This is a genomic window from Desertivibrio insolitus, from assembly GCF_017355965.1.
Taxonomy (GTDB): Bacteria; Actinomycetota; Actinomycetes; order Actinomycetales; family Microbacteriaceae; genus JAFIQW01.
Map to the genome: position 1 here is coordinate 712,237 of NZ_JAFIQW010000001.1, position 99,762 is coordinate 811,998.

A 99,762-nucleotide genomic window follows, 5' to 3' on the forward strand; every position below is an offset into this window, starting at 1 on the left:
CACGAGCGATCGGCTCGGCGACGCCACTGAGCTCGAAGAGAACTCGACCCGGCTTGACGTTTGCAACCCACCACTCGGGCGAACCCTTCCCGGAACCCATGCGGGTTTCGGCGGGCTTCTTGGTCAGCGGACGGTCGGGGTAGATGTTGATCCACACCTTTCCACCACGCTTGATGTGACGGGTCATCGCGATACGTGCCGCCTCGATCTGGCGGTTGGTCACGTAGGCGGGGGTGATGGCCTGGATGCCGTACTCACCGAAGCTGACCTTGGTGCCACCGGTCGCCTGACCGGAACGGCCCGGGTGGTGCTGCTTGCGGTGCTTGACTCGACGGGGAATCAACATGATTTACGCCTCAACTCCTGCGGCGGCCGGCTGCTGCTCGGCCGAACGGGGCCCACGGCGACGGTCACCGTCGCGGCGCTCGGGGCGCGACGACTTCTGGGACGCCTGCTCGCGAGCGAGCTCCTTGTTGGTGATGTCACCCTTGTAGATCCAGACCTTCACGCCGATGCGGCCGAAGGTCGTCTTGGCCTCGTAGAAGCCGTAGTCGATGTTCGCGCGGAGCGTGTGCAGGGGCACGCGGCCCTCGCGGTAGAACTCCGAGCGGCTCATCTCGGCGCCACCGAGGCGGCCCGACACCTGGATGCGGACACCCTTGGCGCCGGCACGCTGCGCGCCCTGCAGACCCTTGCGCATCGCGCGGCGGAAGGCCACGCGGGCGCTGAGCTGCTCCGCGATGCCCTGCGCGACGAGCTGGGCCTCGGCCTCGGGGTTCTTGACCTCGAGGATGTTGAGCTGGATCTGCTTGCCGGTGAGCTTCTCGAGGTCGGCGCGGATGCGCTCGGCCTCGGCGCCGCGGCGGCCGATCACGATGCCCGGGCGGGCGGTGTGGATGTCGACGCGCACGCGGTCACGGGTGCGCTCGATCTCGATGCGGGCGACGCCGGCGCGGTCGAGGCTGGTCGTCAGCATCGTGCGGATCTTGACGTCCTCGGCCACGTAGTCGGCGTAGCGCTGACCGGGCTTCTTCGAGTCGGAGAACCAGCGCGACGTGTGGTCGGTCGTGATCCCCAGACGGAAGCCGTACGGGTTGACTTTCTGGCCCATTACTTGCTCGCCTTCTTCCCACCGCGGGCGGTGCCGGCGGCTGCGGAGTCCTCGGGCGTCGCGACGACGACCGTGATGTGGCTGGTGCGCTTGTTGATGCGGAACGCACGGCCCTGGGCGCGCGGCTGGAACCGCTTCAGGGTCGTTCCCTCATCGACGAAGGCACGGGCGACGAACAGGTCCTGCTCGTCGAGGTACGTGTTCGTGGCATCCGCCTTGACCCGAGCGTTGGCCATCGCCGAGGCGACGAGCTTGTACACGGGGTCGCTCGCGCCCTGGGGCGCGAACTTCAGGATGGCCAGGGCCTCAGTGGCCTGACGGCCGCGGATCATGTCGACGACACGACGGGCCTTCTGAGGCGTGACGCGGATGTGACGCACGCGGGCGATCGCTTCCACCATTTCTCTCTCCTCCTAAGCGTCACCGCGTCAGCGGCGACGACCCTTCTTGTCGTCCTTCTCGTGCCCACGGAACGTGCGGGTGGGCGCGAACTCGCCGAGCTTGTGCCCGACCATGGTCTCGGTGACGAACACCGGGATGTGCTTGCGGCCGTCGTGCACCGCGATCGTGTGGCCGAGCATGGCCGGGACGATCATCGAGCGGCGCGACCACGTGCGGATCACGTTCTTGCTGTTGGTCTCGTTCGCCGTGACGACCTTGCGGAGCAGGTGGTCGTCGACGAAGGGGCCCTTCTTGAGACTGCGAGGCATGTCTACAAACTCCTACTAACGCTTCTTGCCGACGGTACGACGACGGACGATGAGCTTGTCGCTCTCCTTGTTGGGGCGACGGGTACGGCCCTCGGGCTGACCCCACGGGCTCACCGGGTGACGACCACCGGAGGTCTTACCCTCACCACCACCGTGCGGGTGGTCGACCGGGTTCATCGCGACACCGCGGACGGTCGGGCGGACGCCCTTCCAGCGCGAGCGGCCGGCCTTGCCCCAGTTGATGTTCGACTGCTCGGCGTTGCCGACCTCGCCGACGGTCGCGCGGCAGCGCGCGTCGACGTTGCGGATCTCGCCCGAGGGCAGACGCAGCTGGGCGTAGGGGCCGTCCTTCGCGACGAGACGCACCGAGGCGCCGGCCGAGCGGGCGAGCTTGGCGCCGCCACCGGGACGGAGCTCGATCGCGTGCACGACGGTACCCACGGGGATGTTGCGCAGCGGGAGATTGTTACCGGGCTTGATGTCGGCCCCGGCACCCGACTCGACGATGTCGCCCTGCGAGAGACGGTTCGGCGCGAGGATGTAGCGCTTGGTGCCGTCGACGAAGTGCAGCAGCGCGATGCGCGCGGTGCGGTTGGGGTCGTACTCGATGTGAGCGACCTTTGCGTTCACGCCGTCCTTGTCGTCACGACGGAAGTCGATGACGCGGTACTGGCGCTTGTGGCCACCACCGATGTGACGGGTCGTGATCCGACCGGAGTTGTTGCGGCCACCGGTCTTCGGCAGCGGCTTGAGCAGCGACTTCTCAGGGGTCGAGCGGGTGATCTCGGCGAAGTCGGCGACCGACGAGCCGCGGCGGCCCGGGGTCGTGGGCTTGTACTTGCGAATAGCCATTGTCTTCTTCCTGGGGAGTCTCAGCCGACGGCCGTGAAGATGTCGATGGTGCCCGACTTCAGGGTGACGATCGCGCGCTTGGTGTCCTTGCGCTTGCCGATGCCGAAGCGGGTGCGACGGGTCTTGCCCGGACGGTTCAGCGTGTTCACCGTGTCGACCTTGACGCCGAAGATCTTCTCGATCGCGAGCTTGATCTCGGTCTTGTTCGAGCGGGGGTCCACGATGAACGTGTACTTGCCCTGGTCGATCAGGCTGTAGCTCTTCTCGGAGACGACCGGGGCGATGATGATGTCGCGCGGGTCCTTGTACGTCGCGGTCATGCGCTGACTGCTTCCTTCTTGGTCTTCGACGCGACGAAGCGGTCGAAGGCGGTCCGGGTGAACACGACGTCGTCGCTCACGAGCACGTCGTAGGCGTTGAGCTGACCGGCCTCGAGCACGTGGACGGTCGGGATGTTGCGGACGCTCTTGAGCGCGAGCTCCTCGGAGCGGTCGAGCACGACGAGGACGTGCTTCGACGAGGCGATGCCGTCGAGCAGGTTGGCGACAGCCTTGGTCGAGGGGGTCTCCCCCGCGACGAGCGAGTCGACGACGTGCACGCGGCCGCCGCGGGCGCGGTCGGAGAGCGAACCGAGGAGAGCCGCGGCGATCATCTTCTTGGGGGTGCGCTGCGCGTAGTCACGCGGCACCGGTCCGTGGACGATGCCACCGCCGGTCATCTGGGGGGCGCGGATCGAACCCTGACGGGCGCGACCGGTTCCCTTCTGCTTGAACGGCTTGCGGCCGGCACCGGAGACCTCGCCACGACCCTTGGTCTTGTGGGTGCCCTGGCGGGCGGCGGCGAGCTGTGCGACGACGACCTGGTGGATCAGCGGAACGTTGGTCTGCACGTCGAAGATCTCGGCGGGCAGCTCGACCGAACCGGCGGTGTTTCCCTGGACGTCGACAACGTCGATAGAGGTAGCCATTGGAACTACGCTCCCTTCACTGCGTTGCGGACGAAAACGAGGCGGCCGCGGGCACCGGGCACCGCGCCCTTGACGAGGAGGAGGCCCTTCTCGGCGTCGACCGAGTGCACGGTCAGGTTGAGCACGGTGACGCGCTCGCCACCCATGCGGCCGGCCATGCGCATGCCCTTGAAGACGCGGCTCGGGGTCGAGGACGCGCCGATGGAACCGGGCTTGCGGTGGTTGCGGTGCGCACCGTGCGAGGCGCTGACACCCTTGAAGTTGTGGCGCTTCATCACACCGGCGAAGCCCTTGCCCTTGCTGGTGCCGACGACGTCGACCTTCTGGCCGGCCTCGAACACACCGTCGACGGTGAGCTCCTGGCCGAGGCTGTACTCGGCGGCATCCGCGGTGCGGATCTCGGTGAGGTGACGACGCGGGGTCACACCGGCGGCGCTGAAGTGACCGGCCTTGGGCTGGTTCACCTTGCGCGGGTCGATGGCACCGGCGGCGATCTGCACGGCCTCGTAGCCGTCCTTCTCCACGGTGCGGAGCTGGGTGACGACGTTCGGGGTGATCTCGACGACGGTGACGGGCACGAGCTGGTTGTTCTCGTCCCACACCTGGGTCATGCCGAGCTTCTTGCCCAGCAGGCCCTTGGAGGTCTTGGTAGCAGTAGCCATGGGTTGTCCTAGAGCTTGATCTCGATGTTGACGTCGGCCGGGAGGTCGAGACGCATGAGCGAGTCGACAGCCTTGGGCGTCGGGTCGATGATGTCGATCAGCCGCTTGTGGGTGCGCTTCTCGAAGTGCTCGCGGCTGTCCTTGTACTTGTGGGGCGAACGGATGACGACGACCACGTTCTTCTCCGTGGGGAGCGGCACCGGTCCGACGACCGTCGCACCCGCTCGGGTCACCGTGTCGACGATCTTGCGCGCCGAGGTGTCGATGACCTCGTGGTCGTACGACTTAAGTCGGATGCGGATCTTCTGTCCCGCCATGTCTGACTCTTCTCTCTCTAGTACTGCGCCCTCGCGGGCGCACGCGGCTCGAGCACTTCTGCTGTCGCACCACTGTTCTTCTGTCAATCCGGATGCCGCTCGCGCGTCATCCGTTTTGCCTGCCGCGCACACCTGCGGCGTGCCGGCCGATCTCGACACAGAGGTATCCCGAGGGTTACCGGATCGGTCGATTAAGCTTTGCCCTGCTGCCCGCGGCCTAGATCTTCTGACCTATGCACTGCCTGGCAGTGATCCACGCACGACGGCGCGGAATGTTGAACCAGAAAAGTCTGCCACAGGCCCGGCATTGCTGCAACCCGGGCGTGTCGCGCTCGCTGTGAGCGAAGCGGATGCGGCGGGGTGCCCGGTGGCGACGGTCCCGGATGTCGTGGGCTCGGTGCTCGGGTCCCTCGCTAGCGGTTCCCAGGCGGGCCGGCCGCGGCTGATCCGGATGCCGTCGTCGGGGCGTGCGTCCGCTACGCGACCACCGACTCCTTCTTCACGACGCGTGCTCCCCTGCTCGCGAGAGCGAGGGTGAGTCCGCCGGCCAAGAAGATCAGCAGCGAGGCGCCGAGCGCCCACGCGCCGCCCGCGACCACGACGACCGCCGCGCCGACGGCGGCGCCGACGCCCATCGCGATCACGGCGAGCAGGCGCTGCACCCACGCCTGGCCCTTGCCGCCGCCGAGGCGGCTCTCCCGGGCGAGGTTGGCGAGCGTGTTCGTCACGACGACGGTCGTGATGTCGGTGTTGCCGAGCGGCTTCACCGCCGCGACCTGCGCGCCCATCATCGCCGCGAGCAGGAACGTGACGAGCAGCAGCACGGGCTCCGGCAGTTCGCCGAGCGCGAGCCAGACGATCGTGAGACCGAAGCCGGTCGCGGCGCTGACCGCGAGCACCCAGCCGGAGCGGTGCGGCAGGGCCTTCGCGTGCCCCCGGCCCACGAGGCGTCCGCCGAGGATCGAGCCGGCGACGAAGCCGAGCAGCGCGACGGCGTTGTTGAGGAACGGGATGTCGGCGACGCCGACGAGCGCGAAGCCGAGGAACAGCACGTTGCCGGTCATGTTGCCCGTGAACACCCGGTCGAGCGCGAGGTAGCTGACGGCGTCGATCGCTCCGGTCGAGGCGGTCAGCAGCAGGAGTCCGAGCACGTACCAGCGCTCGCGTCGCGTCAGAGTCATCCGGGTCACCGTCCCACCGCGTAGCCCTGCATGCCTCGCGGGTTGGCGGCCGCCATCAGCACGCCGTCGGCCCGGCGACCGGCGGCGCTGATGCGTCCGAGCGCCCACTCGCCGGCATCCTCGACCTCGTGCCCGCGCCGGCGCAGCTCGGAGAGCACGCTCTCGCCGAGGCGCGACTCCACGTGCAGCCCGAGGTGCTCGCGTCCGCGCGGGTAGAAGGAGGACGGCATGTGCGTCGAGTGCCACGAGGGCGCGTCGATCGCGTGCTGCAGGTCGGCGCCGAAGAGCAGGTGCTCGAGCAGGAACGGCACGACCCACTGGTCCTGCTGGTCGCCGCCGGGCGTGCCGAAGCTGACCCGGCCGCCGTCGCGGGTGCGGAGCATGCCGGGGCTGAGGGTCGTGCGGGGGCGCGTGCGCGGGGCGAGCGTCGAGGGCAGGCCCTCCTCGAGCCAGAACATCTGGGCGCGCGTCGGCAGCGAGAAGCCGAGCTCCGGGATCACCGGCGAGCTCATCAGCCAGCCGCCGCTCGGCGTGGCCGAAACGACGTTGCCCCAGCGGTCGACGACGTCGAGGTGACAGGTGTCACCGCGGGTGCTGCCGTCGCGGTCGATGATGGGGGCGGATGCATCGGGCGCGGGGCCTCGCGTCGGCTCCCCCGCTCCGGCGGCGGCACCGACCGCGGTGGGGTGCAGCGCGAAGTGCGGCAGCCGTCCGCCGAGGCCGGGCACGAGCTCCTCCGACGCGTACTCGCCGATCGAGGCGACGCGCTCCGCGGCGTACTCCGCGCTGAGCAGCTTCTCGAGCGGCACGTCGACCCGGTCGGGGTCGCCGTAGAACGCCTCGCGGTCGGCGAAGGCGAGCTTCGCGACCTCGGTGACGAGGTGCACGAGCTCGGGCGAGCGGGCGGCGAGGCGCGTGACATCCGCCGCCTGCAGCATCGCGAGCTGCTGGAGCAGCACCGGCCCCTGACCCCAGGGGCCGGTCTTGTAGACGGTGTTGCCGTAGAAGTCGACCGAGGTCGGGCGCTCGACGGTGGCGCGCCACTCGGCTAGGTCGTCCGCGGTGAGCAGGCCCGCGTGCTCGCGGCCGCTCGAGTCGAGCACGGGCTGCTTGACGTAGGCGTCGACCGCCTCGGCCACGAAGCCCTCGTAGAACGCCTTGCGCACGGCCTCGACCTGGTTCTCGCGGTCGCCGCCCGCGGCCTTGCCGGCGGCGGCGAGGCGGTCGAGGGTACGGGCGAGGTCGGGGTTGCGGAAGAGCTTGCCCGGCGCGGGCACCTCGTCGTTCGGGAGGTACAGCTCCTTCGAGGTCGGCCAGGCCGAGCGGAACAGCTTCTCGACGGAGCGGATCGACGCGGCGATCTGCGGCACCACCGGGAAGCCGTCCCGGGCGTAGTGGATCGCAGGCGCCGTGACCTCGGCGAACGTCATGGTGCCGTGCTCGGCGAGCATCCGGAGCCAGGCGCCGAACGCGCCCGGGACGACGGCGGCGAGGTGACCGGTGCCGGGCACGAGCTCGAGCCCCAGCTGCCGGAATGCCTCTGGTGTCGCGGATGCCGGGGAGACGCCCTGGCCGCACACGACGAACGGGTCGTCGTCCTCGGCCCGCCACGCGATGATCGGCACGTCGCCGCCGAGCCCGTTGAGGTGCGGTTCGACGACGTGCAGCGTGAGGCCGGTCGCGACCGCGGCGTCGAAGGCGTTTCCGCCGCGTTCGAGGATCGCCATGCCGGCCGCACTCGCGAGCCAGTGGGTGGAGGCGACCATGCCGACGGTGCCGAGCAGCTCGGGGCGCGTGGTGAAGCTCACCCGTCCGAGCGTACCGGCGGCCGGAGGCGCCGCCGCGCGCCTACTCGAAGAGCAGCGCCCGCACCTCGGACTCCGCCGCGTGCGTGCGCTTCGGGTCGATCGTCTCGCCGTGCCGGTAGTGGTCGACGACGCGGGGGTCTACGTAGCTCGCCTTCGCGATCGACGGGGTGTTGCCGAGCACGTCGCTCGCGTCGCGCATCGCCTGGGCGAGCGCCTTCTTCACCTTCGCCTGTGACTGCTCCGGCCCGTGCTCGGCCAGGCTCACCGCCGCGGCAACGGTGCCGTGCAGGGTGCGGAAGTCCTTCGCCGTGAAGTCGCCGCCCGTACGCAGCTTCACGTACTCGTTGATGTCGGCGGCGTCGAGCGTGCGCCAGCGGCGCCCGTCCTTGTACGCCAGCAGCCTGGCATCCGGACCCCGGCGCTTCAGCGCGCGGACGAACGCGGCGAGCTCCTTGTCCTTGATGTCGCTCGACCACTCCTGGCCGCTCTTCGCCGGGAACTCGAGGTGCACGACGTCGTTGCGGCTGACCTTGACGTGCCGGCACAGGAGCGTCGACAGGCCGTGGCTGCCGTTGGCCTCGGCGTAGCGTTCGCTGCCGACCCGGAGGGAGCCGGTGTCGAGCATCCGGAACGCGGCGGCGAGCACTCGCTCCTTCGGGAAGCCCTCCTGTCGGAGGTCCATGGTCACCTGACGGCGGGCGCTGGGCAGCGACTCGGCCAGGCGCAGCGCCCGGTCGTACTTGAGCTTGTCCTTCTGCTCGCGCCAGGTCGGGTGGTAGATGTACTGCCGCCGGCCCGCGCCGTCGACTCCCATCGCCTGGATGTGCCCGTTGGCGTACGGCGCGATCCAGACGTCGGTCCACGCCGGAGGGATCGCCAGGGCGTCGAACCGGGCGAGCAGATCCGCGTCGGTGACTGCCTCGCCCTTGGGATCGAGGTACGCGAACGACTCGCCGTCCTGCACCCGGCGGTAACCGGGCCGGGTCGAGTCGCTGCGACGGAGCCTGGGCACGTTCTCGACGCTATATCGACTCCTGGGCGGATGCCTGGGGGTTGGCCGCGAGCAGACGGGGCGCCTGCTGCGGCGCTGGTGTACGCCGTGCCGCCGCAGCGCCGGCGTACGCGGTAACGCCGCGGTGCCCGCGTGACTGGCGTGCGTACCGCTGACTGGTCACCGCATCGCTCGCACGGCTCCCTTCGGCAGCGACAGGAGCGAAGTGCGCAGTTGTTGTCGAGGAGCGCAGTTGCGACTGCGCATCACGGGAACAGGTGCACAGTTCGGACAGGCGCCCCCTCCTGCACAAGCCGCTTCAGCCTTCATCAGTCCCCCACCCCCCTTCGTCGGGCCGCGTGCGACCAGGATCTCGGGCAGCCTCGTCGCGTGCTCCTCGAGAACGCCGCCCCTTGGCGACAGCATCTGCTGCTCTGGTCGGACGCCACCACCCCGGCATTACGCAGTCAGCTCCTGCGCGGCCTGAACAGCGGCGATCTGGTCCGCGTGCGTCGCGGCGTCTACATGCCTTCCGTCATCCACCTCGCTGCGACGTCTCGTGAGCGGCATCTGTGGACGATGCGCGCCGCCGCCCTGACGCACGAGCGCTCGCTGGTCTTCGCCCACTTGTCGGCCGCGTGCGCGTGGGGCCTTCCGAACACCGGAAGTTGGCCCGCGTTGCCGCACGTACTCGTGGGGCCGGGCGAAGGCCGCTCCTCCCGCGGCTTCCACCGGCACGCGATGTGGGACGAGAACGTGGAGAACGTGGACGGGCTGCTCGTCGCGCCGGTAGCGAGGACGATCATGGCGGTGGCGCGCACGGAGCCGCTTTCGGTAGCCCTTCCGATGGCAGACCACGCGCTGCCCGGTAATCGCTACCGGCAGTCGTTGCTCACGGGGGCCGAGCCACTGGCCAGGGAGCTGCCGCTACCAGGCCTGCGAGGCTCGAGTATGGCGCGGCTTGTGCTGGAGCTCGCAGACGGGCGCTCGGGCTCGGCCGGGGAGTCCCTCAGCAGGGCCGGGATGGCCGTGCTGAGGATGCCCCTGCCCGACCTGCAAACGCGGTTCTTCGACGAAGCCGGCGTTATCGGAGAGGTCGATTTCCACTGGCCCGTGAACAGGCTGATCGGCGAGTTCGACGGGCGCGGCAAGTACCTGCGGGACGAGCAGCGCGCAGGCCGGACGGCGGGCGAGGTCGTCTACGACGAGAAGTTGAGGGAGGACCGGCTTCGGCGCTTGGGCGAAGCCGTGACCCGGTGGGGTTGGGAGACCGCTCAGGGCTTGGCGTCACTGCGAAGCGTGCTCCTGGCAGCGGGACTGCGGCCGGTGCGTCGACCGACGGTCCTCTAGGTGGTGCGGCCGACGCTTCGGTGCGCAGCTGCTAGCGACGAGCACAGTCCTACCTGCGCACGTCGGCACTAGCTGCGCTTCATGGCGGCCATGCTCGTTGCGCAGTTGCTGGTGACGAGCGCAGTAATGCCTGCGCGCGTCGGCAAGAGCTGCGCTTCGTGGCACACCCGAGGGCCAGGGCGCCCCCGGGAACGCAAGAAGGGGCCGAGCCTTTCGGCTCGACCCCTTCTCTCGCAGTCGGAGACTACTTGTTGATCTTCGTCACCGTGCCGGCGCCGACGGTGCGGCCACCCTCGCGGATAGCGAAGCGGAGGCCCTCCTCCATGGCGATCGGCTGGATCAGCTGGACGCTGATCTCGGTCGTGTCACCGGGCATGACCATCTCGGTGCCCTCGGGCAGCGAGATGACGCCGGTCACGTCCGTGGTGCGGAAGTAGAACTGCGGACGGTAGTTCGCGTAGAACGGGTTGTGACGCCCACCCTCGTCCTTGGACAGGATGTAGACGTTCGCCTCGAACTCGGTGTGCGGCGTGATCGAGCCGGGCTTGACCACGACCTGGCCGCGCTCGACGTCCTCGCGCTTGGTACCGCGGAGGAGCAGACCGACGTTCTCACCGGCGCGCGCGTCGTCGAGAGTCTTGCGGAACATCTCGATCGCGGTGACGGTGGTCTTCGACGACTTCTCCTTGATGCCGACGATCTCGACCTCCTCGTTGGGCTTGAGGACGCCGCGCTCGACACGACCGGTGATGACGGTTCCACGACCGGTGATCGTGAAGACGTCCTCGACGGGCATGAGGAAGGGCTTGTCGGTGTCGCGGACGGGCTCCGGGACGTTCTCGTCCACGGCCTCCATCAGCGCGGCGACGGTGGCGCCCCACTCGGCGTCACCCTCGAGCGCCTTGAGCGCCGAGACGCGCACGACGGGAGCGTTGTCGCCGTCGAACTCCTGGCTCGAGAGCAGCTCGCGAACCTCGATCTCGACGAGCTCGAGGATCTCCTCGTCGTCGACGACGTCAGCCTTGTTCAGGGCGACGACGATGTAGGGAACGCCGACCTGGCGGGCGAGGAGCACGTGCTCACGCGTCTGCGGCATCGGGCCGTCGGTGGCCGAGACCACGAGGATCGCGCCGTCCATCTGCGCGGCACCCGTGATCATGTTCTTGATGTAGTCCGCGTGACCGGGGGCGTCGACGTGAGCGTAGTGACGCTTCTCGGTCTGGTACTCGACGTGCGAGATGTTGATCGTGATACCGCGCTGCTTCTCCTCAGGCGCGTTGTCGATCTGGTCGAACGCGAACGCAGCGTTCAGGTCCGGGTACTTGTCGTGCAGAACCTTGGTGATCGCCGCGGTCAACGTGGTCTTACCGTGGTCGACGTGACCAATGGTGCCGATGTTGACGTGCGGCTTAGTCCGCTCGAACTTTGCCTTCGCCAATGGGTCCTCCTCAGGACTGTCATGTAGGACCCACGGCCGACGGATTTCGACCGCGTGTTCTACGGGTTGGGGTAGTGGTTATCGTACTCGGGCGTCCGAGTGGATCAGTCGCCCTTGTTCTTCTGGATGATCTCGTCGGCCACAGCCTTCGGGACCTCCGCGTAGGAGTCGAACACCATCGAGTACACAGCGCGACCCGAGGTGCGGGAGCGCAGGTCACCGACGTAGCCGAACATCTCCGACAGCGGCACGTTGGCGCGAACGACCTTGACGCCGGTCGCATCCTCCATGGACTGGATCTGCCCACGGCGCGAGTTCAGGTCGCCGATGACGTCGCCCATGTACTCCTCGGGCGTACGGACCTCGACGGCCATGATCGGCTCGAGCAGAACCGGGTTCGCACGGCGTGCGGCCTCCTTGAAGGCCATCGAGCCGGCGATCTTGAACGCCATCTCCGAGGAGTCGACGTCGTGCGCTGCACCATCGACGAGCGTCGCCTTGACGCCGACCGTCGGGTAGCCGGCGAGCACGCCGACCTGCATCGCGTCCTGGATACCAGCGTCGACCGAGGGGATGTACTCGCGCGGAACGCGACCACCGGTGACGACGTTGGCGAACTCGTACGTCGTCTCCGACGTGACCTCGAGAGGCTCGATCGTGATCTGCACCTTCGCGAACTGACCGGAACCACCGGTCTGCTTCTTGTGGGTGTAGTCGTACTTCTCGACGGCCTTCTTGATGCTCTCGCGGTAGGCCACCTGCGGCTTGCCGACGTTCGCCTCGACCTTGAACTCCCGCTTCATGCGGTCGACCAGGATGTCGAGGTGGAGCTCGCCCATACCCTTGATGACCGTCTGACCGGTCTCCTGGTTGAGCTCGACCTGGAAGGTCGGGTCCTCTTCGGCGAGCTTCTGGATCGCCGTACCGAGCTTCTCCTGGTCCGCCTTGGTCTTGGGCTCGATCGCGACCTCGATGACCGGCTTGGGGAAGGTCATCGACTCGAGAACGACCTGCGAGGCCGGGTCGGACAGGGTGTCACCGGTGGTGGTGTCCTTCAGACCGATGACCGCGTAGATGTGACCCGCGGTGATCGAGTCGACCGGGTTCTCCTTGTTGGCGTGCATCTGGAAGACCTTCCCGATGCGCTCCTTGCGGCCCTTGGTCGAGTTGATGACCTGCGCGCCGGAGTCGATCTGACCCGAGTAGACGCGGATGTAGGTCAGACGGCCGAAGAACGGGTGCACCGCGATCTTGAACGCGAGAGCCGAGAACGGCTCCGACGCGTCCGCGTGACGCTCGATGACCTTCTCCTCGTCGCGCACGTCGTGACCCTGAACCGCGGGCACGTCGAGCGGGCTGGGGAGGTAGTCCACGACCGCGTCGAGCATGGGCTGCACGCCGCGGTTCTTGAACGCCGAGCCGCAGAAGACCGGGTAGATCTCGCTGTTGACCGTGAGCTTGCGCACGGCGGCCTTGATCTCCTCGGGGGTGATCTCCTCGCCACCGAAGAACTTCTCGAGCAGGGCGTCATCCGTCTCGGCGACGACCTCGAGCAGCTGCTGGCGGTACTCCTCGGCCTTGTCCTTGAGGTCGGCCGGGATCTCCTCGATCTCGTACTTCGCGCCCATCTGCACGTCACCCTTGGCGTCACCGCGCCACGTCAGGGCGCGCATGTAGACCAGGTCGACGACGCCCTCGAACGAGGACTCCGAACCGATGGGGAGCTGCATCACGAGCGGCTTGGCGCCGAGGCGCTTCACGATCGTGTCGACGGTGAAGTAGAAGTCCGCGCCGAGCTTGTCCATCTTGTTGACGAAGCAGATGCGGGGGACGTCGTACTTGTCGGCCTGGCGCCAGACGGTCTCGGACTGGGGCTCGACGCCCTCCTTGCCGTCGAACACCGCGACGGCGCCGTCGAGGACGCGGAGCGAACGCTCCACCTCGACGGTGAAGTCGACGTGACCGGGGGTGTCGATGATGTTGATCTGGTGGTTGGCCCAGAAACACGTCGTCGCAGCGGACGTGATCGTGATGCCGCGCTCCTGCTCCTGCGCCATCCAGTCCATCGTGGCGGCACCGTCGTGCACCTCACCGATCTTGTGGGTGATACCGGTGTAGAAGAGGATGCGCTCGGTGGTGGTGGTCTTGCCGGCATCGATGTGCGCCATGATGCCGATGTTGCGGACCTTGCTGAGGTCGGTGAGCACGTCCTGTGCCACGGGGGTTCCTTTCGGATGCAGTCAACGCGAAGGCGGCGTCGGCCTGATTGGTGACGCCGCCTTCGCGCGGACGGGAAGAGTGATTACCAGCGGTAGTGCGCGAAGGCGCGGTTCGACTCGGCCATCTTGTGAGTGTCCTCGCGGCGCTTGACCGCGGCACCCAGGCCGTTCGAGGCGTCGAGGATCTCGTTGGTGAGACGCTCGGTCATCGTCTTCTCGCGACGGCCCTTCGCGTAGCTGGTGAGCCAGCGGAGGGCGAGGGTGTTGGCGCGGTGCGGCTTGACCTCGACGGGGACCTGGTAGGTCGAGCCACCGACGCGGCGGGAGCGGACCTCGAGGGTCGGACGGACGTTGTCGAGCGCCTTCTTAAGCGTGGCGACGGCGTCCTGGCCGTTCTTCGCGGCGACGTTCGAGAGGGCGTCGTACACGATGCGCTCGGCGAGGCCCTTCTTGCCGTCGACGAGGATCTTGTTGACGAGCTGGCTCACGACCGGGGCGCCGTACACCGGGTCGGCGACGACGGGGCGCTTGGGGGCGGGACCTTTACGAGGCATTACTTCTTCTCCGACTTCGCGCCGTAGCGGCTACGGGCCTGCTTACGGTTCTTGACCGCCTGCGTGTCGAGCGCACCGCGGATGATCTTGTAACGGACACCGGGCAGGTCCTTCACACGACCGCCGCGGACGAGCACCATCGAGTGCTCCTGCAGGTTGTGGCCCTCACCGGGGATGTAGGCCGTGACCTCGGTGCCGTTGCTCAGCTTCACGCGGGCGACCTTGCGCAGAGCCGAGTTCGGCTTCTTCGGGGTCGTCGTGTAAACGCGGGTGCAGACACCGCGCTGCTGCGGGTTGGACTTCAGGGCAGGCGCCTTGGTCTTGACGACCTTCGGGCTGCGGCCCTTCCGGACCAACTGCTGAATGGTTGGCACTGAATTGCTCCTTGTTGTAGTGCTGCCGGTTCTGTCATGTCCGAACACCCTGGTCAGGGCGTGTCGGGTGCTTTGTCGTCCCACCGGCGGCACACAATGCGTAGTCGTACTGCTGGTTGGTATTGGCTGTGGGGGCCGGATCCGGCCCAACTTCGCCACGAGAAACGGGCGCGCGGCAACGCGCACACCCCCGAAATAGTAGCCGCCCCGCATGCACCGGTCAAATGGTGCACCGGCCGCCTACACAGAGGCCAACGGCATCCGTCGCCCTGCTATTCCCGGCGGCCCGGATGTCAGGCGAAGCTGTCGTCGTGGGCCTGCAGCGCCCGCTCGTACTCGGCGCGGGCCTCGGCGTTCTGCGCCTTGAGACGCCGGCCGCGGGCGGCGAGCGCGATGCCCGACCACAGCGCGACCTCGCGGGCGAGCAGCGCGGCGACAACGAAGTACACGTTGGGAACGAAGGCGAGCAGCCGCTCGAGCGAGCCGACGGGCTCGGTGCGGCCGCCGATGTCGAGGAACGTGTACAGCGCGATCATGCCGAAGTAGACGAGCGCCCCGATGAGCAGGCTGCCGAGCACGTGCGCCCAGGCGCCCGCGCGGTTGGCGAGGAGCTTCACGAGCAGGGTCGCGACGAAGTAGATCGCGATCGGCACGAGGAACACCACGGTCGAGAGGAACGGCAGCCACTCCCCCGTCTGCCCGAGGAAGAGCAGGATCAGGTAGGCCGCTCCGGCCCACGCCGCGGCGAAGACGACGGTGCCGAGCAGGGCGAGCAGGAAGCCGAGCGCGCGGTTGCCCTTCTTGCGCGGCTTCTGGGGAGTGCGGTCGTCCTCCTCCTCGGCGCCCTCGTACATCTCCGCACCGGGCACGGGCGGAAGCCCGGTCGTGACGCCGGCGGATGCCGCGGATGCCGCGGGGCGGGGCGGCACCTCGGTGATCGGCGAGACGCCGGTGTCGGTGCTGTCGGCGGCATCCGGCGACGGGCGCTGCTCGGGCGTCCGCTGCTCGGGGGCCCACTGCGCTCGGGCCTGCTGCTCCGGCGTCCGCTGCTCCGGCGCGGGTGCGGCCGTCGGCGCAGTGCGGGTCTCGGCTCCGGCGACGATCGCGCCCGTGCCGAGCTCCGCGGCGTTGATCGTGCGGGTGGGCGCTTCGGGCTCGGGCTCGACGAGCGGCGGCGGCGCCTGACCCGCGGATGCCTCGGACAGCTGCGTCTGCACGGGGGCGCCGACCGACTCGCGGTCCTCCGCGAACGTGCGGTCCCCCTCCACGGCGCGCTCCTCCACGGGCGCGGCCTCCTCGACGGGCTCCTCGCGGACACCCTCGGATGCGGGAGCGCTCGGCCCGTCGACGACCGGGTCGGCGTCGGGGCGGCGCTCCTGCTCGACGACGCCCCGCGCGTCATCCGGGAGCTGCTCGTCGTCGCGGGTGGGCACGGGGTCGACAACGCCGCTGTCGTTCGCGTCGTCGGCGTCGGTCTGGCTGGGGAACGCGTCGCGGGCGTAGGTCGACGACGACATCACCAGGGCGGGCGGCTCCTCGACTGGGGTCGACTCGCCGGAGGGAGCATCGGTCGCCTCGACGAGCTCCTCGGGGCGGTTGTCGGTGGCGACGGCCTCGTCGGCCGGCTGGGCCTCGGCGACGGCGGGCGGCTCGTCGGTGACGATCGTCGCCTGCTGCATCGGCGTCTCGTCGGCGATGGGCGCGCCGCCGTCAGCATCCGTCTCCCCCACGTCCCGCTGCACCGGCACCGAGCCCGTCGCTCGCTCGCCGGCGCTCGGCGGCGTCAGCGGCGCGGGCTGTCCCAGCGCGTGCGGAGGGACCACCGGACGGGTCTCGTCGTTCGCGTTGTCGTCAGTCATGCCATTCCCCTTGCCGTCGTGACTCGCTTTCGAGTCTATTCAGGGCCCGGATGCCGCCCGCGCACACGCTCCGGGCACGCGCGCCTCATGCGTCTCCGCTGCGTCGACCGGCCATCCATCGCACGGTCTCGTCGATGTCGAAGCCGACCTCTGCCGTCAGCTCCCGAGCTTCGTCCGCAACCATGCCGGGGTGTGCTCGGGCTCGCGGGGGAACCGCTCGGCGTCGAGTCTGAATGCACCCGCGGCCAGTTCGAAGCCGACTCGCGGCTCGCCGTCGTAGTCGAACTGCACGTCGGCCGAGCCGCTCTTGTCCAGCGTCAGTATCATCGTGAACCAGGTGCCGACGCCCTCGCGATACATGAGCTCGCGCAGCTGCTTGACGTCGCGGTGGAAAGCGACCCCCGGGTCCACGGAGGCCACCGCGCCGTCCGCGGTCGTGACCCCAAGGTCGTAGTGCGCCTCACGGCCGAGCACGACGGCCTCGAGGCACAGCCGTGCCCATCCGGTCGCCCCGGCGTTCGCGACCTTCGACGCGATCGTGGTGACGAGCTCCTGCTCCGACTCGGTACGTGTTTCCCCTGCGGTCATCGTCGAGGCTCACTTCCAGGGTCTTCAGCGAGCGGTCGGCGACAGCAGTTCGTCGATGATGCTCTGCGGCGCGCGGCCGACGAAGTGGCTGAACTGCACCGCGGTCGGCTCCGCGCCGCGACCGAAGCCCGCCCAGTGGTCGGAGCCGATCGGCCCCCAGCGGAGGAAGACGTCGCCGTGGTCGTTGTGCACCAACTCAGCGGGGGCGGCGACGTCGTCGACGGCGGAGGGGACCCGGATGTCGGGACCGATGCCCTCCCGATAGCGCACGAGCCGGGCGATCGCTGCGGCGAGGTAGCTCTGCAGCGCCGCGACATCCGGGGACCACAGCTTGAGCGCCGGCGCACCCTTCTCGCTCCTGCGCGCGAGCTGCACGTACTGCCCGCGGTCGAGCAGCAGGAAGCCGTTCGCGCAGTCGCCGAGCATCGTCTCGTCGGGGTTACCCGTCTCGCGCACGCTCCAGCCCAGACGCTCCGCCGCCGAGAGCACCGCCGGATCAACCGATGGTCGCGACATCCTCGATCACCCCCGCATCCAGCAGCTCGAATCCGTTCATCTTCTGCTCGTCCGGACCGAGGAAGAGCACGTAGCGGGCGCCGCCGCCGCGCCCGTAGGCGGGCGCGACCTCGCCGAGCTCGACCACCCAGCCTTGCGGGAGCACGCCGGTCATCCGGTAGGTGTGCAGCCGGTCCTGCGCGGCGCTGGGCAATGGAGCGCGTTGATCGAAGTCGCCGCCGAGGATGGTGAAGAACTCGCCGTGCGGGGAGCCCAACCTGGTCAGCTCCGACCCGAACGCGTCGATCAGCTTGCCGATGTCGTCGAAGCGGACCCGCGTGCCGGGAACGCCTCCGTTCATGGGGGCGGGGCGGAGGTTGCCGTACTCGTCGAGGTACCGGGCCTCCCAATCCGCACGGGTCAGAGCAGTGCTATCGGTCACGATGTCCTACTCTGCCCGCTTCGAGGACGTGGTCCCAGCCGAGCTGCACGGTCACCCAAGCAGAAACGGGCGCGCGGTGTCATGGTCACGACCGCGCTTCGACGAGTCACGACCGCGCTTCGACGAGTCGGTTCACGAAACCGTCCACGTCAGGGATCGATCGCCCGGCGAACGCGCGGAGCATTCGCGGAGTGCAGGCCCCATAGGTGCGGGCCCAGCGATCGTCACCCCAGCGGACGAGCTGGCCGTTCTCGGTGTCGAGCTCCTTCTCGTCGTCTGCGAAGCCCTGCAGATAGTCGCGCAGAACATCGCTCGCGGCACCGCTCAACGCCCACGCCTGGTAGAGCTCGAGCTGAACCGCACCGAAATCGTTCGTCTGCATCCTGAGTCTGGGGCCGGCGCGCCCGTCGTTCGTCACGCGGTATTCGCCCTGCTCGAACGTGACCACCGACCAGACGTCGTACCCGCCCACCTCGATCCGGTCGGCTCTCAATTCAGTGAACACGCTCGGCGCCTTGCCCTCGAGCCGGCTCCTCAGATGGGGTTCTATCGCCGCTCCGAGGTCGGTGCCGACAGCCTCCGATCGCGGACCGGTCAACTCGCCGCGCTCGGACCGCCGACCGAGCGGACCGCCTCGTCGATGTCGAAGCCGACCTCCTGCGCGATCCGGTCGACCTCGGTGGCGCCGAGGTAGGGGAGCATCTTCGCATCGGTTGAGGAGGTCGTGACGGCCCAGGTTCCTTCCGCCCACGAGATGTGGTGGCCGTCGTCGCTCCTTCGCACCTCCACACCGTCGACACTCCGATTCAACGCGCGAGCCTTGAGGTCGAACTCGAGGCCGAGCGCAGACGGCAGCGCACGATTCACGAGCAGGAAACCGTTCAGCACGCGGGGGTTGTTGCTCGTCAGCCGATGACCGGGAGCGTCCCTCTGGTACTCCGTGACAACGAAGGAGTCGTCACGCGATTGCAAGCCGTAGTAGAGCTCCATGTCGCCGATCCTCAATTCGTCTCCGACCGTCGTCACGGTCGTGTCGGACCGGGCCTCGATCAGCGCGAGGATCCGCCCGTCCAGCCACTGCATCATGGCGCGGCGGAAAGCGCGGACGAGAGGGTAGGCGCGGTGATCGCGCCCTCACGGAGCAGCCTCCGCAGCGTTGCGGCTTCGCCCATGTCATCGCGGACGACCAGCTGGACCCCGCCACCGTCGAGCCCGTAGCCGGGTCCGATGCGGGAGACCTCCACGGTCCACCCCTCCGGCAGCTCCAGGAACTCGAAGTCCCACAGGTCGTCGGTCTTGATCTGCATCGGCGGCAGCGCGCGGTCGTTGAAGCTGCCTCCGCCGAGCCCGAAGTAGGTGCCGGACTCCTTGGAGCCCAGTCGATCGAGGCGCAGCCCTCCCCAGTCGCGGAGGAACGCCTGCCCATCGGAGTAGACCACCCGGCTGCCGGCGACCGCTCCGGTGTTCGGCGCCCAGCGCAGCTTTCCATCCGGCAGGATGTTGCGGCTCTCCCAGTCCTCCCGGCTGTACGGCCCCTCGGTGCCGTCCGCCCGGGGACCATGACCCCAGACCTCGGAGGAGTCGAAGCCGAGTGCCTGGGCACCGCGTCCGACGTGCACCGGCGAGTCCGCGTGCTCGGGGATGTTGCCCTCGGCATCCTGAGGCGCGTACGTGGGGCCGAGGTGGCCGTGGCCCTCGATGAGCGTCTGGTTCGCCGCGAGGTCCTGCGCCTCCTGATGGGTCTCGACGTAGCGCGTCCAGCCGTCGCCCGCGGTCGCGGTGCCGTGGAGGATCTCGTGCTGCGCTGCCGTCAGTTCCTGCAGTGCCGCCGGGTCGCGGGGTGTGACCGAGCCTGAATCGGCCGCGGCACCGACCGGGTCGGCCGAGCCCTCGGTCGCCGCGCCCTCGGCGTCATCCGGCGTCGAAGCATCGGCGCTCGCGGCCTCGTCGGCGGCCGCAGCCTCGGCCGCCGCGGTCTCGGCCGCGATCGCCTCGGTGATCTCGTGGTCGGCGGCAGCGACATCGCTCGCGTCGACGGTGCTCGCGGCCGTGATGCCGTCCTGCACCGACGCGGCCGTCGCGGTGTCACCGTCGCCATCGGAGGGGTGCACGTCGTCGGAGGCGGACTGGCGCTCGGCGGCGTCCGTCCCTGACGCCTCATCGCTCGGAGGCGTCGGCTCGGCGCTCGCCGTATCGGCGCTCGTCGCTTCGGTCTCGGCGCTCGTCGCGTCGGACTCGTCGCTCGTCGCTGTCTCGGCGGTGTCGCTCTCTGACGTCTCGCCGCCTTGGCCAACGGCGTCGGAGGTGGCAGCAGTCGGCTCGGACGAGGCCGGGTTCGAGGCGACGTCGTCCTGGGTCGGAGTGCTCGTCTGATCGCCCGAAGTCGCGCCGGCCTCCGCGGCGTCGCCGACCGGCGACGGCGCCGTGGTCGTCGCATCTGCGCCGGCGACGGAACCACCTGTACCCGCCACGGATGCCGCGGGCGAGGCGGCCACGTCGGCGCCGCCCGTGGGTGCGGCCGGAGCAGCCGGATCCGTTGCGCCGGGCTCGGGCGCGGCCGAGTCGGTGCGGATGTCTCCCGCCCCGCCGGTCGGCGTGGTGGAGGCTCCGCCGCCACCGGCTCCGGGCTGCGGAGCGGTCGAGTCGGTGCGCACCCCAGCGCCGCCGCTCGACGCCGTCGAGCCACCGCCCCCACCGACGCCCGGCTGCGGCGCCGTCGAGTCCGTGCGGACGCTGCCGCCGGCACCGGCACCGGCACCGCCCGTACCGGCACCGCCCGTACCGGCGGAACCGCCGGCCGGAGCAGGCTGCGGAGCATTCGACCCCACGGTGCCACCGCTCGGCAGACCGCCGGTCGAGGTACCGGCACCACCCGCGGCACCGGCGCCGGCGGTTGCGCTCGAGACATCCGGGGTCGTCGGAGTCGTGGCATCCGCGGCGCTGCCGCCGGTGACGCCACTCGCGCCGGTCGCTCCGCCCGACGCGCCGCCGCGCGGGGTGACGCGCGAGGTCGCGGCCGAGTCGAGCCGGGACGCGGCGGGTCCGAGGAGGGCCGAGAGCCCGACGGCCTGCACGTTGAAGTCGCCGGAGATCGCGAGGTTGACGCCCTCGGAGACGACGCCCTCGGCAGCGCCGCCGGCCATCTCACTCACGACGCGGCCGCCGGTGCGTCCGACGGCGCTGCTCACGGGCGTGCCCGCGAAGGGGCTGACGAAGGCCCCGATCCCGGATGCCGTGAGGCTCGAGGACTCGAAGCCGTCCTCGCCCGCGCGGATGGCGTTGACGGAGGCGGTCACCGCGACCGCGGCGACGGAGCCCCGGGCGGCCTCGCCCGAGATGCGGGCGAGCGAGCGCAGCAGCGCGGCGCGGGCGACCGCGAACGAGCGCAGCTTCTGAATGACGGTGAGGATCTTCGGCACGAAGCGCGCGATCGTGTGCGCGACCTTCGCAGCCGCGACGGCGCCCGCGCCGCCGAACGTGACGAAGCTGAGGGCGAAGCCGAGCCCGGCGGTGATCGCGATCTCGGCGACCATCTGCCCGATGAGCCAGAGGATCTCGCGGTGCGCGTCGGCGATCGCGTCGGCCTGGCCCTCGCAGACGTCGCGCAGCGAGTCGGCGTCGGACACGACCTGGTCGAGCAGTTCCTCCAAGCGGTCGCGGCAGGCGAGGATGTCGGCCTTCTGCGGAATGTCCATCGAGGCGAGCGCCGTCAGCGACGACGACAGCGAGCTCTTGACCGAGCGGACGTCGGACTCGAGCGAGCTCCACGCGCTCGCCGCCGAGCGCAGCGTGCCGGGGTCGCCGTTGGGGATGACGATGCCTGCGGCGAAGAGGGCGTCCTGGATGAAGTCCTGCACGTCGCCGAGCACGCTCGGCAGACCGGCACCGAGCGCGGTCGGCACCGAGGGGGCCGAGCAGGAGAGGGTCGAGCCGGATGCCGGGATCGGGCTGCCCGAGCGGCCTGCCCCGACGCCCTCGGCGAGGTCGTACGCCCTAGCCGTGCCGCTGATCGCGTTGTCGAGGCCGCTCAGCAGCGAGACGATCGCGGCGGCCTCCTCGAGGATCGCCGGGGCCTTCTCGTCGTAGGCGGAGGCGAAGTCGTCGGCCGACGGGTCGTCGCCCGCCATGCCCTGGGTGCCCGACAGGCTGCCGCCGGCGGAGCCGACCGCACTGCGCAGGCGGGTGGCGACGGAGTGCAGATCCTCGCCGTCGGTGACGAGAACGGCGGGGTCGACGCGGACGAGCATGGCGATCCCCCTACGCCCCGAGTCCGGAGCGGATCGTCGACCACTGCGAGTCGAGCTCGGTGATCGTGGTCTCGTAGGCGGTGAGCGACGCCTCGGCGCGCCCCTTCAGCGATTCGGCCTGCGCGCGCAACGACTCCGCGGTGGTCGCCCAGAGGTCGAAGGCGGCGATGAACTGCGAGAACGCCGGTCCCTGCCATTCGGCGGGCAGCATGTAGGCGAAGCCTGCGGAGCCGTCGCGAAGGGCGGCGGTGTAGTCGACGAGTCCCTGCAGGGTCTCGGTGAGGGCGCGGAGCTGATCCGTGTCGACCTGCTGCTCAGACATCCGGATCGACCTCCTCCCGCTCGGCCGCGACCGTCTCGTCGGGCTGACCACCGCCGGTGCGGCTGATCGCCGCTCCGCCGGAGATGCCGACGAGCTGCGGCGGGGTGATGGAGTCGGCCCGGCCCTGGCCGACGAGCACGCTGGCCGCGACGGCGGCCGTGCTGTCCACGGCGCCCCCGTTCGCCGAGCGACGGGAGGCGAACCCTCCCGAGAGCCCGGTCTCGGTCGAGGTGTAGCTGCCCTCGGCGGCGGTGAGCTGCGCGGCCAGGCCGGTCAGGGCGGCGCGCACAAGGGCGGCCTGCGCCTCCCAGGCCGCCCACTCCTCGGCGAACCGGTCGGCGTCCTCGCCGATCCACGACGCGTTCACCGTGCCGGCGACCGCCGAGCGGACGGATGCCACATTGCCGTCGAACACGCCGACGACGGTCTGCAGTTGCGCGGCGACCTCACCGAGGGAGGCCGCGCGGACGCGGAATTGAACCATGAGTGCCTCAGCACGCGAGAGGCGTCACCGCCTCTCCCGCAGAAGAGTGCTCAGCCGCGGAAGGTGCCCGCGATGGCGTTCTCGGACTCCTCGTAGCTCAGCGAGGCCTGGTTCAGCAGCTCGCTGATGCCCGAGAGGCTCTCCTTCAGCTGCACGGCCGCCGTGTCCCACTGCGAGTACAGCTCGTTGAAGCTCTGCGACGCGGCGCCCGACCAGTCGCCGCTCACCAGGCCGTCGACGAGCGACTTGAGGTTCTGCAGCTGCGACTCGATCGACGAGGATCCGCTGGAGAGCTGACCGGCGACGCCGGCGAGCGACTCAGAAGTGACACGGATTTCGGCCATGGGAAGTACCTCCGACGTTGACGACCGGCCCCCCGGACCGGCTTTCCGCCTTGAACACAACCATGCGTTGGACGGTTGTGCAACTGAATCCGCGGCGCTTCCGGCTAGGAGAAGTCCAGTTCGGCGTGCACGTCGCCGAGCCAGATCCGGTCGCCGGGCTGAACCGTGAGGGGCCGTCCCTCGCGCAACGCGGTCTTCACTCCGGCCCGCTCGAGGGCGCTGCCGTTGCCCGATCCGGCGTCCGAGACGGTGACGGAACCGGCGGACACCGTGACGTAGAGGTGCACCCGGGAGACGGAGCGCGAGGCATCCTGCAGCTCGATCGCCTGGGCGCCGGAGTTGCGGGCGCTGCCCTGGGGGCTGCGGCCGATGACGGCGCGATCGGTGACGACGGCGCGGTCGCCGGTGCTGAAGATCAACGTGACGCGGCGGGGCGCGTTCGCCGCGGCCGCCGGGGTCGGCAGGGCGTAGACCTGCGGCGCCGGGGGCGGCACGTCGGCGCGGCGCAACGTCTCGGTCGGGGCGGCGGGCGCGAGCGGCACCTCCCGCACGGGAGCGGAGGCGGCAGCCCGCCGTGACCCCGGCGACGCGGCCGGGAGCGGCGCGGCGACCTCCGCCGGTTCCACGGCCTGCACGCCGGGAGCGGCCGCCACGGCTGCGGGCACCGGCGCCTCGAGAACGGCAGCGGTGCCGGATGCCACGGCGCCGGATGCCACGGGGCCTGACGGCGGGAGCACGGGCACGATCCCGGCGACCTGCCCGCACTCGAGGCAGAACATGCTGTTCGGCTTGAGCTGCGCGTCGCAGTGGGCGCACGTGGCCATCAGTCCTCCCCCGGTCGTCGCGGCAGTCTATTGACGGACATCGGGCACCCTCACCGGAAGCCACGCCGCGTCGCGGAACAGCACCGCCGAGCCCGGCGTGCCCGAGCCGAGCATGAACCGCGGGATCTGCGCCCCCATCAACTGCGTACCCGTCATCGCGTTGGTCGGCGACAGCACGAGGCCCTGACGGGCCTTCTTGGCGGTGACGAACGGCCCGCTGAAGAGCGTCGACGCGGCCTCCGTCTCGACGGCGACGCAGAGGTCGACCTGCCCGGTGACGCCCGAGAGCGCCTGCTCGAGCGGGGTCTGCTTGAGCAGGTCGGCGTCGTCGATCACGACCGTGACCCGGCGCCCGAGGGCGTCCGGGACGCGGTCGAGGATGCCGAGCAGCGTCATCGCGTCGGTGTCGGGCGCGCTCACGACGGTCGCGCCGTGCGACGCGGCGACCTCGGTGAGCACCGACTCGCGCGGCGCGACGACGAGCAGCGGGGCGCCGGCCCAGGCGAGCTGATGCGCGATCGCGGCGAGGGCGCTCGAGCGGCCCGAGCCCCGGACGCCCGCGACGACGAAGCCGGGCGCCTGCTGCCAGTCGACCGTGATGCGCGACAGCTCGTCGCCCCCGACGCCGACGATCGGCGAGGGCGCGGTGCATGCGGGGTCGAGGGGCAGCTCGTAGGCGGCGCTCAGCGCGATGTACGACGGCAGCGGGTCGACGCGGAACGGGCGCGGCAGTTCCGCCAGCTGCGGGAAGCCCTCGTAGTGCGTCGAGACGTCCTCGATCAGGGCGCGCAGTGCGGCGGTCTGCGCCTCGCCGCTGGTGTCGCGGCTGACGATCGCGAACTGCAGCTCCGTGCCGGCGGCCCCGAACAGCGCACGACCCGGCGGCAGGTCGTCGGGCACCTCGCGCACCATCACCCCGGCCGCGCGGTAGTCGTTGACGTCGCGCAGGGGCAGCACGTACTGCGCGTCGATGAACCCCGCGACCTTGTCGCCGCCGATCCCGCGGTCGCCCGTGAGCAGCACGCGGATGCCGACGGCGGGCCCCTCGCGCAGCACGCGCACGAACTGGTCGCGGAATGCCACGAGCTGGTCGGCGTTGAGGGTCGACGTGAGCCGCTCCCAGCCGTCGACGGCGACGATCGCGTACGGCAGGGCGTCGGCCGGTGCGGCGAGGCGGCGCTGCTCGGCGATGTTGCCGACGCCGGCCCTCGACAGGATGCCCTGCCGCCGCGACAGCTCCTCGAGCAGCCGGCCCATCAGGCGCGGCAGCCGCTCCTGCTCGAGCGGCGTGACGACGGCCCCGCAGTGCGGCGCGTCGGCGAAGGGCAGCAGCGCGCCGTTGCCGTAGTCGGCGACGTAGAGGTGCAGGTCGGCGGGGGTGAACTTCTGCACGGCCTGCGCGAGCAGGGTGCGCAGCGCGGTGGTGCGTCCCGAGAGCGCGCCACCGAGCACGAGCAGGTGCCCGTCGCCCACCACGTCCCAGCCGCGCACGCGCTGGCGCTGCTCGCTCGGCACGTCTTCGAGGCCGAGCACGAGCGTCGTCGGCGGCACCTCCTCGGTCGCGAGCCGGTCGAGGGTGAGCAACGGCGGCAGCGGCAGCAGCCACGGCGAGGCGTTGCGCTCGATGCCCATGGCGTGCGCGGCGGCGATCACGAGGTTGACGAGCGCGCGCAGGTCGGTGTCGTCGTGGTCGGCGCGCACGGCCGCGGTCTGCTGCTTGGCGGGGAAGCGCGGCGGCAGCCCGAGGGTCTCCCACTCGATGGGCGCCTTGGGCGGCAGGGTCGCGCGGGCGCGGGCGGCGCCCTGGCGCAGCCCGGCGACGCGCGCGGTCTGGAACGGCACGGGCGCGGTGCCGACGCCGGTGCGCACGTAGCCGCGTCCCGGGGTGTTCGCGCCGATGAGCGCGGCCTCGTGCGAGCCGAGCACGTCGTTCGAGTCGCCCCGGTCGGTGACCCGCAGCGCCACGCGCAGGTTGATGTTCGACTGCATCTCGGGGGTGACGACACCGGAGGGCCGCTGCGTCGCGAGCACGAGGTTGACCCCGAGCGAGCGCCCGACCCGGGCGATCCGCACGAGACCGTTGATGAATTCGGGCAGCTCGGTCTTCAGCTCGGCGAACTCGTCGATGACGATCATGAGCCGGGCGAGGCCGAGGCGAGCGGATGCCTCCGGGTCCTTCGACCACGCGGCATCCAGGTCTTTCGCGCCGAGTTCCCGCAGCACGCGCTCGCGGCGCTTCAGCTCGGCGTCGAGCGAGGCGAGCGCGCGCTCGGTCTCGCGGGCGTCGAGGTTCGTGACCATGCCGACGGTGTGCGGCAGGCGCTCGCAGTCGGCGAAGGCGGACCCGCCCTTGTAGTCGACGAGCACGAAGTTGAGCGCGTCGGGGCGGTTGGCGAGCGCGAGCGAGACGACGAGCGCCTGCAGGAACTCGCTCTTGCCGGAGCCGGTGGTTCCGGCGACGAGGGCATGCGGGCCGTCGGAGGCGATGTCGAGGGCGAACTCGCCGTCGGCGTTCGCCCCGACCACGACGAAGGTGCGCCGCGGCGTCGTCTCCCACCGCCGCACGACCGCGCCCGGGTCGTCCGTGTCGATGCCGAGCAGGTCGGTGTAGCGCACGCTCGTCGGGAGCATGCCCTCGTCGCCGATGCCCGAGACGTGCTCGATCGAGCAGAGGGCGCGCGCGATCTGCTCGGCGTTCGGCAGCGAGAGCCCGTCGAGCAGCACGCCGGGGTGGTATTCGTCGGCGGACTCGAAGCGGGCGAGGGAGGTGTCGGTCGCGTCGACGGCGACGGCCGTCGCGGTCTCCTCCGGCAGACGCGAGCGGTCGCTGTCGAGGGCGATGACGTGGATGCCGTAGCGGCGACCGCGGTCGAGCAGCGGCACCATCCCGGGAAGGGTGCGGTAGCGGCGGGCGCCGTCGACCACGACGACGACGTCGGTGTCGAAGCGGCCGCCGCGGTCACCGGCGGCGCGGGCACGGGCCTCGAGCAGGGTCGTCAGCTCGCGCACGCGCTCGCGGCGGGTGTCATCCGTGTTGCCCACGAAGGAGACGAGGTGCTCACCGGGCTGCGTGTGCGGCAGCCACTGCACCCACCACCACTCGCCCACGTCGGTCTCGTCGCAGAGCACGATGATCTGCAGATCGCGGGGAGAGCGCAGGGTCGCGAGTGAGCAGACAGCCTCGCGGGCGACGCTGCGCACGACGTCGAGCGGGCCGGCGATGCCGAGCGGTCCGCGCGCGAGGTCGGCCGCGACGGGCGCGGGCGCGACGCCGACCCGTCGGTCGGCGCGGTCCTTCGACGAGCCGCCCTCGAAGCGCACGTCGAGCGGCACCTCGGTGACGCCGACGCGCACCATCAGGGCGTCGCCGTCGCTGTTGCGCCGCTCCCACAGCCGCGAGAGCGGGCGCAGCGCGATGTCGCGGATGACGACCGGGTCGGGGTGGCGGTACCAGAGGTCGAGGCGCTGCTCCCGCACGAGCGCCGCGAGCTTCTTCTCCGCTCGCCGCACGTCGTCGATCCACTCGGCCTCGGTGCGCTCGCCCTTGCGCTTCGCGAGCCGGCGGTTGGTCATGAACGACCCGATCACCATGATCGGTGACGCCGCGGCCATGAGGAGCATGATCGGGCGGCCGAAGACGACCGCCATCGTCACGCCGAGCACCACCGGGATGACCGCGGAGAGCCACGGCAGGGGCGAGCGGTCCTGGTCGTGCGGTTTGTCACCGGGCAGGGTGATGACGGGCTGGGGCTGGGTGGGCCGGATTCGGGAGGGCCGGTTGTAGCCGCGCATGCCGAGCTGGTCGAGGGCGATGTCGGCGTCGGACGCCGGCTCGAGCCCGATGCGGAACAGGCTGCTGCCGAGCTGCCAGAGGTCCGCGGGCACGAGCCGCGTGGCATCCGTCACCCGCTCGCCGTTGACGACGACGAGCGCCTCCTCGTCGAGCGGAGTGAGCACGGCCTCGAGCGCGGCCGGGCGGCCGGGGGCCGGCGCGGAGAGCTCGCCGAACTCGAGCGTCGCGTGGCGCTCGGCGAGGAACGGGTCGGCGATGCAGAGGTCGGCGTCGCGGGCACTGCCGATCTGGAGGGTCGCGCCAGGAGCGAGCGGGAAGGTCTCGCCGGCGAACGGCCCGGCGACGACCTCGAGGCGCGGGGTGCCGGGCGGCAGCGGGTCGCGTCGTGCGGGCGGCAGTTCGGCGCCGTTCAGGATGCCGGCGGCCGCGAGCCCGGAGCGCGCGTCGCCGTCCGGGGCGAGCAGCGCCGGCTCGACGGCGAGCGCCTCGGCGACCTCGCCGACGGTCGTCGCGTCGTCGACCCGCATCAGGTAGGAGCGCGTCGGGTCCGACCCGCGAGATGGGTCGTGCACGGTGAGGCGGAGGCTCATCGGGGCTCCTTCTGGTGCGTCGTCACGCGCCGATCCTGTCCAGCAGTCGCGCGAAGGGAGTGAACACGCCGCCACCGTCATCGGTCTGCTCGGGAGGCGGCGGAAGGGCGGGCACGAGGGCGGCGGCCCGCTCGTCGCCGTCGGCGGGCGCGAGGCGCAGCGCGAGCAGCTCGTCGAGGCCGGGCCCGCCGCGCAGCAACGTGACGCTGCCCGTGGCCTGCTCGCCGTCCTCGCGGGCGACGTGGAACGAGAACTGGTCGACGGGAGGCGTCGTGCCGCCGGACGGCTGGTACTGCGCCTGCCCGCTCGGGCTGCACGTGACGGTGCCGGCGATCGCCGCGCCGCAGCCGAGCAGGGTGGCTCCCCCGTCGAAGAGGGCGGTGAGGTCGACGGTCGTCGGCGCCCCGGGCTCGGGCGCGAAGGCGGCGGTCGCGTGCGCCGCGAGCAGCGGGGGCTCCTCGGAGCCGTACAGGTGCACGGTCAGCAGGGCGGTCTGCGACCGCTGCCCCAGGTCGTCGGTCGCCTGGAGCTGCACCTCGACGGGGCCGCTGTGGGCGGCATCCGTCTCGAGCACGACGTGCGTCGGCGTGACCGTCGCGCGTGCGGCATCCGCGGGTTCGACGGCGAGCGCCTCGAGCCCCACGCCGCCGGTCTCGACGCAGAGGGTGCACTCGGGGCGGAGGTCGCTGAGCGGGATGAGCACGCGGCTGCCCGAGGGGAACGGGTAGCCGTAGTCGATGTCGGCGAACACGGGCGCGTCGGGCGGCTCGAGCGAGACGAGGTAGTCGACCGTCAGCTGCGTCGTCGCGTTGCCCAGCGCGACGGGCACACGCAGCGTCTCCGCGTCGGGGTCGTACGTGGTCGCGCGCAGGGTCCAGCCCGTGGCGTCGCAGGCGACCGTGAGCCCGCCGGATGCCGCGGTCATCGTGCCGCAGTCGAGGAAGCTGTAGCCCTCGGCCGGACGCACCTGGAGCTCGCCGAGATACGGCACCGCGACGGCGTTCGTGCCAGACGGAGCGGGGGCCGCGGCAGTCGCCGACGTGGCCGCGAGGCCGGGCAGCAGCAGGGCCGCGGCGACGGCGAGCGCCCGCACGAGGCGCCTACCGGACCCGGTCACATCGCCTCCCCGTCGAGGGAGCCTCTCCCCCGCGCCGATATGTTAGACACTAGCCACCGGCACGGCGGGCGCCTCCGCCCCGCCGCACCGAGGAGGACCATGACGAGCACCGACGCGGAGATCCGCGGCTTCGGTCCCGTGGCCCCCGCCGGTGACGGGCAGCTGCTCGGCTGGGCTCCCGGCAACGCGGCGATCGACGGCGCCGCCGGGCAGAAGCGCGCGGTCACGGTGACCACGAGCGTGCTGCCCGAGCTGACGGAGGCCGAAACGAAGCCGCGCCCGCTCTGGCGGCATCCGGCGTTCTACCTCTCCGTCGGGCTCGCGTTCGTCGCCGTGATCGTCGGCATCGTGATGATCGTCGTCTCGGTGAACAGCGGCGGGCCGAAAGTCACCACGGCCGCCGTCGACGAGAGCGCGGGCAACGCCCACGTGACCTGGTCGGCGAGCGACGCCGCGGTCGACCTCTACGTCGTGACGGGCGAGGAGGTGCTCGACCTCTCGCAGCTGGTGCGCGCCGGCGAGCAGGCGTGGGTCCCCGCCGCCTCGGGCTACTACGACGAGACCTCCTGTTTCGTCGTTCGACCGAGCGACGCCGACGATCAGCCCGTAAGCCTCGACTCCGCCGACCTCGAGGCGCAGGGCGCCGCGCGAGCGTGCGTCGGCGGCTGACCGGCGCGGCCGTCGCGCTGGCGCTCGCGCTCACCGGATGCACCGGCGCCCCTGCCGTAGACCCGCCGCCCGCACCCGAGATCGACCTGTCGGAGGAGGACCTCTCGGCAGGCAACGGCCTCTGGTACCTCGACGGCGCGACCGCGCTCGAGCGGATCGTCGAGGCCACGCGGGACGCGGGGAACTGGACCTACTCGGGCTCGCTCGTCGAGTCGGTCCCCGTCGAGGACGCCCCGCCCGTGCCGGGCCGTCGGATCGACTTCGCCGTGACGGGCAGCGACACCGCCTACTCCGCGAGCATCACGGCGGCCGGGCAGCAGCTCGAGATCGTGGTCGCCGACGGCGCCGGCTACGTGCGCGGCAACGAGGCCTTCGCCGCGCGGGCAGGCCGACCCGAGCTCACCAGCGGATACGTCTGCCTCACGGCCGACGACCCCCTTCTCGCCGAGTGGGCGGATGTCACCGAGCCAGGCGCCCTGCTCGACGCGCTGCTCGGCGCGACCGAGCTCGGCGTCACGCCGCCCGCGCCCGGCGCCACGACGGCGACCCTCGTGCCGGGGATCGACGGCGCGCCCATCGGCACCCTGACGGTCGCCGCCGAGGGCGACCCGCTGCCCGGTCAGCTCGTGCTGGCCGACACCTCGGGCAGCGCGAACGTCACGTTCGGCGGCTGGGGGTCCTCCCCCGCGCCGGCCGCGCCCACGGAGCTCTCCGCCGGTTGCTGATCACCAGCCCGGCGCGCCCGCGCAGCCCTGCGCGAGCAGCGCGACCCCAGCCTCGCGGTCGGTGAACGCGGCCCAGGTGGCACGGCCGTCCCCGCGCGTGGCGGCGTCCTGCAGCGCCTCGAGGTTCCGCTCGGCCCCGGCGGCCCAGACGCGGTAGGCCTCGTCGTCGACGCCGTCGGCCCCCAGTGCCGCGACCGCACGAACGCGGGCGATCGACGGAAGCGCGCGGGTCAGCTTCGTGGCATCCGCCTGTCCCTCGATGACGAGCGGGGTGAGTTCGGTGATCGCCTGCCGGAGCTCCTCGCAGCGGCTCGCACGGATGTCGGTCACCCGGCCGAGCCTATCCACACCGCGCATCCGGGTCGGCTCCCGCTCCTAGGATGATCCCGGCAACACCGCACCGGGGAGGCTCTGTGGCCAAGCGATCACCTTTCGACGACGATCCGCGCTTCACGCGGCACCGCACGCTGCGCGCCGCGCGCACCGGGTTGATCATCACCGCCGTCGGTCTCGTCGGGCTAGTGCTCGCGACAGTCTTCATGCCGGCGCTCGTCGACACCGCCGCCGAGCAGGCCGCCGACGCGAGCTCCAGCCGTCGCGCGGCTCAGGCGACCTTCGCGCCCCTCGCGATCTGGATCCTCACGGTGGCGCTGCTCGTCGCCGGGCTGCTCTCCGTGTTCCGGTCGTACGAGTGGCGTCACGCCGAGAGCGGCAACCGGCTGCGTCGTGCCCTCTACGCGACCTTCGACGGCGGCATGGCGAAACTGCAGGACCTGCACGCCCGGTTCATGCGGGGCGAGCCCTCCGCGTACGCGCCCCTGCCCGACACCGTGCTCGCGAAGTACGCCGACACCTACCTCGAGGTCTGGGACGTGCCCGAAGACACGGTGGCCTACGTCGCGCTCTCGACGGGCAAGGGCCGCGGCACCCAGTACGCCGGTCTCGTGCGCTACGAGGGCATGCACTACCGGGCGTTGAAGGCCGCGATCGCCGACTCGCAGCTGCGCAGGGCGCTGCCGGATGCCGCGAACCCGCTGCTCGCGGGCGACGCCCGGTGACCACCGGCGAGTCAGGCCCCGCGCCGGACTCCGGCTCCGGCTCCGGCTCCGGCTCCGCCGACCCGGCCGTCGTCATCCCGGTCGACGCCGCGCGGGCCGAGCGGGCGCTCGTGCTGACCCGTCGGATGCTCATCGCGATCCCCGTGATCGCGCTCGCCGTCGTGGTGGTCGTCGCCCTGCTGCAGCCCCGCCTCAGCCTGGTTCTTCTCACGGCGGCGTTCGTCGGCGTGCTCGCGCTCGTCGCTCTTCAGGCCGTACGCCGGCGACGCAGGGTGGAGCGGGCCGCGGATGACGCGGGGGTCGCCTTCGCGCTCGACGATCGCGGGCTCTACGTCGCGAGCCTCGCCACGACGATCGCGTGGCAGGAGATCACGGGCGTCGTGCACTGGAACCAGACCGAGCGGGTGCGGCGCGGGACCTCGCGCGGTGTCTGGGGGGTCGGACCCCGCTTCGTCGCCGGCACCGGGGGCCACTCCCACCACGTGACCATCGGGGTGCGCGACGGCGCTGCTCTGCGCGAGCGGATGCCGCGCGGGGCGCAGTCCGCCGTGAAACCGGGCCGGAAGTCGGTGGGCGGCACCGTCGTGCTGCTGCCCGACGTGGCACTCGCACCGGATGGCGCCGCCCTGCTGCTTTCGCAGTTGCGGGCGCGCGCCGAGTCGCGCGGGATTTCGTTCACCACGGCCACGAGCGCGCTCGACTGGGCATCCGCCGCGGCGACGCTCGAGCTCGCTTCGTAGGTCCGCGCGAGCGGCAGGATCAGTCCCCCGGCACTCGGGTTCGCATCGACCCGTGGGATCAGCCCGCCGGAGCGGGGGCGACGGGCGCTGCGGCATCCGTCGCGGGCTGCAGCGGCTGATCGGTGACCACGAAGATGTAGCCGTTGATGGTGCCGCCGCCGGCCTCGCCTCCGCTGCCGGTGAACGTGACCGTCTCCTCGAAGAACAGCCGGTCGCCCGACTGCAGGGCCCTCGCGAAGGCGAGCACCTGCGCGGCGTCGCCGTCGACCGAGACGCTCACCTTCGAGGTGAACAGCCGGTTGTTGAGCGCCGGGTCCACCTCGGCGGCCGGGATGCTGCCGTCGCCGGAGGCCCCGTAGGTCTGCGCCTCCTCGATCGTGACGCTCGTCACCGCGACGCCCGCTTCGCCGGCGGCACCCTGCAGGTAGTCGAAGAAGCCGGCGCTGTCGAGGTCGGCGGGCAGCGCCTCGTGCAGCGTCGCGAGCTGCAGCTCGAGGTCGTCGAGCTGCTCGGCCTGCTCGCGCAGCTGCACGAGCGCGGCCTCGTGGATGAGGTTCTGCTGCTCGGCGGCGGCGCGGTCGCTGTCGGCGGTGGCGGCCTGCGTCAGCAGCGGCACGACGCCGAGGAAGTAGCCGAGCGCCAGGATCGCGACGATCAGCACGGCGCCGCCGATGGTCCAGATGCGGGTGCTCACCGGTCGACCTCCGTCGTCTCGAGCTCACCGGTGGCGGCTTCCTCCGCCATGTCGGTGGCGGCCTGCGCCTCCTCGTCGACGAAGCGGCCGGAGTACGCCTCCGCCGTGAGCGTGAGGTTGATGACGGCGGTGTAGCCGCCGTCCTCCCCGCGCGAGACGGAGCTGATCGCGGAGTCCGCGTAGCCGGTCAAGGCCGAGAGCGATCGCTGCAGCTCGGCGGCATCCGGAAGCGACGGCAGCGATACGGTCAGGTCGACCTTCGCCACGTACAGCGCGCGGAGCGGGCTCTCGACGAGCGGCGCCGACGCCCACGGCGCGGTGCCCGTCATCGTCGCGTCGACGATGGTGGAGCCGCCCGGCAGCGCGGCGGCGACCTGTGCCATGACGCCGTCCCACGCGATCTCGGTCGAGCTGACGAGGCTGCGCGCGTCCTCGACGATGCGCACCTGAGCGGCGGCGGCGGATGCCTCGGCGTACTGCTGCTGCTCGAGCAGCAGCTCCTGCGTGCGGTTCTGCGCGGCGAGCAGCTCGTTCTGCGCGGTCACGAGCCGGAGGTAGCCGAGCGAGTAGCCGGCTGCGACGACCGCGAGGGCGAGCACGATCGACAGGCCGACGAGCCGCTTGGTCTGCTGGGCCTTCTCGCGCTCGCGCACCGCGGGCGGCAGCAGCTCGACGCGCGGCACGGCGCCGAGCACGGGTCCGGTCTGCTTCTTGCTCACGGCTTGACCCCCAGTGCGAGGCCGAGGGCGATGTCGATGTCGGCCGGCGCGGCGGCATCCGCGCCCTTGCCCTGCTTCGGCAGTCCGACGCGGGTGAGCGCGGTGGAGTACTCAACCGGCAGCCCGGTGACCTCGGCGAGCGCCGCGTCGAGCCCGCGGAGGCGGCTGCCGCCACCAGTCAGGATGACGCGCTCGACCGGGGCGTGCGGGCGGGTCGACGTGTAGTAGTTGAGCGTGTTGCGGATGCTGCCGAGCAGCTCGACCGCGGCGCGGTGCACGACCTCGGCGTAGACCTGGTCGTCGGCGGACTCGGGGGCCGTCAGCCCGATCTCGCGCTTCTTCAGCTCGGCCGTCTCGGGGTCGAGCTGCAGGGTCGCGACGAACGCGTTCGTGATGTCGTCGCCGCCGCTCGGCACGATGCGCACGAACTGCGGCACGCCGTCCCAGGCGACGACCACGTTGGTCGAGCTGGAGCCGACGTCGATGAGGGCGGTGCGTCCGGTCGTGTGCTTGACCGGCGCGAGCGCCCGGGAGACCGCGAACGGCACGAAGTCGACGCTCTTCGGGCGCAGGCCCGCGTGCATCGCGGCCTGCACGTTCGAGGTGACGGCGTCCTTGATGGCGGCGACCAGCAGGCCGCGCACGACGGGGCCCTGCTCGCCCAGCTCCTCGGACACCGGGTAGAAGTCGAGCAGCGCGTCGCTGACCGGCACCGGCAGCAGCTCCTGCACGTGGAACGGCAGCGACTCCTTGATCTGCGCGATCGGGGCCTTCGGCACGCTGAGGTCGCGGGCGAGCACGCGGGCGCCGCCCATGCCGAGCACGACGTTCTTGGTCTTGAAGCCGCCCAGCGACCACAGCTGCTTGAGGGCGGAGGCGACGGTGGACACCTCGAGCACCTCGCCGCGGTGCACGGCGCCTTCCGGCAGGGTGACCGCGGCGTGACGCAGCACCTGCGGCTTCGTCCCGGCGGGGTTCTTGAGTTCGACGGCGCGCACGGTGCTGTTGCCGATGTCGAGCCCGACGATGGTGGATGGCATGAGTCAGTACTCCAAGCCGAAGAGGGAGAGGTAGGCGGAGGCTAGCGGCGGGCCGGCGAGGATCCCGATCCACGCGCCGAGCAGCATCCAGGGACCGAACGGGATCGCGGTGCCGCGGCCCGCGCGGCTGATCGCGAGGAGCACGACGCCGAAGAGCCCGCCGAGGAGGAACGCGGCGAGCGCGCCCACGGCGAGCACGTCCCAGCCGAGCCAGCCGAGGAAGAGGCCCAGCACGCCGGCGAGCTTGACGTCGCCCATGCCCATGCCGCGCGGGGCGACGAGCACGATGGCGAGGTAGACGCCGCCGAGGATCACGGCGCCGGCGAGCGCGGTGAGCAGGCTCCCCCACTCGCCGCTGAGTGCGGCGGCCGCGCCGAGCAGCACGACGCCGACCGCGTACGACGGCAGCACGATCGCGTTCGGCAGCCGCATGGTGTCGAGGTCGATCAAGGCGAGGGCGATACTCACCGCGGCGAGGTAGAGGAACGCGACCAGCTGCAGCACGGATGCCGCGGCGCCCGAGGCATCCGTCGCTGCGGCGATGTCGGGCACGAAGCGCACGGCGACGACCGCGAAGGCGAGCGCGGTGCCCAGCTCGACGAGCGGATAGCGCACCGAGATGGGGGCGGCGCAGTCGCGGCATTTGCCGCGCAGCAGCAGCCAGCCGAACACGGGCACGTTGTCGCGGCGCCGGATGTGGTTGCCGCAGTTCGGGCACGCGCTCGGCGGGTTCACGACCGAGAGCCCGGCGGGAACGCGGTAGACGACGACGTTGAGGAACGAGCCGATGAGGGAGCCGAAGAGGGCGAGTGCGATGCTCACGGTGTCGGCACCTCCTTCAGGCTGAGCCGAGAGCCCAACTGCGATCCGGCCTGTACCGGGTTGGTGGCCCCACCCGTCAGGTCGAAGCCCTCGATGCCGACGGGCGCGAATGTCAGGGACGCCTGCTGGCCGAACTCGATCTCGCCGCCGTAGAGCTGACCCCGGTACCCGTTCCGATCGCTGTAGATCTTGCAGGGGGTGTACATCATCGCGCTGACGCCAGCAGTGAAGTCGGCCTCGTTGTTCAGGCGTATACCGCCGTTCAGGCCTGCGGGCGGAGCACATGTCGGCAGGCCGTCCGGGGTGTTGTCCGGGACGATGAACGTGATGGTCCGGTGCTCCCCGGGCGCGTCCGTACCGAAGTAGAACTTCGTGAAGTCGAACTGGTGACCGACGAAGACCAGGTTCGCGTCGAGCTCGACCTCGTCCATGTTGCTACTGGTGGTCACGGCTGTCGTCGGGCACTTCGAGAGGAAGTTGATCACGGTCGGAGTGGTGATGTTCGCCAGGTTCTTCCATTCCGTGGTGCTTTTGGAGATGCTGCACGAACCCGTCCAGTTGGTGACCGTGTATCCGCGACCGGTCCAGTAAGCGGGGTCCCAGTTGACGTCGGTCCAATCCGGGATGTTGGGAGCCGCCGCGAGAGATCCGAAGGTCCTCGTGCCGCCGATCGTCGAATTCGTCACGACACCGGTACCGGTCGCGCTCACGTTGCTGCCAATGGCGCTCTTGTTGATGGAGAGGTTGCCCTTGACGTGAACGCTGCCCGCAACGTCGCACATATCCAGAGTCGCGTTTCCGTTGCCAAGCAGCAGATCGCCGCCGATTTCCGCGCCATTCGTGCAGACGACGTTGCCGTTCTTGATCGACACGGAGGTCGCGACGCTGTTGCTCTCGGTGTTGAGCTCGAAGTTCTTCAGCGTGCCGACGATCGTGTGCGCGTAGACCGCGGAGCCGTCGACCGGCACCTGCACGATGATGGGGTCGTAATCGAAGATCGCCTGAAGCGTCACCTCATCGCCTGAGGTAGCGCCCGCCACACCCTGATGTTGGGCCTGCCCCACCGAGGTCACCCGCACCTGCGTCGTCGCAGTGACCGGGCAGCTCGCGCTCCAGGTGCCCGATTGGAAGCTCTCGACGGTGGCGACGAAGTGGACATCGCTCGTGGCGGTGCTCCGATAGGTGCCGGCAGGCGCGGTCGTGTCCACCCCGGCGATCCCCGGATCGGCGCAGTCGTTGATCGTGCGCAGGCCTGCCGTCGCGGCGTTGATGCCCGCCTCAGCGGCGGCCCGAGCCTGGATGGAGGCCCGGCTCGAACTCGTCGTGGCGAGGGCTCCGATGGTCGACGCGGACACCGTCACCGCGATGACCGCCGCGATAGCCAGCACACCGATCACCGCGATCATGACAGATCCGCGGTCGTCTCCGGGTGTGGCCCGTCGTTGCTTCAGAAGCATTCGGTCGCCTCCACGGTCTCGCGCAGCGGAGTGACGTCGAGGGCGATCGGGTCGAGCTGTCTGCTGCGCGCCGTCGTCTCGACGAGGATCGAGGCGCCGTTCGCCGGGTCGATCTGGAACTTCACATCGACCGAGTAGTCGTCCACGACGTCGAAGACCGGCGCCGTTCCCACCGGGGACGCACCCGTGGCGACGAGCGTCCAACCAGCGACATCGGCCGGACCCGACGGCACGGAGATCGGATCGTTCGAGCTGGTGGTGCGCACCTCACCGTTGGTCACGTACCAGGCCCGGCACGTGACGGTCGGGCTGGCGGCGAGCGCATCGTCGACGATCACCGCGCGAAGCAGCGCACCACCGGCGGCTTCGTCCAGATACAGGGCGTCCCGCACTCCACGGGCGATCGACTGCGCGGCGACCTGGCCGCTGTTGCTCGACTCGGTGGTCTGTCGAACTGACCGCTCGGCGAGGAGCGAGTTGATGAGGAATCCGCCGACGAGCCCGAGCACCAGCACGGAGAGCGCGCCGTAGACGAGGAGCTCGATGAGCGTGAATCCTCTGTCGTTCGCGGAGTCGGTCGTCTCGGTCATGGCGTGGTGGCGGGTGCTGTCGCGTTCTCAAGGAAGACGAGAGTGGTGGCCGACGCGAGCGAGTCGCCGCCCGAGCAGCTGAAGGGGGCGGTGGGGGTGCCCTCGGTGATGCACACGGTCACCTCCACGACACCGGGGTAGTTGTCACCCGGGTCGGTCGGGCCGGGGCAGGGCACCAGTTCGCGGTGCGCTTGGTAGACGTTGCCGCGGTCGTCGGTGACGGCGGCGGTCGTGGCGCTGGCGAAATTGCTCACCTCGTCGCAGTACGGCACGACAGCCGCGAGTTCGTCGAGCTCGGCGTTGAGTAGCTGGCTTGCGGTCGACGTGACGCCGTTGCGGGCAGAGGCCTGAAGGGATTGGACAAGCAGGGGGAGATAAGCGATTGCGAGGAGACCTAGGAGAAATATGGAGACGACGATCTCGATGAGACCGAAGCCTCCGTCGCCGGAAGGATTTGAACCCTCGATTCGCCGTGCCACTTTGATGTCTCCGTCCCGATGGTTACGGAAGGGTGGGCGCCGCTCTCGCGGCACCCACCCTTGAGGTCGATCAGGCGCAAGCGCCGGAGGCAGCGCCGCCGGTGTCCAGGATGTGGAAGACCTTCGTCGATGCCGAGGTCGCCTGGAGACAGAACTTGGCGCCCGACGGCGGGGTGGCGTCGATCGACACACCTGAGACGAAGCCGAAGTCGCTCAGACCTGTCGCCGTGGTGGACGTCGCGTAGGTTCCCCCGTTAGCTGTCGCGTAGCTCACCATGGCGACCTTCGAGTTAGCAAGGTCGGACTTGGTAGCGGAGTCCTTCGCCTGATCCTGCTGCCCGAGGAACACGGGGATGGCGATTGCGGCGAGGACGCCGATGATGAGGACGACGACGAGGAGCTCGATGAGGGTGAAGCCCTTGTCGTCCTTGTTGAGCTGGTCGCGCTTGGCGGCCAGCGCGGTGTGGATGGTGGTGATCAAGGCCCGTTCCTATCTGGAAGTGGTGTCTGGGTTGGAACTCCGGCGGAGTCCTCACTCACCATGTTTCGTAACCCGGCCGGGGTACGTCTGTCCCCCCTTCGGGGACACCTGTCCCCCGTCAGGGGGAACACATCCCCTGAACTGGGGTCAATTGATTTGCTGGAAAATCGTGAAAACAGGCATATAGAGGGCCACGATCATGCCCCCGATGACGACGCCGATGAACGCGATCATCAGCGGTTCGATGAGCGCGGTGAGCTGCTCGGTCGTCGACTGCACCTCGTCGTCGTAGAAGTCCGCGATCTTCGAGAGCATCAGCTCCATCGCACCGGAGTCCTCGCCGACGGCGATCATCTGCGTGACCATGGGCGGGAAGACCGGCTCCTCCGTCAGCGGGCCGGCGATTGTCCTCCCCGCCCGCACGGACTCCTGCACGCGCTTCAGGGCGTTCTCGATCACCCAGTTGCCCGACGTGTCCCCCACGACGGCCAGCGCCTGCAGGATCGGCACACCGGACTTCGTCATGGTGGCGAAGTTGCGGGTGAAGCGAGCGATGGCGACCTTCTTCATCAGGTCGCCGAAGACAGGCAATTTGAGCTTGAGAGGGTCGACCTTGGCCCTGACCCGTTCCTCGTTCTTGTTCTTCCGCCACCAGGCGGCCCCGACGAGCCCCAGCACGACGACGATCGGCACGATCCACGCGGAGTTCTCCGACAGGGTCACGAGCACCTGCGTGGGCAGCGGCAGTTCCCCGCCGAGGTCCTCGAACATGCCCTTGAAGATGGGCACGATGAAGATGATCATGCCGACCATCGCGAGGATCGCCATGATGAGCACGACCACCGGATAGGTGAGCGCGCTCTTCACCGTCTGGCGCAGCTTGACATCCGCCTCGAACGTCGCCGCGACCGACTCGAGCGACTGGTCGAGGAATCCGCCGGTCTCCCCGGCGCGCACGAGGTGCACCATGAGCGGCGGGTAGATCGGGTCCTTCGCGAGCGCTTCGGAGAGCGAGTTGCCCGTCTCGACCTTCAGCAGCACGTCCTGCAGGCTCTTCTGCAGCCGCTTGTTCTCCGTCTGCTCCGCGAGGATCGTCAGCGCACGCAGCAGCGAGAGCCCCGACGAGACCATCGTCGCCATCTGACGGCTCATCACGGCTAGATCCTTCAGCCCGACGCGCTTGCCCTCGCCGCCGAAGCTGATCTCCATCTGCAGACCGGTGCCGGCGACGCTCTCCTCGACGGAGATCGGCGACAGCCCCAGCGTCTTCATACGTGCGATGGCGGATGCCTCGCTCGGCGCGTCGAGCTTGCCCTTGACGACCTTGCCCGTGGCATCCCGGCCCTTGTAGGCCCAGGTCTGCATCGTGTTGGTCACTGGAAGCCGTCCTCGAAGCCGGAGAAGCCGTGCGAGGTCTCGGTGCGCGTGACCATGCGCTTGTACTCCTCGACGTTCTGCGCCTTCTCCAGGCCCGCGGCATAGGTGATCGTGCCGGCGTTGGTGAGTTCGGCGAGGTGCTGGTCCATCGTGTGCATGCCGAGCTGCTTGCCGGCCTGCAGAGCGGATGACACCTGGTAGGTCTTGCCCTCGCGGATGAGGTTCGCGATGGCCGGCGTCGCCACCATGACCTCGGTCGCGACGACGCGACCCTGGCCGCTCGCCTTCTTCACGAGCGTCTGACAGACCACGCCCTGCAGCGTCGAGGCGAGCTGGGCGCGCACCTGCCCCTGCTGGTGCGGCGGGAACACGTCGATGACGCGGTCGATCGTCTGCGGTGCGCTCTGCGTGTGCAGCGTGGCGTAGACGAGGTGACCGGTCTCGGCCGCGGTCAGCGCCGTGGAGATCGTGTCGAGGTCGCGGAGCTCACCGATCAGGATGACGTCGGGGTCCTGGCGCAGCACGTGCTTAAGCGCCGCCTGGAAGCTGTGCGTGTCGGCGCCGACCTCGCGCTGGTTGACGAGCGACTTCTGGTTCTTGTGCAGGAACTCGATCGGGTCCTCGACCGTCATGATGTGGTCGGCGCGGGTCTTGTTCACGAGGTCGATCAGCGCGGCGAGCGTCGTCGACTTACCCGAACCGGTCGGGCCGGTGACGAGCACGAGGCCGCGCGGAAGGCCCGCGAACTTCGTGACCGAGTCGGGCACCCCGAGCTGGTCCAGGGTCTTGATCTCGGTCGGGATGAGACGGAACGCCGCACCCATCGACTCGCGCTGCTGATAGACGTTCACGCGGAAGCGCGACGCCTCCGACAGCGGGTACGCGAAGTCGAGCTCGAGCTCGCTGTCGAACGTCTCCTTCTGGCCCGGAGTCATGATCGAGTAGAGAACGGATGCCACGGTCTCCGGGCTCCACACCGCGCTGCCGGCGATCGGCTGCAGCGCGCCGTCGACGCGCACCATGGGCTGCGTTTTCGCACTGATGTGCAGGTCGGAGGCCTTCGCATCGACGACGTAATGGAGGGCCTGGCGGAGCATCGCGACGGGGTCGGAGGGTGCTGCTGTCGCGGGGGCGGGTCTCGGTACGCCGACTTCGTCGGCTACTCCACCGGCGGGATCGGAGACCGGAGAGTACGACGTCGTCGACGGACCGGCGTAGGCGGATGCTGCCGGCCTCGGTGCGCCGACTCCGTCGGCTACTCGACCGGCGGAGGTGTGCGACGCACCGCCGAAGGCAGGCGCAGCCGGTGCGGCAGGGGCAGCGGGCGCGGCGTAGCCGGCCGCAAAGCCGCCGAGGTCCGCATCGAGGTCGACGGGGCGTGCCGTCGGCGCGGGCGCGGGCAGGTCCGAGAGCGGCACCGCGGGCGGCGGGGCCGAGGCGTAGGCGCTCGGCGCACCGAAGGTGGGCGCTCCCCCGAGGTCGTGCAGCGGCGCCGCGGCGGGCGGCGGCAGGTGCGTGTAAGCGGGCGCCGAGGCATCCGGCTTGGTTCCGAAGAGCGACGCGAGGTCGTCGTCGCCCGCGCCGCTGAGGTCGTAGATCGGCTTGTCCATGTTCACTCCCGGATGCGGGCGGCTAGGCCACCACTCGCAGTACTTCTTCGATCGAGGTCAAGCCCATGCGCACCTTCGCCCAGCCGTCCTGACGGAGCGTCAGCATGCCCTGCGATACGGCCACGCGGCCGATCTCGAGGCTCGAGGCGCGGCCGACCGTGAGCCGCTCGATTTCCTCGGAAACGGCCATGACCTCGTGCAGGGCGAGGCGTCCGCGGTAGCCGGTGTTCGAGCAGGCCGTGCAGCCGACGGGCCGGTAGAGGGTGGGCATCGTCGTGTCATCCGGCTGCAGGAAGCCGAGCGCGGCGAGTTCCTTGGGGCTGTGCTCCCCCGGCGTCTTGCAGCGCTCGCAGAGGCGGCGGGCGAGGCGCTGGGCGACGACGCAGTCGAGGGCGCTCGAGACGAGGAACGGCTCGATGCCCATCTCGGTGAGGCGGGTCAGCGCACTCGGCGCGTCGTTGGTGTGCAGCGTCGAGAGCACGAGGTGCCCGGTGAGCGACGCCTCGATCGCGATCTGCGCCGTCTCCTGGTCGCGGATCTCACCGATGAGCACGACGTCGGGGTCGCTGCGCAGGATCGAGCGGAGCGCGCTCGCGAAGGTGAGCCCGGCGGCCGGGTTCACCTGCACCTGGTTGATGCCCTCCATGCGGTACTCGACCGGGTCCTCGACGGTGATGACGTTGATCTCCGGCCGGGCGACCGCGTGCAGGGTGGTGTAGAGGGTCGTCGACTTGCCGGAGCCCGTGGGCCCGGTGACGAGGATCATGCCGTAGGGCTTCGTGTACGAGCGCCGGTACGTCTCGAGGTTCTGCTCGAGCAGCCCGAGGTCGCTCATGTTGCGGCCCGCGCCCGAGGTGTCGAGGATTCGCATGACGACCTTCTCGCCGTACACGGTCGGCAGGGTCGCGACGCGGAGATCGATCTGGCGGCCACCGTGCAGCACCGACATGCGGCCGTCCTGCGGCTTGCGCCGCTCGGCGATGTTGATGTCGCTCATGATCTTCAGGCGCGAGATGACGCCGGCCTGGATGTTTCGGGGAGCGTTCTGCACGTCGTGCAGCACCCCGTCGATGCGGTACCGCACGCGCAGCGCGTTTTCGCCGGGCTCGATGTGGATGTCGGAGGCGTGGTCCTGGATGGCCTGGCTGATGAGCAGGTTGACGAAGCGGACGATCGGGGCGTCGTCGTCGAGGGCCTCGACGGGCGCCTGCGTCGCCGGCACGACCGCGTTCGATTCCTCCTGCAGCGCGCTCGACAGTTCGTCGAGCTCGCCGTCGGCACGGTTGTAGCGGTCGATCGCGGCGAGCAGGTCGCTGCGTTCCGCGACCACGGCGCGCACGGTCATCCGGCTGGCGGCGCGGACGTCGTCGAGCGCGAAGACGTCGCTGGGGTCGGCGGTCGCGAGCATGAGATGGCCGTGCTGCGTGGCGATCGGCAGCACGGTGTGGCGGCGACAGAGGTGACCGGGCACGAGTGCGACCGCGGCGGCGTCGACCGGGAAGTCGGCGAGTTCGATGAACGGCAGGCCGAGCTGCGCGGCGCGCGCGCTCGCGGCCTGCGACGGGCTGACGACACCCTTCTCGACGAGCGCCTTGACGTGGGCGTCGTCGGACGCGGCATCCGCCCCGATGGCATCGAGGCTCTCGATCGGGATGAGTCCGCGCAGGATCAGGATGTCCGTGACGGAGGTCATCGGCCCTCCTAGGGATCGGGGGTGGCGTCGGCACGACGGCAGGGGCGGGGTCGCCGCCCTGTCACCGTAATCGCGCCTTGTACCCCGATGCGATCCCCCAATAGGGGGCTGCCGCGGAATCCCGCGGTTGGACCGACGGCGAGTCGCGGTTCCAGGGGGACAACGTGTGTCGTCTCAGTGCTGGTGGCGCGCTCAGCGCGGCGCGTCGTGCGCAGTTGTTGCTGAGGTGCGCAGCAATAGGTGCGCACCTCAGCGAGAGCTGCGCTTCTCGCATCGCGATCGGGGCGAGAGGGGCCGCCGGATGCCGCGCCCGAATCATCCGTCAACGGGAAAGGGCCCCGTGCCGAAGCACGGGGCCCTTCCGGTACAGGCTGCCTATCAGTTGTAGGTGCCCGGGGTGTAGTCGTCGCTCGAGAAGCTGTCGAAGTCGACGAACGACAGGTCACTCTCGCTGAAGACGCTCTCGTCGGAGAAGATGCGGTTCGGGTAACGCTCCGCCTTCGCCTCCTCGGTGGCCTCCACCGACACGTTCCGGTACTTCTGCAGACCGGTACCCGCCGGGATCAGCTTTCCGATGATCACGTTCTCCTTGAGGCCGACCAGCGGGTCGCTCTTGCCCTCCATGGCGGCCTGCGTGAGCACGCGGGTCGTCTCCTGGAAGGACGCGGCCGACAGCCACGACTCGGTCGCGAGCGAGGCCTTGGTGATACCCATGACCTCCTGGCGGGCCGACGCCGGGCGGCGACCCTCGACGACCGCGGCGCGGTTGACCTCCTGGTAGCGCGACCGGTCGACGAGCTCACCGGGCAGCAGGTCGGTGTCGCCGTTCTCGACGACGGTGACCTTGCGCAGCATCTGGCGCACGATGACCTCGATGTGCTTGTCGTGGATCGGCACACCCTGCGAGCGGTACACGTCCTGCACGCCACCGACGAGGTGCTCCTGCACGGCGCGGACACCCTTGACGCGGAGGACCTCCTTGGGGTCGACCGTGCCCTGGATGAACTGCTGGCCGAGCTCGACGTGCTCGCCGTCCTCGACGAGGAGGGTCGCACGCTTGAGCACCGGGTAGGCCTGCGGCTCGTCGCCGTTGTCCGGCGTGAGGATGATCTTCCGCTGGCGGTCGTTCTCCTCGATCGTCACGCGGCCGGCGGCCTCGGCGATCGGGCTCGCACCCTTGGGGGTACGCGCCTCGAAGAGCTCGGTCACGCGGGGAAGACCCTGCGTGATGTCGTCGGCCGAAGCCGAACCACCGGTGTGGAAGGTACGCATCGTCAGCTGGGTACCGGGCTCACCGATCGACTGGGCCGCGATGATACCGACGGCCTCACCGATGTCGACGAGCTTGCCGGTCGCGAGCGAGCGGCCGTAGCACGCGGCGCAGACACCGACCGCGGCCTCACAGGTGAGCACCGAACGGACCTTGATGGTCTCGATGCCACCCGCGACGAGGCGGTTGATGAGCACGTCGCCGATGTCGTCACCGGCGGAGGCGAGCACCTCGCCGCTGGCGGAGACGACGTCCTCGGCGAGGCTGCGGGCGAACACCGAGTTCTCGACGTTCGCGTCGCGCACCAGCTGGCCGTCGGCGCCGGGCGCCGCGATCGTGAACTGGAGGCCCTTGGAGGTGCCGCAGTCGCTCTCGCGGATGATGACGTCCTGCGAGACGTCGACCAGACGACGAGTCAGGTAACCCGAGTCGGCCGTACGCAGAGCGGTGTCGGCGAGACCCTTACGCGCACCGTGGGTGGCGATGAAGTACTCGGCGACGGACAGACCCTCGCGGTAGCTCGAGATGATCGGGCGGGGGATGATGTCACCCTTCGGGTTCGACACCAGACCACGCATACCGGCGATGTTACGCACCTGCAGCCAGTTACCACGGGCACCGGAGGTGACCATGCGGTTGATGGTGTTGTCCGCGGGGAAGTTCTCCTGCATCGCCTTGGCCACGTCGTTCGTCGCCTCGGTCCAGATCTTGATCAGGTCGGCGCGGCGCTCCGCGTCGCTGATCAGACCCTTGTCGAACTCGCCCTGCACCTTCGCGGCCTGAGCCTCGTAGCCGGCGACGATGTCGCGCTTGGCCGGCGGGGTCAGGATGTCGCTCAGCGCCACGGTCACGCCCGAACGGGTCGCCCAGTGGAAACCGGCGTCCTTCACGCGGTCGAGGGTCGCGGCGACCTCCACCTTGGGGTAGCGCTCGGCGAGGTCGTTGACGATCGACGAGAGCGTGCCCTTGTCGGCGACGGCCTCCACGTAGGGGTAGTTCACCGGGAGGAGCTCGTTGAACATCGCGCGGCCGAGGGTGGTCTCGACGAGGAGCGGGGACGTGCCGTCCCAGCCCTCGGGAGTCTGACCCTCAGGGAGCACGACGCCGGAGAGACGGATGCGCACCTTGGCGTTCAGGTCGAGCGTGCCCTGGTCGAACGCGAGGATCGCCTCGGCGATCGACGCGAACGCACGGCCCTCACCGGTCGCGCCCTCCTTGAGCGTCGTCAGGTGGTGCAGACCGATGATCATGTCCTGCGAGGGCAGGGTCACCGGGCGGCCGTCCGACGGCTTGAGGATGTTGTTCGAGGCGAGCATCAGGATGCGGGCCTCGGCCTGGGCCTCGACCGACAGCGGCAGGTGCACGGCCATCTGGTCACCGTCGAAGTCCGCGTTGAACGCGGCGCAGACGAGCGGGTGGAGCTGGATGGCCTTGCCCTCGACCAGCTGCGGCTCGAAGGCCTGGATGCCGAGGCGGTGCAGCGTGGGCGCGCGGTTGAGCAGCACGGGGCGCTCGCGGATGATCTCCTCGAGCACGTCCCACACCTGCGGACGCGAACGCTCGACCATGCGCTTGGCGCTCTTGATGTTCTGAGCGTGGCTGAGGTCGATCAGGCGCTTGATCACGAACGGCTTGAAGAGCTCCAGGGCCATCTGCTTGGGCAGACCGCACTGGTGCAGCTTCAGCTGCGGGCCGACGACGATGACCGAACGGCCGGAGTAGTCGACTCGCTTACCGAGCAGGTTCTGGCGGAAACGACCCTGCTTACCCTTCAGCATGTCGCTGAGGCTCTTCAGGGCGCGGTTGCCGGTGCCGGTGACCGGGCGACCACGGCGACCGTTGTCGAACAGCGCGTCGACGGCCTCCTGCAGCATCCGCTTCTCGTTGTTGACGATGATCTCGGGGGCACCGAGGTCGAGCAGACGACGAAGACGGTTGTTGCGGTTGATCACGCGGCGGTAGAGGTCGTTCAGGTCGCTGGTGGCGAAGCGGCCACCGTCGAGCTGGACCATCGGGCGCAGCTCCGGCGGGATCACCGGAACGACGTCGAGCACCATCGCGGCCGGCGAGTTGCCGGTCTGCAGGAAGGAGTTGACGACCTTCAGGCGCTTGATCGCGCGGATCTTCTTCTGGCCCTTGCCCGTGGCGATCTGCTCGCGGAGCAGCTCGGCCTCGGCCGCGAGGTCGAAGGACTCGAGGCGCTTCTTGATCGCCTCGGCGCCCATGTGCGCCTCGAAGTACAGGCCGAAACGGTCCTGCAGCTCGTGGAACACGGCGTCCTCGGGCTTGAGGTCGCCGACCTTGAGGTTGCGGAAGTCGTCCCAGACGCGCTCGAGCTGACCGATCTGGTCGTCGTAGGAGCGGCGGATCTGCGCCATCTCCTTCTCGGCGCCGTCCTTGGTCTTGCGCTTCACGTCGGCCTTGGCACCCTCGGCCTCGAGGGCCGCGAGGTCCTGCTCCAGCTTCTGGAGGCGAGCGGCGACCTGCGAGTCGCGCTGGCCCTCGAGCTGCTTCATCTCGAGGCGGATCTCGTTCTCGAGACCCGGGAGGTCGGCGTGACGGCCGTCCTCGTCCACGGAGATGACCATGTACGCGGCGAAGTAGATGACCTTCTCGAGGTCCTTCGGCGCCATGTCGAGCAGGTAGCCGAGGCGGCTCGGCACACCCTTGAAGTACCAGATGTGCGTGACCGGGGCGGCGAGCTCGATGTGGCCCATGCGCTCACGGCGCACGGACGACTTCGTGACCTCGACACCGCAGCGCTCGCAGACGATGCCCTTGAAGCGGACGCGCTTGTACTTACCGCAGGCGCACTCCCAGTCGCGGCTCGGTCCGAAGATCTGCTCACCGAACAGACCGTCCTTCTCGGGCTTGAGGGTGCGGTAGTTGATGGTCTCGGGCTTCTTGACCTCACCGTACGACCAACGACGGATGTCGTCAGCGGTGGCGAGGCCGATCCTCAGCTCGTCAAAAGTGGTTGCGTCGAGCAATTTTCTTCTTTCTCGTCGACTTATTCAAAAAGCGGATGACGGGGGCGATCAGATGTCGTCGATGGTCGACGACTCGAACCGCGAGGAGATGTTGATGCCGAGCTCCTCCGCCGCACGGAAGACCTCGTCGTCCGTGTCGCGCAGGCTGACCGCCTGGCCGTCGGCCGAGAGGACCTCGACGTTCAGGCAGAGCGACTGCATCTCCTTGATGAGGACCTTGAAGCTCTCGGGGATACCGGGCTCCTGGATGTTCTCGCCCTTGACGATCGCCTCGTACACCTTGACGCGGCCGAGGATGTCGTCGGACTTGATCGTGAGGAGCTCCTGGAGGGCGTACGCGGCGCCGTAGGCCTCGAGGGCCCACACCTCCATCTCACCGAAGCGCTGACCACCGAACTGCGCCTTACCACCGAGCGGCTGCTGGGTGATCATCGAGTACGGACCGGTCGAACGCGCGTGGATCTTGTCGTCGACCAGGTGGTGCAGCTTCAAGATGTACATGTAGCCGACCGAGATGGGCATCGGGAAGGGCTCACCGGAACGTCCGTCGAACAGGATCGTCTTACCCGACGAGTCGATCAGGCGGTCGCCGTCACGGGTCGGGAGCGTCGAGTCGAGGATGCCGGCGATCTCCGCCTCCGCAGCGCCGTCGAACACCGGGGTCGCGACCTTGGTGCCGGGAGCGGCCTCGCGGGCGATCTCGGGCAGGTTCTCCGCCCACTCGGGGTTGCCCTCGACCTTCCAGCCGTTCTTCGCGGCCCACCCGAGGTGGACCTCGAGCACCTGACCGAAGTTCATGCGACCGGGGATACCCAGCGGGTTGAGGATCACGTCGACCGGGGTGCCGTCCGGGAGGAACGGCATGTCCTCGACGGGGAGGATCTTCGCGATGACGCCCTTGTTGCCGTGACGGCCGGCGAGCTTGTCACCCTCGGTGATCTTGCGCTTCTGAGCGATGAAGACCACGACGCGCTGGTTGACGCCCGAGCCGAGCTCGTCGTCGCCCTCCTGAGCGTCGAAGACCTTCACACCGATGACGGTGCCCTCCTGGCCGTGCGGCACCTTGAGGGAGGTGTCGCGAACCTCGCGGCTCTTCTCGTTGAAGATCGCGCGGAGCAGGCGCTCCTCGGCGCTGAGCTCGGTCTCGCCCTTCGGCGTGACCTTGCCGACGAGGATGTCGCCGGGGCGGACCTCGGCACCGATGCGGATGACACCGCGCTCGTCGAGGTCGGCGAGCAGCTCGGGGCTCACGTTGGGCAGATCGCGGGTGATCTCCTCCTTGCCGAGCTTGGTGTCGCGGGCGTCGACCTCGTACTCCTCGATGTGGATCGAGGAGAGGGTGTCGTCCTTCACCAGGTTCTGGCTGAGGATGATCGCGTCCTCGAAGTTGTGGCCCTCCCACGACATGAACGCCACGAGGAGGTTCTTGCCGAGCGCGAGCTCGCCGTTCTCCGTCGCGGGGCCGTCGGCGATGACCTCGCCGGCCTCGACGCGGTCGCCCGCGCTGACGATGACACGGTGGTTGTAGCTCGTGCCCTGGTTGGAGCGGTCGAACTTGCGGAGGTAGTACTCCTGCGTGCCGCCCTCGTCGAGCTGCACAGTGACGACGTCCGCGGAGACCTCGGCGACGACACCGGCCTTCTCGGCGGTGATCACGTCACCGGCGTCGATGGCGGCGTAGCCCTCCATACCGGTACCGACGACCGGGCTCTCGCTGCGGAGCAGCGGAACGGCCTGGCGCTGCATGTTCGCACCCATGAGGGCGCGGTTCGCGTCGTCGTGCTCGAGGAACGGGATGAGCGAGGTCGCGACCGACACCATCTGGCGCGGCGAGACGTCCATGTAGTCGACCATGTCACGCTCGACCAGCTCGACCTCGCCACCCTTGCGGCGGACGAGCACGCGCTCGTCGGCGAAGGAGTTGTCGGCGGTGAGCGGAGCGTTGGCCTGAGCGACGACGAAGTCGTCCTCCTCGCTCGCGGTCAGGTAGTCGATCTGCGTCGTGACCTTGCCGTTCACGACACGGCGGTACGGGGTCTCGATGAAGCCGAACGAGTTGATGCGCGCGAACGACGCGAGCGAACCGATGAGGCCGATGTTCGGGCCTTCCGGGGTCTCGATCGGGCACATGCGGCCGTAGTGCGACGGGTGGACGTCACGGACCTCGACGCCGGCGCGCTCACGGGAGAGACCACCGGGGCCGAGCGCCGACAGGCGACGCTTGTGGGTCAAACCCGCGAGCGGGTTGTTCTGGTCCATGAACTGCGACAGCTGGCTGGTGCCGAAGAACTCCTTGATCGCGGCGACGACGGGTCGCACGTTGATCAGGGTCTGCGGCGTGATCGCCTCGATGTCCTGCGTCGTCATGCGCTCGCGGACGACGCGCTCCATGCGGCTGAGGCCGGTGCGCACCTGGTTCTGGATGAGCTCGCCGACGGCACGGATGCGACGGTTGCCGAAGTGGTCGATGTCGTCGACGTCGAGGCGGATCTGCACCGGCTCGCCGTCACGCACACCGTTCAGCGTCTTGTCCTCGCGGTGCAGGGCGACGAGGTACTTGATCGTCGCGACGATGTCGTCGACGGTCAGCACCGAGTCGCTCAGCGGCGCGTCGAGGCCGAGCTTGCGGTTGATCTTGTAGCGGCCGACCTTGGCGAGGTCGTAGCGCTTCGGGTTGAAGTAGAAGTTGTCGAGCAGCGACCGAGCGGCCTCCGCGGCGACCTGCTCGCCCGGACGCAGCTTGCGGTAGATGTCCTTCAGGGCCTCCTCGCGGGTGAGGATGCCGTCCTTCTCGAGGGTCGCCTCGATGGACTCGTAGCCCTTGAAGCGGTCGAGGATCTCCTCGCTCGTGAGGCCGAGGGCCTTGAGGAAGACCGTGACCGACTGCTTGCGCTTGCGGTCGATGCGGACGCCGACCTGGTCGCGCTTGTCGATCTCGAACTCGAGCCAGGCACCGCGGCTGGGGATGATGCGGGCCGAGTAGATGTCCTTGTCGGAGTTCTTCTCGACGGCGCGCTCGAAGTACACACCGGGCGAACGGACGAGCTGCGACACGACGACGCGCTCGGTCCCGTTGATGATGAAGGTGCCCTTCTCGGTCATGAGCGGGAAGTCGCCCATGAAGACCGTCTGGGTCTTGATCTCACCGGTCATGTGGTTCATGAACTCGGCCTCGACGTAGAGGGGAGCCGCGTAGGTCTTGCCACGCTCCTTGCACTCCTCGATGGAGTACTTGGCCTCTTCGAGCTCGGGGTTCGTGAACGAGAGCTGCATGGTCTCGCCGAGGTCCTCGATGGGCGAGATCTCCTCGAAGATCTCCTCGAGGCCACTCTTGACCGCGACATCCGTCCGGCCCTGCTCCTGTGCCTCCGCGAGACGCGTCTTCCACTCGTCGTTGCCGACGAGCCAGTCGAAGCTCTCCGTCTGAAGCGCCAGAAGGTCGGGGACCGTCAGCGTGTCGGTGATCTTCGCGAACGAGAGACGGGATGCGCCTCGACCGTTCTTGGGGGATGAATTGGTAGTTGCGTTGCGCGCAGCAGCCAAAGGTATGACCTCCGTGAGCCCCGTCGGGCTATAACTGTCGGTAGTGAGAAGTCTCACCAGGATCCTGAGGAGGGAACCGCCCCGCCGCTATACTCGGGGCGCGCCAGCCGTCCGCAATATGACGGTCAGGGGTATCTGGGAGCGCAAAGGTCAATAGTAGGCCGACACACGTCTGTATGTCCAGTGGTTTCTTGACCTCTGTGAGCGTCTCCGGTATAACGACGCTCCCCCTGGTTCCATTCCCGCCCACCGAGGGCCGCAGACTGGGGGCGTGAACCCCGAGAATCCGCGGCTCGCGGGCATCCGGCTGCCGGACGGACGGCACGTCTCCCTCGAGCGCGACGAGTTCGATGCGACCCTCGTGACGCTCGTGCTCGACGGCCACGAGCAGTCGCAGTTGGACCCGACGGATGCCTCGCGGCTGCCGTACGAGTACGTGCGCCGCATCGGCTCGGTGCTCGATCTCGCGGCTCCGCCCGGGGCACCCGTCACCGCCCTGCACCTGGGCGCCGGCGCCCTTACGATCCCTCGCTACCTCGCGGCGACGCGGCCCGGCTCGGCTCAGACGGTGGTCGAGCTCGACGGGGCGTTGCTGCGCTTCGTGCTCGAGCAGCTGCCGCTGCGCGACACGCCCGAGCTGTTGGTCGGCGACGCGAGGGCCGAACTCTCCCGGCTGAGCGGTCGTGAGTTCGACGTGGTCGTCGTCGACGTGTTCAGCGGCGGCGAGGTGCCGCCGCACCTGTCGGAGCCGGGATTCTTCCGGTCGGTCGCCGCGCTGCTCGTGCCGGCCGGCGTCGTCGTGGTGAACGCTCCCGTGCGCGTGGGCGCGGCGGCACGCGAACTCACGGGGCTGCGGGCCGCGCTTCCCCACGTCGCCGCGTTCGGCGCGCCGTCGGTACTCGCGGCCCGCCTCGCGGGCAACGCGGTGCTCGTCGGCTCCGGGCAGCCGTTCGGCCCCGAGTGGGTCGCGGCGCTCCGCGCGGCCGGGCCGCACCCGGCATCCGTCGAGCTCTACTCCTCCGCCGAACCCCCGGCCTGAGCCGCGGCGAGCGCCTGCCGGTGCAGCTCGGCCTTGCCGACGTAGGTCGCCGCGTTCTGGCGGATGTGCTCCACCTCCTCCGCGGTCAGCTCGCGGCGCACCTTGCCGGGCACGCCCGCGACGAGCGAGCCGGGCGGGATCTCGGCGCCCTGCGGCACGACCGCGCCCGCCGCGATCAGCGAGCCGCTGCCCACGCGGGCACCGTTGAGTACGACGGCGCCCATGCCGACGAGCACGTCGTCCTCGATCGTGCAGCCGTGCAGCACCGCGCGATGGCCGACGCTGACGCGGGCGCCGACCCTGAGCGGGAAGTCGGGGTCGGTGTGGCCGACGACGCCGTCCTGCAGGTTGGACTCCTCGCCGATCGTGATGGGCGCGTCCTCGGCCCGGAGCACGGCGGAGTACCAGAGGCTCGCGCCCGCGGCGAGCGTGACCCGGCCGACGACGGTCGAGGACGGGGCGAGGAACGCCGACGGCGAGACATCCGGAACCGCGTCGCCGAGCGGGAGAACGGTCATGACCGCGCCTTCCTGTTGGGAGAATCAGGTATGCCCATGAAAGCGGATGCCGGTGAGTGACGTACCCGAGATCCGCATCGCGGCCGGACTCGCGCGCATCGAGGAGGACCGGCACTCCCCCGGCTCGTACACGCTCGTGGTCGACGGCACGCCGCAGTCGCACGTGGACCTCGACGACCCGACGAACCTGCACTTCGAGTACATCCGCCGCATCGCGCACGCCATCGACCTGCTGCCGCCGGGTCCGATGACGGCTGTGCATCTCGGCGCCGGCGCCCTGACGCTGCCCCGCTACGTCGAGGCGACGCGGCCGGGCTCGCGGCAGCAGGTGCTCGAGCTCGAGAGCGACCTCGTCGACTTCGTGCGGCGCGAGCTGCCGCTGCCGAAGGGCGCCTCGGTGCGGGTGCGCTACGGCGACGCGCGCGAGACGCTCGGCAAGCTGCCCGCGGGACTGACCGGCTCGGCCGACCTCGTCGTCGTCGACGTGTTCGCCGGGCCTCAGACGCCGGCGCATGTGACCTCCGTCGAGTTCTACCGGCAGGTGGTGAGCCTGCTCGCGCCGCACGGCGTCGTCGCCGTCAACGTGGCCGACAACGCGCAACTGCAGTTCGTGCGCTCGCAGGCGGCGACGCTGAGCTCCGTGCTCGAGCACGTGGCCGCCGTCGCCGACACGACGATGCTCAAGGGGCGCCGCTTCGGCAATGTGGTGCTGCTGGGGTCGGCCCAGCCGCTGCCGCTCGACCGGCTGCCGCGGCTGCTCGCGGGCGACCCGTGGCCGTCGAAGGCCGTGGCCGGGGCCGAGCTCGCCGACTGGATCGGCGGCGCGCAGGTCGTGACGGATGCCACGGCGGTGCCGTCTCCCCTGCCAGGGCGCACGGTGTTTCAGGTGCGGCGGGACTAGCCCCCCGGTTCCTGAACCGCCCGGAAGGGCGAGATGTCGCGAATGATTGCTGCCGCGAGCCGGAAGTAACCACTTGCGACATCCGAGCGGAGCGTCGAGCGTTTGCCCGGGGCGAGATGTCCCGAATGGTTGCTCCCACGCCGTGAGAACAGCCCCTAGTGACATCCGGAGCGGAGGGCCGAGCGCCAGCCTGCCCGAGATGTCCCGAATGGTTGCTCCCGCGGGGCGCGAGCAACCGTTTGCGACATCTCGCGCAGGGGCGGGCGCACGAGGCATCCGTTCTCCCAGCCTTCGGTTCCAGGATGACCGCCATGCGCAGAACGGCGACCCTCCTGGCGGCGACGCTGCTGCTCGCCGGATGCTCCACCCCGCAGACCGGCGGCGGCGAGGCCGCCCCCGCGCCGACGCCCACCCCGGCGCCGAGTTCGAGCACCCCGGAGCCGCCGCCGCCACCCGTGCAGCCGGCCGGTGAGCCGCAGGTGCTCGCGTCGGACCTCGAGGCCCCGTGGTCGGTCGTGCCGCTCGAGGGCGGCGGCGCGCTGATCAGCGAGCGCGACACCGCACTGGTTAAGGAACTACTGCCCGACGGCACCGTCCGAGAGGTCGGCAGTATCGCGGGCGTCGAGCCGGGCGGCGAGGGCGGGCTGCTCGGGCTCGCCCTGCAGGACGGATGGCTCTACGCCTACTTCACCGCGGCTTCCGACAACCGGATCGTGCGGATGCCGCTGAGCGGCACAGCCGGGTCGTACTCGCTCGGCGCGCCCGAGGACATCCTCACCGGCATCACGAAGAACCAGACCCACAACGGCGGCCGCATCAAGTTCGGACCGGACGGGCAGCTGTACGCGACCGTGGGCGACGCCCAGCAGCGCGACGCGGCGCAGGACCCGGCGAGCCTCTCGGGCAAGATCCTGCGGATGACGCCCGAGGGCGACGTGCCTGCCGACAATCCGACCCCGGGCTCGCTCGTCTACTCGCTCGGCCACCGCAACCCTCAGGGCATCGCGTGGGACCGCGACGGCAACCTCTGGGCGGCGGAGTTCGGCCAGAACACCTGGGACGAGCTCAACGCGATCACCCCGGGCGGCAACTACGGCTGGCCCGTCGTCGAGGGCATCAGCGACAACGCCGACTTCCTCAACCCCGTCTACCAGTGGGCCACCTCCGATGCGAGCCCGAGCGGTCTCGCCTACGTCGACTCGACGCTCTTCATGGCGGCACTGCGCGGGCAGCAGCTGTGGGCGATCTATCCGGGCGCGCAGACCACGGCTACGGGCTTCTACCCGGGGCAGTTCGGCCGCATCCGCGACGCGGTTGTGGCACCGGATGGCTCGCTGTGGCTGCTCACGAACAACACCGACGGCCGCGGGTCGCCGCGGGCCGGCGACGACAAGCTGCTGCGGGTGGAACTCGCTCCGGTGGGTTGACGCGTCGGCCGCGAGGTCACACCGAACCGCCGGTACCGTGGGTGCGCGCGCGGCGACCTCGTCGCTCTCCTGTGACCTCGGCCAGGGGCGACTGAGAGCCCCGCCGCATCCGGCCCCGCCTGCTCATCCGTGTCCGTGGGCGCGGTTATGGTTCTGCCCATGGCGGACCTGTCGAGAGTGCGGGTGTGGGCGGAGGCCCTCATCGCCATGCACCTCGACCCCTCCGTGTGGACGTTCGGCTTCGACACCGCGAAGACGCGGGCGGGGCAGTGCAACTACACGGCGAAGCGCATCACGGTGTCGCGGTACCTCGCGGCGAAGTTCGAGGACGACGACATCCACCAGGTGCTGCTGCACGAGGTCGCCCACGCGATGGCGGGGCCGCGCACCGGGCACGGCCCGGAGTGGAAGCGAATCGCGGCGGACATCGGCTACGTGGGCAAGCGCACGCACGACGGGCCCGTCGCGTCCGAGTACGCGCCGTGGGTGGGCACCTGCCCGGCCGGGCACGAGCACTACCGGTACCGGGCGCCCGCGCGTCCGCTCAGCTGCGCGAAGTGCTCGCGGCGGTTCGATGCGGCGAACGCGATCGTGTGGAGGAAGCGGGCGGCTTGAGGGGCCGAGGCCAAGGGTCTCGATACGCGGCTGCGCCGCTACTCGACCGACGGGTGGCGGAGACGCGAGAAGGCGGCCACCGCAAGGTGACCGCCTCCGCATAGAAAGAGGAACCGTCAGGCGACGACCTGAACTTCCTTCCAGAACGCGACGTAGTTGCTGAAGTCCTTGCCGACGCGCTCGATGCCGCTCGGGTAGACCTCCGGGTAGCTCCAGGCGCGGTCCTGCAGCAGCTTGTCGCCGTCCTTGACGCTGAAGTACTGGCACGCGCCCTTCCACGGACACGTGTAGGGGGTCGGGCTCTTCTCGAGCAGACCCTCCTTCACCGCCGACGGCGGGAAGTACCAGTTGCCTTCGATCTGGATCAGGTCCTCCTGCGGTGCCTCCGCGATCACGGTGTCTCCGAGTACTGCCTTCGCCATGGGTCCTCCTTCGGCTCTTTGTCGGGGCAACCGTAGGACTCGCACCTGTATTCCAGCGGGGGCGTTCTCTGGGGGCGTCTCCAGGTGCGCGGTGTCAGACTCCGGATCATGCGCGTGCTGCTGAAGCTCGAACTCGATTGCGACCCGGATGCCGCGTGGCGCGCCATCAAGGAGCCGGCGAACCTCATCGCGCTCGTGAAGCCCGTGCTCGTGATGCGATCGCTCGAGCCGGGCGGCTTCCCCGACGAGTGGCACGACGGCGAGCCGCACGAGGTCGCGATCGACGCGCTCGGGGTCGTCCCGTTCGGGCGGCAGCGCATCGAGCCGCACTTCGTCGAGCGGCCGGACGGCGTGCGGATGGTCGTCGACGAGGGCGGCGGCACGGGCGGCTCGCTCGGCCTCGTCACGGAGTGGCAGCACACGATGGCCGTGTCGGCGCTGCCCGGCGGGCGCACACTTTTCCGCGACCGGCTGCGCGTCGGCGCCGGCGCGCTGACGCCGCTCGTCTGGCTGTCGATGTGGGCGTTCTGGCAGTACCGCGCGGTGCGGCTGCGGAGCCTCGCGAGGTCGTGGCGGTGAGCGCGCAGACCGCGCTCGACGTGGCCGACTGGCGGCGCCGCGTGTTCGCGCTGTACGAGCGTGTGCGCGAGAACCCGGATGCCGCCGCCGCGCACCGCGACTGGGCGACCGGTCGCGACGCGCTGTTCGCGAGTCATCCGTCGACCCCGCTGCTGCCCGAGCACCGCGACGGCTTCGGCGGCCTGCCGGTCGCCGAGTACGACCCCGCGTGGCGCTTCGAGCTGCAGCTCGAGCCGACCGAGGAGCAGCGGCTCGAGGTCGAGACCGGCACCGACGGCGTCGTGCCGTTCGAGCGGATCGGCGTCGTGCAGGTGCCGGATGTCGGGACGCTGGATGTCTGGCGGCTCGCCTCGTACGGCGGTGGGCTGTTCCTGCCGGTGAAGGACCCCTCGCCCGACACGTACGGCGGCGGGCGCTACCTGCTCGACACCGTGAAGGGTGCCGACCTGGGGCCGGGCTCGACTCCCGGCAGCATCGTGGTCGACTTCAACTTCGCCTACAACCCCTCGTGCGCGTACGACCCGATGTGGGCGTGCCCGCTCGCGCAGACCGGCAACACGGTCGCGGTGCCGATCCCCGTCGGCGAGCGCCACTAGTCGAGCGGCTGCCCCTTCAGCTCGGGCAGCGCGAACGCGCCCGCGGCGGCGACGACGAACACGGCGCCGAAGAGCACGAACAGCGCGATCGGGCCACCCAGCGCGAGCACGGGCGGCACCGCGAGCGGCGCGAGGATCGACGCGGTGCGGCCGACACCCGCGGCCCAGCCGGAGCCGGTGCCGCGAAGCGGGGTGGGGTAGAGCTCGGGCGTCACGGCGTACAGCGCGCCCCACGCCCCGAGGTTGAAGAACGACAGCAGCGCGCCGAACGCGAGGATCTGCACCTCCGACCCGCTGACCGCGCCGAAGCCGAACAGCGACGCCGCGACGGCCGACCCGAGCAGGAAGGTCGCGAGCGTGAGGCGCCGCCCCCACCGCTCGACGAGCCAGGCGGATGCGACGTAGCCCGGCAGCTGCGCGAGCGTGATGAGCAGCGTGTACTCGAACGAGCGGACGAGCGGGAAGCCGGCCGCGACGAGCAGGCTCGGCAGCCAGATGAACGCGCCGTAGTAGGAGAAGTTCACGGTGAACCAGACGAGCCAGACTGCGATGGTGCGGCGGCGGAGGGCCGGCGCGAACAGGTCGGCCACGCGGGTGCGCTCCGGCGGGGTCGGGGCGAGGTCGGCCGCGGCATCCGCGGGGGCGGGCACGCCCGCGCTCTCCTCGAACTGGCGCACGGAGCGCTCGGCCTCCGCGTGGCGGCCGCGCGCCTCGAGGAAGCGCACCGACTCCGGCAGGCGCCAGCGGATGACGACGGCCCACACGGCGGGCAGCGCGCCCGCGAGCAGCGCCCAACGCCAGCCGTTCTCGCTCGCGGGGATGACGAGGTAGCCGAGCAGCGCGGCGCCGGTCCAGCCGAGGGCCCAGAACGCCTCGAGGATGACGACGACCCGGCCCCGGATGCGGCGGGGCGCGAACTCCGACACGAGGGTCGACGCAACGGGCAGCTCGGCGCCGAGGCCGAGCCCCACGACGAAGCGCAGCGCGATGAGCACGCCGACCGACCAGGCGAGCGCGGAGAGTCCGGTGGCGACGCCGTAGACGAGCAGCGTGATGGCGAAGACGTTGCGCCGGCCGATGCGGTCGGCGAGCAGTCCGCCGACGGCGGCTCCGATCGCCATCCCGGCGAAGCCGGCGGACGCGACCCACGACAGGGCCGCCGCGTCGGAGCCCCAGGTGACCGAGAGCTGCGCGATCACGAACGAGATCAGGCCGACCTCGAGGGCGTCGAGCGCCCAGCCGATGCCGGAGCCGCCGAGCAGCGTGAGGTGGCGCCGCGTGAAGGGCAGCCGGTCGAGGCGTTCGGCGCGGCTCAGGTGCAGCTTGGTGTCAGACATCCGTCCCCTTCGGTTCCCGCCATTGAACGCAGGTCGCCGCGGGGGCGGCAAGTTCGTGACATCCGGCTACCGGCATGAAAAGGGGCGGGGCGCCCTGAGGACACCCCGCCCGAGTCATCCGTCCGGATGGGCGACGGATGACGCCGCGTCAGCGCTGCACGAAGCCCAGTAGCGCGGCGTTGATCTCGTCGGCGTGGGTCCAGAGCATGCCGTGCGGCGCGCCCTCGATTTCGACGTACTCGGCCGCGGGCAGCTCTTTCGCGAAGCGGCGCCCGGTGTTGTCGATCGGCAGGATGCGGTCGGCGGTGCCGTGCACGATCAGCGTCGGAACGTCGATCTTCGGGATGTCGGCGCGGAAGTCGGTGAGCCAGGTCGGCTGCGCCCAGACGGCCGAGTACGGCGACGACCCGATCGCGGTGATCCAGTTGGCGTGCAGGGCGTCCTCGCTGATCCGGCTGCCCAGGTTCTCGTCGGTGTTGAAGAAGTTCTTGAAGAACTCGGTGAACCACGTGTACCGGTCGCTCTTCGCCGCCTCGAGGAACGGCTCGAACGTCGACTGCGGCAGGCCGTCGGGGTTGTCGTCGGTCTGCAGCAGGAACGGCTCGAGCGAGCCGAGGAACGCGGCCTTCGCGACCCCGTCGGAGCCGTAGGTGGAGAGGTAGCGGGCCACCTCGCCGGTGCCCATCGAGAAGCCGACGAGGATCGCGTCGCGCAGCTGCAGGGTGGTCAGCACCGCGCGGAGATCGGCGGCGTACGTGTCGTAGTCGTGGCCGGTCGTCGGGCGGCTCGACTTGCCGAAGCCTCGGCGGTCGTAGGTGATGACGCGGTAGCCCGCCTCGAGCAGGGCGGCGGTCTGCTTCTCCCAGGAGTCGCCGTCGAGGGGGTAGCCGTGGATCAGCACGACCGGCTGTCCCGAGCCGTGGTCCTCGAAGTAGAGGTCGATGTCGCTGGAGTTCTCGGTTCCCACCGTGATGTAGGCCATGAAGGTCCTTTCTCTCTGAGCGCTGTCCGCGCCCATCACGGGGTTCGACGCTAGGAAGCGTGGGTGTTCGGCGGCTGGGCTTTCCCTCGGGAGACTCCCAGAACGGGGGCGCGTGAAGCCCCGCCGGGCGGCGCGACGAAGGCATCCGCTAGGGTTGAGGTACTCGCGGCGCCATCGTGCGCTGCCTGCGTCGTAGAACGCTTCCTCGGCCCTCCACGTGGCCCGACACTTTCTCCGGCGAACGGACGTGCCGACCGGCACCTTCGCCCATTCCATTCCGGCAGCTGATTCCTCGCTGCCCCGAAAGGCATTCGCATGACCACCTTCGCCGATCTCGGCGTGCCCGCTCCTCTCGTCGCCGCCCTCGCGGCCGACGGGAAGACCGAGGCGTTCCCCATCCAGCAGGACACGCTGGCCGACACCCTGTCCGGGCGCGACGTGCTCGGCCGCGGCAAGACCGGCTCGGGCAAGACCCTCGCCTTCACCATCCCGCTCGCGGCCCGCATCGGCGGCGCCCTCGGTGGCGGCTCGCGTCGTGCCGGCCGTCCGCTCGGGCTCGTGCTCGCCCCGACGCGCGAACTCGCGACGCAGATCAGCGCCGTGCTCGCGCCGCTCGCCGAGGCGTACGGCCTCAAGCACACGACGATCTTCGGCGGCGTGAGCCAGAACCGACAGGTCGCGGCCCTCAAGGCCGGCGTCGACATCGTCGTGGCCTGCCCCGGCCGCCTCGAGGACCTCATGCAGCAGGGCTTCGTCTCCCTCGACGCCGTCGAGATGACGGTGCTCGACGAGGCCGACCACATGGCCGATCTCGGCTTCCTGCCGGTCGTCACGCGCATCCTCGCGAAGACCCCCGAGCACGGCCAGCGCCTGCTCTTCAGCGCGACCCTCGACAACGGCGTGGACAAGCTCGTGAAGCGCTTCCTCCACAACGAGGTGCTGCACTCGGTCGACGAGGCCACCTCGCCGGTCGCGGCCATGACGCACCACGTGTACGAGGTCGCCGGCGCCGACGAGAAGAAGCGTCTCGTCGAGAAGCTCGCCTCGGGCACCGGCCGCCGCATCCTCTTCATGCGCACCAAGCACCACGCCAAGAAGCTCGCGAAGCAGCTCAGCGACTCCGGCATCCCCGCCGTCGACCTGCACGGCAACCTCTCGCAGGGCCAGCGCGACCGCAACCTCGCGGCGTTCTCGTCGGGCGAGGTGCGGGTGCTCGTCGCGACCGACGTCGCCGCCCGCGGCGTGCACGTCGACGACGTCGAGCTCGTGATCCACGTCGACCCGCCGGCCGAGCACAAGGCGTACCTGCACCGCTCGGGCCGCACCGCCCGCGCCGGCAGCGAGGGCGACGTCGTGACCGTCGTGCTCCCCGGCCAGCAGAGCGACGTCAAGACGCTGCTGCGCAAGGCCGCGATCACCGCGACCCCGGTCGCGGTCGATGCGGACTCCCCCGTCGTCGTCGCCCTCGTGGGCGAGATCGCCCCCAAGGTCGCGCCGGCTCCGCGCCAGGCTCAGCAGCAGCAGGGCGGCGGGCGCTCGCAGGGCGCCAACGCCCAGCGCAAGCGCGAGGCCCGCGAGGCTCGCGGTGGGGCGGATGCCGCGCCGCGGCGTGCCCGCCGCGACCGTTCCGGTCGCCCCGACGCGAAGACCACGACCCGCACCCCGGAGCGTCAGGTGCGCGAGTCGCACGCCGCCCCCGAGGCGCGCGGCGGCGCGGCATCCGCCGGTCGCACGAACCGTCGTGCGCAGTCGTCGGGCTCGGCCCGTCCGATCCGCGTCGGCGACGTGGTTCGCGGCAGCGGCAGCGGCGCGGGGCGTCGCAGCGGGCGCTGATTCTCTTCGAACAGAAGCGGCCGTCGGGTGGGGAACCACTCGGCGGCCGCTTCGGCGTTGTGGCGGGTTGTCGGCGTTGGGGCTTCCCGTGCCGGAGAGCCCAATCAGCTAGCGACGTGACGCGACGAGCGCGCCGAAGCTCCCGCCCGCGCGGCAACTTACGCCGGCGGCGGCTCCTTCAAGAGCGCCACGGAGCCACGATCGCGCGGCGCGTCAGAGCGCGCCGACGGAGGCGAGCGCCGAGCGCAGCAGCGCGCCGCGGCCGCCCTCCATCTCGGCGTAGACCGCGTCGGAGGCGGCCTCGGTCGGCGTCATCCAGGTGAGCTCGAGCGCGTCCTGGCGGGGCTCGCACGTACCGGTCACCGGCACGACGTAGGCGAGCGACACCGCGTGCTGGCGCTCGTCGTAGTACTGGGCGACGCCGGGCAGCGGGAAGTACTCCGCGACCGAGAACGGGATCGGCGACGGCGGCAGCTGCGGGAACGCCATCGGGCCGAGGTCCTTCTCGAGGTGACGGAACAGCGCGCTGCGCAGGCTCTCGCCGTACATCACGCGGCCCGACACGAGGGTGCGGGTGATCGAGCCCGCCGTGTTGACGCGCAGCAGCACGCCGACCTCGGTGACGACCCCCATCCCGTCCGTGCGCACGGGAACCGCCTCGACGTAGAGCAGCGGCAGCCGGCGCCGGATCTCGGCGAGCTCGTCGTCGGACAGCCAGCCGGAGTTCGGATCGGGAGTTCCCACAGAGGCCATGCCCCATTCTTACCCCCGTCACCAGTGCTTCCATGCCGCGGGCGGCCGGGCGTGACCGCTCGAAGAGGCCGTCGGGACACTTTCCCTGCACCGGCGAGCGCCGCGGTGGAAGGATGAGACCGACCGCCGGAAGGGAGTCGCCCGATGCCTGACGCGCTGCTCCAAGCAGGCTTCTGGGGCATCTTCGCGGGCATGACGGCCATCATTTTCGCCCGCTCGCAGGCCACCTACTGGATCGCCCGCCTCGCGGTCACCGGCGCGGGCAGACATCCGGTCGGCCGCCGCCTCGGCGCGCGCATGTCGCGCGCCCGCGACCTGCTCAACCGCTACGGTCCGCCCGTCGTGACGGCGAGCTTCCTCACGATCGGATTCAAGACCGCGATGAACGCCGCCGCGGGGGCGAGCCGGATGCGGTGGATCGTCTACACGCTGGCGATGCTGCCGGGGTGCCTGCTCTACGGGCTCGTCTACGCCACCATCGGGCTCGCCGCCCTGTGGTCCGCGCTGTCGTCGCCCTGGGGCGCGGCGGCGGTGGTCGTGGTGCTCGCCGCCGTCGTCGGCTTCTTCGTGTGGCAGCACCGCCGGGAGGAACGCGCCAACCGAGCGGAGCTCGCCGAGCAGCAGTGAGCCGCGCCGCGGAGGCACGGCATCCGGGGCATCCGGAGGTCATGGCGGCAGAGTGGCGGGAGCCGCCGACATCGGCGGCGGGACGAGGAGAGACAGCATGCGGATCGATCCGGGCGCCGTGATGTGGTCGGCGCCAGAACGCGAGCGGGCCGGCCGGCCGCTGCTGATCCTGCTGCACGGGCTCGGCTCGCACGAGGGCGACCTCTTCGGGCTCGGCCCCTACCTGCCGCTCGGCCCGGTGCTCGCCTCGGTGCGCGCCCCCATCCCTCACCTGGGCGGCTTCGCCTGGTATCCGGCCGGCGAGCGGACCGGGGAGCACGCGGATGCCTCGGCCGTCGCCTTGCTCGACTGGATCGACACGCTCTCGTACACCTCGGTCGGCGTGCTCGGGTTCTCGCAGGGCGGCGCCATCGCGACGCAGCTGCTGCGGCACCGCCCGCGGTTCTTCCGCTATGCCGTCAACCTCGCCGGCTTCGTCATGCCCGACGAGAACCCCGGCGACGAGGAGCTCGCCCGCGTCGCTCCTCCGGTGTTCTGGGGGCGCGGCACGATCGACGACGTCATCCCGGGCTCGCTCGTCGAGTACACGCAGACGTGGTTGCCGCTGCACACGACGATGACGGAGCGCATCTACGAGGGGCTCGGCCACGGCGTGAACGGGGCGCAGCTGCAGGACGTGCAGGAGTTCATCCGCGTCGTCGGCTGAGAGCACTCGGCGCACTCGTGCCGCGCTTTCTGCGTCACGCAGCGGAATCTCGCTACCGATCGCCGAATCCGTGACGCGACCGGATGTCTCCCCGGCTCTGCTCGGCAACGTGCGGCGCCACGGGCGGCCGCCCCCGGGCGAGCGCAGGGTCGGGGCGCCGTTCGCCCACGGCTTCAGCCCGTGATCAGCGAAATGTCGGTGGTCGATGTGATGCTGAGCGCAATGACCGACGCGCTCGAACGCTTCTCCCCCGCCACCCGGGAGTGGTTCCGTGGTGCCTTCGCGGCACCGACCGACGCCCAGGCCGGGGCGTGGGAGGCGACGGCGGCGGGCAGTCACGCCCTCGTCATCGCTCCGACGGGCTCGGGCAAGACCCTCGCGGCGTTCCTCTCCTCGATCGATCGGCTCGCCTCGCAGCCGCTGCCGGAGAACCCGCAGCAGCGCACCCGCGTGCTCTACATCTCGCCGCTCAAGGCCCTCGGCGTCGACGTCGAGCGCAACCTCCGCGCCCCGCTCGTGGGCATCACGCAGACGGCGAAGCGCCTCGGCATGCAGCCGCCCGAGGTCACGGTCGGCGTCCGCTCGGGCGATACGCCCTCGAGCGACCGCCGCGCACTGCAGAAGTCGCCGCCCGACATCCTCATCACGACGCCAGAGTCTCTCTATCTGATGCTCACGAGCTCCGCGCGCGAGACCCTCGCGGGCGTCGAGACCGTGATCCTCGACGAGGTGCACGCCGTCGCGGCGACCAAGCGCGGCGCCCACCTCGCCGTCTCCCTCGAGCGCCTCGACCAGCTGCTGCCGAAGCCGGCGCAGCGCATCGGGCTCTCCGCGACCGTGCGTCCGGCCGAAGAGGTCGCGCGCTTCCTCGGCGGCGGGCGACCCGTCACGATCGTGCGACCTGCCGCCGACAAGCGCTTCGACCTGCGCGTCGTCGTGCCCGTCGACGACATGACCGAGCTCGGCGCCACCGGCCCGGTCGAGGGCTCGACGGCCGGGGCGACGGAGCCGCAGCAGGGCTCGATCTGGCCGCACGTCGAGGAGGCGATCGTCGACGAGGTGCTCCGGCACCGCTCGACCATCGTGTTCGCGAACTCCCGCCGCCTCGCCGAGCGGCTCACCGCGCGTTTGAACGAGGTGTACACCGAGCGGCTCGTCTGGCAGACGGATGGCGCGGAGCCCGCGCTCGTCGGCGCAGCGACCGCCGAAGCCGAGGTCGGCCGCCCCACCCCGCCGACGACGAGCCCGCCCGCGCAGCTGCTCGGCGGCTCCGGCACGACCTCCGGCGCCGAGCCCATCCTCGCCCGCGCCCACCACGGCTCCGTCAGCAAGGACCAGCGCGCCATCATCGAGGACGACCTCAAGTCCGGTCGGCTGCGCTGCGTCGTCGCGACGAGCTCGCTCGAGCTCGGCATCGACATGGGCGCCGTCGACCTCGTCGTGCAGGTCGAGGCACCGCCGTCCGTGGCATCCGGCCTGCAGCGCGTCGGTCGCGCCGGGCACCAGGTCGGCGAGATCTCCCGCGGGGTGCTGTTCCCCAAGCACCGGGCCGACCTCATCCACTCCGCCGTCGCGGCCGAGCGGATGATCGACGGACTCATCGAGGAGCTCTCGATCCCGCAGAACCCGCTCGACATCCTCGCGCAGCAGACCGTCGCGGCGACCGCGCTCGATCAGCTCGACGTCGACGAGTGGTACGACACCGTGCGCCGCAGCGCGCCGTTCGCGACGCTGCCGCGCAGCGCGTACGACGCGACGCTCGATCTGCTGAGCGGCCTCTACCCGAGCGACGAGTTCGCCGAGCTCCGCCCGCGCCTCGTATGGGACCGCGTCAAGGGCACGATCAGCGGCCGCCCCGGCGCCCAGCGCCTCGCGGTGACGAGCGGCGGCACGATCCCCGACCGCGGGCTCTTCGGCGTGTTCATGGTCGGCGGCGAGTCCGCGGTGGGCAACCGCGTCGGCGAGCTCGACGAGGAGATGGTCTACGAGTCGCGCGTCGGCGACGTCTTCGCGCTCGGCGCGACGAGCTGGCGCATCGAGGAGATCACGCACGACCGCGTGCTCGTCACCCCCGCCTTCGGGCAGCCCGGCCGTGTGCCGTTCTGGAAGGGCGACGGGCTCGGCCGCCCCGCCGAACTCGGCCGCGCCATCGGCTCGTTCGTCCGCGACATCGCGGGCGGCTCGCTTGAGGAAGCGCGGCAGCGCGTGACCGCGAGCGGCCTCGACGACCGCGCCGTCACCAACCTCATCGCCTTCGTCGAGGAGCAGAAGGCCGCGACCGGACACGTGCCCACCGATCGCACCCTCGTCGTCGAGCGTTTCCGCGACGAACTCGGCGACTGGCGGCTGGTGCTGCACTCCCCGTTCGGCCTGCCGGTGCACTCGCCGTGGGCCCTCGCGGTCAACGCCCGCGTGCGCGAGCGGCACGGCTTCGACGGCGCCGCGATGGCGAGCGACGACGGCATCGTCGTGCGCATCCCCGACACCGACGCGGAGCCGCCCGGGGCCGAGCTGTTCGTGTTCGAGGCCGACGAGCTGCAGACGCTCGTCACCGACGAGGTAGGCGGCTCCGCGCTCTTCGCCTCCCGCTTCCGGGAGTGCGCCGCACGCGCCCTCCTGCTGCCCCGCTACAACCCCGGCCGCCGCTCGCCCCTCTGGCAGCAGCGCCAGCGCGCCTCGCAACTGCTCGAGGTCGCCCGCAAGTACTCGACCTTCCCGATCGTGCTCGAGACCGTGCGCGAGGTGCTGCAGGACGTCTACGACCTGCCCGCCCTGATGCAGCTGACCGGCGAGATCTCCTCCCGCCGCATCCGCATCGTCGAGACGCAGACCGAGCAGGCGTCGCCGTTCGCCCGGTCGCTGCTCTTCGGCTACGTCGCCGCGTTCATGTACGAGGGCGACTCCCCGCTCGCCGAGCGCCGCGCCGCCGCGCTCTCCCTCGACCCCACCCTGCTCTCCGAGCTGCTCGGCCGTGCGGAGCTGCGCGAGCTGCTCGACCCGAAGGTGCTCGACCAGGTCGAGGCCGACCTGCAGCGACTCACGCCCGAGCGCAGGCTCAAGGGCGCGGAGGGCGTCGTCGACCTGCTGCGTATCCTCGGACCGCTCAGCGTCGACGAGCTCGCCGCCCGCGTCGACCCCGAGGCGACGGATGTCTCGGCGCTGCCGGCCACGCTCGCCGAGCTCTCCCGGGCGAACCGTGTTCTCCGCGCCACGATCGGCGGCGAGGAGCGCTGGGCGATCGTCGAGGACGCCGCCCGCCTCCGTGACGCGCTCGGTGTGCCGATCCCGATCGGGGTGCCCGTCGCGTTCCTCTCCCCCGTCGAGGATCCGCTCGGCGACCTGGTCAGCCGCTACGCCCGAACTCACGGGCCGTTCGCCGCGTCATCCGTCGCCGAGCGCTTCGGACTCGGCATCGCGGTCGTGCTCGACACCCTGCGGCGGCTCGGCAGCTCGCGCCGCCTCGTGGAGGGCGAGTTCCGCCCCGACGGGCAGGCGAGCGAGTGGTGCGACCCCGAAGTGCTCCGCCGACTGCGCACGCGGTCGCTCGCCGCGCTGCGGCAGGAGGTCGAGCCCGTCGACCAACCGACCCTCGGCCGGTTCCTGCCCGAGTGGCAGCACGCGGACGGGTCGCTGCGCGGCATCGACGGCGTGCTCAGCGCGATCGAGCAGCTCGCCGGCGTCGCCCTGCCCGCGAGTGCCTGGGAGACACTCATCCTTCCCGCCCGCGTGCGCGACTACTCCCCCTCGATGCTCGACGAGCTCACGAGCACGGGCGAAGTGCTTTGGTCAGGCAACGGCTCGCTCGCCGGCAATGACGGCTGGGTCAGCCTGCACCTCGCCGACACCGCGCCGCTCACCCTGCCCGACCCGACGGGCGAGGAGACGACCGCGCTGCAGCGCGAGGTGCTCGCGTCGCTCGCAGGCGGCGGCGCCTACTTCTTCCGCCAGCTCTCCAACGCCGTCGGCTCGACGGATGACAAGGAGCTGCTCACCGCGATCTGGGATCTCGTCTGGGCAGGGCTCGTCACCAACGACACGTTCGCCCCGCTCCGCTCCCACGTCGGCGGCAAGGCGTCCGCGACCCGGCGTCAGCCCCGCGCCCGCGCCTACCGGGGTCGCGCGCGCCCGACGATGCCGACCCAGTCCGGCCCGCCGAGCGCCGGTGGACGCTGGTCGATCCTGCCGCTCGCCGAGGCGGATGCCACGGTGCGCGCCGCCGCCACGGCCGAGCTGCTGCTCGAGCGGCACGGCGTCGTCACCCGCGGCGCCGTCGCCAGCGAGGGCATCCGCGGCGGCTTCTCCACCGTCTATCGAGTGCTCAGCCGCTTCGAGGAGACCGGCCGGGCCCGCCGCGGCTACTTCGTCGAGCAGCTCGGTGCCGCCCAGTTCGCGACCGGCGCGACCGTCGACCGGCTCCGCCGCTACGCCCTCGCTCCCGACGCGGCCGCCCCCAACGCCGCCGTCACCCTCGCCGCGACAGATCCCGCCAACCCCTACGGCGCGGCCCTGCCGTGGCCGGCCTCCGGGGATGACGAGAAGCGCGGGCACCGTCCCGGCCGCAAGGCGGGCGCGCTCGTCGTGCTCGTCGACGGCGCGCTCGCGCTCTACGTGGAGCGCGGCGGGAAGACGCTGCTGACCTTCACCGGCGACGCGGCGAAGCTAGCCGCCGCCGCGGCATCCGTCGCCTCGGTCGTGCGGCGCGGGCTCGGCAAGCTGACGGTGGAGAAGGTCGACGGCGAGTTCGTGCTCGGCACCCCTCTCGGCGACGCGCTGCGCGAGGCCGGCTTCGCCGCCGCCCCGCAGGGACTGAGGCTGCGTGCCTGAGGGCGACACCGTCTACCGCGCCGCGCACAACATGCAGGCCGCGATCGCGGGACAGACGATCACCAAGTCCGACTTCCGCGTGCCGAAGTACGCCACCGTCGACCTCAGCGGGCAGGTGCTGCACGAGGTCGTCAGCCGCGGCAAGCACCTGCTGCACCGCATCGGCGACGTCACCGTGCACAGCCACCTCAAGATGGAGGGCTCGTGGCACCTGTACCGCCACGGCTCGAAGTGGAAGCGGCCCGCGTTCCAGGCCCGCGTCGTGCTGGAAACGGCCGACTGGGTCGCGGTCGGGTTCGACCTCGGGATCCTCGAGGTCGTCCCCACCGCGGAGGAGGACGAGGTCGTCGGCTACCTCGGGCCCGACCTGCTCGGACCCGATTGGGACGCCGACCGCGCCCTCGCCAACCTCCGCGCGAAGCCCGAGCGGGAGATCGGGCTCGCGCTGCTCGACCAGCGCAACCTCGCCGGCATCGGCAACGTGTACCGGGCCGAGCTCTGCTTCCTGCGCGGGGTGCTGCCGACGCGGCCGGTCGGCGAGGTGCCGCAGCTGGAGAAGACCGTCGACCTCGCCCGCCGCCTGCTGCTCGCCAACAAAGACCGCACCGAGCGCACGACGACCGGCAACCTCCGCGGAACGACCGCGTTCGTGTACGGCCGCGCCGGCAAACCCTGCCTTCGCTGCGGCACCCCCATTCAGCACGGGATGCTCGGCGACTCCGACCTCGAACTCCGCGACAGCTACTGGTGCCCCCGCTGCCAGACCTGATTGACTGCTGAGTGGGGAGAGGGGGTACCTCATGCTCGAGACACCGGTACCCGTCGAACACGTCGTCCGCGGCACTTTCACGGCCGCACTCGCGATCCCCATCGGGATCGCCCTCTTCGCCATCCTCGGCGGGCTCGGCTACATCGCGGGCATCGTGGCCGCGCTCGTGCCGGTGCTCGCGGCCTGGCTGTACCGCTTCGGCGCGGGGCATCCGCTGACGGCCGCCGGGTTCCCGGGGTTCCTCCTCGTGACCGCGGTCGGCGTCGGGCTCGGGATCTTCACCGGGCTCGTCTCGGGGTTCCTCATGACCATGCCGCCCGTGCCGCCGTTCTCACCGCACTTCTGGGACGCGTTCCTCGACAGCTTCGCCTCCGGTTCCGCGTTCGAGATGGTCTGGCTGCCGACGCTCGTCGGCATCGCCCTCGCGGTGGTCGGCGTGGTCGGGGTGCTGCGCGGCCTGCAGCAGTCGGAGGAGCAGGTGCTCTAGCGGCGCCGAACACGGAGCGCCACGGCCGCGACGGCGCACACGACGCAGAGGAGCCCCACGCCCACGTACCAGGGCGCGAGACGGAAGCCCTCGTTGATGAGGGCGTACGTGTAGCCGATGTCGTCGATGTCGGGGTAGCGCTCTCGCCCGGTCTGCAGCGCCACGGAGTACCGGAACTTCCACACGCCGGTGGCGACGAGCACGACGCCGGTCAGCGCGAGCAGCCAGGCGAAGGGGTTCCGGAGCGCGGCGCGCAGCCCGCGGATCACCGCCGCCAGCGCATCGCGAGCACGACGAGGCCGGCCGCCGCGATGACGAGTCCGGCGCCGAAGAGGGTCGGGGCGAACTGGATCACCGCCCAGAGGCTCTCGAGCTCGGCCTGGGTGTCGGACTGGCCGTCCTGGTTGAACTGCAGCTGCGACTGCCGCCGGTAGGCGTCGAAGTAGCTCTCCCGCCCCCAGATCGCGAGCAGTGCGCCGCCGACGATGAGCACCCAGACGAAGGGGTTGAGCAGCTCCTTGACGAAGGGGCGCCGGATCTCCTCCTCGGTCTCGCGCTCGGGCTCGGCGGCATCCGTCGCCTGGGGCTCGGCCAGCTGCTCGGCGGGCGGCGTCTGCTGCTGCTGAGGCACGGGGGCGGCGACGCGGGGCGCGGGCGGGGCTACGGATGCATCCGGCATCGCGAACGCGGGCCGTGCGGCGCTCCGGCGTCCGGGAACCGGTCGCTGCGGATCGGCCAGGTCGTCAGGGCTCACGGGCGAGACGACGGCCTGCCCCGGGTTCTGCGGGCGCGGCACGTACCCGCGCTGGAACGCCGGGTCGTAGCGCGGATCGAACGTCGACTCGGTCATGATTCCCCTGCCTGTCGTCGCCACGGTAACCCAGTCGTCACCGCGATCGCCATGATGCCGCCCGCGATCATCGCGACCCCCGCCGCGGTCATCGCCGGTCCGAAGTATCCGCCGAAGTCGATCGCGGCGAAACCCGTTGCCGTCACGTCCACCGGCAGCACGGCGTCGCCGCGCAGCACGGAGCGCCCGTAGCCGTAGCTCGCCACCCCGTTCGCGATCACGACTCCGCCGATGACGACGAGCAGGAGCGCGAAGGGGTTGAGCAGCGGCATCCGTCGGGGCCAGCGCAACGCGAGCACGAGGATGCCCGCCGCGGCCGTGAGCAGGCCCGCCGCGAACGCCGTCGGGGCGAACTGCACGGTCGCCTGCAGCTGCTGCTCGCGCTCGAAGCCGGCGGACTCGATGCCGCCGCCGGTGCTCTGCAACGTGAACCGGGCGACGTACGCGTCGACGTAGGAGCGGTACGCGCCGAACGCCCCTGCCGCACCGATCACGAGCAGCACCCACACGAAGGGGTTCCCCACCGTCTGCGTCAGCGTGCGGCGGGGGATCACGGCTCAGCTCTCCAGTGGGGCGATGAGTTCGGGTCCGTTGTTGCGCGGGCTGTTGACGGCCTTGCTCACGGGATAGTGCATGAGTTCGTGCGCCACCTCGACCGAGACGCGATCGAGCAGGGCGAGCACCTCCTCCGCATCGAGGTCGCCGCCGAGCCACGCGTCGTAGGCGTCGGGGGTGAGACAGGCCGGCATCCGGTCGTGCACCTCCCCGGGGGCGACGTGGGCATCGCGCGTGATGATCGACATCGACAGGCGCCACTTGTCCGGGTCGTCGTCGCCCTTCGCCGGGTCGCGCCAGGCGCGGACGACGCCCGCCATCGCGAGGTCGGAGTCGGGGTCCTGGATGAAGTGCGGCTGCTTCGACCCGTCGGGCAGCCGAACCCACTCGTAGTAGCCGGCCGCGGGCACGATGACGCGGCCCTTCTCGAACGGACCTTTGAACAACCCGTTGCTCGCGACCGTCTCGATGCGCGCGTTGATGACCGGCTTGCCGCCGCCGAACACCGGCGAGCGCGGCGCCACCATTCCCCAGCGGACCGGCACGAGTTCGCGCCGCCCCTCGCGCTCGCGCACGACGGGCACCTCCTCGGTCGGCGCCACGTTGTAGTTCTCGGGCAGCGACCAGCTCTCCTCGAGCAGCGTGGCGACGGCGCCGTGGACGCTCGAGGTGGTGACGAAACGCCCGCACATGCCTCCATTGTGCGCCGCTCCCCCGACACTGTGGTCGGTGCGACCCCGAGGGTGCTCAGCCTCGGGGCGGGGCCCTCGCCGTCGGTGGCAGCGCGTACGGTGACGGCATGACGACCCCGGATGCCTCGCGCTGCGACATCCGCGACTGCGGACAGCCGGCGCAGCAGGACGCCCCGCTGCCGCTGTGCACCCGGCACCTGCTGGAGGCGTACGAGTGGGTGGCTCGCGACGTCGGCGTCGCGGACGTGCTGCCGTCGCCCTGTCTCGTCTGCGGCTCGCGGCTCGGCGTGCGGTACCCGTCGGGCTGGATCTGCGGCGTGTGCGAGTGGAGGCTCGGCGAGGCGCCGGATGCCGAGGTCGAGGTCGCCCGCGTCGACGTCGTCTACTACCTGCGCTACCGCGACCGCATCAAGATCGGCACGACGGTCAATCCACGGCAGCGCTTCGCCGCGCTGCTGTTCGACGAGGTGCTGGCGTTCGAGCGCGGCGGCCGTCCGCTCGAGCAGCGACGGCACTCGGAGTTCGCGGCGCACCGCGCGCCGGGCACGGAGTGGTTCGAGATCCACGACGAGCTGCTCGCCCACGTCGAGCGCCTGAGGGCCGGGGTTGACGACCCATGGCAGTTGTACGCCCGGTGGGTGAGCGAGGCGCTCGACCGGTAGCCGTGGCGCTCCTTAGAGCGGCGCCGCGGGCAGCGGGCGGCGCAGCGACTCGAGGCGGCGGCGCCACAGGTCGAGCCGTCCGGGCAGCTCGGCGAGCTGCGGCCCGTCGACCCATTGCGTCACTATGCGGATGCCCTGCAGAGCGCTGAGCGTCCACACCTCGTGCCCGTCGAGCTCCGACGCGGTGACGTGCTCGTGCAGCACCTCGACGCCGAGGGCTGAAGCGAGCGTCTCGAGAGTGCGGGCGGTGACGGAGTCGACGCGATCGAGGTCGTGCGCGGGGAAGCAGAGCAGATCGCCGCGCCACCAGGCGAGCCCGCTGTACGCGCCCTCCACGAGGTAGCCCTCCGGCGAGACGAGGATCGCCTCGCCCGCGCCGCGCTGCTGCGCCTCGGTGCGCAGCCGCAGCATCGTCGCGAGGTCCGGCCCCTTCACGTTGGGCTCGCGCCGGGGGTCGGGGCCGCGGTGGGTGGCGACGACCACCCAGCGGGTGCGCTCGGGTGCCGGCCGCATGCGCAGCTGCAGCTCGAGCCGGTCGCCCTCGCCCCGCAGGTCGACGCGGGGGAACCACTCGCCCTGCCGCGGGATCGCGGCGACGGCGGCGTCGAAGAACTCCTCGCCGCGGTCGCGCCACTCGGCGGGCAGCGCCTCGAGGAACCGGGTGCGGTGCAGGTCGAGCGCGAGCACGCGTCCGTCGACGACGAGCCACGAATCCGCCGCGACGACGGCGACCTCGCCCGTCTCGCAGGCGTCGACCGGCTCCAACGCCTCACCCCGCCACCGCTGCAGGGGCGCGGGCCGGGCGGAGGGGCGCTCGCTCATAGGGTTAGCGTATGCGTCCGCCCCTGACCCGCCGGGTCGACGGGTGGCTCGAGCCCGTCGACGCCGTCGAGCTCCTCGCCCCGTCCGACGCGGATGTCGCGCTGCTCGAGAGCAGCGACGGGCGCGGCCGTAGCGTGCTCGCCCTCGGCACCGCGGAGCACGGCCCGTTTCCGCGGGTTCCGCTCGACGGGCGGGGCTCGGGCGCCCCCGCCTTCGTCGGCTGGCTGGAGTACGAGGGCGGCGGACGCTGGCTGCGCGTGGACCGGTCGCTCGAGTTCGACCACGACACGCAAACGCTCACGGCGCACGGCGACGACGACTGGGCGCACCGCATCCGCGAGGCCGCCCGGCGCACGCCCACTGCGACGCCCACCACCCCCGCGCCCACCACCGCGACCTGGCGCCACGACGACGCCACCTACCTCGAGCTCATCGCCCGCTGCCGGCATGCGATCCGCGAGGGCGACGCGTACCAGCTCTGCCTCACCAACACGGCGACGATTCCCGAGGCGCCCGACCCCTGGGCCACCTACCTCCGGCTCCGCCGCGCGAGTCCGACGCACCACGCGGGCTTCCTCCGCCTCGGCGACCGCACCCTCGTCAGCGCCTCGCCCGAGCGCTTCGTCGAGATCGGCGCCGACCGCATCGTGCGCAGCAGCCCGATCAAGGGCACCCGGCCGCGCTCCGCGGACCGGGCGGCGGATGACGCGGCGGCGGCCGACCTCCTCGCCGACGACAAGGAACGCGCCGAGAACCTCATGATCGTCGACCTCGTGCGCAACGACCTCAGCCGCGTGGCGCAGCTCGGCACCGTGCGCGTCACCCGCCTGCTCGAGGTCGAGCGCTACGCGCAGGTGCACCAGCTGGTGAGCACGGTCGAGGGCCTCCTGCGCGACGACGCGACGGCGGCGGATGCCGTGGACGCGCTGTTCCCGGCGGGCTCGATGACCGGGGCGCCGAAGATCAGCGCCATGCGCATCCTCCGCGACCTCGAGCGCGGGCCGCGCGGGATCTACTCCGGCGCGTTCGGCCTCGTGCGCGGGGACGGCTCGACCGACCTCGCCATGGTCATCCGGAGCATCGTGTTCGAGGGCGGCGCCGCGACGGTCGGCGCCGGCGGCGGGATCACCGCGCTGTCGCGTCCGAAGGCGGAGCTCGCCGAGGTCAAGCTCAAGGCCGCGCCGCTGCTCGCCGCGCTCGGGGCGGGCTAGCCCCGCACGTCGAACGTGCGCAGTCGGCCGCACATGCCGAACCGCCGCTCGGCGGGGCGCACGGTCAGCGCGGCGGATGCGAGGTGGCCGCCGAGCCCCTGCGCCAGATCGGCGAGCACGGTGTCGGTGACGTCGACCTGCGCGCGGACGACGTCGCTCCAGAGCTCGCGCCACCGCTCCGCCTTCGGCTGCACGAGCGCGACGGCGGCGTCGCAGAAGCGTCGGTAGGGCGTGAGGTCGCCGGCCTCGGCGGCCGTGCGCAGCGAGAGGAAACCCTGCACGGCGAGGTCGCGTCGCCGGTCGGCATCCGCCTGCGTCGCCTCCACCGGCAGGGCGGCGACGGCGGCGTACCGGTCGGCATCGGCGAGGTGCTCGAGCGGGAACGACATCACGGCGTCGCCAGCCTCGGGCAGGCCGGAGTTCTGCATCACGACGACGACCGCGAGCCCGCCGAGGTTGACCGCGCGGTGGATCGTGCCCGGGGTGAACCACGCGACCACGCCCGGCTCGAGCGGGGTAACCGTGACGCCGTTCGGGCCCAGCGTGTGCAGCTCGCCCCGCCCCGCCGTGACGACGTACGCCTCGGCCGAGGCGAGATGCAGGTGCGGCGTGCCGCCCGCGACGCCGTCCGGCGCGACGGTGTCGTACACGTCGAGCAGGCTGACGGAGGTGCCGCCCGGGAACGTCGACGCGGGCGCGGTCACGCCCCGCTGCCCTGCGGGGCCGCGACCGGAGATACCGCGACCGGGGGCGCTGCGAGCACGGGCTTCAGCCGCTCGGCGAGCTCGGCCGCGTAGCCGTCACCTCCGCCGTCGGCGATCGCGACGGCGTAGCGGAACGTCGCCGCTTCGCCCGGCGCGATCTCGAGCTCCTCGCTGAAGAACGGGGCCGGGCAGATGCAGGCGAACTCCTCGGTGCGGGTGAACCACTGCGGCGGGTGCTGCGGGTTCGCGGCGTCGTCGAGGAAGACGACGGTCGACACCGTGTCGGAGTCGTCGTGCCGGCCCTCGAAGCCGAGCCACGGATGCCGCGTGCCGCGCAGCTCGTCGCCGCCGCGTCCCTCCGGCGAGATGATCGCCCCGCCCGTGAACGAGCGCGGGCCGCGCCAGAAGAGGCCGCCGTAGCCGGCGTTCTCGCGGCCGCGCGTGGTCGGCGACCCGATCGGGATGGTGCGGTCGCTGACGTTGCGCATCGTCGTCTCGAACGTCAGCGCCCAGGCATCCGGCCCCAGCAGCGCGGCACCGAGGCGGCGCTGCTCCTCGAAGATGCGGCGGCCGTCCTCGGTGATCCAGTGCAGCTCGTGCTCGAACGTCGCGCGCTCGGCGCCGAGCTCGGTGCGGATGGTGCCGACGGGATCCTGCCGGCCGTTGTTGGGCAGCTGGACGTAGGACCGGCCGGGCACGAACGTCGGCCCGCCCCAGAAGTTCTCGTCGGCGACGACCGGGAGCGACCAGGCGATGCCCTTGTGCCAGACGTGGTCGTGCGGGCGGAACAGGCTGACGACGTCGCCCGAGCGGGTGCGGATGGGGTGCAGGTACGGCTTCGGCGACTCGTACTGCGGGGTGTCCGGCCGGTACTCGTACGTGACGAGTTCGACGTCGCCGTCCATCACCCGCATGCGGCGGTCGATCTCGTGCACCAGGCGCAGCTCGCTCATGAGACGGGCTCCTTCACGGGCGCCCACGGCACCGCTCCGCCATCCATGCGCGAGGCGAACGGGTCGTCTGGCCCGAGCTCGCCGCTGCGCACGCGGGAGCCGCGGAACGCCGAGGCGTAGATCGCCGCGACGAATTCCATGGTGCGCCGGGCCTCGTCGAGGCCGACCTCCGGGCGCTCCCCCGCCTCGAGGGCGTCGAAGATCGCGGCGAGCTGGGCAGTGTGGCCACTCTCGACGTCCGGTGATCCGTCGTTCCAGCGGTCGAGCACGTGCTCGTGACCGGGCACCGGGGTCACACGCCAGTGCTCGTCCCGGTAGCCGTAGAGGTGCTCGACCTCGACGGTCGCGTGCTCGAAGTCGATGCGCAGGCGTGAGACCTCGCGCGGCGAGACGAGAGAGTTGATGACGGATGCCACGGCGCCGTCCGCGAAGCGCACGAGCGCGAGCGACACGTCCTCGGTGTCCGTCGGGCGGGACTGCCTCGCGGCCATCGCGGTCACCTCGTCCCAGTCGCCGAGGACCGAGAGCAGCAGGTCGAACTGGTGGATGCCGTGGCCCATCGTGGGTCCGCCGCCCTCGACGTCCCAGCGACCGCGCCACGGCACGTCGAAGTAGGCGTCGTCGCGGAACCAGAGGGTCTCGCACGTGGCGACGAGCGGGCGCCCGAACACGCCTTCGCGCAGCAGGCGGCGCAGCTTGACGGCCGCCGAGCCGAAGCGGTGTTGGAAGACGGTGAGCGAGGGGACCCCGGTCAGCGCCGAGACCTCGGCCAGCCGATCCATCTCGACGAGGGTCAGCGCCGGCGGCTTCTCGACGAGCGGCACGACGCCGGCCTGCATCGCCGCGACCGCGATGGGCACGTGCGTCTTCGGCGGGGTGCAGACGTGCACGAGGTCGAGCTGCTCGTTCGCGAGCAGCTCCTCCACGCCTGCGTACGTGGTCGGCACGCCGAACTGCTCGGCGAATGCGCTCGCCCGGTGCGGGTCGACATCGACGGCGGCGACGACGCGCGCCCGGTCGGCGAGCTCGGCGATCGCGGTGGCGTGCGCGTGGGCGATCGCCCCGGTTCCCACGATCGCGGTGCGGAACTGGCGGGAGGGGGTCATCCTGACCTTTCGTGTCGTCGTCGACCGATGGGAAAGCGTTTCCCCAGGCTAGCGAGCCGCCCTCGCCGCCCGCAAGGCGAGACGCTGCCGCCGGTGCATCGTGTCGAGATGGAAGTCGCGCACGTCGCCCGCGGAGGGTGATGAGAATCGCGGTGTCGAGCCAGAGGTTCGCGAGCTGCGCGCGCTGGGCCCACTCCGACTCGAGCGGCTCTGCGGCGAGCGCGACGAGGATCCCGGCCGCGCTCAGCGCGAGCGCGGCGATGCGGGCGAGCGGCCGACCGAGGAAGGTCAGCTCGCCGATCGAGACGTAGGCGACGACGAGCACGATCGCGGTGAGGAGCGTCAGCGGGCTGACCGTCACCGTCGCCGGCACCACGAGCGGCAGGTCGGTGATCCAGCCCGCCTGCGCGGCGATCACGGTGCCGAGGGCGCCGAGCGCCCGCAGGAGCATCAGGCCGTACCCGAAGTAGAGCGTCAGCGGCCGCTTCGCGCGGTTCGACGCGGCGTGGTCCTTCACGGTCGCGACGACCTCGCGCGGACGCACCGCGTGGTGGTCGGCCACGGGCTGCGGCTGCCGGGCGGCGGCGCGCACGCCGCGCAGGTCGACGATCGGCAGGTCGCCGTCGGTGACGATCGCGTCGCCGCCGCCGTTGCGGTGGTGGAACGCCGAGGAGAAGTTGCGGATCACGGTGACGTCCGTGCCCTCGTTGCCCTCGGTCAGCGTCTTGACGATGTGGTCGCGCTCCTGGTCGACGTGCCGCGAGATGCGGTGCGTCACCTGCAGCGTGAAGAACGACAGCCCGACGCGGGAGTCGTAGGTGCCGGCCGCGAGCCAGTCGACGCGGGCGCCGCCCGGCAGGTACCAGTCCTTCGGCACCGGCCAGAACCGCACGTGGTGCCGCTTGGCCGGGCTGCCCTCGACCTCCTGCTGGTAGGTGAAGGCCTGCTGCCGCCCGAAGAGGAACAGCGGGCTCACCGGAGCGTTCGGGTAGGCGCGGCGGCGCAGGGTGGCGACGACGATGCCGAGCGAGCTGCGGAAGCCGAGCTCGTCTGCGCGCTGCCAGCCCGCGCGGCGCATGGCCTCGTGCACCTGCTTCTCGCTGCCGAGCAGCGCGACGTTGACCGGATCGCCGAGGAGTCCCTCGTAGGTCCGCGTGCGACCGATGAAGTAGTCGGGCACGTACAGCACGGCGAGCGCGGTGTGCACCCGCGGTAGCAGCAGGTAGGCGAGGATCAACCACAGCACGAGCAGCAGCCACCAGTCGCGGGCGCCGCCCTCGATCATCTGCCGCACGGTGATGACGGCGAGCCAACCGGCGGCGACGGCCCCGGCGATGAAGAACAGGGCGTCGGTGACGGCGAGCATCGCCCACACGGGGCCACGCCGTTCGGCCGTGCCTCCGCTCATGCTGCTCCCTCCGACGCGGCCGCCGCAGGGGCAGGCCACGTCAACACTACGGATGCCGTGCTGCGCGAGGCATCCGCGGGTCGCTCAGGCCTCGGAATCCTCCTTCGCGTCGTCCTGCTCGTCGCCGTCCATCGGCAGGCTGAACGAGAGGGCGAGGAAGGTCGGCCCGAGCGCGCAGAACGCGACCCACGAGGAGTTGCCGCTCACCAGCAGCCCGAGGGCGAGCAGCGTGAACACGAGTCCGATCGCGAAGAACCCGGGGTTCTTGATCGCCGACCAGGGCTTCCCGTCGTCGCTCATGCCGCCACGGTAGGTCGCCGGGCGCGGCCGGCGACTCCCCCGCGAGACGGATATCAGCGGTACCGGCGCTCCTGGAGGCCCGCTCAGCTTGGAGCGTGCGCGGACGCTACACGAAGGCGAGCCCGCGGAGCCCGCTCACGCTCACCCGGGTGCCGGCCGGCGTTTCGACCACCGTGAGCAGCACGTAGCCGCAGCTCGCGCAGCGGGCGACGAGGCCGGGCGCTCTCGTGTACACGTGGGCACGGGCGAGCTCCGACACAGCGCCGCAGCCGGCACAGCGTCCCGTCGCGGCGGTCGCGTCCTGTGCGAAGACATCGGCGAGCGCTCCGGCGAGCACGTTCCCGTCGAGGTGCATCACAGGCCTCCGAACCGCTCGGTCTTCACGCGCTCGGGCCGGAAGCCGAGGTCGACGAGCCAGGTCGCGACGCTCTCGACGAAGCCGGTGGGGCCGCACACGAAGACATCCGGGTCGACGGATGCCGGGTGCACGAGCTCCGCGAGCAGTTCCCGCGTCACCCGGCCCGCCGGTCGCGAAGCCCCGTCGGGTGCCCGCCGGGTGTGCACGAACGTCACGTCGACCCCGAGCCGTTGCAGCTCGTCGCGGAAGAACACGTCGTCGGGCGTGCGCACGGAGTAGAGCAGGCGCATGTCGGCGATGCTGCCGGAGGCGGCGTGCGCGCGGGCCATCGCCAGCAGCGGCACGACTCCCGAGCCGCCCGCGATGAGCTGGACGGCGGGTGCGGACGTCTCGGGCTTCCACACGAACCAGCCGCCGAGGGGCCCGCGCAGTTCGACCTGATCGCCGGGCAGCAGCTCGTCGACGAGGTACGGCGACACCTCCCCGGTGTCGATGCGGTCGACCGCCAGTTCGACCGTGTCGCCCGGGCCCGCGGATGCCACGGAGTAGGAGCGGACGGCCTGGTACCCGTCCTCGGCGGTGAGGCGCAGGTCGAGGTGCTGACCGGCGAGGTTGCCGCCCCACCCGGGGACGTCGAGCGTGATCGAGCGCGCGGAGGGAGTCTCCGTCCGTGTGCCGGTCACGACGCCCACCTTCCAGCCGCCGCTCACCAGTAGCGCTGCTCGCGCCAGGGGTCGCCGTACAGGTGGTACCCGTTCTGCTCCCAGAAGCCCGGTTCGTCGTCGGCCTGCATCACGAGGCCGCGCACCCACTTGGCGCTCTTCCAGAAGTAGAGGTGCGGGACGAGCAGGCGGGCGGGGCCGCCGTGCTCGGGCTCGAGCGGCTCGCCATCGAACTCGTAGGCGATCCAGGCCTTGCCGTCGAGCAGGTCCTCGAGCGGCACGTTCGTCGTGTAGCCGCCGTAGGAGTGGGCCATGACGAAGTCGTGGCTCGACTCCACGTCCTCGAACAGGGTGTCGAGCGAGACCCCGCGCCACGACGTGCCGAGCTTCGACCAGCGGGTCACGCAGTGGATGTCGGTCGAGACGTCCTCGGCGGGCAGCGCCAGGAACTCCTCCCACGACCAGGTGTGCGCCTGGCCGGTCTCCGTGCGGATCGTGAACTCCCAGTCATCCGTGTCGATGTCGGGAGTGGGGCCGGCGGAGAGCACGGGGAAGTCCGTCGTGAGGAACTGACCCGGCGGCAGGTCGGGACTCGATTCGCGGCGCCGGGATCCGAAGCCTCGGGAGACGATCGCCATGCTGCCCCTTCCGTTCCCGCTCAGGCTAGTGCGACCGGTCGCCTGGAGGCCAGATGCACCGGATGCCTCGGGCTACTGTGTCCCGGTGACCATCGAGTACCACCGCGCCGGCGCCGCCGACTGCGATCCGATCACCCTCTACCGGATCCTCTGGCTGCGGGTGCGGGTGTTCGTCGTCGAGCAGAAGGCCGCGTACGACGATCTCGACGGGCGCGACATCGAACCGGGCACGGAGCTGCTGTGGGCCGAGGAGGACGGCGAGGTGCTCGCCACGGCGCGCATCCTGCGCGACGGCGACGGGCTCCGCATCGGCCGCGTCGCGACGGCGACCGAGGCGCGCTCCCGTGGAGTCGCGAGCGAGCTCATGATCCGTGCGGTCGAGCGCTGCCTCGAACTCGACGCCGCCGCCGACATCCGGCTCGACGCCCAGGCGCACCTCACCGGCTGGTACGGGCGTTTCGGGTTCGAGGTCGACGGCGAGCTGTACCTCGAGGACGACATTTCGCACCTGCCGATGCGGCGGTCGCCCGCGCTTCAGAGCGCGCGCGGCCGGTAGGTCTCCACCAGGCGGTCCATCAGCCCGTCGAGTCGCTCGTCGACGACCTGACGCGAGGGATCGGCGTCGAACCAGCCGACCATCTCGCGGGCGCCGACGTCGAACGGGATCTGCGGCGCCCAGCCGGGCACGAGGCTCCGCACCTTGGCGTTGTCGAACAGCACCGAGTGCGCCTTGTCACCGATGAGCGAGGCACCCCAGTCCTCGTCGACCGCCGCGATGGCGTCGGAGGGCACGTGCACGAGGTCGGGCTCGTCGACCCCGGCGGCGCGGGCGATCAGCGTGTAGATCGCGTTCCAGGGCAGCGGCCGCTCGGAGGTGATGTGGAAGGTCTCGCCGAGCGCCTCGTGGCGGCCGAGGAGACGGGCGAAGGCGTAGGCGAAGTCGCGACTGTGCGTCAGGGTCCAGAGCGAGGTGCCGTCCCCCGGCACGACGACGCCGGCGCCGCGCCGCATCCGGGCGATGGACGTCCAGCCGCCCTCGATGGGCAGCGTCGCCTCGTCGTAGGTGTGCGACGGACGCACGACGGTGACCGGGAAGCCCTCCTCGCGGTAGAGCTGCGTGAGCAGCTCCTCGCAGGCGATCTTGTCGCGGCTGTACTGCCAGTACGGGTTGTGCAGGGGCGTCGACTCGCGGATCGGCAGCATGCTGATCGGCTTCTGGTAGGCCGAGGCCGAGCTGATGAAGACGAACTGACCGGTGCGGCCGGCGAAGAGCCGATGGTCGCGCCGCACGTCGTCGGTGGTGAAGGCGAGCCAGTCGACGACCACGTCGAAGCTCTCGTCACCGATCGCGTCGCGCACCGACTGCTCGTCCTTGATGTCGGCGCGGAGCACCCGCGCCTCGCTCGGCGGCGTGCGCTTGTCGGACTGCCCGCGGTTCAGCAGCGTGACCTCGTGGCCGAGCGCCACCGCCTCGTGGGCGACCGACGTGCTGATGGTGCCGCTTCCGCCGATCATGAGCACTTTCAACGCGGTCATTCCACTCCTCCTCGAGACGGGCGCGGCGAACGGGCCGCCTCTCCGATCGTAGTGACCGCCCGCGGGCGTCAGCTCCAGCCGAGGTCGCTGCGCCGACGCCAGTAGTCCCGCGGCTCCTCGGCGAGCAGCGCGAGCGCGTCGGCTGCGAGCCGGGGCGGGCGCGCGGCGAGGTTCTGGGCGAGCTGCTGCACGGTGGCGGCGCCGCTCAGCACGAGGTCGGCCCACGGCTGCGCGAGCACCGCCCCCATGGCGAACGCGTCGGGCGACTGCCCGTCGTCGGCCGCGAGCGAGGCGATCGGCGAGTCGGCTGCGACCAGGCGCCCGTTCGCGAGCGCTTCCTTGACGACGACGACCCAGCCGGCGGCGGACGCCGCGGCGAGCGCGGGGGCCGCGGACTGCTCAAGGAGGTTCCAGGTGCTCTGCACGACCGAGAACGGGGTGTCGGCGAGGCCGAGCGCTCGCTCGATCACGGCGCCCTGGTCGGGGCCGCTCGTCGAGAGGCCGACGCGGATGCCCCGGGCTCCGAGTTCCCGCAGTCGTGCGAGCAGGGCGGGGTCGCCGAGCGCCGGGCTGTCGGGGGTGACGGAGTGCACGAGGTAGAAGTCCGGCTCGGTGCCGAGCGCGTCGAGCGTCTGGGGCCACTGCCGGTCGATCATGGCGAGCGAGTGCTCCTTGCGCTCGTGCACCGGGGCATCCAGCCGCCACTCGCCGACGTACTCGTAGCCCCACTTCGAGCCGAGGGTCAGCTCGTCGCGTCGCCCGGGCCGCTCACGCAACCATTCCCCGAGGAACTCCTCCGCCCGGCCGTAGGAGCGCGCGGCATCGAGGTAGCGGATGCCGCCGGCCCATGCGGCATCGAGCAGCTCGTGCACGTGCCGACGCATCGCATCGACCGACCGGTGGGCCCCCGAGCCGAGGTCCCGGTCGCGACCGGGCGTGATGTAGGCCGGGCGCCCGACCGCCGCGAGACCGAGACCGAGCCGGGTCGTGTACTCGTCGGTCACGGCGTGCTCCGTTCCGCGCGCCAGGACTGCGCGCCCTCCACCGAGGATAGTAGCTATTGACTTTCGACACCTGGCCATCGATTATCGATGCATGACCCGTCCCGCTGTCGTCGCGCTCCGCGCTGTGATCATCCTCCTCGGGCTCGGCGTGCTCGTCGGGCAGGCGCTTCTCGTGCCGGCGCTCGGCACCGCGCTGGCCGAGGGCGTCTTCGCCGAACAGCGCACCAGCGCCCCGCCGCTTCCGCTCGCCCTGGTGGGCATCGCGCTCGGGCTGTGCATCGAGGTCGCGCTCGTCGCCGCCTGGGTTCTGCTCGGGATGGTCAGCCGCGACGCGATCTTCAGCGAGCGGGCGTTCCGCTGGGTCGACGTCATCATCGGCGCGGGCGCCGCCGCGACCCTCGTGCTCCTTGCCCTCGACGTGTACTGGTACCTCGTGCTGGAGCCGAGGCTCGATGCGCCGGGCATCATCCTCGTGCTGAGCGCCGGCGTCGCCCTCGGCGTCACGTTCGTGCTCTTCATGGCCGTCATGCGCGGGCTCCTCCGGGCGGCGACGACCATGCGGGGCGAGCTCGCCGAGGTGGTGTGATGGCCATCGTCGTCGACATCGACGTGATGCTCGCCCGCCGCAAGATGTCGGTCGCCGACTTCGCCGAGGCGGTCGGCATCACCCCGGCGAACGTGGCGGTGCTGAAGAACGGTCGAGCCAAGGCGGTGCGGTTCACGACGCTCGATGCGGTGTGCCGGGTGCTGGAGTGCCAGCCGGGCGACGTGCTGCGCTGGGTGCCGGACGCCGCGGAGGGTTAGCGCGGGTCGCCACCCGGCGCCATCTCGTCGTCGTGATGCATCGTCGTGCCGACGGATACTCCGCAGATGTGCCACCCGGCAGCCATCCGCCAGACTGGGCGCGTGACCGAGGGCCGACTGATGCTGCTGGACACCGCGGCGCTCTACTTCCGCGCCTTCTACGGCATGCCGGACACGCTGAAGGCGCCCGACGGCACACCCGTCAACGCGGTGCGCGGTCTGCTCGAGATGATCACCCGGCTCGTCGTCGACTACCGTCCCGTCGAACTCATCGCGTGCTGGGACGACGACTGGCGCCCGCAGTGGCGCGTCGATCTCGTGCCGAGCTACAAGACGCACCGCCTCGCCGAGGTCGTCGAGACGGGCCCCGACGTCGAGGTCGTGCCCGATCCGCTGACCGCGCAGGTGCCCGTGATCGTCGCGACCCTCACGGCGCTCGGCATCCCGATCGTCGGCAGGCCCGGATACGAGGCGGACGACGTCATCGGCACGCTCGCCGCCCGGGCCACGCAGCCCGTCGACGTCGTGACCGGCGACCGCGACCTGTTCCAGGTGGTCGACGACGCCCGCGACGTGCGGGTGATCTACACGGCGCGGGGCATGAGCAACCTCGAGATCGTGACCGACGAGGTGATCCGCGCGAAGTACGGCATCAGCGCCGCCCAGTACGCCGACTACGCGACGCTGCGCGGCGACACGTCCGACGGCCTGCCCGGTGTCGCCGGCATCGGCGAGAAGACCGCCGCCACCCTGCTGACCCAGTTCGGCGACCTCGCCGGCATCCGTGCCGCTGCGGAGGCGGGCCCCACAGTCAAGCTCTCACCCTCGATCAAGGCGAAGATCCGAGCCGGCGCCGAGTACCTCGACCGCGCCCCTGCGGTCGTCGCGGTGGCCCGGGATCTCGAACTGCCTCGCGTCGCCGCCCGCGTCGGCATCCCCGCGGGCGGCGTAGAACGGATCACGGAGCTGGGCACCCGATGGGGCCTCGGCGGCTCCGTCGCGCGGGTCATCGCGGCGCTCGGTCGCCGCGACGCGTGACAAGGCGCACCGGTTGCGCCAGACTCCGGGCGTGAGCGGCGAGACCCCCGACGGCATCAGCATCGTCTTGCCCGCGGCCTACGACATCGTCTGGTCGTTCGCGCCGCTGCTCCTGCTCTTCCTCGTCGCGGTCACCGTGATCAACATCGCGTACACGCACTGGCTGACGACGCAGGAGAAGCTGCTCTGGGCGGCGCTCGCCGTGTTCGTCCCCGTCCTCGGGGCGCTCGCGTGGTGGCTGTTCCTCGCGGGTGCGACGGCGCGGCGCCGGCGCCCCGGCGCCTAGCGCCCGTTCCAGCCACGCACGGCGTGCACGAGGGCGGTCTTCGGATACGCGCCGGCGCCGCTGCGCCCGCCGAGCTCGAAGAGATCGATCATCAGGAACAGCGGATAGTCGGGAGCCTGCGGGATGCGGCGGAGCACGCGCCCCTCGCATCCGATCACCGTCTCGCCGTCGCCCCACATCGCGGTCCAGGTGTGCCGACGGGTCGCGTCGAACGGCAGCATCACCTCGGCCATGTCGGTCGCGAGCGTCGTGTCGCCGTGCGCCTTGACTCCGCAGCGCGCGGTCGTGCTCTCAGGTCCGATGGCGGATGCGTCGATCTCGAAGAGGCAGACCTCGCCCGCGTGCGCCCACGAGAGGTGCTCGGTGCCGACGAGCCAGGCGGCGAGCATGCAGCCCTCGTCGCGGCTCGCGCTCACCGTGACCTCGAGCCGACCGGAGGACGGCGCCCACAGCAGCCGCGTCGGCGTGGCCGTCCGCACCGTGAGCCCGTCCGGCCGGTGCCGGTGCGTGCCATGCGCAGACCCGAGGGTGCCGGAGAAGGTGCCGGTCTGCAGGTTGGAGACCCGCAGCGGGCCGTCCTCCTCGCGCCAGTCCGGCTGGTCGCGGTCGATCCGAAGCCGCAGACCCGCGGCGCTCAGGTCGTAGCGCGCAGCCGACCGCTCGGGCGTCGTCCAGTGCGGCAGGTAGTGGTCGACCCAGAGGTCGCGTCTGAGCTCGGAGCCGGCGAAGTCGTCGGCGAAGTCCGGGGCGCGGCCGGGTGCCGGAGGCAGCGGCGCGGCGTCGGGCGACACGGATGCCTCGGGCTCGCGGCCTACGCCAGCCGCGCGAGCGCCTCGGCCGTGCGCGCCTCGAGGTACGACGCGACCCGGGAGACCATGTGGAACTCCTCGGCGAGGTTCTGCACCTCGACCGACGACATCACGAGCTCCTCGTCGCGCGGAGCGAAGTGCACGCGCCAGCCAGGCTGGTCGTGCGCCGGCCGCTCGAGGAACGTGTCCGTCGTCGCGAGCTCGAACTTGATGAGCACGAGGCCGGCGTCCTGCTCCCCCTCGGCGTCGAGGTCGCGCTCGAGCGTGCGGATGACGCCGGGAACGCGGTGCCCGAGGGCACGGAAGTCGGCCAGCCAGCTGTCGATCGTCTCGAGGGAAAAGAGCGCCACTGAAGCCTTCCTCGCCTGTCCGTCGGCACGGGACGTGCCAGAAGAAGGATAGGGCTCGGCCGGGCGGTCACCGTGCCGGTCGACCGAGCAGCCCGAGCCATCCGAGCAGGGCGACGACGACCGCGATCGCCAGCACCCACGGCGGCAGCAGCCAGCCCGCCGTCGGGCCGGTGAGCAACAGGGCGAGGGCGACGAGCAGGGCGACGAACCAGCGGGTGCGCGGTGGGCGCTGCCCGCTCACCGGGTGGTCGCGTCGAGCGTGACGAGCCCGATCCGCTGGCGGATGCGTTCGTGCCAGCCGTCGCGGACGAGCTGCGGATGCACCCAGCCTTCGGATCTCGCCACGGCCCCGTCGGCGCTGCCCGGCAGCAGCTCCCCCTCGCAGCGGGCCTCGATGCGCAGCTCGGTGCCGTCCGGGTAGTCGACGTACGCGGCATCCACCTCGGCGAGGAGAGCGAGCAGGGCGCTCTCGTCGCAGTGGACGTCGCGTGCCGGGAACACGGCGTAGACGACGGAGCCGCCGTCGCCACGGAACACGACGTACCCGGTGCGGGCGATCTGCGCGTCGCGCAGCCGGTAGAACGGCATGGACGCGCGGTGCTGATGAGGGGCGACGTCGACCATGGCTCATGGAAGCACCGCAGGGTTCGTCTTGTCCAGCCTCTATTCGAGTTCGTTCCGGTCGCCGGGAACCGCGTCCCCTTGCCCGTGGGCATTATTCGCTCTACTGTGCGTGCAACGAAAGGGTGCACATGGAGCAACTCGCGATCGGCACGGCCGCCGCGCTGCTCGTCGGCTACGTCGCCCTCGTGGGCGCCGCACTGCTGCAGATCTTCCGCGCGCCGATTCCGCACGCCCTTCGGTTCGGATGGTTCGCGGCGGTCGTGCTCGCGCCGCCGCTGGGTGTTCTGGTCTGGCTCCTCTTCGGACATCCCGCTGCCCCGTTCCCCGTCGCCCGCGCACACACCGAAGCGGCGCCGTCACGGGGGCCGGGGGGCTAGGACGACGCGGAGCGCCGGCGCCGTGCGGCCGACCGCGGCGGTGTCGCCCGCATGTGTGCTCGCACCGTGGAGAGCAATCCGCCGAGCGCGGTGACGTCATCGCGCTTCAGCGGCGCGAAGAGCAGTTGACGGATCACGTCGATGTGTCCCGGGAAGACCCGTGAGAGCACCTCGCGTCCGGCGTCCGTGATCGTGACGGTGATGCCGCGCTCATCCTCCTCGGATGGTGCCCGGGTCACGAGGCCGGCCTGCTCCAGAAGACCTGCCTGATAGGTGAGCCCGCTGCGGCTGTAGACGACGCCGTCGGCGAGATCCGTCATGCGATGACTTCCGGTCGGCGAGTCGCCGAGCGTGGCCAGGAGTTGGAACTGCACGTAGCTCAGGCCGCCCGCCTCCTTGAGCTGCTGCTCGACCGTGTGGCGCAGAAGGCTGCTCACTTCGATCAGGGCGAAGTAGGCGTCGAGCTCGACTGCGTCGAGGTGCGGCTGGGGATCCGTCATGAACACATCCTATTGCTACGAACTCGAAGCACTGCTACTGTCGCTATGTGCTTCAGATTCGAAGCAGTAACCGAAAGTAGAAGGAGATTCGAGATGAAGGCAGTGCGTTTCCACGAATTCGGCGGCGACGACGTCCTCCGTTACGAGGAGGTCGATCGCCCCGCCCCCGCAGCCGGCGAGGTACGCGTGAAGGTGGCGGGGTCGGCGTTCAATCCCGCCGACAACGGGATCCGGGCCGGCATCCTGCCGATCCCGGTGTCCCTTCCCCACACTCCCGGCTACGACGTCGCCGGAACGGTCGACGCGATCGGCGACGGCGTCACCGGCTTCGTGGCGGGCGACGCCGTGATCGGCTTCCTGCCGATGACGGGCGTCGGCTCCGCGGCGGAGTACGTGATCGCGCCGGCCTCGGTTCTCGTTCCGGCTCCCACCGCCGTGCCGCTCGCCGATGCGGCGGCCCTGCCGTCGGTCGGGCTGACCGCCTGGCAGGCGCTCTTCGACGAGGCCGGTCTGCGGGAGGGACAGCGCATCCTCATCGTCGGCGCCGGCGGCACCGTCGGCGGGTACGCCGTCCAGCTGGCGAAGCGCGCCGGTGCTCACGTGATCGCGACCGCGAGCCCCCGCAGCCGGCAGAGCGTGACGGCGGCGGGCGCGGACGAGGTGTTCGACCACACGAGCGCTCGACTGCTCGACGTCGTCGAGGAGCAGGTCGACGTGCTGCTCAACCTGGCACCGCTCGAGCCCGAGGAGTTCCGCGCCCTCGTCGGGCTCGTGCACTCGGGCGGTGTGGTCGTGAGTACCACGGCGTGGATGCCGGCTCCGGGCGACGAGGAGCGCGGCGTGCGCGGCGTCGTGATCTACGTGAGGAGCGATCTCGACGAGCTCGCGCAGCTCGTGTCGCTCGTCGATCGCGGTGAGCTGCGTGTCGAGGTGGCGCGCCGGATCCCGCTGAGCGAGTTGCCGTCGGTGCACGAGCAGGCGGCGTCGGGCGTGCTGCGCGGCAAGGTGATCGCAGTGCCGGAGGCGGCGTGAGCCCCACCTGCACCAGGAAGGCCGTCGCTGCGGCGATGGCCTTCCTGCATGCCCGGTCGGCTCAGCCGGTGACCCGCAGGATGACGCGCTCCTTGCGGCCGCCCATGCCGCGGCTCTCGATGAGCATGAACGTCTTGTACTCGAAGCCGTACTTCTCGCGGAAGATCTCGGTGCAGCGCCCGATCTCCGAGGCATCCGTCTCGATCGTCGCGGTGCCGGAGACCAGGGGAGCGTCGGCGTCGACTCCACCCATGCGCCCGCTCGGCCGGAGTGTGACGGACGGGTTGTTGCGCAGGCGCTTGACCTTGCCGCTCTCCGCCGGCGTCGTGACGATCAGCGCGTCGCCGTCCCGGGCGATCCAGACGGGCGTCGCCACCCCATCGCCGCTCTTCCGGAACGTGGTGAGCGAGACGAAGCGCTCCGAGGCGAGCGCGAGGAGGTCGGCCGAGGTCATGGTCGCAGCCTAGGCCGCGACGCCGGGATCAGCGGGCGAAGGTGACGTGCACGACTCCGCTCTCGGCGACCTCCGATGTGACCGAGTACCCGCGCTCGAGCTCGCGCAGGTCGTCCCACAGCCGCAGGCCGCGGCCGAGCACGACGGGCGCGATGCCGACGTGCAACCGGTCGACGAGCCCGGCCGCGAGGAAGTCGCGGGCGACGCCCGCTCCCCCACCGATCCGCACGTCGGCGCCGCCGGCCAGTTGCCGAGCGCGCGCGAGGGCTTCCTGCGGGCCCGTGGCGAGGAACTCGAACCGCGTGCCGTTGGCGAACTCGATCGGCGGGCGCTGCCGGTGGGTCAGCACGAGCACCGGGGCGCGGAACGGAGGCTCGTCGCCCCACCAGCCGCGCCAGTCCTCGTCATCCGGGAAGGCGTGGAACCCGAACATCCCGGCGCCCATGATCTCCGCGCCGACCCCGTCGAAGTACGCGGATGCGTAGCGGTCGTCGACGCCCGTGGTGCCCTCGCCCGAGGTGTCGTGCAGCACGCGTTCGCGGAAGGTCCGCGTCGCCGCGTAGGCAGAGACGAGCTTGTCCCAGTCCTCGCCCATCGGGTTCTCGGCGGTCTGACCGGACGGCATGACCACTCCGTCGAGCGAGATGTTGAGGTCGAGGCGAACGGCCATGGTTCCCTTTCTGCTGCAGCGGATGTGCGTTGTGCACGGTCGCAGACGAAAGACGCAGCGTCAACAGGCGAGGTCACCCCCGGCGGAAGCAGTCGCCCGCACCCCAGGGGATCCTCTTGCTATATATCGGTGTTCTGAATATCGTCGCCGCATGAGTAACGAGATGAGGGAGCCGACCTTCCTGGTCCTCGCGGCTCTTCTCGAGGGGCCGAAACACGGATACGCGCTCCTCTCCGCAGTGAACGATCTCTCCGACGGACGGGTCAACCTGCAGGTCGGCACCCTCTACGGCGCGCTCGACAGGTTGTCTCGGAGCGGTTGGGTCATGGAGTCGGGCACGGAGATCGTCGACGGCCGCCACCGCCGTTACTTCACCTTGACCGATACCGGAGCGCGCGCTCTCGCTGAGGAAACGGCGAGAGTCACCGCCCGCGCCAACAAGGCGGCCGCATTGCTCGCGCAACACCGGAAGGGATTCGCACTGTGAACGCACTCGAGCAGCAGTACCGTCGTGCTCTGCGCCTCTATCCCGCGGAGTGGCGCCGATCGAATGAGGACGTCGTCGTCGGCACTCTGCTCGACGCCGCCGAGCACGAGGACCGCTCGATTCCGCGGCGCGGAGAAATCGCGAACCTCGTTCTCAACGCCGTCAACAGCCGGCTCACGCGGGTACCTTCGCTCAGCCGAGCCGCGCGCGACACGGCTGCTACGACCGCATTGGCGGTCGGGGCAGCGGTAGCACTGACCTCGGCGATGCAGCTGGAGGCGGGCACCGGCGCGGTCAGGGCGTTCGACCCGGACATCGCGACGCTCGGACCCTTCACCTCACCGACGGTCGTCGTCTACGGGCTATGGCTCGGAGCGTTTTTCGCCGCGATCGCTGGTTTCAGGGGAACCGCCAGGGCTTCAGTCGCCGCCACGATCCCTGCTGCCGTCGCGTCGCGCCTCATCGCCGACGCCGAGGGCATGTTCGGCAGGCCGACCTGGACGTTCTTGGCACTGCTGATCGCGCTGGCACTCCTCGTCGTGTCCGGCTCGCCAGGGCGCCGCTGGCCTGCATTCGTGTCGACGTTCCTCGCCGCGACCGCTGTATTGCTGAGCGTGAACGCTCAAACTGCTTCCGCCTTCCAGAATCCCTTCTGGATGGACGCCCCTGGGTTCTTAGGCTGGTTCCCGGCGCTCACGCTCGCGGCGGCAGCCGGGGTCTTCGCGAGGAGGCAGCGGGCGCTCGCAACTGCTGCGCTCGTGGTGACTCTCCCGTTCACGGCAGCTGCGGTCGTCAACGGCGGAATCTCTCAGGCGGCGTCCTACGCACTGCTCGTCGCCCTCGGACTCGTCGTGGTGTGCGCCGCACCCCGACTGTTCGGCTGGCGGCTCACGCTCGAACGGCGTTGAGGCGCGGCCGTCACCTGCGACACCTCGCCGTGCCGAGCGCGCCGGTCACAGCCGCACGGGCGGCCTCACGGCGGAGGACCAGACCCACGCTTTGTCCTCACGGCCGGCGGGAGTGCGCCACCGGACGGCGACCGCGTGCTCCGTCCAGGCGACGACCTCGACGTCCAGAAGCACCGGAGTGGTGTTGTAGCGCACCCACGCCCGCGCCCGCCGAGGCTTGGGGGTGCGGGTGAGCGGCTCGACGTCGAGCTCGAGCTCCTCGTCGGTGAGCGAGGTGGGATGGTGGTCGCGCATCGCCATCTCGATCACGCGCGCGTTCATCTGCCGGTCGACGCGGTCGGCGTACCGCTTGTTCGTGCCCATCGGCTGCTCCTGGTGTTGCTGAGGAGCGGTCCGGCCACCGCGGGAGAGATTGTGTCGGCTTCCTCCGACAGTGCACCCCCGACCCTGGGGATGGCAAGGCGGATGACTCACCGAGAGCGCCGCAACCGTTAGGCCCGAACGTCGGCGCGGCGCAAATGGAAAACCCCCGGCAGAACCGGGGGCTTTCAGGAGCGGTAGCGGTGGGATTTGAACCCACGGTGGAGTTGCCCCCACACATGTTTTCGAGACATGCTCCTTAGGCCGCTCGGACACGCTACCGGGGAAGAGCCTAATACATCCGCGGACCCGACCTGACCGTCCGCGCGCGCAGCGGCGCAGCACGGTGGACGGCCTCCCGCCCGTGTCGGCGGCCCCGCCTAGGCTGTGCGCCATGCCCCGCGCCACCACAAATTTCCGCTGCACCGAGTGCGGCTGGTCGAGCATCAAGTGGGTCGGGCGCTGCGGCGAATGCCAGCAGTGGGGCACGGTCGTCGATCAGGCGGATGCCGCAGCGCCGGTCGTCCGGCTCCGGCCCGCCGTCGTGCCGGCCGAGCGCGCCGCGCGGCCCGTCACCGAGCTCGTCGGCGACGACGTCTCCCACTGGCCCACGGGCATCAGCGAGGTCGACCGCGTGCTCGGCGGCGGGATCGTGCCCGGCGGCGTCATCCTGCTGAGCGGCGAGCCCGGCGTGGGCAAGTCGACGCTGCTGCTCGAGGTCGCCTCGCGCGCCGCGCAGTCGGGTCAGCGCGTGCTCTACGTGAGCGCGGAGGAGTCGGTGAACCAGGTGCGCATGCGTGCGAGCCGCACCGGCGCCCTGCAGGAGTCGCTGTTCATCGCGTCGGAGGTCGGCCTCGCCGTCATCCTGGGTCAGATCGACGACATCGAGCCGGCGCTGCTGATCGTCGACTCCGTGCAGACGGTGTCGAGCTCGCTCACCGAAGGACTCGCCGGCGGGCCCTCGCAGGTGCGCGAGGTCGCCTCGACGCTGATCCGCGTCGCGAAGGACCGCAACCTGCCCGTCGTGCTCGTCGGGCACGTCACGAAGGACGGCTCCATCGCGGGCCCGCGCCTGCTCGAGCACCTCGTCGACGTCGTCTGCCACTTCGAGGGCGACCGGCAGACCGCACTGCGCTTCGTGCGCGCGCTCAAGAACCGCTTCGGCCCGACCGACGAGGTGGGCTGCTTCGAGATGACCGGCGACGGCATCGCCGAGGTCGCCGACCCCAGCCGCCTCTTCCTCAGCCGCACGCGTCAGGCCGTCAGCGGCACCTGCGTGACGGTCAGCGTCGAGGGCCGGCGCGCCCTTCCGGTTGAGGTGCAGGCGCTCGTCGTGAAGTCGACCACGCCGCAGCCGCGCCGCGTCGTCAACGGCGTCGACTCCTCACGCGTCGCGATGCTGCTCGCCGTGCTCGAACGGCGGGCGGGTCTCGCCCTCAGCAGCACCGACGTGTACGTCTCGACGGTGGGAGGCATCCGCCTCACCGAGCCCGGTGCCGATCTGGCGATCGCGCTGGCCGTGGCATCCGCCTATCGTGACAAGGCGCTGCCGCAGCACCTCGCCGCGTTCGGTGAGGTGAGCCTTGCGGGCGAGATCCGGGGCGTCGCGTCGGCGAAGCAACGCGCGAACGAGGCGCGCCGCCTGGGCTTCCGCACCCTGCTCGACGATTCGACGGGCACCGTACGGGCCGCGGTCGACCGCGCCTTCATCAAGGCGAGCGACGACCGCGGCATCCCCGAGTTCTAGGCGCCGGTGTCGCGACCCTCGTTGCGGTCGATGTCGGCGTCGCGGATGCCGGTGTGCGACACTCCACGCTCGTCCTCGGTGCCCGTGCCGATGCGGTCGTCGGCCCGGTCGCGGATGTCGTCGCTCTGAGCGTCGAACCGACCGCCGGTCGCGTGGTCCGCGGCGCCCTCGACGCCGTCGAGCACACGGTCGCTCGCGTCCTCCACCTTGTCGCTGTGAAGCGCGTCGCGCACCTTGTCGTTGCTCAGAACCTGCTCGGCCTGCTTGCGGAAGTCATCGAGTCCAGCCATGCCGCCATGCTTCTCCCGCCGTCTGTACGCCACCTGACCGGCAGCAGGACGTCGAGTGAGGCGCTCAGGCCTCGAGCTTGAGGGCGTCGAGCACGTCCTGCGGCAGAGCCTGCATCGCGTGCGGCCCGGCGACGTCGAACCACACGCCCTCGAGCACGCCGATGTTCTGCTCGAGGAAGTCGCGGAGCATGGGGCCGTCGTAGAAGATCACGCGGTGGTCGGTCTCCTGCGGCAGCATCTTGGCGTAGTTCTCGGCGGCCGAGAACAGCAGGAGCAGATAGCGGTCGGAGTCGCCCTGCCGGAACACGCGGATCTGCGGCGGCCCGTCGACCGGCAGCAGGGGCAGCACGACGTAGTCGTTCCGCAACGCGAACGCGACGGCCGCGGTGTCCTGACGCTCGAGCGCGGCCGCGAGCCGCTGCTCCTCGGGCAGCTTCGATTCCGGCGTGATGTCGGGCATGGGCTCCACCCTACAAAGCGAGCACTGAAGGGCGACCGGTGGGGCTCAGTAGAGCAGGAACTGCTTCGTGTCCGACCCCGCGTAGTCGCCGACGCTCACCTCGAGGTGGTAGCTCGCCCCGCCGGCCGGCATCGCCTGACGGTCGCCGTCGCACGTGGACGGTTCGGAGCGGGTGCGGTCCCACGTGATGGGGGCGGTCGACTGCGGCGCGTTCGGCTGGAGGGTGACCTCCGCGTCGACGGGGTCGACCTGGCAGTCGGTCGACTTCCACACGACGTCCGAGCCGCTCGTGATCTGGAAGACCTGCTGCGTCGTGCCGGCGTTGATCGTGCACGGCGCGGGGCTGGTGTTGGTGATGCGCATCGAGATCTGCGGGCTCGAGCCCTCGGGGTACTCCGTGGCATCCGTCAGCGGCTCGATCTTCACCGACGTCGGCAGGCAGGGCTCGCCCTCCCGCTGGCCCTGCGCCGCGGGCTCGGCCGTCGCGGGCGCGGCGGGCTGCTCGGAGCTGCTCGCCGCGGGCTCGGCGTTGCCGGCTCCCGGGCGCACCACGATCAGCACGACCACGGCGACGATCGCCGCGAGAACGGCGAGCACGAGAGCACGCCGCCGCCAGTACACGTGGGGCGGCAGCGGCCCGACAGGACGACGCACGCTCGACATGGGCACAGGATAGGACCGGGGTCCGGCTGCTCCCGTGCGCCACGCGCCGGGACTAGAGGGTCTTCAGCATCCGGGTGTTGCCGAGCGTGTTGGGCTTTACCCGCGCGAGGTCGAGGAACTCGGCGACGCCCTCGTCGGGGGAGCGCACAAGCTCGGCGTAGATCTGCTGGTCGACAACCGACTCGCTGATCTCCCGGAAGCCGTGCCGCCCGAAGAACTCCGTCTCGAAGGTCAGGCAGAACAGCCGCGTGAGCCCGAGCTCGGCGGCATCCTTCTCGAGCGCGTCGAGCAGGGCGTGCCCGACTCCTGCGCCCCGCCAGTCGGACGACACCGCGAGCGTGCGCACCTCGCCGAGGTCCTGCCACATCACGTGCAGCGCCCCGCAGCCGACGAGCTCGCCGTCCGGCCCCTCGGCGACGCGGAACTCCTGCACCGCACCGTAGAGCACCACGAGTTCCTTGCCGAGCAGGATGCGCTCCTGCACGAGCGGCTCGATGAGGCGCTGGATGCCGACGACGTCGTCCGTGCGCGCGCGACGCACCGTGAAGGAGCGGTCGACGGATGCCACGGGCGCGGAGTCGGCGGAGGTCATCCCCACATTGTTGCGCGTCCCGGGCTACGCCGAGACCGTGACCCCGGCCAGGGTCCGCTTGCCGCGGCGCAGCACCGCGTGCCGGCCGTGCAGCAGGTGGTCGCCGAGCACCGCGTCATCCGTCAGCTTGACGTTGTTGATGTACACGCCGCCCTGCGCGAGCGCGCGACGGGATTCGCCGAGACTCGAGGTGAGCCCGGTCTCGACCAGCAGCTGCGTCACGTGCGCGTCGGGCGACGCGGTGGTGGAGGGCAGCTCGCCGAGCGCAGCGGTGAGCGTGCGCTCGTCGAGGTCGGCGAGCTCGCCCTGGCCGAAGAGCGCGGCGGAGGCGGCGATCGCCGCCTCGGTCTCCTCGCGACCGTGCACGAGCGTGGTCACCTCGAGCGCGAGCCGGCGCTGCGCCTCGCGCTTGAACGGCTCCTGCTCGACGGCCTGGCCGAGGCGTTCGATCTCTTCGCGGGAGAGGAACGTGAAGACCTTGAGCCGCGCGACGACGTCCGCGTCGTCGGTGTTGAGCCAGAACTGGTACATCGCGTAGGGGCTCGTGAGCGCGGGGTCGAGCCACACGGCATTGCCCTCGCTCTTGCCGAACTTGGTGCCGTCGGAGTTCGTGATCAGCGGGGTGCCGATCGCGTGCACCGAGACGCCCTCGACGCGGCGCACGAGGTCGATGCCGCTCGTGAGGTTGCCCCACTGGTCGCTGCCACCGCTCTGCAGGACGCAGCCGTAGTCGCGGTAGAGCTGCAGGAAGTCCATCCCCTGCAGGATCTGGTAGCTGAACTCGGTGTAGCTGATGCCGGCGTCGGAGTTCAGGCGGGCGCTGACGGCGTCCTTCTTGAGCATCGCGCCCACCCGGAAGTGCTTGCCGATGTCGCGCAGGAAGTCGATCGCGCTGAGCGGGGCCGTCCAGTCGAGGTTGTTGACCAGGGTCACGCCGTTGTTCCCCTCGGCGCTGAGGAACCGGGAGACCTGCGCCTGCAGGTAGCCCACCCACTCGGCGACGGTCTCCTTGGTGTTGAGGGTGCGCTCGGCGCTGGGCTTGGGGTCGCCGATGAGGCCCGTCGAGCCGCCGACGAGGGCGAGCGGGCGGTGACCGGCGAGCTGCAGGCGGCGCATGAGCAGCAGCTGCACGAGGTTGCCGAGGTGCAGGCTGGGCGCGGTCGGGTCGAAGCCGCAGTAATAGGTGATGGGCTCCCCGTCGAGCAGTCGGGCGAGCTCGGCCTCGTCGGTGGAGACGTGGACGAGACCCCGCCAGACGAGTTCGTCCCAGAGGGACGGGAACGTCGAGTCGTTCGACTGCGCGGAACGCGCGTCGGGGAGGTCGGTCGGCACGGCTAATACGGTACCAGCGGGCCTTCTCCCGGCCTCGCCTTTCGAGTCCCGCTCAAGCCTGATACCTTGATCCTTGACTATCAAGCGCTGAGACTTGCGAGAGTGACCGATGCTGGTGCTGACCATCGACCAGGTGCGCAGTCGTGAGCGCCCGGATGACGTGGGCAACCTGCTCGCGCTGCTGCGAGAGTACCCGCACGTGCTCGCTCCGGAACGGACAGCGGGCGACGAGGCGCAGGTGCTGCTCGACGACGCCGAGGTCGCGCTGCGGATCATCCTCGACCTCACCCGTCGCGGAGGCTGGACGATCGGTTGCGGGGTCGGCCCGGTCGTGACCCCGTTGCCCGACAGCATCCGCGAGGCGACCGGAGGCGCATTCATCTCCGCTCGAGAGGCCGTCGACCGGGCCAAGCGCAAGCCGACGCGGGTGGCCGTCGAGGCCGCCAGCGCCGAGCGCGACGCGAGACACTTCGAGGCGCTGCTCGACCTGCTGCTCGTCGTGCGCCGGCGACGTACGCCGGAGGGCTGGGAGGTGCACGACCTCCTCAGCGAGGGGCGCACCCAGACCGACGCCGCGGCCGTGCTCGGCGTCACTCCGCAGGCGGTGAGTCTGCGCGCTCAGGCCGCGGACCTGCGCGTCGACGCCCCGGCGTCGGAGGCTCTCGTTAGCCTGCTGAGCAAGCTCGATCGGGAGGTGTCGTGACGCCGACGGATGTCTCGTGGCTCGTCGTCGCGCTCGTGGCGTACGCCACCCTCGCGCTGGCGTTCGTCGCGATGCGCGATGGACGCACCTGGTACTCCGCTCCCGTGCTGCTGCCGGTGGTCGCCGCCGTCGCGATGGGTGCGAGCCCCATGGCGCCCGCCTCCCCCGCGGTCGGCGTGCCGCTGTGGATCGGCATCGGCCTGCTCGCCGTCGTCGCGGGCAACCCGCTCGTCTCGCTGGTGCTGCATCTCGCGAGCCCGCGGACGGTGCCGCTGCAGGTGCAGAACAGCGTGTTCGTGACCCGCGGAGGCACGCGTCAGGAGGAGCTGCGGGGCGGTGTCACGATCGGACTGCTCGAGCGGCTCGCCTTCCTCGGCTGCGTGCTGCTCGGCCAGCCCGGTGGGATCGCGGTGATCGTCGCCGTGAAGGGCCTCGGCCGATTCAATGAGCTCAACACGGAGCAGACCCGCGAGCGCTTCATCGTCGGCACGCTCGCGAGCCTCGTGTGGGTGGGAGCCTGCACGGCCGCGATCGTGCTCTCGTCGTCCTGACGCTGGCAGGCCTAAGGTCGCTCAGCGCCGCAGCGTCTCGCTGGGCTTCTCGCCGAACGTCGAGCGGTAGTGCGCGGCGAAGCGGCCGGCGTGGGCGAAGCCCCAGCGCAGCGCGATCGACTCGACCGTGAGCGCGTTGCCGTCGCCGGCTTGAAGCAGCTCATCGCGAGCGCCGTGCAGGCGCACGTGCCGCAGGTACTCGGACGGGGACATCCCCATCTGCTTGCGGAACGCCGACTGCAGCCCTCGCAGCGAGAGCCCCGACTCGAGGGCGACGTCCGCGACGGTCACAGGGAGGTGGGCGCTGGAGTCCATGAACGCGAGCGCCCGGCGCACCGCGCGAGGATGCACGACGGTCGGGTCCTGGGGTTCCTCCGCGGAGACGCCGTAGGTCTCGGTGATCGCGACCACGATCTGCCGCAGCGCCTCCGCTCGCACCAGCGGGGAGGCGAACGCCGTCGGGTCCTGCCGCAGGGCGACGTCGACGAAGCGCATCGTCGCGGCCATCAGTCGCGGGGAGCGGCGCATCGAGTTCGGCCGCGCGAGCATGAGCTCCCGTGACGAGCGCCCCATGCTGTCCATCGCGCGATGGAAGGCCTCCGGCGTGACGGAGACGGTCAGGAGATCCAGCCTGTCGAAGTCGGCGGTGAGATCGCGACCCGGCGGAAGGAAGAAGGGCACGCTGCCCGATCCGGATTCGCGCCCGGCCTTCCAGCTGTGTCGCCCCTCGACGGGATACGCGACCACGAAGCTCTCGAACGCGGTCGCACCGGCCCGCACCGAGCCGAGGAAGCGCAGCCTAGCGAGATCGAGCACGCCGTCGGAGACGGCGCTCGCCTCGTACTCGAACCGCGCCGGTGGAGCGGCGTCGACCGTCATCTCGTTGCGGTACAGCACGCTCATCGACGCGGCTGCGGCCTCGATCTGCGACGTGCTCGCGGTGTACCGCGACACTGCGTCGCCAGTCAGCGCCACGGTCATGCGGACACGCTAGTTCAGGACTAGCAAGATGCCCCGATTCGGGGGCGCGGGGCTTGTCAAGAAGCCCTGGGTGCCGTAGGGCGTCAGAACCGCATGCCTCGTGGCTGGGTGGTTAAACAGGTGATGCCCACCCTCGTACCCGGTCACCGTCTGTGGTGTCAGGGTACGGGGGTGGGCATCGTGAAGGATGTCCGGCGGTGTCCTACTCTCCCACGAGGTCTCCCTCGCAGTACCATCGGCGCTGCAGGTCTTAGCTTCCGGGTTCGGAATGT

The 99,762-nt window shown here is 70.8% G+C and carries 107 protein-coding genes, 1 tRNA gene, 1 rRNA gene and 1 pseudogene (1 of these 110 only partly in view); 31 read left to right on the plus strand and 79 right to left on the minus strand.

Annotated elements, in window-relative coordinates; genetic code table 11:
* The 12 genes from rplP to JUB10_RS03510 form a co-directional block, all read right to left on the minus strand.
* Positions 1-346, minus strand: the 5' portion of a protein-coding gene (rplP, locus tag JUB10_RS03455) for a 50S ribosomal protein L16 (RefSeq protein WP_207454246.1). Its footprint begins 74 nt before the window's first position; the window shows 346 of its 420 coding nt (coding positions 1-346); the start codon lies at positions 344-346; the stop codon falls past the left edge of the window.
* Positions 347-349: 3 nt separating this feature from the next.
* Positions 350-1,111, minus strand: coding sequence for a 30S ribosomal protein S3 (rpsC, locus tag JUB10_RS03460; RefSeq protein WP_207454247.1), 762 nt, complete (start codon positions 1,109-1,111; stop codon positions 350-352).
* Positions 1,111-1,512, minus strand: a complete 402-nt coding sequence (gene rplV, locus JUB10_RS03465; RefSeq protein ID WP_207454248.1) for a 50S ribosomal protein L22 — start codon at positions 1,510-1,512, stop codon at positions 1,111-1,113. Before rplV ends, rpsC begins: the two co-directional genes overlap by 1 nt.
* A 27-nt stretch (positions 1,513-1,539) precedes the next feature.
* Positions 1,540-1,821, minus strand: coding sequence for a 30S ribosomal protein S19 (gene rpsS / locus JUB10_RS03470; protein WP_207454249.1), 282 nt, complete (start codon positions 1,819-1,821; stop codon positions 1,540-1,542).
* 15 nt (positions 1,822-1,836) lie between these two features.
* Positions 1,837-2,673 (minus strand): 50S ribosomal protein L2, encoded by an 837-nt coding sequence (gene rplB / locus JUB10_RS03475; RefSeq protein WP_207454250.1) that lies wholly within the window; start codon positions 2,671-2,673, stop codon positions 1,837-1,839.
* Positions 2,674-2,693: 20 nt separating this feature from the next.
* Positions 2,694-2,993, minus strand: coding sequence for a 50S ribosomal protein L23 (gene rplW / locus JUB10_RS03480; protein ID WP_207454251.1), 300 nt, complete (start codon positions 2,991-2,993; stop codon positions 2,694-2,696).
* Positions 2,990-3,640, minus strand: a complete 651-nt coding sequence (rplD, locus tag JUB10_RS03485; protein ID WP_207454252.1) for a 50S ribosomal protein L4 — start codon at positions 3,638-3,640, stop codon at positions 2,990-2,992. The genes rplW and rplD overlap by 4 nt, the downstream gene beginning before the upstream one ends.
* 5 nt (positions 3,641-3,645) lie before the next feature.
* Positions 3,646-4,302 carry a 50S ribosomal protein L3 gene (gene rplC, locus JUB10_RS03490; protein ID WP_207454253.1) on the minus strand — a complete coding sequence of 219 codons (657 nt, stop codon included), beginning with the start codon at positions 4,300-4,302 and terminating at the stop codon, positions 3,646-3,648.
* Positions 4,303-4,310: 8 nt separating this feature from the next.
* Positions 4,311-4,619 (minus strand): 30S ribosomal protein S10, encoded by a 309-nt coding sequence (rpsJ, locus tag JUB10_RS03495; protein WP_027479364.1) that lies wholly within the window; start codon positions 4,617-4,619, stop codon positions 4,311-4,313.
* Positions 4,620-5,095: 476 nt separating this feature from the next.
* Positions 5,096-5,800 carry a YoaK family protein gene (locus JUB10_RS03500; protein WP_207454254.1) on the minus strand — a complete coding sequence of 235 codons (705 nt, stop codon included), beginning with the start codon at positions 5,798-5,800 and terminating at the stop codon, positions 5,096-5,098.
* 5 nt (positions 5,801-5,805) lie between these two features.
* Complete coding sequence (locus JUB10_RS03505; RefSeq protein WP_207454404.1) at positions 5,806-7,566, minus strand: gamma-glutamyltransferase family protein; 1,761 nt, start codon at positions 7,564-7,566, stop codon at positions 5,806-5,808.
* 82 nt (positions 7,567-7,648) lie between these two features.
* On the minus strand, positions 7,649-8,620 hold the full coding sequence (locus JUB10_RS03510) for a DNA topoisomerase IB (RefSeq protein WP_207454255.1): 972 nt from the start codon (positions 8,618-8,620) through the stop codon (positions 7,649-7,651).
* A gap of 369 nt (positions 8,621-8,989) precedes the next feature.
* On the opposite strand from JUB10_RS03510, the gene JUB10_RS03515 reads away from it, so the two are divergent.
* Complete coding sequence (locus JUB10_RS03515; protein WP_207454256.1) at positions 8,990-9,949, plus strand: hypothetical protein; 960 nt, start codon at positions 8,990-8,992, stop codon at positions 9,947-9,949.
* Positions 9,950-10,193: 244 nt separating this feature from the next.
* On the opposite strand, the gene tuf is transcribed toward JUB10_RS03515, so the two are convergent.
* The 17 genes from tuf to JUB10_RS03600 form a co-directional block, all read right to left on the minus strand.
* Entirely contained in the window at positions 10,194-11,387 is a 1,194-nt protein-coding gene (gene tuf, locus JUB10_RS03520) for an elongation factor Tu (RefSeq protein WP_207454257.1), read from the minus strand.
* A gap of 104 nt (positions 11,388-11,491) precedes the next feature.
* Complete coding sequence (fusA, locus tag JUB10_RS03525) at positions 11,492-13,606, minus strand: elongation factor G (protein ID WP_207454258.1); 2,115 nt, start codon at positions 13,604-13,606, stop codon at positions 11,492-11,494.
* Positions 13,607-13,689: 83 nt separating this feature from the next.
* Positions 13,690-14,160 carry a 30S ribosomal protein S7 gene (rpsG, locus tag JUB10_RS03530; protein ID WP_207454259.1) on the minus strand — a complete coding sequence of 157 codons (471 nt, stop codon included), beginning with the start codon at positions 14,158-14,160 and terminating at the stop codon, positions 13,690-13,692.
* On the minus strand, positions 14,160-14,534 hold the full coding sequence (rpsL, locus tag JUB10_RS03535) for a 30S ribosomal protein S12 (protein ID WP_207454260.1): 375 nt from the start codon (positions 14,532-14,534) through the stop codon (positions 14,160-14,162). Before rpsL ends, rpsG begins: the two co-directional genes overlap by 1 nt.
* Before the next feature lie 293 nt (positions 14,535-14,827).
* Complete coding sequence (locus JUB10_RS03540; RefSeq protein WP_207454261.1) at positions 14,828-16,393, minus strand: hypothetical protein; 1,566 nt, start codon at positions 16,391-16,393, stop codon at positions 14,828-14,830.
* Between the two features lie 156 nt (positions 16,394-16,549).
* Positions 16,550-16,981, minus strand: a complete 432-nt coding sequence (locus JUB10_RS03545; protein ID WP_207454262.1) for an antitoxin YezG family protein — start codon at positions 16,979-16,981, stop codon at positions 16,550-16,552.
* Between the two features lie 24 nt (positions 16,982-17,005).
* The gene (locus JUB10_RS03550; protein ID WP_207454263.1) at positions 17,006-17,497 is read right to left on the minus strand and encodes a hypothetical protein; all 492 of its coding nucleotides are present in this window, start codon (positions 17,495-17,497) and stop codon (positions 17,006-17,008) included.
* A complete protein-coding gene (locus tag JUB10_RS03555) occupies positions 17,478-17,918 on the minus strand; it encodes a glycohydrolase toxin TNT-related protein (RefSeq protein WP_207454264.1) in 441 nt (146 codons plus the stop codon). The genes JUB10_RS03550 and JUB10_RS03555 overlap by 20 nt, the downstream gene beginning before the upstream one ends.
* A 106-nt stretch (positions 17,919-18,024) precedes the next feature.
* Positions 18,025-18,516 (minus strand): hypothetical protein, encoded by a 492-nt coding sequence (locus tag JUB10_RS03560; RefSeq protein ID WP_207454265.1) that lies wholly within the window; start codon positions 18,514-18,516, stop codon positions 18,025-18,027.
* Entirely contained in the window at positions 18,513-19,004 is a 492-nt protein-coding gene (locus JUB10_RS03565) for a hypothetical protein (RefSeq protein WP_207454266.1), read from the minus strand. The genes JUB10_RS03560 and JUB10_RS03565 overlap by 4 nt, the downstream gene beginning before the upstream one ends.
* On the minus strand, positions 19,001-22,165 hold the full coding sequence (locus JUB10_RS03570) for a glycohydrolase toxin TNT-related protein (protein ID WP_207454267.1): 3,165 nt from the start codon (positions 22,163-22,165) through the stop codon (positions 19,001-19,003). Before JUB10_RS03570 ends, JUB10_RS03565 begins: the two co-directional genes overlap by 4 nt.
* 10 nt (positions 22,166-22,175) lie before the next feature.
* Positions 22,176-22,487 carry a WXG100 family type VII secretion target gene (locus JUB10_RS03575; RefSeq protein WP_207454268.1) on the minus strand — a complete coding sequence of 104 codons (312 nt, stop codon included), beginning with the start codon at positions 22,485-22,487 and terminating at the stop codon, positions 22,176-22,178.
* Positions 22,480-22,971, minus strand: coding sequence for a WXG100 family type VII secretion target (locus JUB10_RS03580; RefSeq protein WP_207454269.1), 492 nt, complete (start codon positions 22,969-22,971; stop codon positions 22,480-22,482). Before JUB10_RS03580 ends, JUB10_RS03575 begins: the two co-directional genes overlap by 8 nt.
* A 50-nt stretch (positions 22,972-23,021) precedes the next feature.
* Positions 23,022-23,315, minus strand: coding sequence for a WXG100 family type VII secretion target (locus JUB10_RS03585; protein ID WP_207454270.1), 294 nt, complete (start codon positions 23,313-23,315; stop codon positions 23,022-23,024).
* Positions 23,316-23,419: 104 nt separating this feature from the next.
* Positions 23,420-24,139 (minus strand): FHA domain-containing protein, encoded by a 720-nt coding sequence (locus JUB10_RS03590; protein WP_207454271.1) that lies wholly within the window; start codon positions 24,137-24,139, stop codon positions 23,420-23,422.
* 27 nt (positions 24,140-24,166) lie between these two features.
* On the minus strand, positions 24,167-28,522 hold the full coding sequence (locus JUB10_RS03595; protein WP_207454272.1) for an FtsK/SpoIIIE domain-containing protein: 4,356 nt from the start codon (positions 28,520-28,522) through the stop codon (positions 24,167-24,169).
* Between the two features lie 22 nt (positions 28,523-28,544).
* On the minus strand, positions 28,545-29,639 hold the full coding sequence (locus JUB10_RS03600; protein ID WP_207454273.1) for a hypothetical protein: 1,095 nt from the start codon (positions 29,637-29,639) through the stop codon (positions 28,545-28,547).
* Between the two features lie 99 nt (positions 29,640-29,738).
* Here JUB10_RS03600 and JUB10_RS03605 point away from each other — a divergent pair, with 99 nt between their 5' ends.
* Entirely contained in the window at positions 29,739-30,308 is a 570-nt protein-coding gene (locus JUB10_RS03605; protein ID WP_207454274.1) for a hypothetical protein, read from the plus strand.
* Positions 30,293-31,033 (plus strand): hypothetical protein, encoded by a 741-nt coding sequence (locus JUB10_RS03610; RefSeq protein WP_207454275.1) that lies wholly within the window; start codon positions 30,293-30,295, stop codon positions 31,031-31,033. Before JUB10_RS03605 ends, JUB10_RS03610 begins: the two co-directional genes overlap by 16 nt.
* On the opposite strand, the gene JUB10_RS03615 is transcribed toward JUB10_RS03610, so the two are convergent.
* Entirely contained in the window at positions 31,034-31,363 is a 330-nt protein-coding gene (locus JUB10_RS03615) for a hypothetical protein (RefSeq protein WP_207454276.1), read from the minus strand.
* Between the two features lie 83 nt (positions 31,364-31,446).
* Between JUB10_RS03615 and JUB10_RS03620 the strand changes: the two genes are divergently transcribed.
* A complete protein-coding gene (locus JUB10_RS03620) occupies positions 31,447-32,091 on the plus strand; it encodes a hypothetical protein (protein ID WP_207454277.1) in 645 nt (214 codons plus the stop codon).
* Complete coding sequence (locus tag JUB10_RS03625; RefSeq protein WP_207454278.1) at positions 32,088-32,831, plus strand: hypothetical protein; 744 nt, start codon at positions 32,088-32,090, stop codon at positions 32,829-32,831. Before JUB10_RS03620 ends, JUB10_RS03625 begins: the two co-directional genes overlap by 4 nt.
* A 58-nt stretch (positions 32,832-32,889) precedes the next feature.
* Here the strand turns inward: JUB10_RS03625 and JUB10_RS03630 are convergent, their stop codons facing one another.
* The 13 genes from JUB10_RS03630 to rpoB form a co-directional block, all read right to left on the minus strand.
* Positions 32,890-33,525: a hypothetical protein gene (locus JUB10_RS03630; protein WP_207454279.1), complete on the minus strand. Its 636-nt coding sequence runs from the start codon at positions 33,523-33,525 to the stop codon at positions 32,890-32,892.
* Entirely contained in the window at positions 33,522-34,244 is a 723-nt protein-coding gene (locus JUB10_RS03635) for a hypothetical protein (protein ID WP_207454280.1), read from the minus strand. Before JUB10_RS03635 ends, JUB10_RS03630 begins: the two co-directional genes overlap by 4 nt.
* Entirely contained in the window at positions 34,241-35,284 is a 1,044-nt protein-coding gene (gene pilM, locus JUB10_RS03640; RefSeq protein ID WP_207454281.1) for a type IV pilus assembly protein PilM, read from the minus strand. Before pilM ends, JUB10_RS03635 begins: the two co-directional genes overlap by 4 nt.
* A gap of 3 nt (positions 35,285-35,287) precedes the next feature.
* The gene (locus JUB10_RS03645) at positions 35,288-36,106 is read right to left on the minus strand and encodes a prepilin peptidase (RefSeq protein WP_307859067.1); all 819 of its coding nucleotides are present in this window, start codon (positions 36,104-36,106) and stop codon (positions 35,288-35,290) included.
* Entirely contained in the window at positions 36,103-37,512 is a 1,410-nt protein-coding gene (locus JUB10_RS14515; protein ID WP_242682023.1) for a hypothetical protein, read from the minus strand. The genes JUB10_RS03645 and JUB10_RS14515 overlap by 4 nt, the downstream gene beginning before the upstream one ends.
* 41 nt (positions 37,513-37,553) lie before the next feature.
* A complete protein-coding gene (locus JUB10_RS03650; RefSeq protein ID WP_207454283.1) occupies positions 37,554-38,153 on the minus strand; it encodes a PilW family protein in 600 nt (199 codons plus the stop codon).
* Complete coding sequence (locus JUB10_RS03655) at positions 38,150-38,632, minus strand: type II secretion system protein (RefSeq protein WP_207454284.1); 483 nt, start codon at positions 38,630-38,632, stop codon at positions 38,150-38,152. Before JUB10_RS03655 ends, JUB10_RS03650 begins: the two co-directional genes overlap by 4 nt.
* 70 nt (positions 38,633-38,702) lie before the next feature.
* Positions 38,703-39,113 (minus strand): type IV pilin protein, encoded by a 411-nt coding sequence (locus tag JUB10_RS03660; RefSeq protein WP_242682024.1) that lies wholly within the window; start codon positions 39,111-39,113, stop codon positions 38,703-38,705.
* 147 nt (positions 39,114-39,260) lie between these two features.
* Complete coding sequence (locus JUB10_RS03665; RefSeq protein ID WP_307859068.1) at positions 39,261-40,490, minus strand: type II secretion system F family protein; 1,230 nt, start codon at positions 40,488-40,490, stop codon at positions 39,261-39,263.
* Positions 40,487-42,100, minus strand: a complete 1,614-nt coding sequence (locus tag JUB10_RS03670) for a type IV pilus twitching motility protein PilT (RefSeq protein ID WP_207454285.1) — start codon at positions 42,098-42,100, stop codon at positions 40,487-40,489. Before JUB10_RS03670 ends, JUB10_RS03665 begins: the two co-directional genes overlap by 4 nt.
* Before the next feature lie 22 nt (positions 42,101-42,122).
* Positions 42,123-43,793 carry a GspE/PulE family protein gene (locus JUB10_RS03675; RefSeq protein ID WP_207454286.1) on the minus strand — a complete coding sequence of 557 codons (1,671 nt, stop codon included), beginning with the start codon at positions 43,791-43,793 and terminating at the stop codon, positions 42,123-42,125.
* A gap of 378 nt (positions 43,794-44,171) precedes the next feature.
* Complete coding sequence (locus tag JUB10_RS03680) at positions 44,172-48,053, minus strand: DNA-directed RNA polymerase subunit beta' (RefSeq protein ID WP_207454287.1); 3,882 nt, start codon at positions 48,051-48,053, stop codon at positions 44,172-44,174.
* Between the two features lie 48 nt (positions 48,054-48,101).
* Positions 48,102-51,596 carry a DNA-directed RNA polymerase subunit beta gene (gene rpoB, locus JUB10_RS03685; RefSeq protein ID WP_207454407.1) on the minus strand — a complete coding sequence of 1,165 codons (3,495 nt, stop codon included), beginning with the start codon at positions 51,594-51,596 and terminating at the stop codon, positions 48,102-48,104.
* A 271-nt stretch (positions 51,597-51,867) separates the two neighbouring features.
* Between rpoB and JUB10_RS03690 the strand changes: the two genes are divergently transcribed.
* Positions 51,868-52,635, plus strand: a complete 768-nt coding sequence (locus JUB10_RS03690; RefSeq protein WP_307859069.1) for a spermidine synthase — start codon at positions 51,868-51,870, stop codon at positions 52,633-52,635.
* Here JUB10_RS03690 and JUB10_RS03695 read toward each other — a convergent pair.
* Positions 52,608-53,153, minus strand: coding sequence for a gamma carbonic anhydrase family protein (locus JUB10_RS03695; protein ID WP_207454288.1), 546 nt, complete (start codon positions 53,151-53,153; stop codon positions 52,608-52,610). The genes JUB10_RS03690 and JUB10_RS03695 overlap by 28 nt on opposite strands.
* A gap of 46 nt (positions 53,154-53,199) precedes the next feature.
* Here JUB10_RS03695 and JUB10_RS03700 point away from each other — a divergent pair, with 46 nt between their 5' ends.
* The 3 genes from JUB10_RS03700 (at position 53,200) to JUB10_RS03710 (ending at position 56,096) form a co-directional block, all read left to right on the plus strand.
* Entirely contained in the window at positions 53,200-54,054 is an 855-nt protein-coding gene (locus tag JUB10_RS03700; protein WP_207454289.1) for a spermidine synthase, read from the plus strand.
* Positions 54,055-54,365: 311 nt separating this feature from the next.
* Positions 54,366-55,481, plus strand: a complete 1,116-nt coding sequence (locus JUB10_RS03705) for a PQQ-dependent sugar dehydrogenase (RefSeq protein WP_207454290.1) — start codon at positions 54,366-54,368, stop codon at positions 55,479-55,481.
* A gap of 159 nt (positions 55,482-55,640) precedes the next feature.
* Positions 55,641-56,096, plus strand: coding sequence for a SprT-like domain-containing protein (locus JUB10_RS03710; protein WP_207454291.1), 456 nt, complete (start codon positions 55,641-55,643; stop codon positions 56,094-56,096).
* Between the two features lie 116 nt (positions 56,097-56,212).
* On the opposite strand, the gene JUB10_RS03715 is transcribed toward JUB10_RS03710, so the two are convergent.
* A complete protein-coding gene (locus JUB10_RS03715; protein ID WP_207454292.1) occupies positions 56,213-56,518 on the minus strand; it encodes a DUF427 domain-containing protein in 306 nt (101 codons plus the stop codon).
* A gap of 108 nt (positions 56,519-56,626) precedes the next feature.
* On the opposite strand from JUB10_RS03715, the gene JUB10_RS03720 reads away from it, so the two are divergent.
* Both JUB10_RS03720 and JUB10_RS03725 read left to right on the plus strand, forming a co-directional pair.
* Positions 56,627-57,097 (plus strand): hypothetical protein, encoded by a 471-nt coding sequence (locus JUB10_RS03720; RefSeq protein ID WP_207454293.1) that lies wholly within the window; start codon positions 56,627-56,629, stop codon positions 57,095-57,097.
* On the plus strand, positions 57,094-57,693 hold the full coding sequence (locus JUB10_RS03725; RefSeq protein ID WP_307859071.1) for a DUF1684 domain-containing protein: 600 nt from the start codon (positions 57,094-57,096) through the stop codon (positions 57,691-57,693). The genes JUB10_RS03720 and JUB10_RS03725 overlap by 4 nt, the downstream gene beginning before the upstream one ends.
* On the opposite strand, the gene JUB10_RS03730 is transcribed toward JUB10_RS03725, so the two are convergent.
* Both JUB10_RS03730 and JUB10_RS03735 read right to left on the minus strand, forming a co-directional pair.
* Positions 57,690-59,030: an MFS transporter gene (locus JUB10_RS03730; protein ID WP_207454294.1), complete on the minus strand. Its 1,341-nt coding sequence runs from the start codon at positions 59,028-59,030 to the stop codon at positions 57,690-57,692. The genes JUB10_RS03725 and JUB10_RS03730 overlap by 4 nt on opposite strands.
* Before the next feature lie 148 nt (positions 59,031-59,178).
* Positions 59,179-60,012, minus strand: a complete 834-nt coding sequence (locus JUB10_RS03735; RefSeq protein ID WP_207454295.1) for an alpha/beta fold hydrolase — start codon at positions 60,010-60,012, stop codon at positions 59,179-59,181.
* Between the two features lie 315 nt (positions 60,013-60,327).
* Here JUB10_RS03735 and JUB10_RS03740 point away from each other — a divergent pair, with 315 nt between their 5' ends.
* Complete coding sequence (locus tag JUB10_RS03740) at positions 60,328-61,845, plus strand: DEAD/DEAH box helicase (RefSeq protein WP_207454296.1); 1,518 nt, start codon at positions 60,328-60,330, stop codon at positions 61,843-61,845.
* A gap of 213 nt (positions 61,846-62,058) precedes the next feature.
* Here the strand turns inward: JUB10_RS03740 and JUB10_RS03745 are convergent, their stop codons facing one another.
* Positions 62,059-62,598 carry an NUDIX hydrolase family protein gene (locus tag JUB10_RS03745; protein WP_207454297.1) on the minus strand — a complete coding sequence of 180 codons (540 nt, stop codon included), beginning with the start codon at positions 62,596-62,598 and terminating at the stop codon, positions 62,059-62,061.
* 144 nt (positions 62,599-62,742) lie between these two features.
* Between JUB10_RS03745 and JUB10_RS03750 the strand changes: the two genes are divergently transcribed.
* The 5 genes from JUB10_RS03750 to JUB10_RS03770 all read left to right on the plus strand — a co-directional run bounded on the left by JUB10_RS03750 (position 62,743) and on the right by JUB10_RS03770 (position 70,011).
* Positions 62,743-63,225, plus strand: a complete 483-nt coding sequence (locus JUB10_RS03750; RefSeq protein WP_207454298.1) for a DedA family protein — start codon at positions 62,743-62,745, stop codon at positions 63,223-63,225.
* 97 nt (positions 63,226-63,322) lie between these two features.
* Positions 63,323-63,931 (plus strand): alpha/beta hydrolase, encoded by a 609-nt coding sequence (locus JUB10_RS03755; RefSeq protein WP_207454299.1) that lies wholly within the window; start codon positions 63,323-63,325, stop codon positions 63,929-63,931.
* A 222-nt stretch (positions 63,932-64,153) separates the two neighbouring features.
* The gene (locus tag JUB10_RS03760) at positions 64,154-68,755 is read left to right on the plus strand and encodes an ATP-dependent helicase (RefSeq protein ID WP_207454300.1); all 4,602 of its coding nucleotides are present in this window, start codon (positions 64,154-64,156) and stop codon (positions 68,753-68,755) included.
* Positions 68,748-69,524, plus strand: a complete 777-nt coding sequence (locus tag JUB10_RS03765) for an Fpg/Nei family DNA glycosylase (protein WP_207454301.1) — start codon at positions 68,748-68,750, stop codon at positions 69,522-69,524. The genes JUB10_RS03760 and JUB10_RS03765 overlap by 8 nt, the downstream gene beginning before the upstream one ends.
* Before the next feature lie 31 nt (positions 69,525-69,555).
* Positions 69,556-70,011 (plus strand): hypothetical protein, encoded by a 456-nt coding sequence (locus JUB10_RS03770; RefSeq protein WP_207454302.1) that lies wholly within the window; start codon positions 69,556-69,558, stop codon positions 70,009-70,011.
* On the opposite strand, the gene JUB10_RS03775 is transcribed toward JUB10_RS03770, so the two are convergent.
* From JUB10_RS03775 to JUB10_RS03790, 4 genes are read right to left on the minus strand one after another with little or no spacing between them, the layout of a single operon-like run.
* Positions 70,008-70,280 carry a hypothetical protein gene (locus JUB10_RS03775; protein WP_207454303.1) on the minus strand — a complete coding sequence of 91 codons (273 nt, stop codon included), beginning with the start codon at positions 70,278-70,280 and terminating at the stop codon, positions 70,008-70,010. The genes JUB10_RS03770 and JUB10_RS03775 overlap by 4 nt on opposite strands.
* Positions 70,277-70,861 (minus strand): hypothetical protein, encoded by a 585-nt coding sequence (locus JUB10_RS03780; RefSeq protein ID WP_207454304.1) that lies wholly within the window; start codon positions 70,859-70,861, stop codon positions 70,277-70,279. Before JUB10_RS03780 ends, JUB10_RS03775 begins: the two co-directional genes overlap by 4 nt.
* On the minus strand, positions 70,858-71,415 hold the full coding sequence (locus JUB10_RS03785; RefSeq protein ID WP_207454305.1) for a hypothetical protein: 558 nt from the start codon (positions 71,413-71,415) through the stop codon (positions 70,858-70,860). The genes JUB10_RS03780 and JUB10_RS03785 overlap by 4 nt, the downstream gene beginning before the upstream one ends.
* A gap of 3 nt (positions 71,416-71,418) precedes the next feature.
* Positions 71,419-72,108: an SOS response-associated peptidase gene (locus JUB10_RS03790; RefSeq protein WP_207454306.1), complete on the minus strand. Its 690-nt coding sequence runs from the start codon at positions 72,106-72,108 to the stop codon at positions 71,419-71,421.
* Positions 72,109-72,215: 107 nt separating this feature from the next.
* Here JUB10_RS03790 and JUB10_RS03795 point away from each other — a divergent pair, with 107 nt between their 5' ends.
* Positions 72,216-72,770, plus strand: coding sequence for a GIY-YIG nuclease family protein (locus JUB10_RS03795; protein ID WP_207454307.1), 555 nt, complete (start codon positions 72,216-72,218; stop codon positions 72,768-72,770).
* 12 nt (positions 72,771-72,782) lie between these two features.
* On the opposite strand, the gene JUB10_RS03800 is transcribed toward JUB10_RS03795, so the two are convergent.
* Entirely contained in the window at positions 72,783-73,592 is an 810-nt protein-coding gene (locus JUB10_RS03800) for an aminotransferase class IV (RefSeq protein WP_207454308.1), read from the minus strand.
* Between the two features lie 11 nt (positions 73,593-73,603).
* On the opposite strand from JUB10_RS03800, the gene JUB10_RS03805 reads away from it, so the two are divergent.
* On the plus strand, positions 73,604-74,803 hold the full coding sequence (locus JUB10_RS03805) for a chorismate-binding protein (protein WP_207454309.1): 1,200 nt from the start codon (positions 73,604-73,606) through the stop codon (positions 74,801-74,803).
* On the opposite strand, the gene JUB10_RS03810 is transcribed toward JUB10_RS03805, so the two are convergent.
* The 8 genes and pseudogenes from JUB10_RS03810 to JUB10_RS03845 form a co-directional block, all read right to left on the minus strand.
* A complete protein-coding gene (locus tag JUB10_RS03810) occupies positions 74,800-75,507 on the minus strand; it encodes a cupin domain-containing protein (protein WP_207454310.1) in 708 nt (235 codons plus the stop codon). The genes JUB10_RS03805 and JUB10_RS03810 overlap by 4 nt on opposite strands.
* Entirely contained in the window at positions 75,504-76,460 is a 957-nt protein-coding gene (locus JUB10_RS03815) for a DUF6807 domain-containing protein (RefSeq protein WP_242682150.1), read from the minus strand. The genes JUB10_RS03810 and JUB10_RS03815 overlap by 4 nt, the downstream gene beginning before the upstream one ends.
* A complete protein-coding gene (locus JUB10_RS03820; protein ID WP_207454311.1) occupies positions 76,457-77,566 on the minus strand; it encodes a Gfo/Idh/MocA family protein in 1,110 nt (369 codons plus the stop codon). Before JUB10_RS03820 ends, JUB10_RS03815 begins: the two co-directional genes overlap by 4 nt.
* Before the next feature lie 673 nt (positions 77,567-78,239).
* Positions 78,240-78,974 (minus strand): annotated as a pseudogene (locus JUB10_RS03825) (LssY C-terminal domain-containing protein); the annotation flags it as partial.
* An 84-nt stretch (positions 78,975-79,058) separates the two neighbouring features.
* Complete coding sequence (locus JUB10_RS03830; RefSeq protein WP_207454312.1) at positions 79,059-79,274, minus strand: hypothetical protein; 216 nt, start codon at positions 79,272-79,274, stop codon at positions 79,059-79,061.
* A gap of 106 nt (positions 79,275-79,380) precedes the next feature.
* On the minus strand, positions 79,381-79,629 hold the full coding sequence (locus JUB10_RS03835; protein WP_207454313.1) for a DUF6510 family protein: 249 nt from the start codon (positions 79,627-79,629) through the stop codon (positions 79,381-79,383).
* Entirely contained in the window at positions 79,629-80,315 is a 687-nt protein-coding gene (locus JUB10_RS03840; RefSeq protein ID WP_307859072.1) for an FAD-binding oxidoreductase, read from the minus strand. Before JUB10_RS03840 ends, JUB10_RS03835 begins: the two co-directional genes overlap by 1 nt.
* A 23-nt stretch (positions 80,316-80,338) precedes the next feature.
* On the minus strand, positions 80,339-80,932 hold the full coding sequence (locus JUB10_RS03845) for a sulfite oxidase-like oxidoreductase (protein ID WP_207454315.1): 594 nt from the start codon (positions 80,930-80,932) through the stop codon (positions 80,339-80,341).
* Between the two features lie 85 nt (positions 80,933-81,017).
* Between JUB10_RS03845 and JUB10_RS03850 the strand changes: the two genes are divergently transcribed.
* Complete coding sequence (locus JUB10_RS03850) at positions 81,018-81,488, plus strand: GNAT family N-acetyltransferase (RefSeq protein ID WP_307859073.1); 471 nt, start codon at positions 81,018-81,020, stop codon at positions 81,486-81,488.
* On the opposite strand, the gene JUB10_RS03855 is transcribed toward JUB10_RS03850, so the two are convergent.
* Complete coding sequence (locus JUB10_RS03855) at positions 81,467-82,468, minus strand: SDR family oxidoreductase (protein WP_207454317.1); 1,002 nt, start codon at positions 82,466-82,468, stop codon at positions 81,467-81,469. The two genes, JUB10_RS03850 and JUB10_RS03855, sit on opposite strands and share 22 nt — an antisense overlap.
* A 68-nt stretch (positions 82,469-82,536) precedes the next feature.
* Positions 82,537-83,472, minus strand: coding sequence for an aldo/keto reductase (locus tag JUB10_RS03860; protein WP_307859074.1), 936 nt, complete (start codon positions 83,470-83,472; stop codon positions 82,537-82,539).
* A 91-nt stretch (positions 83,473-83,563) separates the two neighbouring features.
* Here JUB10_RS03860 and JUB10_RS03865 point away from each other — a divergent pair, with 91 nt between their 5' ends.
* From JUB10_RS03865 to JUB10_RS03880, 4 genes are all read left to right on the plus strand, one after another.
* Positions 83,564-84,058 carry a DUF2975 domain-containing protein gene (locus JUB10_RS03865; RefSeq protein WP_207454319.1) on the plus strand — a complete coding sequence of 165 codons (495 nt, stop codon included), beginning with the start codon at positions 83,564-83,566 and terminating at the stop codon, positions 84,056-84,058.
* On the plus strand, positions 84,058-84,276 hold the full coding sequence (locus tag JUB10_RS03870) for a helix-turn-helix domain-containing protein (protein ID WP_207454320.1): 219 nt from the start codon (positions 84,058-84,060) through the stop codon (positions 84,274-84,276). The genes JUB10_RS03865 and JUB10_RS03870 overlap by 1 nt, the downstream gene beginning before the upstream one ends.
* Before the next feature lie 120 nt (positions 84,277-84,396).
* Positions 84,397-85,314, plus strand: coding sequence for a 5'-3' exonuclease (locus tag JUB10_RS03875; protein WP_207454411.1), 918 nt, complete (start codon positions 84,397-84,399; stop codon positions 85,312-85,314).
* 31 nt (positions 85,315-85,345) lie between these two features.
* Positions 85,346-85,600, plus strand: coding sequence for a PLDc N-terminal domain-containing protein (locus JUB10_RS03880; protein WP_207454321.1), 255 nt, complete (start codon positions 85,346-85,348; stop codon positions 85,598-85,600).
* Here JUB10_RS03880 and JUB10_RS03885 read toward each other — a convergent pair.
* From JUB10_RS03885 to JUB10_RS03900, 4 genes are all read right to left on the minus strand, one after another.
* Complete coding sequence (locus JUB10_RS03885) at positions 85,597-86,391, minus strand: LamG domain-containing protein (protein WP_307859075.1); 795 nt, start codon at positions 86,389-86,391, stop codon at positions 85,597-85,599. The genes JUB10_RS03880 and JUB10_RS03885 overlap by 4 nt on opposite strands.
* Positions 86,392-86,411: 20 nt before the next feature.
* Positions 86,412-86,759 (minus strand): hypothetical protein, encoded by a 348-nt coding sequence (locus JUB10_RS03890; RefSeq protein ID WP_207454322.1) that lies wholly within the window; start codon positions 86,757-86,759, stop codon positions 86,412-86,414.
* A gap of 67 nt (positions 86,760-86,826) precedes the next feature.
* The gene (locus JUB10_RS03895; protein ID WP_207454323.1) at positions 86,827-87,000 is read right to left on the minus strand and encodes a hypothetical protein; all 174 of its coding nucleotides are present in this window, start codon (positions 86,998-87,000) and stop codon (positions 86,827-86,829) included.
* Positions 86,997-87,383: a hypothetical protein gene (locus tag JUB10_RS03900; protein WP_207454324.1), complete on the minus strand. Its 387-nt coding sequence runs from the start codon at positions 87,381-87,383 to the stop codon at positions 86,997-86,999. Before JUB10_RS03900 ends, JUB10_RS03895 begins: the two co-directional genes overlap by 4 nt.
* Before the next feature lie 128 nt (positions 87,384-87,511).
* Here JUB10_RS03900 and JUB10_RS03905 point away from each other — a divergent pair, with 128 nt between their 5' ends.
* Complete coding sequence (locus JUB10_RS03905; RefSeq protein WP_207454325.1) at positions 87,512-87,760, plus strand: hypothetical protein; 249 nt, start codon at positions 87,512-87,514, stop codon at positions 87,758-87,760.
* On the opposite strand, the gene JUB10_RS03910 is transcribed toward JUB10_RS03905, so the two are convergent.
* The gene (locus JUB10_RS03910) at positions 87,757-88,260 is read right to left on the minus strand and encodes a MarR family winged helix-turn-helix transcriptional regulator (protein WP_207454326.1); all 504 of its coding nucleotides are present in this window, start codon (positions 88,258-88,260) and stop codon (positions 87,757-87,759) included. The two genes, JUB10_RS03905 and JUB10_RS03910, sit on opposite strands and share 4 nt — an antisense overlap.
* Positions 88,261-88,353: 93 nt before the next feature.
* Here JUB10_RS03910 and JUB10_RS03915 point away from each other — a divergent pair, with 93 nt between their 5' ends.
* Positions 88,354-89,292: an NADP-dependent oxidoreductase gene (locus tag JUB10_RS03915; protein ID WP_207454327.1), complete on the plus strand. Its 939-nt coding sequence runs from the start codon at positions 88,354-88,356 to the stop codon at positions 89,290-89,292.
* A gap of 61 nt (positions 89,293-89,353) precedes the next feature.
* On the opposite strand, the gene JUB10_RS03920 is transcribed toward JUB10_RS03915, so the two are convergent.
* Together JUB10_RS03920 and JUB10_RS03925 are read right to left on the minus strand one after the other, a co-directional pair.
* Positions 89,354-89,746 (minus strand): PPOX class F420-dependent oxidoreductase, encoded by a 393-nt coding sequence (locus JUB10_RS03920; RefSeq protein ID WP_207454328.1) that lies wholly within the window; start codon positions 89,744-89,746, stop codon positions 89,354-89,356.
* A 28-nt stretch (positions 89,747-89,774) separates the two neighbouring features.
* A complete protein-coding gene (locus JUB10_RS03925) occupies positions 89,775-90,416 on the minus strand; it encodes a dihydrofolate reductase family protein (protein ID WP_207454329.1) in 642 nt (213 codons plus the stop codon).
* A gap of 151 nt (positions 90,417-90,567) precedes the next feature.
* Here JUB10_RS03925 and JUB10_RS03930 point away from each other — a divergent pair, with 151 nt between their 5' ends.
* On the plus strand, positions 90,568-90,903 hold the full coding sequence (locus JUB10_RS03930; RefSeq protein ID WP_242682025.1) for a PadR family transcriptional regulator: 336 nt from the start codon (positions 90,568-90,570) through the stop codon (positions 90,901-90,903).
* Entirely contained in the window at positions 90,900-91,811 is a 912-nt protein-coding gene (locus JUB10_RS03935; protein ID WP_207454330.1) for a hypothetical protein, read from the plus strand. Before JUB10_RS03930 ends, JUB10_RS03935 begins: the two co-directional genes overlap by 4 nt.
* 45 nt (positions 91,812-91,856) lie before the next feature.
* Here the strand turns inward: JUB10_RS03935 and JUB10_RS03940 are convergent, their stop codons facing one another.
* Entirely contained in the window at positions 91,857-92,174 is a 318-nt protein-coding gene (locus tag JUB10_RS03940; protein ID WP_207454331.1) for a hypothetical protein, read from the minus strand.
* Positions 92,175-92,366: 192 nt separating this feature from the next.
* A tRNA-Ser gene (locus JUB10_RS03945) sits at positions 92,367-92,453 on the minus strand.
* 112 nt (positions 92,454-92,565) lie between these two features.
* Between JUB10_RS03945 and radA the strand changes: the two genes are divergently transcribed.
* Entirely contained in the window at positions 92,566-93,918 is a 1,353-nt protein-coding gene (gene radA / locus JUB10_RS03950) for a DNA repair protein RadA (protein ID WP_207454332.1), read from the plus strand.
* Here radA and JUB10_RS03955 read toward each other — a convergent pair.
* From JUB10_RS03955 to tyrS, 5 genes are all read right to left on the minus strand, one after another.
* Positions 93,915-94,208 carry an antitoxin gene (locus JUB10_RS03955; protein WP_207454333.1) on the minus strand — a complete coding sequence of 98 codons (294 nt, stop codon included), beginning with the start codon at positions 94,206-94,208 and terminating at the stop codon, positions 93,915-93,917. The genes radA and JUB10_RS03955 overlap by 4 nt on opposite strands.
* Before the next feature lie 64 nt (positions 94,209-94,272).
* Positions 94,273-94,668 (minus strand): dehydrogenase, encoded by a 396-nt coding sequence (locus JUB10_RS03960; protein WP_207454334.1) that lies wholly within the window; start codon positions 94,666-94,668, stop codon positions 94,273-94,275.
* Positions 94,669-94,713: 45 nt separating this feature from the next.
* Positions 94,714-95,331 carry a hypothetical protein gene (locus JUB10_RS03965; protein ID WP_207454335.1) on the minus strand — a complete coding sequence of 206 codons (618 nt, stop codon included), beginning with the start codon at positions 95,329-95,331 and terminating at the stop codon, positions 94,714-94,716.
* 52 nt (positions 95,332-95,383) lie between these two features.
* Positions 95,384-95,923: an amino-acid N-acetyltransferase gene (locus JUB10_RS03970; protein WP_207454336.1), complete on the minus strand. Its 540-nt coding sequence runs from the start codon at positions 95,921-95,923 to the stop codon at positions 95,384-95,386.
* Between the two features lie 24 nt (positions 95,924-95,947).
* Entirely contained in the window at positions 95,948-97,255 is a 1,308-nt protein-coding gene (gene tyrS, locus JUB10_RS03975) for a tyrosine--tRNA ligase (protein WP_307859076.1), read from the minus strand.
* A gap of 109 nt (positions 97,256-97,364) precedes the next feature.
* On the opposite strand from tyrS, the gene JUB10_RS03980 reads away from it, so the two are divergent.
* Both JUB10_RS03980 and JUB10_RS03985 read left to right on the plus strand, forming a co-directional pair.
* The gene (locus JUB10_RS03980; protein ID WP_207454338.1) at positions 97,365-97,958 is read left to right on the plus strand and encodes a DNA-binding protein; all 594 of its coding nucleotides are present in this window, start codon (positions 97,365-97,367) and stop codon (positions 97,956-97,958) included.
* Positions 97,955-98,509, plus strand: coding sequence for a hypothetical protein (locus tag JUB10_RS03985; protein WP_307859077.1), 555 nt, complete (start codon positions 97,955-97,957; stop codon positions 98,507-98,509). Before JUB10_RS03980 ends, JUB10_RS03985 begins: the two co-directional genes overlap by 4 nt.
* A 21-nt stretch (positions 98,510-98,530) precedes the next feature.
* On the opposite strand, the gene JUB10_RS03990 is transcribed toward JUB10_RS03985, so the two are convergent.
* On the minus strand, positions 98,531-99,490 hold the full coding sequence (locus tag JUB10_RS03990) for a helix-turn-helix domain-containing protein (protein ID WP_207454339.1): 960 nt from the start codon (positions 99,488-99,490) through the stop codon (positions 98,531-98,533).
* Between the two features lie 189 nt (positions 99,491-99,679).
* Positions 99,680-99,762 (minus strand): 5S ribosomal RNA (rrf, locus tag JUB10_RS03995); the annotation flags it as partial.

What these genes read in the sequence shown, in the direction of transcription:
- JUB10_RS14515 (WP_242682023.1), bottom strand. Translation starts at nt 37,512, where the DNA reads ATGATCGCGGTGATCGGTGTGCTGGCTATCGCGGCGGTCATCGCGGTG.
- JUB10_RS03780 (WP_207454304.1), bottom strand. Translation starts at nt 70,861, where the DNA reads ATGACCGAGTCGACGTTCGATCCGCGCTACGACCCGGCGTTCCAGCGC.
- JUB10_RS03845 (WP_207454315.1), bottom strand. Translation starts at nt 80,932, where the DNA reads ATGGCGATCGTCTCCCGAGGCTTCGGATCCCGGCGCCGCGAATCGAGT.
- JUB10_RS03675 (WP_207454286.1), bottom strand. Translation starts at nt 43,793, where the DNA reads ATGACCTCCGTCACGGACATCCTGATCCTGCGCGGACTCATCCCGATC.
- JUB10_RS03595 (WP_207454272.1), bottom strand. Translation starts at nt 28,522, where the DNA reads ATGAGCCTCCGCCTCACCGTGCACGACCCATCTCGCGGGTCGGACCCG.
- JUB10_RS03990 (WP_207454339.1), bottom strand. Translation starts at nt 99,490, where the DNA reads ATGACCGTGGCGCTGACTGGCGACGCAGTGTCGCGGTACACCGCGAGC.
- rplC (WP_207454253.1), bottom strand. Translation starts at nt 4,302, where the DNA reads ATGGCTACTGCTACCAAGACCTCCAAGGGCCTGCTGGGCAAGAAGCTC.
- JUB10_RS03605 (WP_207454274.1), top strand. Translation starts at nt 29,739, where the DNA reads ATGACGAGCACCGACGCGGAGATCCGCGGCTTCGGTCCCGTGGCCCCC.
- JUB10_RS03900 (WP_207454324.1), bottom strand. Translation starts at nt 87,383, where the DNA reads ATGGTCGACGTCGCCCCTCATCAGCACCGCGCGTCCATGCCGTTCTAC.
- JUB10_RS03920 (WP_207454328.1), bottom strand. Translation starts at nt 89,746, where the DNA reads ATGACCTCGGCCGACCTCCTCGCGCTCGCCTCGGAGCGCTTCGTCTCG.
- JUB10_RS03750 (WP_207454298.1), top strand. Translation starts at nt 62,743, where the DNA reads ATGCCTGACGCGCTGCTCCAAGCAGGCTTCTGGGGCATCTTCGCGGGC.
- JUB10_RS03500 (WP_207454254.1), bottom strand. Translation starts at nt 5,800, where the DNA reads ATGACTCTGACGCGACGCGAGCGCTGGTACGTGCTCGGACTCCTGCTG.
- JUB10_RS03705 (WP_207454290.1), top strand. Translation starts at nt 54,366, where the DNA reads ATGCGCAGAACGGCGACCCTCCTGGCGGCGACGCTGCTGCTCGCCGGA.
- JUB10_RS03735 (WP_207454295.1), bottom strand. Translation starts at nt 60,012, where the DNA reads ATGGCCTACATCACGGTGGGAACCGAGAACTCCAGCGACATCGACCTC.
- JUB10_RS03770 (WP_207454302.1), top strand. Translation starts at nt 69,556, where the DNA reads ATGCTCGAGACACCGGTACCCGTCGAACACGTCGTCCGCGGCACTTTC.
- JUB10_RS03830 (WP_207454312.1), bottom strand. Translation starts at nt 79,274, where the DNA reads ATGAGCGACGACGGGAAGCCCTGGTCGGCGATCAAGAACCCCGGGTTC.
- JUB10_RS03730 (WP_207454294.1), bottom strand. Translation starts at nt 59,030, where the DNA reads ATGTCTGACACCAAGCTGCACCTGAGCCGCGCCGAACGCCTCGACCGG.
- JUB10_RS03695 (WP_207454288.1), bottom strand. Translation starts at nt 53,153, where the DNA reads ATGACCGTTCTCCCGCTCGGCGACGCGGTTCCGGATGTCTCGCCGTCG.
- JUB10_RS03540 (WP_207454261.1), bottom strand. Translation starts at nt 16,393, where the DNA reads ATGACTGACGACAACGCGAACGACGAGACCCGTCCGGTGGTCCCTCCG.
- JUB10_RS03870 (WP_207454320.1), top strand. Translation starts at nt 84,058, where the DNA reads ATGGCCATCGTCGTCGACATCGACGTGATGCTCGCCCGCCGCAAGATG.
- JUB10_RS03970 (WP_207454336.1), bottom strand. Translation starts at nt 95,923, where the DNA reads ATGACCTCCGCCGACTCCGCGCCCGTGGCATCCGTCGACCGCTCCTTC.
- JUB10_RS03590 (WP_207454271.1), bottom strand. Translation starts at nt 24,139, where the DNA reads ATGGCCACGTGCGCCCACTGCGACGCGCAGCTCAAGCCGAACAGCATG.
- JUB10_RS03650 (WP_207454283.1), bottom strand. Translation starts at nt 38,153, where the DNA reads ATGACCGAGACGACCGACTCCGCGAACGACAGAGGATTCACGCTCATC.
- JUB10_RS03815 (WP_242682150.1), bottom strand. Translation starts at nt 76,460, where the DNA reads ATGAGCGAGCTGCGCCTGGTGCACGAGATCGACCGCCGCATGCGGGTG.
- JUB10_RS03505 (WP_207454404.1), bottom strand. Translation starts at nt 7,566, where the DNA reads ATGGTCGCCTCCACCCACTGGCTCGCGAGTGCGGCCGGCATGGCGATC.
- JUB10_RS03875 (WP_207454411.1), top strand. Translation starts at nt 84,397, where the DNA reads ATGCTGCTGGACACCGCGGCGCTCTACTTCCGCGCCTTCTACGGCATG.
- rplW (WP_207454251.1), bottom strand. Translation starts at nt 2,993, where the DNA reads ATGACCGCGACGTACAAGGACCCGCGCGACATCATCATCGCCCCGGTC.
- JUB10_RS03740 (WP_207454296.1), top strand. Translation starts at nt 60,328, where the DNA reads ATGACCACCTTCGCCGATCTCGGCGTGCCCGCTCCTCTCGTCGCCGCC.
- JUB10_RS03910 (WP_207454326.1), bottom strand. Translation starts at nt 88,260, where the DNA reads ATGACGGATCCCCAGCCGCACCTCGACGCAGTCGAGCTCGACGCCTAC.
- JUB10_RS03980 (WP_207454338.1), top strand. Translation starts at nt 97,365, where the DNA reads ATGCTGGTGCTGACCATCGACCAGGTGCGCAGTCGTGAGCGCCCGGAT.
- JUB10_RS03700 (WP_207454289.1), top strand. Translation starts at nt 53,200, where the DNA reads ATGCCGGTGAGTGACGTACCCGAGATCCGCATCGCGGCCGGACTCGCG.
- JUB10_RS03915 (WP_207454327.1), top strand. Translation starts at nt 88,354, where the DNA reads ATGAAGGCAGTGCGTTTCCACGAATTCGGCGGCGACGACGTCCTCCGT.
- JUB10_RS03855 (WP_207454317.1), bottom strand. Translation starts at nt 82,468, where the DNA reads ATGACCGCGTTGAAAGTGCTCATGATCGGCGGAAGCGGCACCATCAGC.
- JUB10_RS03940 (WP_207454331.1), bottom strand. Translation starts at nt 92,174, where the DNA reads ATGGGCACGAACAAGCGGTACGCCGACCGCGTCGACCGGCAGATGAAC.
- JUB10_RS03905 (WP_207454325.1), top strand. Translation starts at nt 87,512, where the DNA reads ATGGAGCAACTCGCGATCGGCACGGCCGCCGCGCTGCTCGTCGGCTAC.
- JUB10_RS03670 (WP_207454285.1), bottom strand. Translation starts at nt 42,100, where the DNA reads ATGGACAAGCCGATCTACGACCTCAGCGGCGCGGGCGACGACGACCTC.
- radA (WP_207454332.1), top strand. Translation starts at nt 92,566, where the DNA reads ATGCCCCGCGCCACCACAAATTTCCGCTGCACCGAGTGCGGCTGGTCG.
- rpsG (WP_207454259.1), bottom strand. Translation starts at nt 14,160, where the DNA reads ATGCCTCGTAAAGGTCCCGCCCCCAAGCGCCCCGTCGTCGCCGACCCG.
- JUB10_RS03805 (WP_207454309.1), top strand. Translation starts at nt 73,604, where the DNA reads ATGCGTCCGCCCCTGACCCGCCGGGTCGACGGGTGGCTCGAGCCCGTC.
- JUB10_RS03570 (WP_207454267.1), bottom strand. Translation starts at nt 22,165, where the DNA reads ATGCTCGTCCGCGTCGACCCCGCCGTTCTCGTCACCGACGGCGAGGAT.
- JUB10_RS03550 (WP_207454263.1), bottom strand. Translation starts at nt 17,497, where the DNA reads ATGTCGCGACCATCGGTTGATCCGGCGGTGCTCTCGGCGGCGGAGCGT.
- JUB10_RS03710 (WP_207454291.1), top strand. Translation starts at nt 55,641, where the DNA reads ATGGCGGACCTGTCGAGAGTGCGGGTGTGGGCGGAGGCCCTCATCGCC.
- JUB10_RS03545 (WP_207454262.1), bottom strand. Translation starts at nt 16,981, where the DNA reads ATGACCGCAGGGGAAACACGTACCGAGTCGGAGCAGGAGCTCGTCACC.
- JUB10_RS03790 (WP_207454306.1), bottom strand. Translation starts at nt 72,108, where the DNA reads ATGTGCGGGCGTTTCGTCACCACCTCGAGCGTCCACGGCGCCGTCGCC.
- rpsS (WP_207454249.1), bottom strand. Translation starts at nt 1,821, where the DNA reads ATGCCTCGCAGTCTCAAGAAGGGCCCCTTCGTCGACGACCACCTGCTC.
- JUB10_RS03580 (WP_207454269.1), bottom strand. Translation starts at nt 22,971, where the DNA reads ATGGTTCAATTCCGCGTCCGCGCGGCCTCCCTCGGTGAGGTCGCCGCG.
- JUB10_RS03720 (WP_207454293.1), top strand. Translation starts at nt 56,627, where the DNA reads ATGCGCGTGCTGCTGAAGCTCGAACTCGATTGCGACCCGGATGCCGCG.
- JUB10_RS03960 (WP_207454334.1), bottom strand. Translation starts at nt 94,668, where the DNA reads ATGCCCGACATCACGCCGGAATCGAAGCTGCCCGAGGAGCAGCGGCTC.
- rplV (WP_207454248.1), bottom strand. Translation starts at nt 1,512, where the DNA reads ATGGTGGAAGCGATCGCCCGCGTGCGTCACATCCGCGTCACGCCTCAG.
- JUB10_RS03930 (WP_242682025.1), top strand. Translation starts at nt 90,568, where the DNA reads ATGAGTAACGAGATGAGGGAGCCGACCTTCCTGGTCCTCGCGGCTCTT.
- JUB10_RS03955 (WP_207454333.1), bottom strand. Translation starts at nt 94,208, where the DNA reads ATGGCTGGACTCGATGACTTCCGCAAGCAGGCCGAGCAGGTTCTGAGC.
- rplD (WP_207454252.1), bottom strand. Translation starts at nt 3,640, where the DNA reads ATGGCTACCTCTATCGACGTTGTCGACGTCCAGGGAAACACCGCCGGT.
- rpsJ (WP_027479364.1), bottom strand. Translation starts at nt 4,619, where the DNA reads ATGGCGGGACAGAAGATCCGCATCCGACTTAAGTCGTACGACCACGAG.
- pilM (WP_207454281.1), bottom strand. Translation starts at nt 35,284, where the DNA reads ATGCCATCCACCATCGTCGGGCTCGACATCGGCAACAGCACCGTGCGC.
- JUB10_RS03820 (WP_207454311.1), bottom strand. Translation starts at nt 77,566, where the DNA reads ATGACCCCCTCCCGCCAGTTCCGCACCGCGATCGTGGGAACCGGGGCG.
- JUB10_RS03575 (WP_207454268.1), bottom strand. Translation starts at nt 22,487, where the DNA reads ATGTCTGAGCAGCAGGTCGACACGGATCAGCTCCGCGCCCTCACCGAG.
- JUB10_RS03715 (WP_207454292.1), bottom strand. Translation starts at nt 56,518, where the DNA reads ATGGCGAAGGCAGTACTCGGAGACACCGTGATCGCGGAGGCACCGCAG.
- JUB10_RS03795 (WP_207454307.1), top strand. Translation starts at nt 72,216, where the DNA reads ATGACGACCCCGGATGCCTCGCGCTGCGACATCCGCGACTGCGGACAG.
- JUB10_RS03755 (WP_207454299.1), top strand. Translation starts at nt 63,323, where the DNA reads ATGCGGATCGATCCGGGCGCCGTGATGTGGTCGGCGCCAGAACGCGAG.
- JUB10_RS03745 (WP_207454297.1), bottom strand. Translation starts at nt 62,598, where the DNA reads ATGGCCTCTGTGGGAACTCCCGATCCGAACTCCGGCTGGCTGTCCGAC.
- JUB10_RS03800 (WP_207454308.1), bottom strand. Translation starts at nt 73,592, where the DNA reads ATGAGCGAGCGCCCCTCCGCCCGGCCCGCGCCCCTGCAGCGGTGGCGG.
- JUB10_RS03925 (WP_207454329.1), bottom strand. Translation starts at nt 90,416, where the DNA reads ATGGCCGTTCGCCTCGACCTCAACATCTCGCTCGACGGAGTGGTCATG.
- JUB10_RS03965 (WP_207454335.1), bottom strand. Translation starts at nt 95,331, where the DNA reads ATGTCGAGCGTGCGTCGTCCTGTCGGGCCGCTGCCGCCCCACGTGTAC.
- JUB10_RS03585 (WP_207454270.1), bottom strand. Translation starts at nt 23,315, where the DNA reads ATGGCCGAAATCCGTGTCACTTCTGAGTCGCTCGCCGGCGTCGCCGGT.
- rplB (WP_207454250.1), bottom strand. Translation starts at nt 2,673, where the DNA reads ATGGCTATTCGCAAGTACAAGCCCACGACCCCGGGCCGCCGCGGCTCG.
- JUB10_RS03865 (WP_207454319.1), top strand. Translation starts at nt 83,564, where the DNA reads ATGACCCGTCCCGCTGTCGTCGCGCTCCGCGCTGTGATCATCCTCCTC.
- JUB10_RS03565 (WP_207454266.1), bottom strand. Translation starts at nt 19,004, where the DNA reads ATGATGCAGTGGCTGGACGGGCGGATCCTCGCGCTGATCGAGGCCCGG.
- JUB10_RS03760 (WP_207454300.1), top strand. Translation starts at nt 64,154, where the DNA reads ATGACCGACGCGCTCGAACGCTTCTCCCCCGCCACCCGGGAGTGGTTC.
- JUB10_RS03835 (WP_207454313.1), bottom strand. Translation starts at nt 79,629, where the DNA reads ATGCACCTCGACGGGAACGTGCTCGCCGGAGCGCTCGCCGATGTCTTC.
- rpsC (WP_207454247.1), bottom strand. Translation starts at nt 1,111, where the DNA reads ATGGGCCAGAAAGTCAACCCGTACGGCTTCCGTCTGGGGATCACGACC.